The sequence below is a fragment of the Streptomyces sp. NEAU-174 genome (genome assembly GCF_052665095.1).
This window is the reverse complement of sequence record NZ_JBQTCE010000005.1, coordinates 401462-513363: the sequence shown is the minus strand read 5'-3', so window position 1 is coordinate 513363 and position 111902 is coordinate 401462. Positions and strand designations below refer to the sequence as shown.

Genomic DNA, 111902 nt, shown 5'->3' with positions numbered 1-111902 from the left:
GGTGGGGGACACGGGGCAGGTCACAACGGTCGACATCGACGCCGATGCCGTCGCCCGTGCCACGCGCTTCCTTGCCGAGACCGGCTATTCCCACGTGCGTGTCCTGACCGGTGACGCATCAGGCGGCGTTCCCGAGCACGCTCCGTACGACGCCATCGTGGTAACTATCGGGGCATGGGACATCGCCCCCGCCTGGCGCGATCAGCTGTCCGAGGGCGGCCGGCTCGTCGTCCCGCTGCGCATCCGGACCCTCACGCGCGCGTACGGCTTCGTCCGCCAGGGCGACCACCTGGTCAGCTCCAGCGCGCACGTGTGCGGCTTCGTCCCCATGCAGGGCGAGGACGCCCACGACGAGCAGCTGCTGTCCTTGGGTGATGGGGTCAGTCTTCGGTTTGACGACGGGCCCACCGTGGACCCCTCCCCGCTGGACGGCGTGCTGCGCACCGCGCGCGCTGAGACATGGACCGGGGTGACCGTCGGCCGCACCGAGAACATCGGCACGCTTCAGATGTACCTGGCGACCATGGCGCCCGGATTCTGCATCATGTCCGTCGACCCCGACTCGAACACCACCGTGGTCGAACCCAGCAACCGGGGCTTTTCCCTGGCCGCGGTCCATGGCCCGAACTTCGCCTACGTACTGGTGCGCCGGACCCCGGACGAGAAGAACGTCGAGTACGGCGTCCACGCCTTCGGCCCCGACGGCGCGTCGTTTGCCGACGAGATTGCCGACTGCATCCGCACCTGGGGCAAGGAGCACCGTGGGGGCCCCGGCCCGCGCATCGCCATCTACCCGGCCGACACCCCTGATGACCAGATTCCCGGCGATCGGGTCATCGATAAGAAGCACAGCCGGATCTCAGTCACCTGGTCGGCCGCCTAGTACACGGTGCCGGGCCAGGACGTCATGCACCAACCCATCGAGAAAGGGAGAGTGATCGCATGACCACTGCCATGGTGGTCGACAGGTCGCCCGTGCTGGCCGAGCCGCTGGTTGCGGAACTGCTCGACGACGACTTCGAGCTGGACGTGCGTGTCGTCATCGCCGAGCACGCGAGCCACAAGCTCATGTGCTCCACGAGCGACGGCTGCGGCAACACCTGCGTCAACGGCGCCAGCGCTTGCAACTCCTTCATCGAGGATCCTTCCTGACGGGCCCTCCCGCCGCCAGGGCGACAGCCAAATTCGGCTGTCGTCCTGGCGGCACCCGTATGCGCGTCCCATACGAGCAGGAGAACCTGTGGCATACCGATCACCCATCGGCTACGAGTGGCAGCACGGCGTACTGCTACGCGCGTCCACTGCTGCCGATGCAATACCCCTGCCCGACCTGGACCTGTACGGCGACGACACGGCCACACAGGGCCGGGCATGGCTGGCCACGATGTGGCGCGACCAGGTGCCCGACGCGCTAGCTGCCGCCAGCCCCATCCTGTTTCAGCAGGTCACCGCAATTCTGGACGGCAAACACGCCGACGCCCGGCGTGTACGCCGAGCCGTCCTGTCGCTGGCCTCGTACCTGTTGCGCTGGAGCCACCGGCCCACACCATTCGGCGTGTTCGCCGGGGTCGTCCCCGCACAGGTCGGCCAGGCCACGCATGTGGCGTGGAGAGACAAGCAGCGGACCGTGCTCCGCGCAGACGCCGACTGGCTCACCGACGTCATCACCCGCCTGGAACGGTCTCCCGGGCTGCTTGCCCGACTGGACGTCGTTGCCAACAACACGGGCCAACAGCGCGGGAACCGGCACGTGGTGCCCGGTCTGCCGTCCGACGCGCACGCCAAGCTCCTGGCCCCGGTCGAGCTGTCCATCCGCCGCACCCGTCCTGTGGCCGCCGCCCTCACCGCGGCCGCAACGCCCGTACCGTACGGCTCCCTGCTGCGCGGCTTAGCTGAGCTGTTCCCGGCCGCCCGCCCGGACCAGCTCTCCAACCTTCTCCACGACCTTCTGTCCAAGCACGTCCTGATCAGCAGCCTTTGGCCGCCGATGACGTGCACCGACACACTCACTCACGTGTGCGATCAACTGGAGAAAGCTGACGCCGCCAGCATCTCCGACATCGCAGACCTGGCGTCCCAGCTCGCGTCGATCCGTGACGGCGTAAACCACCCGGACACCGCCGCCCCGTGGACGCCCGGCGCCTGGTTGACGCAGAGCATGCAGCACGTGAGCGCCGCCGCCCGCGTGCCGCTGCTGGTGGACACCATCCTGGATTGCGACGTCCAGATCCCCGAGCACCTGCTGCGTGAAGCGGCCGAAGCCGCCACCGTCATGTACCGGCTGACGCCGCACCCGTACGGCTATCCGCAGTGGCAGGACTACCACCAACGGTTCCGTGCCCGATACGGGGCCGGAGCGACGGTGCCCGTCCTGGACCTGGTAGCCGACAGCGGTCTCGGACTCCCCGCCGACTACCTCGGCGCGGATCGCACCCGCGCCCCACGCCAACTGGTCGAGCGGGACGAGACCATCCTCACCCTGCTACAGCAGGCCATGTTCGACGACAGCCCCGAGATCGTCCTCACCAAAGCGACGGTCTCCGAACTCGCGGCCGGCGACACCGAACTCTTCCTCCCGGTTCCGCGGGCGGAGGTCGCGGTGGAGATCCACGCCGCATCGCTGGACGCCATCCAGCAATCCGAATACCGGTTGCTGATCACCGGGGCGCCCCGTCCGGGCAGCAGCATGCTCGGGCGCTTCGTCCATCTGCTTCCGCCCGAGGCACAGTCCGCCCTTGCGTCCAGCTACGCGACTGCCAGCCCCGGAGCAATCCCCGCGCAGCTGTCGTTCCCTCCACGCCGCCGCCGCAACGAGAACGTCACCCGCACCATGCAGCTGCTGCCGCATGTCATCCCGCTGAGTGAGCACGCTACGCCCGGTCCGGGCGTCATCCCGCTGACCGACCTGGCAGTCACCGCAGACGCCCGGCAGTTCTACCTCGTGCAGATGTCCACAGGCCGGCGCATCGAGCCCCGCGTCCCGAACGCCCTGGAAGCCTCGGTCCACACACCACCCCTCGCCCGGTTCCTGGCGGAGATCACCACCAGCCGCTGCGCCGTCTACAAGGCGTTCAACTTCGGCGCTGCGGCACGCCTGCCGTACTTGCCGCGCGTGCGGTACAAACGGACCCTCCTCACCCCCGCGCGGTGGCTGCTGGCTGCCGAAGACCTGCCCGGACGCAGTGTCCCGATGCCCGCTTGGGAGACCGCCCTGCACCGCTGGCGGGAGAAGTTCCGCGTGCCCGAGCGTGTAGCACTGGTCGAGTACGACCAGCAGCTGCCCATCGACCTGTCTCAGCGGTTGCACCGCACGGCGCTCCGGGCCCACCTGGACAGCACCCGCCGTATCGAGCTCCGCGAAACCCCCGGCCCGGAGGACCGCGCCTGGATCGGCCGCCCGCACGAACTGCTGATCCCCCTGAAGCTGACGAACACCGCGCTCCTCCTCTCCAGCCCACCCGTATTCACGGCACCGGCCGCAACCACCAGGGCTCTGATGCCGGGGCGGTCGTCGATCCTGCACGCTCGACTCCACGCACACCCACAGCGCTTCGGCGAGATCCTGACCGAACACCTGTCCGCCTTGCTCACCACGTTCACCGACCCGCCACGGTGGTGGTTCCGCCGTCACCGCGACACCACACGGCCCGACTCCGACCAGCACCTGGCGCTGTATCTGCACCTGCCGACTCCGGACGACTACGGCGCGGTCTCCGCCATCCTCCACGACTGGGCCGACGCCCTGCACGACCAGCGCCTGGCCTCACGCCTGGAACTGGCCACCTACCGCCCGCAGACCGGCCGCTACGGGCACGGCCCCGCCCTGGACGCCGCGCACCTGATGTTCGCCGCGGACTCGGCCGCCAGCGTGGCGCAGATCCGTGCCGCCGCGGATGACGCCGCCACCGGGCAGGCCCTGACCGCCGCGAGCATGTTCGGCCTGACTGTGCAGTTCATCGGCGATGCGGACCAGGCTGCCGACTGGCTGATCCGCACCCTGCCCCAGGAACACGGCCCCCTCTCCCGCGACCGAACCGCGCTGGCCCTCGCACTGGCCGATCCCGAGCACACTGCCCTCCTGGCCCTACCCGGCGGCACCGATGTCGCCGCCGCTTGGCAGAACCGCGCTGCCGCCCTGACCGCCTACCGGGAGCAATTGGCCACCCAGCGCGCCCCCGAGAGCGTGCTCCGGTCGCTACTCCACCAGCACTACATCCGGGCGCTGCCCGTCGACCCCGACCACGAACGCGTCACCGGCCGGATCGCCCGAGCCTGCGCCCTCCGACACCGGGAGCGCCAGCCATGACCCCCACAACCAGCCCGGCCCTGCTGGCAAACGCCTTCGCCCGGCACCTGGCCGTCCCTGCCCCGCCGCCCGAAGACCAGCCCTGGGCAGCGCAGACCCTGGCCGCAGGTGCCACCGGAACCGCGCTCCTCCACATCGAGCGCGCCCGCGCCGGTCACGGCAACTGGCAGCAAGCACACGCCTGGATCAAGACCGCAGTCGCCACCGACATCAGCGCCGCCGACACCAGCGGTCTGTACCTGGGGGCGCCCGCCGTAGCATTCATGCTCGACTGCGCCGTCACCCCCGACGCGCCCAGGTACCAGGACGCGCTGTCAGCCGTGGACCGGCACGTCACCGAACTCGCCCACCGGAGAGCCGACGCGGCCCAGGCTCGCATGCGCAGCGGACGGCCAACCAACTTCCACGAGTACGACATCTTCTACGGGCTGACAGGTATCGGCGCGTACCTGCTGCGCCGGTCCCCGTCTGGCTCCGCGATGACCCGCGTCCTGGCCTACCTTGTGCGACTGACCCAACCCATCCGGCATGACGACCAAGGCGTACTGCCCGGCTGGTGGGTCGGCCACCAGCCCGACCTCACCCCGTCCGCCATCCCCACCGGGCACGCCAACTTCGGTACAGCCCACGGCATCACCGGCCCACTGCTACTCCTGGCCCGCGCCCTCCGCAAAGGCGTAACCGTCGACGGTCACGAAGACGCCATCGACACCATCCTCCACTGGCTAGATGCATGGCGACAGGACGGGCCCGCCGGACCCTGGTGGCCCGAACACCTCCACCTCGGCGAACTCCGCGCTGGCCTTCCCTCCCAGAGCGGCCCGGCCCGGCCCAGCTGGTGCTACGGCACCCCCGGCATCGCCCGCGCCGGACAACTCGCCGCCCTCGCCCGCCGCGACCCGGCACGCCAGCACTTGTACGAGGACGCCATGGCCCGCTGCCTGACCAACCCCGGCCAGCTGTCCACCATCGCCGACGCGGGCCTTTGCCACGGTTGGGCGGGCATCTACCAGACCGCCTGGCGCGCGGCCCACGACGCCACCATCCCGGCCTTGCGCGCTGCTCTGCCCAGCTTGGCCGCCGCCCTGACCCGGCACGCCCACCCGGGCCCCGATCCTGGCCTCCTGCAAGGTGACGCGGGCACCGCCCTCGCCCTGACCACCGCAGCCCACGACGCTGCGCCGACCTCGGGATGGGACGCATGTCTACTGATCGACTGAACCAACCCACCCGCCTGGAAGCCACCCTGCACGCCGTGCTGGAGGTCCTGGCCGGTGCCAGCACGGACACCGCCGCTGCCCACGCCGGACTCGAACTCACCGAACTGAACGCTGCCGTCGCCGTCTACCAGCAGGCCGGGCAGCAGGCACTCGCCCAGCAGACCGGACCCCCGGAGTGGCGTCAGCTGTACGTCCAGTTCACCGACTGGGACAGGGCCGAGCAGACAGTCGCCAACCACCTCGCCCCCGTCCTGGACCTGGCCCAACAGAACAAACTGATCACGGGCTGGTGGTTCATACGGAAGCACCCATGCTGGCGGATGCGCCTGCTCCCAGCCCATGGCACACAGCTCCCCCCGACACTGACCGACACGCTGGACGAACTCACCGCTGGCGGACGGGTCCACCGCTGGTGGCCTGGCATCTACGAACCCGAAGCCGCTGCGTTCGGCGGCGACACCAGCATGACCATCGCCCACACACTGTTCCACGCCGACAGCCGCGCCATCCTCACCACAACCCATGGCGAACTGGGCCGCCGGGAGTTGTCGCTGCTGCTGTGCGCCACCCTGATGCGCGCCGCCGGACTGGAGTGGTACGAACAGGGCGACGTCTGGCACCGCGTCACCCAGGAACGTCCCCTTCCCCCGGACGTACCGGAGGCCAAAGCCCACGCCATGGCCGGGAGCCTGCGGAAACTGCTCCTCGCCGACACCAGCCCCACCGGCCCCATGCTCCAGTCGGACCGCACGCTCAAGCCCGCCGCCGACTGGGTCAGCGCTTTCCGGCACGCGGGAAGAGAGCTCGGCACAGCAGCCCGGGACGGAACCCTCGACCGCGGACTGCGCGAAGTCATCTCCTACCACGTGATCTTCCACTGGAACCGGATCGGCCTGCACGCCCACGCCCAGAGCGTCCTCGCTCACGCGGCACGTACCGCGATCCTGAACCCCATCGACTCCACGGAAAGGCCGATGCCGTGACTGCGCCACACCCGCAGGCACAGCTTTACCGGCTCGTCCGGCGGTTCCCGCTGGTCAGCCGGCCCCATCTTGTCTACCCCAGCCTCGCCGCCCGGGTCGAAGAGGTACACACCTGTGCGGAGAAGTCAGCGCAGGACGGGCTACTCCTCGACCGGATCAATCTCTCGTGCGCCACCTGGAACCTGTCTGCACTGATCGCCTCTGACTGCGGTTTGACCGACCTGGCGACAGACTTGTGCCTGCGTCAGCTCCGCCTCTTCCAGGCAGCATGGCCCGTCACCGGGGACATCGCTATCGCCTGTCTCCAGCCGATCGTCAACCTCGTACGCCTGACCGCCCGAGCGGGAGACACGCGTGCTGCCTATCAGCAGCTGATGGGCGTGCACCGCGCCGTACACGACGGCGGCACCGTGACCGTCCACGGCCATCCCATCGACTTCACAGGCTTCACTACCAGGGCAACCCTGGACCACATCCAGCCCTGGCTACACACCCTCCTGCTGGAGGACGGCACCCGGCTCCTTGCCGCCACCGGCCAATGGCCCCAAGCGGCAGAGCACGCGACCACCTACGACAAGGCCCCCGAGCGGCTGCACGACAGCAGACAAGCGCACGTCATGGCAAGCCTGCACACCGACGACCCGGACACAGCCAACTCCCTGATCGACAAGGCCACGATCACCGAACCGTGGGAGAGAGCCGTCGCACAGATCCTCCACCACTACGCTGACCACGTTGCGGGCTGCGCCACGGTAGACGGGTTCAGCGCTATGACTCGCGCCGTGCGGGACGCCTTGGAGCCGACCCCGCCGCACCTACGCATGTTCCGAGTGAGGTTGGCCCTGGCGGCGATCGAACTGGCATCGGAAGACTGCCAAGCCCAGGCACAACCCCTTCACAACGCGATCGTCTGCGACACCACGCAGGCAGGCGACGCGTACACCGCGCGCGAGATCCTGCGCCACCCCGTCCTATCGGCCAGCGGGCGATCATGCCGTGAGCTGGAAGCAATCGTCCGCGACGGCGGCCTCGGTCAGCGGGCCCTGTCGGAGTCGGTGCTGTCCTCGATGAGGCAGGCCATCAGCATAGCGGGAGCGAGCCTCGCCCACTGCCTAGCGGAGGAAAGGGCAGCGTTGCCGCATTCGAAGTGGCCAGGCATCAGATGAGGCAACGGCCCGCCGCGCCAGTCAGCTGACACGGGACTCCTCCACTGCGTGCTCCCTGGCCTTGCCACATCGTCGCCACGGCAGAGCCGTGGCCGGAGTGTATCCCCTGGGCGTGGTCCCGAGCGGAGCGAGCGATGGTGCCGCCGGCGCGGAGGCCCACGCGAAGTATGAGTGCGATCCCAGAGTGGAGAAGGGGGGCCCTGCTCGGTCGCGGGGAGGATTCGGCGGGCGTCGGAATGAGTAGGGACAGGGCGTCTCTCCTCTGTGATTGGGTTGGCCTCACTCAGGTAACAGCGCGCATCGTGGTACTGGGACGTGGCGGCGCTGTGCATTGAGCCCTTGGGGTGAGGCCGGGGAAGCGCTACGGAGTTATTAGTCGCCGAGCAGTTGCCGGATCACCTCCTCGTAGATGAGCACGGTGCGTGACAGCTCGTGTATCTGTGCATCCCTGGGGTCGTTCTCGGTCGATTTGTTCTGGAAGGTTTCGTCCATGGTCCGCAGCCGGTCGTTGAGGGTTTCCTCGGCAGGCTGAGCGCGGCTGCGGGCGGCCATGCGGGCATCACGATCAGCAAGCCATTCAGCTAGCTTGCCCTGCTGTTCCTCGCTCAGGCCATCGGGCTGGTTGTTCTCCATCTGGCTACTCCTTCGTGTCAGCCGCGTGGTCCCCTGCGGGGGCCGGCCGTTGGACCTTGATCACGTCGGCGCTGGTGCTCGTCTTCAGCTGTCTGCTGAGCACGTCGACTTGGCCCAGAACTTTCTCCGGGCGGGTGAGAACCGGTCGGCGTGAGGCCACGACGCGCTCGTTCTGCGTCGCGACGGGTATTGATTTCCTCCAGCCACTGTTGGACACGTGACCGCTGGAACAGGGCCAATGCGTGCTGGAGGTCGGTCCACTGCTGCCGAAGTTCTGCTTCCTCGGGGAGTTCACCCAAGGGGTCGTCGGTGTCGGTTTGATGCAGCATTCGGTATGTGGTCAGCGCGGCCACGAGGTCCACCCACTGCTCCTGCTGTGCCTCGCTCTCCTCGTCGGGGGGAGGGACGTGCTGTACCCATTCCTCAGGCGGTTGCTCCCCATTGAGCACCAGCCGGAGAGCGATCTCGGCGAACGATGCAGCGGCCGCAGAGACCGCTTCTCTGTCCTGAGCATCAGCGAACTCACCCTCCAGAAGCCGGTACTGGAGGTTCTCCGCAGTGCGGGAGGCGATTCGTGTGCCGCTGATGGGATCGTCGGGCCGGGCGATCGCGGAGGCCCAAGCACGTGTGCGTCGGCCGACTTCCGCGATGCGTTCCTGGAAGATCAACCAAGCGTGTGCGTCACGTGGCTCATCGGGCTGTGGGCCCAGCCCCTCGACGTCGACATCCACGGAATGCCGGGTACGCCACGCGTCGGCGAGGGCGGCGGTGCGCTCCCACAGCGTGCGAAGTTCGCTGCCGTGGGGAGGGACGGGGCCAAGGACGCGGGCCCATGCTGGCGGGGTGACGGCCAGCACTGTTCCGGTCTGCTTTAGGCGTTCGGTGAGCACAATCCGGCGCTCGACGAGATGCTTGCGCCAGGCCGCTGGGGTGTCGATGTCTCGTACGGCGGCCGAGGGCGCGAGCCAATCCGGCAGCGGTGCGGTGTTGTCCGGGACCGGGGCGGAACCGTGTGGGAGTTGGTCGCGGAGGCGTCGTTCTGCGTGTACTCGGTCGGCGATGACCTGGGCACGGCGTAGCCGTTCGCGGGCGGTGTCCTGCCGGTGGAGGTTGCCGGTCAGCTCGGCGCGGGTGACCTCGACGTGCTGTCGGGCGGTGCGGCTGGAGCCGGTTTTCGGTTCTCGTTGCCAATCCTCACGCATCCGGTCGACCGGGCGCATCGCGCGGCGGAGCCGCTGCTCGCGACGCAGGACAACGTGTTCGGCTGCCGCCAACCGCTCGGCTTCGTGTTCGCCTTCGTGTTCGGCGCGTCGCAGCCGGAGCCTGGCATCGGCGATGGCCGCGGCGAGCTGAGCGCGGGTGAGGTGGCCGTAGGAGCGGCGGGGCCAGGCCGGGTGAGGAAGGCCGTCCACGATCACGGTGCGGGGCTGTGAGGAGACGGCCGCGTCCGCACGGTGGAGCTCCTCGACCGCAGCCCGCCGGTGACGCTCCGCTTGGTCCAGCAGCCGGGCTAGCTGGTCGTTGTCCAGCTCTTTGAAAGGACGACTGTGGCCAGGAAGCGACTCCCGCTCGGCGGCTCGTTCGGCGCCCCGACGGCCGTCTTCGACGCGCGAGTCGATGCGCCAAGACAGGACGGCTGCCGGGTCCTCGGCATCGAGGAAGTCCCGTATGGCGTGGACATCGGCGAGTAGACGAGCCGCATCCCAGCCTTCGGCCTCGGCGGTGCGCAATGAGCGTTCGACAGCCGACCAGGCGTCGGCGGCGATGAACTCCTCGGCGATTGGGCCAAGGACTCGCCGGGCGAGGTTCTGTAAACGCAGGCTGACGGAGCGGGCGTGGACATCGGTGTACTCGGTGGCGAGCTGGCCGATGCTGTAGGCCCGATCCTGCTCAGCCCGGATCGTTTCATGGGCCGAGAACGCGGTCTGGTTGCGGGACACGATGGTGTCCAGCACATCGCGCATGCTCATGCCCTCGTCGGAGACCACGTGCAGACGGTTCGAACGCCGACCGCGGGTGGCCATCACGTAGGCGGCCTCGCGGCTCGTGCGTACGGTGATCAGGCCGTGGGCAGTTTCCACGGTCAGACCCTGTGCGCGGTGGGTCGTGCAGGCGTAACCGAGTTCGGCGTGGCGACGCAGGTAGCTCAGGGGAAGGACAACTCGTCCACCGTGCCCGGTGTGTCGGACCGTGGCGTTGCCGTGGGCGTCGAGCCGTTCGACCCGCCACTGATCTCCGTTCTTGACGTAGTCGCGGCCCGCCAGCACGGGAAGACGGCGCTGGTTCTTCCGGGTGACGATCAAGTCTCCGACGGCCGCGTGCAGGTCGTCGCGCAAGGCGATGGAGCGGGACAATTCCAGTCGGCCGGAGGCGAGTTGGAAGGCCTGGGCGCGGACGTTGAGCTCGCGGACGCTGTCGCTGTCGTCCGCCATCATTAAGGATGTGAGCCCGGACTCGGTGTCGGTCTGCCAGGCGCCGAACACGGAGTCCAGCATCATCTCCTGCCCGCCGCCCGTGATCCTGCCCTCGCTGAGGTACCACCTCCAGGCGTTGGCAGGGTCACCGTCGCGCAGCCTCAGGGAAGCGTCCGCTTCTCCTTCCGTGTCGAACCGGTGCAGTGTCTCCAGCTCGACGGCCCCGACGTCCTGCGCGACCAGACGGAGTGCACCGCCGGCTTCGACAGCACCCAGTTGGGAGGGATCGCCGAGCAGCCGGACGACGGCCCCAGCTGCCTCTGCCTCGGCGACGATCCGGGAAAGGTTCCTGGTTCCCGCCATGCCCGCTTCATCAACGACGATCACGTCTCCCCGGCGGAGCACGAACTCCTCCTTCACCCGCCGGCCTTCGGCAAGCCGGTCACGCTGGCCGAGCCACGCATGGAGGGTGTGGGCGGTGGTATCGAGGTCGCCCTCCATGACCTTTGCCGCCCGGCTGGAGGGGGCCAGCGGTATGAGTCGACCGCCCCCCGAGGCAACGGCGTCACGGACAAGGCGCAGCGCGGTGGTCTTTCCGGAGCCTGCCGGGCCGATACCGACGACGACGAGTTTGTCCGAGCACACGAAGGCCTGGGCGAGGCGGAGTTGGCCCGCATCCAGTGCGGGACCAGTGAAGCGTTCGGCGGCATCGGCGAAGCGGTCATATCCGAGGGGAGGGATGACCAAGCAGCGTGCGGCATTGAGGATCCGAGACTCTGCGGACAGCACCTCGCTGGAGGTGTACAGCCGGGACTCCCTGCGTCGGTAGATGCTGCTGCCATCGGCCCGTTGCAGCGGTGCGAAGGACGGGTTGAGGTCTGGTGGCGTAATGTCCACGCTGCATCGCCGGAGCACGTGTTCGGTGATCTGCTCGGCGAGACCATGTGTATCTCCCCGGCCCTTCGTGGTGCGGACGACGTAGCGCCGGGACTCCGCCATAACATGCCGCCAACCCCAGACTGCGCGCTCGCCCGACACCACCGCAAGGACGTCCTGTGCGGCCCGCTCCAGGTGCACCCCGGCGCCGGGACCCTTACCGGCGGCTGAGTCGGCGGCTCGTTGGGCTGACTCCAGCAGTCCGTTGATCCGGCCTGCTCCGAACAGCGCTATCGCCTCCGTACGCCAGGCCGCCCGGAGATCGGACAACGCGCGTGCCTGCTTCTTGTGCGGGCGGGTTCGCAGTGAGGCCTGCTGGATGAGCGCCATCCTCGCGGCGAGGTCTGGCTCCTTGCCGTACCGGCGGTGGTATTCCTGAAGGAGATGGTCCAGTTCCTTGCGGATGTCCTGAGCGCGCTTGGAGAAGGCCTCGATCAGGTCGTCGTCGAGTCCGCTGATCGCCATGACCGGCCGCTTGCCGGGGGTGACCTCGCGTTCGTCGGCCTGGACTCCGAGGCGTCGGCACAGCTCTTCGATCACGCGCTGGTTGTACAGCTCGCTGGCGGCGACTCCCATCGCGTACAGAAGCTTTCCGTCGATGCTTCTCCACCGTCCGTCGAGCCCGCGGACCTTGTTGGCGACAACGACGTGGTCGTGGAGAAGCGGGTCTCCGCGCCGGCTGTCGTAGTGGCGGTACCGGGCGGCGACGAGACCGCCAACGTCCTCCTGGGCGATTCCGTTGATGCCGGTACGCGTGGCGAGAGCGTGCTGTTCGATCCACGCGAGGGTGTCGGCGATCGCCTGCTCGTGCGCAGCTTCGACACTCTGGCTGGTCGCCTTGTCGCTCAGGGCCCAGAGCACCGAGGCGTACTTGTTGCGGAAGACCAGGTCGTACCCGGCGACCGCCTGCCGACGGGAGGCTGTGTTCGCGTTGATGTAGCGGCTGAGTTCCTCCGCGTCCTTGGGGGAGCGGCCGAAATCTTCACGGAAGGCGATGGCCCCGACCCTGCCCCGTATTCGCCTGCGATCGCCGACCGTTGCGTCGCGTCCCGCGTGTGCCGCGAACTCCTGGAGCGCGTCCTGGATCCTGGCCGCCAGGGGGCCTTCGGTCTGCTCGTAGCGGTAGTAGCGACGGCCGAGCCGTGCCGTGCGCATGGCGGCAGCGGCGGACAGCCCCTTGCCGGAGGCATCCTTGAGGATGCGGTCCGCGTCGGGGTGCAGTCCTTCCCCGTACAGTGCGCGCATTTGATCTTCCGTGACGGTACCGCTGACGCCGAGAGCGTGGATTCCCGAGCCGATCCAGATTCCTGGGGGATTCCCTTCGGCGGTGTAATAGTCGCCCAGCTCGCGCTTACCTGAACGGCGTTCATCACCGGTCGCAATCTCGCGCGTGTAGTAGAGATAGCCATCCCCGGCGGAGAGCTTGTGGATGGTCATCATGCACCCAGATTACCTTGTGACATTGTGAATGCAAGAGCTTCGACCGTGAGGAAGAGGGTTGTGGAAAGGGTGGTTGGTGAGCGAGTGGAACGAGTCGAACCAACCAGCCGGACCACAGCCTTCTTCCTCACGGTCCGCGTAGCGCACTCAGGTTTTCCCCAGGTCCGCTCTCCTGAGCGGACCTGGGGAAAACCCTGCGGTTGGGGTTATCCACAAGCAAGATCGAATCAATTTCGGATGCCTCTGAATGCCTCTGAATGTCTGCTCATCAAAAGGCGGGCAGTATCCCACTCAGAAGCGAGAATCATCGGCCACAATGGCCCGGCAGACACCGATCAGAGAGGAGAAGGCGATGGCAAAGCGACAGTCGGCTCGGGCGGTGGAAGCACGACAACGGGCCCGTGCACGGACGGCTGATCGCCGGGAGCGCGAGCAGCGATTGGAGGACCTCGCGACCGGCTGGTACGAGGCCCAAGGGGAGATCGAAGAGATCGAGTCCAGTGCCCAGGAGAAGATCGAGAAGTTCACGGCGCGAGTGCGCGCGGAAGCGGGACAGCAGGTTCTGAAACTTCGCGATCGGGCATCAGAGATCGTAGCGACGATGCTGGCGAACACGGGAGTCCGTGACGTGGCCGACCGCCTGGGCCTTCCAGAGGCGGAGGTGCGTCAGGCCAGGGCAGCCGACAAACGTCAGAGGGGGCCAGCGGTGACAGAGCCGGCGCGCCCTGAGCCGGCTGACCACGCGGTTGCGATAGCCCCCGCGCACGGGGGCACGATGCCTGAAGGATCCTCGGCGTGAACGAACAGACAGCCCCTGCTCCGCTGTTACCGAGTGCGGAGCGGGGGCCGTCGGGGGCGTTTAGTAGTTGCCGCCTGGCGTCGGCGTCACCCAGGACTGCGGGGAAAGCTGGGCTTGCTGCGGGAGGGCTGTTACCGCAGAGTGCGGGGGCGCAGGCTGAGGGCTCACGAACTGTCCGGGTGCGGGGACGGTCCCCACCCACCGTACCTTCGCCCCGGCTCTCACCTCTGTGCGCCACGGAGAGCCATCGCTGTACAGAATCCACGTGCGCGTGTTGTCCACCATGGTTCTCTCGTAGCGCGCCAGGCGGAAACCGACGGCGACGCCTTGAAGGTCGTCCACTTCAATCGGCATACCGATCCAGCCGGGGTTCAGCTCCTCGATGGGTGTTTCTGACAGGGCGTGCTGCGTCATGGGCACTCCTTCCCACAGGAGGAATTTCGACATCAACCATCAGCCGACACTACCTTGCCGGACACCAGCCTGGACGCTCTGCATCGGAGTGATCAAGCATCGCTGACCCACCAGTTTCTCGCGAGGTAGGGGTTCCCTACCCAAGAGCATTGGCTGCGGAGTGAGCCCCTCAAATGACCCCAACCAAACCTAGCTGTAGAGACTTTCCAGGCCCCCGCAAAAGGATGTGGCAATACGCTGAACCCTATTGCCGAGTACTGTTGCGCGGGCTGCCTTCGGCACAGCAGTAGGACGCCAAAGCACGAGACAACATCACGATTGGAGACCTGGATGACCAGTACCGGACAGAGCGACCGGAACAAGCTCAAGGACTATGGCCCGCAGCAGTTTCCCGACCGGCTGGGCTTCGAACTGTGGCGCTTCGAACGTGCCCTGGCCAAGGGACTCATCCCGCGCGCGGATGTCGACGGCCGGCGCTGGTCCGCTGCCATCGTCGAGGACGCCCTGGCTCGCGTCGAGGAGATTCGCAGCAGCACCGGCTCACTGCCTGACATGGGAGCGACCCGGGCCGCGGCCATCCTGGAGAAGCGGTTCACCACGACGGTCGACCCGAACGCCGAACGTGATGATCGAACTGAGCCGCTTAGGGCTGATCACATCCGTCGGCGACTTCAAGGGCAGTGCCCTCTACGATGGCGAGGCTTTGGAACGCTTCGACGACCGGGAAGCACTTGAGAAGGCGAAGCGCAACGGCCGCCTTCTCAACCGGGCAGAGGCCGTCGCACACTTGGGCATCCGACACTCGGACTTGCAGCATCTCATTACCGCCAAGTGGCTTGAGCCCGCCCTGTGGGTCCGTAGCGGCTACCAGCGCCGACGCGCCGTTCCGAGGGTCCCCCTCTTCCGCCTAGGTGACCTGGAGTTGCTCGCTGAACATCCCGCGATCGACTGGGACGACGTCCGCACCACACCCAAGGGCCGACCGTCCCCGTTGGCCAGGCTAACCGTCCACGTCGCTTGACCTCTGTTGCGCAAGTGCCAGTGTTCCGGCAGCCGCATGCTGGCGCCTCCGCTTCCTGCCGAGCCTGATCACCCGCTGAGCACAAAGGCGTTGGCTTCGCCGACACGTGCGGCACCGCCGCGCCACGTTGGTACGTGGGACACGGCGGAGAAGGACGGCACGCACCGTAGCTGTTACCGGGCCTTGTCACCCACAGACTCGCCTGCCGGTGATGGCCTGTGGACGTCCACGTTGCCCCTTAAGAGGTCAAGGGGAGCCCAGGAAGGGGCTTGCCGCAGGTACGTGTCGATCTGGCGCACCCGGCGGAGTCGTTGAGGCGCTTCACCCATAACTCCCCTCCGTACGTCGGACATGGTTGCTTCCAAGCTGGGATCACGGTGAATCCGCTGAGCCATACAGGCGGCGGCACGGTAGTCGTTGGCGGCAACCTGCATCGGCCAGGTCATGGTGAACTCGGGCGTGAGGCGAGTTATTTTCGTGTGCGAGAGCTGCTGATGGCGGTGGGCTCCCGTGCCGGGGCTCTGACTGCCCCGGCACGAGAGGAAGGGATCAGTCCTGGGCCGGGACGTAGACGACCGTAGTCTTTCCCCAACGGGTCCTGCGTCGGATGTAGAGGGCGCCGGACTCCGGGCGTCGGGACAACTCCGGGGGGCCCGATTTCGAGTTGCCGACGAGATCATCGAGTATCGAGTTGAGGGCGGCGCCGTCGATGGCGTACGCCACGGAGGAAGCCGCCGCGGGGCCTGCGTGCTGTTCGACGTGGTGGCGCACCAGCGTCAGGCGGGCCACGTCGTTGGTCGCGGTGTAGGGAAGCCACAATGTGGCGGGGGAGAGAACGGGCGCGTGCGTGAGGATCTCGCCCGGCAGGATGGCGTCCGGAGCCACATACGCAGGCTCGAACTGTCCCAACCGGGCACTGCGTTCGGGCCCGTCGTTCAGGTACTCGCGGATGATGTAGTCGCTGCTGGTGCAGGTTCCGTCGAAGTGGCCACCGTGGCGTTGCCACGCCTCGTTATTGATCCGGACGTAGAACTCGCCCTGCTCGTACGGGGCTGAGTCCTGGTGGCAGACGTCCGTGGTCTCGCGAATCCGCAATACGTCGCCAGGGGCGAAGGCAGCAGGGACAGGCGGCAGCGACCCGGGTGCGGCAGGCTTGTTCCGTTCGCGTCCGTAGGCGTGTGCCTCGGTGCCCCGCAGCATTGCCGCATTCGGCAGCAGTGCGGTTCGGTCGCCCGCCGGACGCACGGCGGGCGGCAGGGTGACGGTGCAGGTGTACGGCGGCCTCGCGTCGTACTCGAAGCTGTAGGTCGACTCGATGAACCACGGCCGATGCAAGCCCACCCCGCCAGCCGTATTGATCTCACCCTCAGCGCGGAGGAGGTAGTGCAGAGCGATCACGACGCCGTGGACGTCGCTCTCCTCGTCCGCCGGGAGGTCCATGCGAGTGGCGAGCGTGGTACCGCTCATGTCCTCGATTCGCAGGAACGTCATCGGCTTCAGCGGATGTGCGTCGTTCTCGGTGCGGTCGAAGATGACGCGATGCGCCGTCGGCCACGCGTTACGTAGCATCTCCGCTCCGTAGAACACGCACGCCTCGCCCATCTCGCGGTGGGCCTGACGCCACTCGGCCTCCCGCGCATGGAGGTACCGGCCCGCTGTGACGAACGGATCGGGGTATGCGCCGTCCACCAGGTACGGCGTCATGTCAGTCGGGTCATTGAAATTGCGCACGAAGTCTCCTCAGTCGATGGCGGAGAAGAGGGGGCTTGCCCTGCCCCCTTGGCCTGGGCGTTGCATTACGCGGCTGAACCGGCACGCTGTGCCCTGCACCCGGCCGTGGTCGTGCCACGACCGGGAGGAGGAATCAACGGGCGGGAGGTGCCCGGTGCCCTGACTGGTCGGCCCGGGCCCCGGGCGGGAGCGTGTGCTACTCGTCGTTGGGATCGCCGAGGGTGAATGCCTCGCACGCCACGGTGAACTGGCGGCTGTGGTGCGTCTTGGGCTGGCTGCACCGAGTGCAGCGCGGATTCTCGGCGGTGCCCGGCTTCGGCTCAGGGGCGAAGTCCTTACATGCCGAAACGTTGTCGGGGTCGCGGTGCTCGCGCTCCCACTGGCCGCAGTGGAGACACTCCGCCATGCGGGCGCGAGCCGGTCGGGCCGTCACGACGGTCTTGCTGGAGTCGCCGTAGGTGAAGGAGATGTTCTCCTCCTGCTTGGCTACGGCTCCGCCCTGCTGTGCGACGACGTTCAGCATCGCCCGGAGCCGTGCGCGCGACCACATCGGGCGAGGTCCGCCGGTCAGGACGGGGCCTGTCATCTCGACGGAGTAGGCGACGGCGGTGGCCTCTGCCGGATCGCTGATCGGGTGTGTGGGCGGCGCGCTGTCGGCTGCCATCAGTACCTCCTAGGCGGTGAAGGAAACGGGGCCTTGCCCTGCCCCGGAAAAGCGAGGTAAATCTATCGATTGTTGAAAGGTCAATCCCTCTGCGGCTGGAACTTCCGGCAGCGGTTGCCCCATGAGCGGTTGGGGTCGTGCTCTGATTCGTGCCACTTGCACTCTCTACAGCGCGGCCCCCACTCCTCCGGTGCGATGACAGGCTCGGCGGTGTACTCGGTTGCTGCCATCCAGGGGAAGCCGCCTGCGGCGAACCGTATGGTCTCGTCCGGCATGAGCAGGGCCCAGCCGTCCGGCCAGTCGATTGGGCCGGGGCGTGTGGCCTGTGTAACCGCCTCACGGACGGCTGCCTGCGACCATGCCTGCGGGGTGCGCCCGTGCCCGGTGACGCGGTATGCGTCGGCTGTGATGTACCGCTCTGGATCCGTGATGATGACTCCGGAGTCGAGGACCGGCGTGAACGTGATAGCCGAATGCCGCCTCGACGCACGGTAGATGATCGTTCCGTCGGCCGTGATGGCTGCTTGGCTGGACAGCCAGAATCTGAGCGATCCGCCGACGAAGCTGCGTACCTCGTCGCCGGTGAGGTTGGGTTTGCCGTACCCGGCGGATTCCCTTACAGGGGTGCCCTTGTCGTCCTTGTGGATAGTCTGCGTGTAGCGCGCGTGCATCCTTGCCTCACGGACGACGATGCGCTCGCGCGGCGGACCGTCGTACCACTGCGGTAGCGGCTGGACCGCCAACTCCGTGCCGGGCAGCGGACTGCCGGGCTGGATCTGTCGTGTGGCCGGCTGGTTCATGGGGCTCTCTCGAGGTGAGGGAGGGGTTCGCATTCAAGCCCCTCGTTAGATGGGTAAAACTATCGCTTAATGGGTGTTCCGGGCCTCTGTCTGTATAGGTAAATCTATCGATTGGGAGCCGGCTGGTCAACCAGGATGTCGGGTTTTGTCCTGTGTGGATTCGCGTTGGGACGGCGGCTGTGCCAGGGCCCGGGGTGCGGTTCCGTACCCCGCGACGGGGCTGTGGTCGGGTGGCGGGCTGAGCTTGGTGCGGTGCGTTGCCGTGGAGATCGGCCCCCGGCCCCTCCCGGCGAAGAGAGATTTTGGGGGGCCGCCGGACGGAGTGCAGGGGAGGACGGTCGGTTTTTTCTCCGTGACGAAGGAGCGGAGAAAAAGTGGCCGGCCGACCTTGCGCGCAGTCCGCCGCGGTCTCCCACAATCGACAGCCGGGAGGGACACCACCCGTACCCGGCCACGCGCACCAACCACCCACTTGCTCCATCCGGTCACGTCATTGGCGCTTGCTCAAGATGGCCGCCCTCAATCCGGCTGGGGCGTACCTGCTGGATGGATCGCCCCCATCCTCCGCGTGATGTCGATCGGCCTCATCCGGCTCATCTTGGCTGCGATACTGACTCTATGGCCGGAGTACCGAAGCTGATGACAGAGCAGGAGACACGTGCTCTCGTCAAGGCCGCGCTTGCGGACCCCAATGTCGACCTTGCGGTCCCTCTCGGGGTGTCGCTCGCGTTCCGCGAGGGCTTACGCACCACGGTGCTTGCCACGCTGACCCGTGGCGACTGCCACCCGGCTGTAGGCGACGTGCCGGGAACCCTGACCTACGGCGACGGCGACCAGGTCCGCGTCGCTACTCTCTCCCCGGAGTCTGAACTCATCCTGTCCGCCTACCTGGAACGGTGAACCATCCGTGGCGCGGGCGCCGCGGGCCCTCCCCGGGGTGAAACACCGAGCCCCGGATTCCGGTCATCCCGGCGGTGAGAGGAGCCGGTCGATGTCGGCCTTCTTGTAGTAGTCGGTGCCGCCGACAGTGATGTACTTCTGCGGTGCGTTCTTCCGGTTGAGCAGGGTCCTGACCCGCTCGCGCCGCTGCTCGGCCGTCCCGGTGTGGCCGGCCTGCGCGAGGAGCCTGGCGATGGCGCTGCGGGGGATGAGCTGGTGTTCGTCCATCACCTGCTCAGCCGCCTGAGTGAGGTACGTGCGTGCCACGCCGACGGCGACTCCCAGCTGAGCGGCGAGCGTCTCCGTCGTGAGGTCTTCCTGCCCGGCTAGTGCCGCCTCCAGGTGTTCGACGACTTCCGGGACACGTCCCTCCTCGCGGCGTGCTGCATACCCGGGACGCTCCGTGTCGTACCAGTGAAACCACTCGGCTACGGCAGCTGCGTCACGCTTGCGTCCGACGGCTCGGGGGAACGGCTTGACAGGGTGGTCCTCGTACGACTTCGCTAGATTGCTGATCGCCCCGGGCGTCACGCCTCGACGCCGAGCGATGTCGGCCCACCCCCACAGCTCGCCGGGGGCGTGACTCAACCGCTGAGGCTCATCAGGCAGGCGCGGACCAGCCCGCAGATCGGTCGTGCCTTCCTTGGGCTCGAACAGCCTCTTCCGGACCAGGGACGCGGCGGCTTCCCGCTCGATGAGCTGGGTGTTGCGCTCGCCCGTGCGAGTCTGGGACGGGTCAAGCGGCTCTTCGTCCAGCCAGTTCCGGACGGTCTTCTCCACGACTCCCGCCAACTCCCGCAACTGCCTGCGCGTGATCCAGGCGTCGCTCAGTGCGGCGAGCCGCTGCTCGAACTGCTCTCTCGTCGTGGTCATTGTGCTCATCCTGTCGCATCGCGGGCCGTATAATGGCGGGCGCCCCTGCTGAGAGGGACCGAGGTCTTTTCCTGGTAGGTGGTGGAGAAAAAGGGGTCGGCGGTTTGCCCAAGCCAGCACACTCCGGTGGGGCTGGTACGAACCGCGGTTCGTACCGCCGACCCCATCTTTCATTCGCGCGGTCGCTGTTCGTCGCGCGTACTTCGTCGCTCCCGTAACGAACAGCCTCCGTCTGGGGTCAGGCGGCGATCTTGCGCAGGTAGGCGTCGGCCACCTCGTTGCCCAGGTGGTCTCGCATAGCCTCACCACGGGTGTACCGCGTGATCCGTCCAAGAGTCCGGGCCTGCGCGACAACATCGGCCATCGTGAGGTCGGCCTTGAAAGAGTGCCCGATCCTGGCCTCCAGCGCGGCGTACTCGTCGGCCATCCGAGGGCGCAGTCGTGCCGCGCACACCAGATCTTCCTCACTGGCCAGTACGCAGAAACTACAGCTCAGGCGGCGCATGCCCGCGTCGTAGACTGGGCTGTACGGCAGTCCGGAGTCGGCTATCTGCTGCCAGACCTGCTCGTCGGACCACGAGTGGATCGGTAGCCAGGTGAAGACCGACCGCCCGCGGGTCGTCAACGCGGTGTCCTGTGTGAGCGGGAGCTTCTTGGCTCTCTTGGACGACTCGGCAGCACGGATCCCGAGGCAGTCCAGAACGATTCCTCGCCTCCAAGACAGCGCATACAGCGCGTCCCAACTGCGGATGAGCTGACGGGCCAGCTCTCGCTTGTGATACGCCGTGCAATACCGAACATCTGCACTGGGCCACATCTGGCGTTCGGCCACCTGGTCCAGCAGATCGCCTTTCTCGTTCCGGCTGCGCACCTCGAAGTCCAGCCCGTAGTGCAGGGCATGCAGTTCGGCGAGTTGCCGCGTGCCACTCCACTCCACGCGGCCTAAGTCGCAATGGAGCGCCACGATGCGGTCCAGTACCCCGGCCTCGGCGGCGAGCCCGGCCACATACGAGATCATCGCCTGGCTGTCCTTGCCTCCGCTGGTGTTCAGCAGGATGGCGTCGGCGTTGCGGACGAGGTCCATCGGCACATCAGCTGTCATAGCGGGCTCCTCGGCGAAGAGCGCCATCTGCGTGGTGGCCGTCATCGATGGGCCCGCATCCTGGTCTGCCGTACCACCGTGCTGCTGGATGAAACGGCCGGGCGCAGAACGCCGATGCCGACGGCGAGGGCCTCGATATCGGAGTCCTCGCACATCGTCGGCGCGTGCTCCGGGCGTCGCCGAGCCCTGGTCAGAGCCAGTCCGCAGGTGATGGCGATCGCTTGTGCCGCCCTGCGGCCGAAGCTGGTGGGGCGGGACGGTCTGTTCCCCGCTTGACGGGTCACGGGTGGCGCGTACATGTCCATCGGTCCTCCTGTACGTCAGTGGAGTGGTGGAGCCCTGGCGCGCGGCTTGCCCTGCCGCGCGCCAGGGTGGTTCCAGGAAGAAACTGGTCACTCTTCGCCGGTGCCGTTGATGAAGCGCGAGTGCCCCTCGTTGACAAGCTCCTGGCTGCCCAGGTCGAGCCGCTCCGCACACAGCAGGAGGTCGGCAAGAAGCCGGGAGAGCACTTCGTATGCCGAGTCCTCGCTCGCGTCGGTGAGAGCCGCGACGCTCGGCTCGAAGCGCTCGAAGCCACCGCGCAGCTCCCAGGTCCGCCCGAACAGCTCTGTGTGGCCGAGCTTCCAGTGCTCGCCGAAGTGGAGGATGTCCCCGAACAGCTCAGCGATGACCTGCCCGGCGATGTACTCGTCGGCGTCGGGGCCGATCAGCTGGGCCCCCGGCACCTCGCGCGTACGTTCGCCGTACCAGCGGGCGGCGATGAGGCCTCGGACGGCCGGGTCCTGCTCTCCGGTGGCGAGGAACTCTTCCAGGTAACGCTCCACAACGGCGCCAGCCTGATTGGCTCGCTCCTTGGCCTGCTTCGTGGTGTCCATGCAGATGTCCTTTCGGTGATGGAGAGCCCGGTGCGCGGCTTGCCCTGCTGCGCGCCGGGAGTCTTCGTTGGTGGGGACGGGGTCCGTCAGAAGCGGCAGCCGTCGTCCTTTTGACTAGAGCGCTGTGAGGACGCATCCCACGCGAAGCAGTCCGGCAATGCCCTGCATGGAGGTGATGACGTCGTCGGCGGTCCGGTCGAACTCGTCCTCGTACTCGCCGAGCGGGCAGCTCAGATAGTTCTCCAGCACTTGCTGAGTGCTTTCGAGGAGCGTCGAACCGGAGTGGCCGTTGAGGGCATCAGGGGTTCCGTGGACGACGACGTTCAGCGCCTCCTCTATGTGACAGGCGCGCTGCTGCGGAGGAAGAGCCGTATTCGCGCTTCGCTTCCTCGGGTCGTGCTCGCACGCCCAGCTCCGCCATCCGTATGTCTGGAGGTGTGCGGCTGCTGCTTCGATCACCAGAGCGACGGTGTCGACCTCGTACTGCTCGTGCCACCACACCCGGAAATCGTTCGGATGCTGCTCCACGATGCCGTCATGCTCCGCACGCTGTGCACGGACGCGGAGCGCTCCGGTACCGGTGGAGTGCAGCGCTATGAACGTCACCGTCTCCCGCTCGGGACCGTAGTGGATGGTGTCACCCGGGTGGACTGTCCGGCCGGAGGGGGCGTGTGTGAGCCAGAGGCCTGTTCGACGTTCCTGGAATTCGCGTGGTGTGGGGTAGATCCTGCTGGTGGGGCTTGTTGCCATGACGGCTGGCTCCTGGAGGGGTTGGTGTTGGGTGTCGGTTGTGGGTGGGGATGCTGACCCCCGAGGCTTCTCCCGACAAGATATATATTACTAGATTGAGCGTTCATTCGTGCGTGATCCGCACCGTTGGCGGACGGTTATCCGACTGTGGCTGAAGGGAGGTAAGGGGGATGAGTTTGATCGGAGTCGTAGGCCGTAGTGGTATGCAGCGTGCGCCCATGGCTCGGGCAAAGGCCTCAAGCCTCCGCTGGATGTCGTACCAGACGTCGGACGGGATCCATCCCTATTCCTCGTTGAGTGTCTCGATCTCGGACAGGGCCCCCTGTGCACCGGAGCCGGTGCCGAGGGTCGCCACCGTGCTGGGCGTGAGCAGCTCAGCCAACTGGTCAGCAACCCTGTTCAGCGGGATCGCGACATCGAAGGCGATGGGATCGGTTTTGGCTATGTTTTGTGCCTGGGGTTGAGGTTCTTCAGCGGGCCCCGGGGTGGGTGGGAATTCCCGTCCCTCCTGCCCCGGGGCTGGCCTGGACTGGGGCCGTTCAGCTATCCGGCCCGGTTGAGCAGGTTAGCGATGAACTCGGCGGTCATCGTGGAGTCGGCGGCGCAGTTGATCGGCGCACCGTCACCGGCGATGTAGAGCGGATCCCCGATGGGATTGCCGGACTCGCCATGCAGAAACACGGTCCATCCGGTGTGGTCGGCCGCAGCGTGATCGATGGAACAGTTGCGGTCGGCCACCGACAGATGCGGGCGGTCGCGCACCGTTGGCGCGGGGGTGGCGGAGTCCAACGGAACCGCGTAGCTCATGCCCACCCAGTCGGTGTGCACCGTGATGCCGCGCTGAGTGAGCGCCGCGAGCAGAACCGCGCCGGCGGTGGGCATCGGGGCACCAGCCGTGGGCAGAGGATCGGTGACCCACTCGGCGATGGCTGTAACGCACTCGTCGAGATGACCAGCCTGATACGTCGTTAACGTCCTCTCGACGCCCGTGCCGTCACCGGCAACCACGTGCCAGCGGTCGCCCTGGACGGGCGGCCGGGTGATGGTGAGATCGTCGTCGGCGTCGTTGTAGAGATAGAGCACCATGTAGGGCTCCGCCAGCATGTGCGGGAAGCGCGCGGCGCTCTGGTCCCAGCCGATGATCAACCATGACCTCCCTGCGTCCTCGTCGTCGTGAGCGGTGATCCCCCACTCAGTCAGCGCCTGCACCGCCTTCTGCCTTGCGGTCTCCCATGGCGCCCAGGGCCAAAGGCCGCCGATCCGGTACCGACCATCGGGCTGGGGCCTGATGATCTCGCTTCTCTCGTCGTCCCGGGTGAAGACGAGGTTAGAGCCCTCCCACGCAGCGGTGAGGTCGCATCCTGCGTCGCACGTCATCAGGTCGTGAACGATCCGCTCGGCGATGTCACGGGTGACGCTGATCGGGTCGTACGGGCCCCAGCTGTCAGGTACCGGGATCGCGGCATAGGGGCCGTGGGCACTGCCCTCCACCGTGAATAGCTCTTCGGTGATGGCCATGGTCACCTTTCCAAGTGTCGAGATGTATCGGTGTGTGGCCCGGGCGGCAGGGCGGGGATCCCTGTCCCGCCGCCCGGGTGGGTGCTGCTGGTAGGTGGCGATCAGGGCGCGCACCCTCTCCAGGCCGAAGCATCGGGCTGCGGTGGTGGTTCCTGTCGCGGACGCCACGCCGTACCGTTCGCCGCGGCTGCTGCTGGGGGCCGCTCGCAGGCGCCATGTTGCGGGAGCCGACGCGAACGAGGTGAGGTCAGTTCGCGAAGTACTCGTTCGGGAAGGGCAGCCAGCCCGCGCGAATCCATCCGGCGACGGTGCGCATGAAGCTGATGACGTCCTCGGCGGTGCGGCTGGACTTGTCCTCGTATTCCTCAAGCTGGCACTGGAGATAGTCCTCCATGACGCGTGCGGTGCCATCGATGAGTGCCATTCCGGAGTGATCCCACCTGTCCCACATCTCGATGGAGCCGCCGTGGACGACGATGCTCAGGGCCTCGTCCATGTGGCAGGAACGCTGCTCGCGGGGAAGCGTGCTTTCCTTCTGCTGCTGCGCGCTGTTCCAGCCGTACCGGTAGGCGGTGCAGCGCCATCCGTAGGTCTCAAGGTGGTTCGCTGCTGCTTCGATCACTAGGGCGATGGTGCCGGTGTCGTAGGGCTCGTGCCAAGCGGTCCGCAGCACGTCGCTCGGGGCAAGTTCCACGATGCCGCGTTCTGGGTGCTGGGTATGGACGTAAACGTTGCCGGTCTCAGTGACCTCGAACTTGATGAATGTCAGCTTCTGCATGCGCGGACCGTGGATGGTGTCGCCGGGGCGGACTTCCTGGCCTGAGTGGCGATGCGTAAGCCAAAGGCCAGTCCGGCGTTCCTGGAACTCGCGTGGGGTGGGGTAGGCCCCACTGGTGGGGTTCGCGGTCATGATGACTAGCTCCTGGAAGGGTTGGCGTTGAGTGTCGGTTGTGGGTGGGGATGCTGACCCCGGAGACTTCTCCCGACAAGATATATATTACTAGCTTGACCGTTCATGGTGAATGGTCCACACCGCTCGCGGGCAGCCATTCGGATGCGTCTGAAGGAAGGTGCGGCTGGTGCACGGCTGCTCGGCGCGCTCGGGGGCTGATGATCCCCTCGACCGGACCGAAGGCCCAGACGGCGCGTCAGGTACCTTCACACGCCCCTGTGTCGACGGCTCGGGACTCGTCTTCCAGGTGGCGACGGTGACCGGTCACTGCATGCACGAACAGGGCTCCTGGGCTGGAAACCCAGGAGCCCTGTCGCTCCGCTGTCCGATGACGCCGGGGCGTCGGCTCAGGGCGCAGCGGCCCCGACCGGCGGGTGGTAGCCGACGAGTGAGGCGCACTCCTCGCAGTGGGGAATGTCATCGAGCGGTCGGACGCCGTGCCCCATGCGGGGCCACGGGCGAATTCCGTAATCGGCGGCGAGAGTATCCAGCAACACGGCGCAGCCGCGTAGGCGAGCTCGCCTGGTGCTGTGGTGAATCTCCGCGTGTTCGGTCAGGAAATCCAGCGTCTGGGCCGTATCAGCGAGGTGGCCCAGCAGGTATCGGGGGGTAGCGACCCGGTGGCGGGAGGGCCGCCGCATCAGCAGCTCCCACACCTGCTTATCCGCCGCACTGTCGCTGTCCTGATGGATCTCTGCGAACTCGTCCTCGTAGGCGCTCATGAACCCCCGGGGGAGCTGCACGGCGACCTCTGCCGCCGAGAACAGCGGGTCGGGGAGAGAGTCGGGCTGTGGGAATTCAGCGGCGGCCGCCAGGTCCATCCGGTAGACGGTGGTGAGTGCGTCGGACCTGTCACTGATGCGAGTGCACAGCGGTTCCCATCCCTCGCGGTTCCCGCCGTTGATACCGTCCGTCCACTCTTTGAGCTGGTAGTTCGCCCCAGGGTCGTCGATGCACCGCCGCTCACCCGCGGCTGTCCAGTAGGCACCGGGCGCGGTGACGACGCCGGGGATGTGATGGAGACGCAGTTCCAAGGCCACGGCGTCGAACGGCGCTTGGCGGTCGAAGTCCGCGAGGATGTCTCGGACGGCGGCGGCGATCCCCAGCATCGCTGCACGCGCCGCTTGAGCGCTGACGGCAGGCCCGACCCCGGCGGCGCGCTCGGTGGCCGTGAGCACCCGGTTGAAGACCTTGTTCATCACGTGGGTCTCCGGCAGCTTGTACGAAACCGACCCGGATTCGGTGGTCACTTCGCGGGGTGCCGGGCCGGTCTGGCGGTTCTGGTGCATGACGTTCTCTCCTTCGGCTGGTGTTGGTGCGCCGGTCGCGGGAGGGGATGCTGACCCCGGAGTCCAGCGACAAGATATACATTACTATACTGAGCGTTCATTCTGGGGTAATCGGCTTACTTGCTGATGTGCTTTCGCGGGTGCTAAGAGCGGCTGCCGCTACTGCGCGATGTGCTCGCGGGCGCGGGCGAGGATGCGCTGAGCCGTGCGTTCGGTCACCTCGAAGTGCTCCCGGATTTCAGCGGTTGTCACCGGTCCGCGTGCGCCCTCGGCCGCCGAGGTGAGCCACGCGCTCACCTCCGCCGGCCGTGCCGTGTCGCGCAGGGGGCTAGGCTGCCTGCTTCGGGCGCCCTTCTGCCGGTGGCGCTGATCCGGCTGGTCTCGGCGCGCCTGGAGGACCTTGCGGGGCCACCGGTAAACACGCCCGTCCATCCGGGCGCCGGTGAGGATGCCGCTGTAGCCGTACTGGGAGACGGTGTCCGGCTCCACGCCCACGATGGGGGCGGCCTCGTCGGCGTCCAGTAGGTCGTCGGGGTGTTCGCCGCCGGGGAGTGCTGGTACCGGTTTGCCTACTAGGTAGGCATCGGTCTGGGCGGCGTCGTAGATCGGGTACCGTCCGCCCTTGTTGAGCTGTTTCACCGCCCTCTCGAAAGCGGCGCGGTCACGTCGCTTCCATGTCGCTTCAGGAACGCCGCTGAGTCGGATGACGTCGGCGAGCGTGTATACGGGGCGGCCTCGGGGGATCACGGGTCTCTCCTGTTCCCTTGCTTCGGTCCTGGGCAACGGCGGGTGAACACTTCGCCGTCTGGAAGCCGTACGATATGGGCTCGACCTGGTGGGCGCTGGCCTGTCTGGTTGGTGTTGGTGGCCGGTGGAATGCTGCGCCCTCCGGGGTGTCCACCGGCCACTTCTACGTGCGCCTGGGCCCGGCCGATGATGCTGGTCCGGGCCCAGGCGGCTGGTATGCATGCCTGGCCGGGACGGAGGCTCGTCCGCGGCCTGCCAAAGGAATCGACTTCGCCCATCAGCTGTCGAGCCCGTCGGCAACCGCTACCCCGCGCCGCCACCCAGCGGCGGCTGAGAAGCGGTGAGATCCAGCTCGTACCAGCCCCCGTCGAGAGACGTCAGCTCATCGGCGCCCAAGTGCCGGTCCAGCAGGCCCTCCAGCAGCGTGCGGAGCGTGACGCGCGTGCCAGAGTGCGCCGGGTGGTCGCGGCGGGCAGCCGGGGCCGTGATCTGGCACTCCTGTCCGGCGGCGAGGCGGAAGTACAGCCTGGCGGGGTTGGTCCACAGCAGCGCGGCCCGGTCGGCGATCTGCTGGATGCACTTCCGGACGTCCTCCGACTGGCCGGGCGTGGCGGTGGCGTGTGTGGTGGGGTCCGTGCTCCTGTCGTTCATGGGGCACCTCTCGTCGGTGTTGGTTTGCCGGTTGCGGGCGGGGATGCTGACCCCGGGATCCCTATTCCGACAGGAAATACATTATCAGCGTGAAATTTCACAGTGGGTCGCCCCCCATCCTGCTTCGGTCACCGCAGTGAGACTGCCCGTGCGGGCAAGCACAGAGACGCACGACCTGGCTACACGATGCCCCGATGCTGACCAGCGGGGGACGCGCCGGGCCAGACCTCGCACGAGGGTGCGCGTTCCGTGCGTCGGCAAGGCCCAGTGCGGCGGAGTCCCCGCTGGCGTCGTGAACTACCGGCAGGGCCGCGCCCGGTGGGGGCGGGGCTACAGGACGGCTGTGACCTGGTAGCCGAGCCACTGGGCGACATTGCGCGAGACAGCGTTTCCGGCCTGCATTGTCTTGGCGGAGTCGCTGCTGCCCGTCACGATGTAGTCCTCGGGGAAGCCCTGAGCCGACATCTGCTCGCGCCATTTGATCATGCGGAAGTGGCAGTTCTGGATGTCGGCGGCGGGCACGAGCAGCCCGGCGGAGTCGCGCGTCGACATGGTGTGCAATGGGTCATCCGTGGTCTTGGGCAGGCATCCCTTGCGGTAAGGGATCACCAACCCGTGGTGGTTGCCCTTTGCATTGATGCCGGTCAGGGGACGGTCGACAGTGTCGGCGCCGCCATGATTGCGGTAGGTGATCACGAAGGGGGGTGCGGCGAGGTCCGGCCTCACGCTGGCGTGGTCGAGAGCATCGCGGGGGATGACGAGACCTTCACCGATCTTGGCGGTACGCGCCGGGAAGGGGGCCTGGTCCGGGCGGAAGTGACGGCCGTCGTGTCCCCCGTGATTGAGCGTGACCAGCCACGGATCGGACGGGAACATGTCCAGCCCCTTCTGAATCTTGGCCATCGTTCCGGGAACCAGGGGCCGCTTGCGATCGCCGATCCGAGTGCCGATATCCCGCCAGTTGATGATGGAAGAGGCCGGTCGCGTGTAGGGCTCCACCACGACGTCGTGGTCGTGGTTCGGGCACGTGTAGTCGTACTGCTGCTGATACTTACCGATCCGGGTCTCCGTGTGCCCGGACCTCCAAGTCTGCTGCGAATAGACCCTCTCGTCGCACTCCTGGCACCAGGCCAGCGGGCGGGGCGCGATGTCCGGCAGGCGGATGCCCACCTGGGTGAAGACTATGTAGAGGCGGTCCCTCCACTGAGGCGCGGCCAGGTTGTCCCGCTCATCGCCGATGTGCGCCGAACTCACACAGAGGATCTGGTAGTTGTAGCCGAGGCGAACCATCATCGCGAGCCACAGGTCGAACAAGATCCAGTCGGTTGCGAACTCCACCACGTTCTCGATCAGCACCGCCTTGTACCGGTGCACCTCGCAAGCACGGAGAACGTCATACGCCGTGGCCCGCGTCCGCTCGAACGCCGCGTCGGGAAGCGCTTCCAACTCCTCTTGCAGTCGGCGCACTTCCTCGGGAGTCAAGTTCCTCATCTGCTCCGCGCTGAGCTTGCGTTTGTTCTTGTTACGGCGTCGGCCCCCGGCGGGGGACATCTCCGTGCAGATCGGGCTCGCCCACAGCACGTCCGTTCTCGGGAGCCTGCGCATGTCGTAGTGGTCGAGATCGGCACAGACATGCTCGGCGTCAGGGTGGTTGGCTTGGTGGGTGTCGACCGCTGTCTGCCAGTGGTTCGCGGCGAGTACGAGTTTCCACCCAGCGTTCACCAAGCCCGTGGAGGCGCCGCCCGCGCCACAGAAGAGGTCACAGAAAGTGATCAAGATCCGTTCCTAGCGGTCAGGTGGTGGAGAGAGGCGCCGGGCCCGGTTGCCCTCCGGGCCCGGCGCGAGGGGGCGGGCCGTTGTTACCCGCCGTACCGCTGCATCGAGGTGAGCTCTGTCAGCAGGAGCGCGTACATCCGGCGAACGAGCTGGTCGGGAACCTCGACGGCTGTGGCGTTGGCGCCGTCCCGCTCGGCGATCGTGAGAAGCGCACCGCCAGGTTCGCTCAATTCGTACTGAATGCGGGGCAGTTGGGTCAGTTCCCTGACCAGCCAGGCCAACGAGGCTGCCGTGGGCTCCGGCTTGTGCGGGGTTGGCGCCGCCAGCGGGTGATGACCCCCATAGCGCGCTGCGGTCTCCCTGACGTAGCGGACGACATGCTCGACCATCAGGTTGATGTCCGGCCCGCCGATCGTGGCTCCAAGCCCCTGGCCGCGCGCGTCTGAGCGGTAGACGACCGCGATGCGTTCTTCGGGGCCCTCGTGCCGCACGTGCCAGCCGGTAACCTGCGCCAGGCGCGGCGGCAGCGCCTCGGGACACCCGATGAGGAGATAAGTGCCGTCGGCGAGGTAGACGCAGACCAGGTGACGGCCGCCGTCGGCAGGCACTACCCCCGCGTCGAGTCCACGCACTCGCAGGGCGTCAATCACCGCCCCGTACTGAGGCGCGATCTGCTGGGTCGAGTGCGCGTAGCCGAGAACCGCGGCGACGAGTGGCCTGGGATCGGCCGTCCACTCCAGATGTCCGCACTCGTGGGTGGCGGTCCCCAAGAACGTGCGGCGCTGCCAGAAGAGGCGGGGAGTGCCAGCACTCCGGCTGGGGCTCAGGATCAGCTGGTCGAGGGTGCTCGGCAGGATAACGACGACCTGGCGGTCCTTGGTCAAGGTGGCGTCCAGCTGTTTCGCCCTCAGGGCGTCAACCAGATGTGCCACGGAAACTGGGGAATTCATGTCCAGGCTCCTTGTTGTGGTGGAGGTCAGGGGCCTTGCCCTGGCACCTGATGAGATAGGTAAATCTATCGAACACGCGCCGTATCCGGGTCGGCGCACTTTCCGGCCTTGCCGTTCAAACCCGGGGTGTGCGGCGAATTTGCACGTGGGCTTGTGGCGCCTTCTTGCTCGGTCCTTTTATTTTCGGGCTGTGTGGTGTGCGCTATTGATTTGTCGACGCCCAAAGATTTTGTTTGGGGGTTCGACGGGGTGGGCTATTCCTTTCTTGGTTTCTGAGTCATTCCTCGACTCCCGACGACATGGGTAAATCTATCGATTTGGGGTCGGCTGGTCAACCAGGTTGTCGGGTTTTGTCCTGTGTGGATTCGTGTTGCGGACGGCGGCTGTGCCGGGGCCCGGGGTGCGGTTCCGTGCCCCGCGACGGGGCTGTGGTCGGGTGGCGGGCTGAGCTTGGTGCGGTGCGTTGCCGTGGAGATCGGCCCCCGGCCCCTCCCGGCGAAGAGAGATTTTGGGGGGCCGCCGGACGGAGTGCAGGGGAGGACGGTCGGTTTTTTCTCCGTGACGAAGGAGCGGAGAAAAAGTGGCCGGCCGACCTTGCGCGCAGTCCGCCGCGGTCTCCCACAATCGACAGCCGGGAGGGACACCACCCGTACCCGGCCACGCGCACCAACCACCCACCCGGTGTCGGAGGATCGGCAAGTGATGTCGCGCTACCAGCGGACCGCGTGGCCGCCTATCACTCCTCGTATTGGGGGCCGTCGAGAAGGCGGAGCCCTGGGAGATCGCTGAGCTTGTCCTCACCGGCCGTGGAATCGCCGTGATCATAGGCAACGTTCCAGAGCTTGATGAGCCTGGACCGCCTCAGGTCCTGGGGATGCGGAGAAAATCTGCGGACAGCCTGCGCACGAGTTCCTTGTCATCGAGTTGTCCGGGCGATGGCACGAGTGCGATTTCGATTTCGTCAACCGGCCCTGGCAGGCCGAAGCTACGCAGGAGAGTGAGCCGCGGTTCGTCAGGGTTAGGAGTGAAGAGGACTCGGGTCTCCCACGCGCAAGCTACGTATTCGGCCCTATCGCGATTGGTCTCTGCCAGCGCAAAGCCGGTCAGGAGCCAACGTGCGGTAGCTGTGCACCACTCGTGATCCCCTATTCGATAGGAATCCACGGCCTGAATGGATCCCAGCTTCGCCCAAGTTGGATAGAAGAATGTGACGAAGGTGACATCAAGTTTCTGGCCCGGTCGCCGGACCTGTGAGCCTGCGAACACGGTTCTGCCCCAACGGGTGTTGGATTCCAGCGCCAACGCGTTGGCGACCGCTCTCTTGATAGTGGCCGAGGTCGCAGGAGAGTCCAAGGCATCCTGGATCAGCTCCCTATCGGTCTCGACCGGCCGTGCGAACCGTGACACGACATCATCCAGATTCGTCAAGTGTACGAATCTATCGCCCAGCCCTTGTACGTCACTGTCCATTGGGGGCTCGTAGGAGGTGCCATCGCCGAAGTCCCTGGGGTTCGAGCTGACGAAGAACACACTCTCGTTCTCGTTGTCACGGGCGTACTCGACTGCCGAAAGCCATATGGCCGCATCCCGTGCGCCACGTTTCTCGTATCTATCTTTCCCCTTCTCGACCATCTTGCAGGGAAGAAGGCCGTTCGTCTCACGGTACGTCGCCTCCCGCAGGGCAGACTCGCTGGTGGGTATGACCTCCACGACACTGGCATAGCGCCTACGCCAGTGCTCAGCTACCCGCTTGGGATCGCACTCCCCGACCGTTCCGCCCATCGGCCACGGAGTGACGCTCTGGAGTGAGCCCATGGCCTGCTGCGCTTGCTCATAGGCCTTCCGGTACTTCACCGCGTGCTGAGCGGCCAGTTCCTCCATCACCATCCACGGAACGCCGACTCTCTGAACACCTGCCTGGCGGATGGTTCGTAGAAGGTCTGCGCTGCTGCTGTCGAGGCCGCACACTCGCAGAGTGCATGTATCCAGGATGATCACGGCCTTCCCCTCCCTTGTGCTGATGCGATCAAGGGTCTCAGGGGGAGCTCGGTGATCACACCGGAAATCGGGTGAGCAACGGTCGGTTGCGAACCCCGGAGCCATCTCCCGCACTCCCGATGCCGACTGACCGGCGCGCCCGGTACGGCGATTCCCCGGTGTCCTGCCCGGGCTCGTTGGCCGTCGTGGATATGCCGCGCCCGACCCTGCAACTGGAGCTTGTCGCCGCCGAGACGGCGGAAGGCGTCGACGGCATCGACATGCTGTCGCTGTTCTGACCAGCCGCCTGGCAGCCGCTGCTACTCGGTCTGCGCCTTACCGCCTGCCTGGCCGAGCCCAGCCAGGAGCCCGCCATGGCCGCGGATGCGATCACGAACAGCAAGGTGTAGTCGTGGAAAGTGGGGCGCGCGTCCCGCCGTTGATCGACGCGGCGGCCGGCAGCCCGTCGGACCCGAGCCAGCCGACCCCGCTGCGGCCGACCCGACGCATCGCGGCCTCGCTGGCACCGACGATCCAGACGGGTGGCTCCCCGCCTGGACGGGACGCAGGTCGGCCTGGACCGGTGGCAAGGTGGAGAACTCGCTGTCCCAGGGACACGGGATTGATCGTCTACCACGCGTCCAGGAACGCCAGCATGTCATCGAGCATCTTGCCGCGCCGGTGCCAGTCCGCGTTGCGAGCGATGTCGTACTCCTGCTTCATCCACCTCAGCCCCACAGCAACGCCAAGGCGGCCGTCGCTGAGCACGTCGAGTGTGGTCAGCAGCCGGGCCCACCGTTCGACATCTGCGGAATGACCGGCACTTTTCACCAAGATTATCTCGAATAGGGCCTGCCCGCAGTAATCGTAGCCCCGAGGTGAGCCATCCTTCGTGGACGTGGTTTGTCCCGCGGAACTCGTCGAGCGCTACGTCCTCGTCGGCTGCTGCCCCTGTGACGACGGAGGGCGGTGACCTGCGGGTGAGGGCCGCGGTCGCGATGCCGGGCGCCACCGGTCCAGATATTCCGGGGTCCAAGAGCACGTCGGATGGCCTCGTGCATGGGCTTACTCCTTCACGCATATCAGGGCGTCGAGGGTGGGCCCGCTTTTGTGCTCCACTTGGGCGCCCAGTCCCCGCAGGATGGACAGCATCCGCTGGTTTCCGGCTCCTGTCATGGCTGTGATCGCCTGGCAGCTGAGGAGGCGGGTGCGGGCGAGGTCTACCAGGTAGCTGGTGAGAGCCGTGCCCAGCCCTTGCCCCTGCCAGGAGTCCTCGACGAGGATGCCGAGCTCTCGGACTTGCGGCGTCGGCGTCCTCAACAGGTGGGTGACGGCGATGACGCGGTACGGATCATGAGGCGGGACTGTGATCAAGGTGATGCCGTTGGCCTGGTCACAGAGGTGTCCCCACTCGCGAGTCGTCACGATACGCCGAGAAGCGTGGTAACGGGCGTAGCGTGAGGTCAACGAGCATCTGGCGTGCATCTCGTTGACCCCATCAAGGTCATTGGCGAGTGCCGACCGCGTCACAGTGATCTGATTCGCGCGCGTGACAAGGCGCATTGGCGGGGAGCCGAGCAGCAATGAGGAAGCCTGTAGCTGCAACAGGGCAGACAAGGGATCTTGCGTAGCTCCCGCGCTCGACAGCCGAGGGTTGTCACTCCGACCGGCGGATTCCGGGCCAGTGCCCTTCGTCGTCATCCAGTTCTCCTCTCGCCCAGGTCTCGTTTCGCTCGGAACCCGCTCGGTCCGGAGGCGCAAGCGCACATGAAGGCGGCCCCCGGTATCGGGGCAGTTCCGGTGTTGCTCTCGTCCCGGTCCCGGATGCTCCGCGGGCCCGTTGGGAGGGGCGCGGGTGTCCGGTCAGTTCTTCACACGCCGTTCCAGGGCTCCTTGTAGTAGCCCTGGGTGAGTTCCATCGCGGCGGGTCTTGGCTCTCCGCGATGCGTAAGGCGGTGCAGATCCGCTCCGAGTGCCGTGCTGTGAGCGTCTTGTTCGGTATCGAAGGGCAAGCAGTTGGGCCACTTTGCCCGGCCCAGGAGCACGAGGCGGCGTGTGCACTGTCCTGCGGCTCAAGGCGCCTCGTCGGCCCCCCAAAGCCGCCGTAGCCAAGCTTGTTGATTTTCTGTACCGGACCGACCCGGACGAGAGGTACGCCGCCTGCTCTTGTGCCGTACTCGATGCGGAGCTCGGGTCCTCCACCGCGAATCCGTGTCGTTGCGGCCGGTCAGAACCGCGGCCGGGGTCAGGGCGCCCACCGCCGCTGGAGCAGCCTGAGTTCACCCTCTTGTGTCTTCCTCACGCTCTTGAGGCATCGAATGTGGCGAGCGGGTTCGACGTGACGGTGTCCTCCCGGTGCGGAGCGCGACACGCGTGTGTGCAACCCGCGTCTCGCCTAGCCGGCGAGTTGGTAGAGCATGTCGCTGCGGATCCAGCCGGTGGTTCCCTTAGCCAGGCCTCCTTTCGAGCGCTTGGCCAATTTGCTGTAGTACCACTGGCCCTTGCCACAGTAGATCCGCAGGCGGTCGCCGTCGTAGAGCCGCCCCTTCGCCGTGTAGTTCGTGCTCGGGCCGGTCCTGTAATTGATGCCGTTCCCGTCGGCCGTGCCGGTGAAGTCGGCCAGGTTGTACGTGCACGTAGAGGAACCAGCTGCGGACGCGGTGGGCGCCAGGGTTATCGCACCCCCAGTGAGGAGGGCGGTAGCCGCCGTCAGAGCGGCAATTCGACGCAACATGCTCATAGTCGAGGACTCCTTGTGTGACGCGAACGGTCTCCGGTGACAGAGACACCGGGTATCAACGCATGTTGATAGTAGGTTCGCCGACGACTCTCTGGTGGGGTCTCGGTCTATCAACGTGTGTTCACATTCGACGCCTCTCGTGGGTGTGGCGCGCCGTGGGCAGCTGTCATGACGGCCTTTAGCGGCGCGTGGCTGGAGTGGCGAGAGAATCGAACAAATGATTGAATTCGGGTTATGTGCCACCAGCCCCCCTCCGATCTCGCTCGCACGCAGCACGAGTGGGCTGCGACGTACCGAGAGCTGGCCGCGCAGCCTGGCCGTACAGCGCTGCGACGGCGTCTCCTGAGACTGTCGGTGGCGCTGTATTACCACTCGCACTGGGGTGCACGTGGCCGTATGCCCCTGGCGGGAGCCGACCCGGACGAGCCGATCCGTGAAGAGGCGAGTGGAACGTGATCGTCCGGGTGTTGTGCGGAGCCAGCGCAGGCCGTGTTCAGCTGTCTCCTGATTCGTTGCGTCTCTGCGCAATCCAGGACTTCCTGGACGAGCAGGTCATGAGGAACGAGGCGCTCGGAATCTAGTGCGCCTTCAGCGGAGAAGGGTCAGTCATGCTCTGGCGATTACCGGGAGCCGGATGGAAGCGGCTCGGTGGCCACAGCCCCACCTGGTCATCGACCGAAGGGCCCGGTCGGGGTTGTGTCGAGCCTGCGTGAGCGCGGCTCAACAGGCAACAGGCTTCATGATCGAGCAGCGGCGTACGCCGAGCGGCGCTGAGGAGGCCACGGCGCACCAGGACGACTGCACGATGCCAGCAATCTCAGGGCAGTGCTCCAGCCCGCTACGGACACCCATCCCGCACTGAGGTGGCGGCGGCACCAAAGGACGGGATCGGCGGGCACCAGCTGCCGGGATCTGTGGGGGGCGTGGAGAGCTCCGGACCGTCATGCGTTCCACTGCTGACTGAGCGGCGGCTGCGGTGGGACGCTGGGCGCGAGATCCTGGGAGCTCGTGGCCGCCGCCGGGTGCTTCAGTCCTCTAACATGGTGAGTGCGGCAGACGAGCCGAGTGGACGGTCGCGTCGGGAGTAACCCATCCCGCCGAGGAACGTCCGGACTCCACAGGGCAGGGTGGTGGCTAACGGCCACCCGGGGTGACCCGCGGGACAGTGCCACAGAAAACAGACCGCCGGGGATCTTGGTCCCTGGTAAGGGTGAAACGGTGGTGTAAGAGACCACCAGTGCCCAGGGTGACCTGGGCAGCTAGGTAAACCCCACCCGGAGCAAGGTCAAAAGGAAGCGCCCTGGTGCTTCTGCGCGGACGTTCGAGGGCTGCCCGCCCGAGTCCGCGGGTAGACCGCACGAGGCCGGCGGCAACGTCGGTCCCAGATGGATGGCCGTCTCCCCGGTCGCTGTGAGGCGGCCGGGTGACAGAATCCGGCGTACAGCTCGACTCGTCTGCCGCTCCTCGCGTCCCAAGCCATCATCATCAGCTCTCATACGCCGACGCTCCATCGGCCTGGAGGAGGCCGTTGGCGTGGCCAGGATGCGCCTCGGCGACTAGGCCGTTTCGTTCGGATCACGCCTTGCCGCATGCCGGGTACGTGGTATTGCAGAGATCCTGCGGTCCCAGGCCGACTGCCAGGCTAGCTAAAGTGGCCTCCATGAGCGATCATCCCGGGCCTCAGGTCATATCGCCGGTGCTCCTCGGTGTGGGGGACAGCGACTGGTTGCCTGTCACCGCTGGCGAGTCGGGAGCAGTTGTCTTTCGCAGCGCGGACGCCACCCGGTATGCCAAGTGCGTGTCCGCTGCGAATGCAGCCGACCTGAAGGCCGAGCGCGACCGGGTCGCATGGCTGACCGATCAGGGTGTGCCTGGTCCCCGAGTGCTCGACTGGCACTCCGGTGACGCCGGCGCCTGCCTGATGACCAGTGCCGTCTCCGGCATACCTGCTGATCAGGTGCCCGCTGAGGACCTGCGGGTCGCCTGGGAACCTATCGCGGATGCGGTGCGCCGACTGCACGAGGTGCCCGTGTCGCAGTGCCCATTCCGCCGGGGCCTGGACGCTATGGTCGCCGTGGCGCGCGACGTCGTGGCCCGCGACGCCGTCAACCCGGAGTTCCTCCCCGTCGAGCAGCAGCACACGCCCACTTCGGAGCTGCTGGACCGCCTCACCCGGCAGGTCCCACGGCGACGGGAGCAGGAAGTCGCCGACACGGTCGTCTGCCACGGGGATCTGTGCCTGCCCAACATCATCCTCGATCCGCAGACCCTGGACGTATCAGGCTTCATCGACCTGGGCCGCCTCGGACTGGCCGACCGCTACGCCGACTTGGCACTGCTGCTCGCCAACGCACGAGAGACATGGCCAGACGAGGAGCGGGGACGGGCCGCGGACATGGCGTTCGCCGAGAAGTACGGCATCGCCCTGGACCACGACCGCCTCCGCTTTTACCTCCATCTCGACCCGCTCACCTGGGGCTAATCGATCTCGTGGGGATCATCGGGCGGACCATAGAAAGATGCCGGCGATGTGGAGTCCGGCCAGGTAGATGGTCGCGGTCTTCTCGTAGCGGGTGGCGATGCCTCGCCATTGCTTGAGGCGGTTGATGCACCGCTCGACGGTGTTGCGCTGCTTGTAGGCCTCGCGGCCGAAGCCCGGTGGCCTGCCGCCGCGGCTTCCCCGACGCAGTCGGTGACGTTGCTGGTCCGCCGGTATGGGGATCACCGCGCGAATACCGCGCTGTCGCAGGTGGGCGCGGATCGCGCGGGAGGAGTACGCCTTATCGGCCAGGACCACGTCGGGCCTGGTGCGCTGCCGTCCATGGCGTCGGGGAACGCGCAGGCGGGCCATCACCTCCGTGAAGGCGGGCGCGTCGCCAGCCTGGCCAGCGGTAAGAACGAAGGCCAGCGGCCGGCAGCGGCCGTCGGCGGCGAGGTGGATCTTCGTGGTCAGTCCGCCGCGGGACCGGCCGATGGCATGGTCGCCCGGCTCACCGACCGGGGCCCCTTTCCCCGGGCCCCCGCCGTGTGCTGGTGGGTCCGCACGACCGTGGAGTCCACCGACACGGCCCAGTTCAGATCCTCATCGGCGTCGGCCTGTGCCATCAGTGCGGTGAACACCCGCTCCCAGGTACCGTCGACGGCCCACATCCGCAGCCGGTTGTAGACGCCCCGCCAGTTGCCGTACTTCTCCGGAAGGTGCACCCACTGCGTGCCGGTCTGGAATTTGAAGGCGATCGCGTCGATCACCTCGCGATGGTCCCTCCACCGCCCACCCCGCTTCGGCGTCCGGTCCGGGAGTAACGGTTCGATCCGCGCCCACTGCGCGTCAGTCAACGGCACACACAGACCAACGATCAGATGATCCGAACGAAACGGCCTAGGCGGGCCAGGTCCACAGTGTCCAGCCCGCCGCTGGGCGTGGGGCGATTGGCCAACCGGTTGGCCATGAGATCGCATGTGTGTGCCCTGCCTCGGGCTGGGATACGGCTACGACCCGAACATCATGGCCATGGGCTCCGACAGATGGCCGAGTTTGGCACTGAGTTTGGACGCAGCCGTTTTTGTTGCTTCGATCACTGTGTCCGACGCCTCGGGCATGATCGTGGCGGGTTTGAGCAACAGAACAGTTCCCATGATCGCTTCGCCCCATACGATGGGCGCTGCGCAGGAGTTCCACAGAGGCATGCACTCTTCGTAGCCGAGGGCGTAGCCGCGGTCGCGGACGTCTGCGAGCGACGCGAGGAGCTCGTCGTTGTCGCGGTATATGCCTGGGCCCGCCTCGGCCGGAATCGGTTCGGCCAGAACGACGTCCTGGATGGCCTCTGGCAGGTAGGCGAGGATGGTCCGGCCACTGGCTCCGGTGCGGAGGGAGCGCGTGATGGACAGAATGTCGCGGGCAGTCATTCCGAGTTCAACCAGGTCTGATTCGCCAACGGCCATGTCTATGCACTGCCGCTGGGCACCCGCGAAAGGGGCCAGCATGTACTGGAAAACGAGACCTCCGTCGGTCGCCGCGCGAAGCTCCTCCAGGATCTCGTGAGTGCTTTCGTCCTTGGATGGCGCGTGGGCGAGAGCGTGCATGCCAAGGTGCGCAGCGGTCGTACCGAGCCGGTACTTGCCATGGCCGACTCGCTCGAAAAAGGAGCTGTAGACGCCGGACTGTAATATGCGGGAAGTGGTGGAATCGTCCAGTTTGGCTGCCTTGGCTAACGCGCCCGTGCCGTGCACCTCGCCTCCAAGTGTCGTGAAGGCCTTCTGGACTCGAATAAATCGGTCGACGAGGCGCGAACCTGTCTCTGGAGTATTCGAGATTTCGTTGCCGGTCATGCTAGTCGCTACCTCCGTCGAGGCGGCCGCGCTCGCCGCCGGAGCGCGGCCTGCCAAGTCCCTTACATGGACAACCAGTTGAACGACGCCTTGCATCGCACTCTCGTTCCACCCGGAGGGTAACGTGAGGGTAACTTTATATTTCGACTACCCGGCAGTATCCAGACAGAGCTTCCCGATGTGTGTGCGAGCGGCCAGAGCTGCGTGGGCAGCTCCCGCCTCATGCAGCGGATAGACATGGCCGAGGACCGGGCGCAGCGAGTTGGCGCGTACGGCGTTGAACAGCGCCTTCATGCTGGTCGGCAGGGCGTTCCGGTCGCCGAACATTGACGGCAGCCAGAACCCGGAGACGCTGATCGACTGCTCCATCAGTACCTTGGTCGACACGTCGGTCGTCTGCCCCGAAGCGTATCCGTACACCGCCAGCCGGCCGTGAGGGGCAAGGGCGGCGGCGATTGCGTGGAAGGTCGGTCCGCCGGTCATCTCCAGCGCGACCTGGACCGGTCCGCTGGCCGCCTCCTTGATTTCCTCGGTGAGGTTTTCGCTGGTGGAGTCAAGGGTCGCGTCCGCGCCGAGGTCTTCGGCGAGTTGGCGCTTTTCCTTGGTACTTGCTAGCGCGATCACCTTCGCGCCGATGCCCTTGGCCAGCTGGACGGCTATGGAACCCACACCGCCAGCGGCGGCCGGGATCACCACTGTCTGGCCGGATTTCACGTCCGCCACGGTGTGGAGCAGGTGGTACGCCGAGTTGCCCTGGAGGCACAGCGCGACTGCCTGCTCATCGCTCACGTCGTCAGGTACTTCCCACGCGGTGCGACGGTGGACGTGGGCCTGCTCGGCATACCCGCCGCCGAGGGTGAGTCCGACGAAGCGCTTGCCTTCCGCTGTGCGACCGACCACTTCGTTGCCGGGAATGTAGGGCAGTGTCACCGGAACGAGGTAGGTGTCGTCCCGTACGTGCATGTCTGCGTAGTTCACCCCGGAACGACTTACGTGCAATAGGTGGTGGGCGCTCCGCGGTTGGAGGTCTGGGATATCGACCACCTGTAGTACCTCCGGACCGCCGAACTGATCCATCCTGATGGCGCGCACAGTTCTCCCTGCGGGTTTGGGTGCGGATATGTCTTTTTCTAGGCTATGCCATGCGGTCGGACTTCGGCGAGGTACCGACAAATACCCCCCATTTCTCATGCAGTGAGAACCTGGCCTGCATTCTCACTGCATGAGACGTATTCGCCTTCCCCCTTCTTGACTGGTGAGAAGTCAGGTGTCGTGTGCGACTGTGGGTGTTTCGTCGTTGACGAAGGGATATTTACAAGGGTAGGAATCAAGGCGCGAGGAGGGCGATCGTCCGTATCGATCGTCGCCCATGCACCGGATGCGATGCTGTCGCGCCTGGGATCCTGTGCCGGGTTGGGCAGCCAGATCTCCGGCGCGAGCGAAGTTTCGCATCGCAACTGGCAGGGGGAAGACTGCGTGTATTTAACGGGGGATGATCTAGAGACCAGGAAATAAAGAGACCGCGGGGGCGATGGTGATGACGGTGCCGGGCGGGAGCCGGCGGGAAGAACGGAGCGGTGTCATTGATGGGGCTCCGCTTGGTGCGGAGGTCCTGGATAACTCCCATAAATTCGCGGATTTTGTCGAGAATGATGAAGTCCGCCGTGACAGGAAACCAGGACAAGGCCCCGCTCGCCGCAGTGATGAGAGTAAGCGCGATGCTGCGAGCGGAGTGTGGCTCGGAGCCGAGGATGGCACCATGCTCTTTCACCCGGTTTCCATAGGTACGGGGGGGTGTCGGAGCCAGCCGACGCCAGAGGCCGACGTCTTGGAGGAGGCGGACGAGATGACACTCGACGCAGCAAGGTGGCTGATGCCTTGCTTGCCGCGTGAACTGGTCGCGGAATACCTCCAGTTGGGCCTACATCGTAACGACGGCGATGCGGCTTAGTCCGAGACCGTGTGGGCGGAGCCGTCCCTTCGGGGACGGCTCAACGCCTACGCCTTGCCGCTCTCCAGGCGTCCAAGCTGCGCGATCATCGGCAAAAGGGCTTGCCTGCTCGAAGGCAGCAATTCGTGGCACTGCCGCGCGATCTCGCGCACACCCTCATCCTGAAGTGCTTGAAGAACGTCGGCCTGCCCCAGGGCGCCGGTTACCGAAGCAACCTGCTCCTCGCTGAGCTCTGCTGCTGCCTTGAGGAGCCCAATCGTACGGGGCAGCGCATCGAGCAGCGCGGGCTGATCGGCGAGGCTGCTGAGGGTCTCACGCTGCTCAGGGGTCAGTGCGTTCACCCGCAGGGCAATATCCCGGACATCTGCATCACCCAGAACGTCGAGTGTCTGTAGTCGTCCGAGAAGCGCCTTGATCGTCTCGGGGTCGGCAGCGTCCTGCCCCACGTTCTGTAGCCGGATGTGCTGAATACCTAGACGGCGCAACTCCTTTAGGAGATCCAGCTGGGCCTGGGCGTCGTCTTCGAAGGCCACCTCGTCGTCGACGAAGTAGGAGATGCGGCGACCGGAGAACTCGGCAAATGCGGTCAGGTGACGCAAAGTCACGTTTGTCCCCGGCTTGCCGGTTCCGAGCTCCCAGAGGTACTGACCTGAGATCTGTACGCCGGTCTTCTCGGAGATCTGACGTGCAAACGCCTCCCAGCCTGGCGGCCTCCCGCCCTCGGGTGCGCGCGCTTCGCGGAGCTTGGACAGCTTCTCTGCGAGCGTACGCGGCGGTCCACTCGTGCCGTCACCGCCGGTTTCGGGCATCGTCGGCCTCTCCCCCTCTCCTTGCAGGCTTGATCATCATGCGGGGCATGGGCGAACAGTATCGCTATCCACACACGTGAATACCACTTTATGGGCAGGTTGCGTCAAGCGCTCCTGTCGCATGCTCCAGGCCTGCATATTGGCCTAGTCCACTAGTGGTGATTCCGCTGCCTGTGGACCTCTCGCGCGGTGAGAAAGTACAGCCTGGCCATGCCCTATTATCCACAGGTGTTTATTTGAATCTAGCACATATCGGACCAATGGGAACCCCTGCTATTGAGTCGTGCAGGGCTCGATCGTTGGTGCTTCGCGGGTGCGAATGTGTCGGAGATCGGATCGTCTGGTTCGCCCTGGAGGGTTGAATCTCTTCACCTGTTTATGAACGGGGGTCGACTTGCGGCGGTCGGGCGACTATGGTCAACGCTTGTCGTCAACGGGTGTTTATGGGTGGTGAGTGTGGGACCCCTGGAGTCGCCAACAGCCAGCCGAGGACCTACCCCCTCGTACGGTCCTCGACTCCCCGAGGGCGCCACCGCAGGCCCCCTGCGGTGGCGCCCCTCCACCCGTCCAGCCCACCATTCGGCCACGGCATCCAAGTGCGCCCTACGTCCGCGACATGCTTCCCGAGCTGCTCCACAGCCGACCCCAACAGGACTAGCAATAGGCCGTGGCTACCTCGCCTCGCATTCGTACGGAGAGATCCGTGGACATCGTTCGACACAGGCATACGACTCGCCTGAACGCCTCCGCACAGCTGCCGCGACGGCCTCCTCATCTGTGCTGTGACCCGCCCGGCATTTCCCCTGAAGAACGCTTCTCGATCGCCGACAACGAGAGCTTCCGTCGGTCGGCACGATGGATCCCGCCGCATGCGACGGCGCATGGTGCCACTGCTGCAACCGCCCTGATACACCGCTCCGGACTCCCGGCGGCCAACGCCAAGACACCAGTCGCGTCACCCCCGTCCTCAGCGCGAAGCGCCGGCCTCCGGTCATTTGCGCGGTGCGCACCGGGACGTTTGGGCCGTCACCGACCCCACAGCCGCGGATTGCCGAAACGCCCGGGCCTGGCTGCCGACTACCTCTCTGCTCGTGTCTCCCGCGACCCCGTCCGTACCACGAGTCGCACACAGTGAACCCAGCCCACAACTGTGTACCGATCCCCCAGGAGGCTGTCCGATGGCCACCATCCGAGCTGTGATTGCGGCTCCCGCCCACTACGTGTCGGGGGCGGCGGCCGCCGCGGTCATTGCCCCCCTGGCCGGCTCCGGCCACGCTGATGCGCTCGCACACCGAGGACGCGATGCCGTCGCAGTCACCCTCGACGCCAGCGTACGACCACCGGCCCACCACGACGTCGCGATCGACGAGGCCTACACCGCCATCATCGAACATTCCAGAGATCTGCGTCGCACCATCAAGAGGTTGCGAAGCTACGGAGTCGACGCCGTGATGGCCGGAAGCCCGTTAGGCATTGAGCTTGCCGAACGGATCGCTTGGCAACTTGGTCTCCCCGGTAGCGGGATCCCAGGGTCGACCCCGCTACGGATGGACCGAGGCGCCCAGGCAGAGGCATTGCGGCAGAAGGGAGTTGCCGCCCCCCGTACCCTGCGGACCTCCAACGTCGCCGAAGCACTTGCGTGGGCCGACTTCGATCAGACGCCTGTCTACCAACTGACCTCAGCCACGATCGACGTGCCCACGCGGCCGGTTAACTGCCGTACGAGGCAGGAGATTGCAGCCGCCTGGAACCAGGCTCAGGACACTGCCTACCGGCGTAGCGGGGACCACTCCCTTGTCCTTCGAGAGCTGGTGAGTGGGCGGCGGTACAAGGTCGACAGCCTCACATGGCTCGGACCAGAGGGCCCTCAGCACACTGTTACCGGCATCTGGGCACACACCCACACCCCCGCCGGGCTGCTCGACCGCGCTGACCTGTTGCGCAGACAAGGACTCCTGGCTCGTCGGCTCTCGGTGTATGTCGGCAGTGTTCTGGACACCCTGGGTGTGATTTCAGGGCCGATCTCATGCCGCGTGGCCTTCGAGGCAGAGCGGGGGCCGGTCTTGTTGTCCGCAGGTGTCGTTACCCACCGGTCACGTGCCGATGAGGCAGTGTGGGAGGTCACCGGTCGTGATCCCATCGACGCGGCGCTGGGCAGTGTCCAGACCGTCTTCCCACGGACCATCGGCAGCCGCGTCCACCACGTGGCCCGCATCTATCTGAAGTCTCTGCACGGTGGTGCACCCGTACCGGGGCTGCGGCAGACCCTTGCCGCGCTGCCCACAGTGGCGTGCATGGACGCCTGCCCGTCAGGAGGTAAGTCTCGTTGCCCCGGCGAAGAGGAGGCCTGCGAGATCGTCCTTACACACGAGGAGCCCGAGGCGATCGAAAGGGACTACCGCTACATCCGGGCTCTGACAGCAGATCCTGGCTGGGACAGGGCTCGTTAAATCTGTTCCTTCGCCCGCAGTCGCGGCCATACCCTTTTCAATTGATCAAGAAAGGAGTTCATACACCGTGCCACGGACCTTCAACCGACCGCACTTGGTCTGGGGATGGAGAGGCACGCTCGCCGATGATGTCCAGCGGCAGGTCGGTGCAGTGAATGCAGCCCTCGTTTCTCTGGGCGCGCAGCCTGTCGATCTCGACACTGTCCGACATCACTTCACCACCTCGGCTTCCGCTCTGTGCGCCGGGATACTTGGTCGCGCTCTGACCGACCGGGAGCAGACACGGGCGAGCGTGGCGTTCGAGACGTACCACTCCCGGCGACCGCCACCCCAGCTCATGCCCGGAGCTGAGGACCTCCTTGCAAGGCTGATCCGCAGCGGTTGCACACATTCAGTGCTGTCTCTGAGCGCCCATAACTCTCTGACCCAGCACATCGCTGAGCTGGGCATCACCCCCTCCTTCGTGCGTATCGACGGACGCACAGAGCCGTCCTCCAAGGCCAAGACCAAGGAACAGCCTCTTGCGAAGCATGTGACGATGCTCCGGCAGACCATCGGAAATCGTCCGATCGTCCTCATAGGCGACGCCGTTGATGATGTCCGGGCTGCGCTCGCCAATCAGGTTCACGCGGTGCCGTATGCCGGGGGCCTGACGCACGCCGACATCCTCCGCCGGAGCGGTATACCCGTCGCTGACACTCTTGCGGAGGCTGCGGCGATTGCGGTGGCTCACGCCCACACAGCGTAAGCTGAGTCATCTAAAGCCCTATACGCCCGGAGTAAGTCAGAGGGTAATGAGCCACGAGGCCACGAAACGCTGAACCTGTGGCGCTGTGATGTGTGTCAGCCTGGGGGGATCGGAGCCGATCGCCCCTGTCCGGTGCTCTCGGACACGACCCTAGCGATGCCCATGGGTTGTGTGCGTCCCTTTCAAGCTGCCCCTACAGGTCTGGCGGGCACGCAGGGGCCAGATAAACGGCCCGGCACTGAATTGGAATTTAGCGCTTCAGGGAGCGGTGATCCCGCTTACCTATGTGTTTTCCGTGTGACGGCTCTGATCTGCTACCTTCCCCGCGCGCGGATTTCGCGCTGGATGCGACCCGGTAACCCTGTGACAACGAATGGTGGGCCATTTACCATGCCCCGCTGATAGCCCCCGTCGGCGAGGGCGGCGCCCCTGCCGGACCGAAGGCGTATCGCGCGTATGCCGATCGGATCGCTGCGTCGACGAGGGAGAGGTGACGGGCTGGCCGTCACGGGTTTATCGGACGTCGCTCCGGAGGTCCGTCGTGGCTGTGCCTGCTGGTCAGCGGAAGGCCGAGCGCGCGCAGCCGGGCGGTGAATTCGGCTGGTCCGGTGAAGAGGTGGGCCTGCATTCCGACGGTTCGGGCGGCGTGGACGAAGGTGGGTTCGTCGTCGAAGTAGGCCAGGGCGTGGGTGGGGATGCCCATGCGCTCGGCGGCGTGGCGGTAGGCGTGCGGGGAGGGTTTGTCGATGCCGAGTTCCGCCGAGGGGAAGACGTGGTCGAAGGTGATGCCGTGGTGCTGGAGGTCGCTGCGTAGGGCGTCGGTGCAGTTGGACAGGACGCCGATCGGCAGGTGGCGGCGTATCTCGGCGAGTAGGCCGATCATCGTGGTGTCGGGTTCGCCGCGGTCGGCGCGCCAGGGGGCGAGGGCGTCGCGTACCTGGGGCCCGAAGTCTTCTGTGAGGCGGTCGGTGACGTTGTCGGCCCACTGCTGGTCGGTGAGGACGCCGACGCGGGCGAGGCGGTAGGCGGGGTGGTCGTAGGCGTAGCGGGCGATGGTGCCTTCGGGGAGGCCGGCGAGTTGTTCGCTGTGGCGGGCGCCGGTGTCGTGCCAGTGTCGGAAGAGGCCGTTCATGTCGAGCAGCAGGCCGTCGATGCGGTCCGGCATGGAGCTCCTTCGGTGTGGGCTGTGGTGTGTCAGTGCGCGGTGGTGTCGTAGACGGTGAGGTAGCGGTCGGCTGTGCGGGTCCAGCTGTAGGTGGCCTGGATGTGCTGGCGGCCGTTGATGCCGCGGCGCCTGCGCTCGGCGGTGTCCTGGATGGCGGCGGTGAGGGTGTGGGCGAGGTCGTCGGGGTCGTCGGGGGCGACGAGCCAGCCGGTGGCGTGGGGGCCGGCCGCTTTGATGGTGCGGGCGGGGCCGCCGGTGGCGGTGGCGATGGGCGGGGTGCCGCAGGCCATGGCTTCGAGGTAGACCATGCCGAAGGGCTCGCCCACGGCCGGGGCGACCATGAGGTCGGCGCAGTTGAGGCCGGTGGGCAGTTCTTCGTGGCCGCGCCAGCCGATGAAGAACACGTCGCGCTCGATGCCGAGTTCGGCCGCGAGGTCGGCGGGGTGGCCGCCTTCGTATTCGCCGGGGTAGCCGCCCCACATCAGCAGGGCGGGAGCCGGGTCGAGGCGGGCTCGGGCGGTGGCGAAGGCCCGTAGCAGCACGGGAAGGCGTTTGAAGTCCAGGAAGCGGCCTACCCACAGCAGCAGGGGGCGCAGGCGGCCCTGGTGGTCGTGGAGGCGTTGCAGGTCGGTCTGGGTGTAGCGGATGCCGCCGGGCTTCTGGCCGGGGCCCCAGCCGCGGGGGTCGGTGACGAGCCAGTGGCGCAGGTGGGCCAGGCGCTGGGCGGGACTGAGCGGCTGGGGCCGGAAGGTGTGGGTGTCGACGCCGTTGGGGATGACGGGCGGCGTATCGGTGAGGTGGAGCAGGCGGGTGGCGAGGTGCTGGTCGTGGTCGGAGACGGTGACTATCTGCCCCGCGTGCGCGGCGGCCTGTCTCAGGCGGGTGAGCCAGTAGGGCGAGTGGGTCCATTTCTGCCAGGCGGTGGCTGTGAGCAGGTTGGTGTCGGCGTCGTCGAGTTTGGCGGTCTTGGCCAGGCGCAGGGCCTCGGTGGTGCGGTGGGAGTTGTCGCTGTGCAGAAGGTAGGCCAGGTCGGCGAGTGAGGTTCCGGTGCGCCGGGCGAGGCGGATGCGCTGGTCCATGGCGTCGATGAGTTTGAGTTCGGTGCCGTGGAGGGTGGTGACCCGGGGGATACCGGGGTAGGCCGCGTGGGCGCTGGTCTGGAGGTGGCTGAGGTGGTGTAGGTGCAGCAGTCCGGCGCCGGGGCTGCGGTGGGCTCTCAGGTGCTGGGTCCAGGCGCGGGTAAGGTGCCCGGCGCTTGACGGTGGCACGGCGCTGAACAGTGGGTCGGGGCAGTGCCCGCGGTCCTCGTAGGAGGGGTGGAAGGGCACGGGGGCGCGTTGGGGGTCCTTGCCGCGGGTGAAGGCGGCCATCGCGTCGTTGTGGTCGTAGGCGTGCAGGTCGAGGCCCTGGTAGAAGGTGGGGCCATGGGACGGGTCGCCGGGGTGTCCGAGGGATCCGGCGTGCAGGCGGGTGGTGTGGCCGCGGCCGTTCAGCTCGCGCAGGAGGTAGCGGATTACCTGGGCGCTGCCGCCGCGGGGCCAGAACAGGACGGCGGTGTCCATGGTGACGGGAGGCATAGCGGTCCCCTGGAGTCGGTGAGGTGAAGGAGCGGGGGTTATGGGCGGGGGTCGATGATCAGCGGCTGGGCGCCGGAGAGTCGGCCGGGCCAGTAGCGCTCTGCGGGGTCCTCGGGGGAACGGACGGTGACGGCGAGGACCTGGGCGAGGTTGTGCCGGTCGCGCAGCGGGAGCGCTTGGCCGAGCACCACGGTGCGGGTGCCGGGATGGAGGGTGTAGGGCAGGCCAGGGTGCCCGATCTTCGCCAGATGCCGGTCGACGTCCTCCTGGGACACCGGGGGCCGGTGGGAGACGGTGCGGTGGCAGCGGTCGCGCTGGGCGGCCGGGCAGCGGTTGGCCGTCAGGCAGGTCGGGGTGTTGAAGACCTCGGCGCGGTCGCCGCGGCCGAGCACGTACGCCAGGGCGCAGCTGTTGGTCTGGAAGATGCGGTGGTCGGCGTAGCGGTCGGGGAGGTGCTGGAGCCACTCCCATGCGGGCCGGGGCCAGATGGAGTCGGCGGCCTGCGGATCCAGCTGAGGATCGGCCAGCTGAGGCCACAGGCCCGTGATCTGTTCAAGGGCGGTGGGCTTGACCTTCGTGCCCACCGCGACGGTGCACGTCGCGTACGCGGTGACCCAGTCCATGACGCGTTCGATCGCCTCTGGGGTGCTGTTCTGCGGAAGGAAGGGCCGCCAATAGTGGATCACCGGGATGTCGGCGGCGTGCACGCGGGGAAAGTTGGCCCGCAATGCGTCGTGGTCGATGCCCGCCTCGATGTCGGGGCCGAGACCGGAGTAGCTGAGATAGACCACAATCGGCAGCCCGGCCGCGCGGTTGCGGGTGATGCACGCGACGATGTCGTCCGGGATGGCGCACTTGGTGATCAGGCAGACGGGGTTGCGGACCGCGGAGGCGCCCAGGGCGTCGAGCAGCGCGGTGAGGTGGGCGCGGGTGACGGGGGTGGCCAGGGCGTCGGTGCAGGTGTAGAGGGCCACGACAAGATCGGGGTGGTAGTAGCGGTGTGTGAGGAGCTGCTGCACCGTCTCCTCGGGGGTGGCGAGCACCACAGGCTTGGCCCGTGTCTGGCCCAGGTCCTGTAGGTAGCAGTACGCGCAGCCCTTGGGGCAGCCCTGGACGGGGTTGGCCACCAGCCAGGTGTCGTGCTGGTCGATGACGGGCTCGAAGACGCGTGTGGGTGCCATGGGTTGCTCCCCTGTGTGGGCCGCTCGCCTGACGGGGCGGCCCACACAAGGCAGCGGCAGGTCAGGGCGTTGCGGAGGTGTCGGAGTCGGGGCGGTTGCTGCTGAGTTCATCCACCAGGCCCCGCAGGACGGGCCCGTACTCGGGGTGGGCGAGAGCGAAGGCCATCTGGGCGACGAGGTAGTCGGCCGGGTTGCCGGTGTCGTACCAGCGGCCGGAGATGACCTGCCCGTAGACCGCCCTGGTGGAGGCGTAGGCGTTGATGGCGTCGGTCAGGTAGACCTCGCCCACCGGCTGCTTCTTCTTCTCGGCCTCGTACCAGCGGCGGGTCTGCTCGCGCAGTTCGTCGATGATGCCGGGGGTGACGACGTAGCCGCCGATGGCCGCGTACGAGGACGGTGCATCTGCCGGTTTGGGCTTTTCGACCAGGCCGGTGATGCGCAGCAGGCCGTCATCGAGGTCCTCCTTGACGATCGGCACGCCGTAGCGCTGGGAGTCCTCGCGGTCCACGGGCATCAGGGCCAGTACCGGGCAGCCGGTCTGCTCGTAGGCGCGGATCAGCTGCTGGGCGCGGGGTACCTCGGCCACGAACACGTCGTCGGGCCACAGCACCAGTACCGGCTCGTCGCCGAATGCCCTGGCGGCGTTGAGCACGGGGGTGCCGTTGCCGTACGGGCCGTGCTGGTCGAGGTAGGTGATGTGGCCCTTGCGGGCGAGGTCGGCGACCTCCTTCACCGCGTCCGCGTACGCCGTCTTGCCGTCGGCGCGGAGCTGTGCGACCAGAGCGGAGTTGGGCCGGAAGTGGTCCTGGATGAGGGACTTGCCGCCGGAGACGACAATGGTGATGTCGGTGATGCCGGAGTCCACCAGTTCGCGCACGGTGTGCTCGATCACCGGCTTGTCGCCGACCGGGAGCATTTCCTTCGGGGTGGCCTTGGTCAGAGGCAGCAGGCGGGAGCCGAGTCCGGCGGCGGGGATCACGGCCCTGCGGATCGTCGGGGACATCAGGTCTCTCTCGGTCGAACGGCACACCGCACCGGCCGGCACGGCACACCCTGACGCTACCAACGCGCCGCATCTCACCTGGGCGATTGCCGTTTCCCCGGAATGCCGCGATGGTCACCGGCACAGGAAGGAACCGGTGTACTTCATCACCGCGAAGTACCCGTTCGCCGCAATCGCCTGGGTGACCTGGGCGCGGACCCGGTCGCGCAGTTCGCCGAAGAAGTCCTCGCTCAGGCGTTCGTCGGGCTCGGAGGAGACGCAGCAGTGGTTGTGGCCGACCTCGTAGAACAGCATGAACGGCTCGGGGTCGGTGAAGCGCAGCTGGTCCTGCCAGTCCACGGTCTGTATCTGCTCGAAGTGCTTGCCGAGCACGCCTGCGCCGTTGGCCAGCGACAGCCGCCCCTTGGGGGTTGCTTTGAACAGGTCCTCGGGCGCGTTCATCGCCTTCAGAGCGGCGAAGTGGACCTGGTACATCTCCAGCATGCTGTCGGTGCGGTCGGTGGTGAGCTGGAAGATGCCGCCGGGGCGCATCACCCGGCGGACCTCGCTGAAGCAGCGGTCCAGGTCGGGCACATAGTGGATCATGTAGTTCGCCATGACGCGGTCGAACGCGTCGTCGCCGAGCATGGACAGGTCGTCCGCGCTGGCCTCGATCCACGTGCACGCCGTGGCGGTGCCGTGGAGCCGCTGCCGGGCGGCCTCCAGCACGGCCGGGGCGATGTCCAGGCCGGTGATGGTGCCTTCGGCGAGGTGGGGCCGCAGGCCCTCCAGGACGAAGGCGTTGCCGCACCCGAGGTCGAGCAGGTCTTCGGCGCCGGTCAGGGCGAGATTGTCGATCATGTGGTCGAGCATCGACTTCGGGTTGGTGCGGAAGGCGTTGTGGACCCACTGCTTGACGTCCAGCATGCGGGTGTCGTGGAAGAACCGGTCCCGGGCGGTGGCGGCGGAGAACTCGAAATGCCGCGTGGGGATGATCTTCTGGGCCAGGGCGTCCAGCGCGGGCGTACGGAAGTCGGTGAGGTCCATCTCAGATATATCCTGTTCGTCGTGGTCGGGGAGCTCAGGTGCGGGTGGTGAGGTCGGCGGGCCATTTGGTGCCCACGTATTTGTGCGGGAGCAGGCCGGCCAGCGGCTCCAGTACGGCCCCGGTGCCGTCGTGGACGACCACGGTGAGGCCGGGAGCGTGGTCGAGGAGGAGTTCGCGGCACAGGCCGCACGGGGGGACAATGCGCGCCACGGCGGGCTCGGTGGGCTTGGGGTAGCGGACGGCGGCTATCGCCAGCAGCTCAGCACCGGTGGCGAGCCGGGCCGCTGAGAGGGCGCCGGCCTCGGCGCAGACCGAGGCCCGGCCCACCATGGCGTCCAGGTGCAGGCCGATGTGCAGGCGGCCGTCGGCGTCCAGGAGCGCGGCGGCGATCTGGTGGCGGGCCAGCACGTACCGGCTGCTGATCGCGGCGTGTGCGGCCGAGACCAGATCCCGTATGACCGGGTCGGTGCAGTCGGCGGCCGGGTCGGCCACAGTGCGGCCGGTCATCGTGCCGCCTGAGTCACGTCGCGGTGGATCTGCGAGGGCTGCGGGCCGCGCGAGCCCTGGTACTTGCCGTCATACAGCGTGATCTCGCCCTGCACGCGCCAGAAGGTCACCTGGGCCAGCCGGTCCCCGGCGTGCACCCGCACCGGCTGGACCGCGTGCATCTGGAACGTCGACTGCCCGATCGACCCGATGTCGATCAGATCCGCCGTGACGTGCAGGAACAGGCCGAGACGGGCGGCACCCGAGCGGGAGCGGATGATCGGCACGTGGTGGGCGCTGCCCAGGACCTCCAGGCTGGAGCCGAGATAGATCCGGTCCGGCTGAAGGACATACCCGTCCTCGGGGATGTCCACGGTGGTGTGCGGATTCTCTTCGCGGGTGTCGAGCACCCCGCCGGTGTAGAGGGCAAGAGTGGGCCCGAGCGTGAGGTTGTAGGAGTTCGGCTGGATATGTTCCTTGTCGAACGGCTCCAGGACCAGACGGCCCTCCTCGCGCTCACGGACGATCTCCGGTCCGGTCAGGATCACGGCAGCCTCCATATCTCTGGGGAGTGGGAGCGGATGTCAGCCGGTGGCGGCCAGCAGGCCGGCCGGGGGAACGGTGGCCTCGGAGAGACGACCAAAGCGCCCGGTGTAGGCAAGGGTGTCGCCGACGGTGGTCCAGAACGTCACCTGACCAGCGCACATCCCCCTATAGACGCGGGTGGGCTGGACCACCTTGATCTCCAGCGTCCAGCGGTGGCACGACCCAACCTGTCCCAGGTCAGCGCTGAACTGGAGGAACATCCCCAGCCGCCCCAGCGAGGACCGTCCGATCAGCGACGGCACGAACACAGTGCTGCCGATCACCTCGGCACTCGTCCCGAGATACACCCGGCCGGGCCGGAGCACGATGCCGTCCTCACCGATCACGACCTCGTCCAGCTCGTGCTCGGCGTGTGTGTCCATCACCGGGGCACGGTGGGTCTTCAGGACCGGGCCAAGGCGGTAGTTGTAGGACACCGGGTTGAGCTGGTCGGGGTCGAACGGTTCGATGGTCACCGTGCCCAGCTGCCGCTGGCGCACGATCTCAACGCCGGTCAGGATCACCGCAGCACCTCCCCGGCCAGGCGGGCCGCGTGCCCCCGCAGGTCGTCGAGGCTGCCGGTGTTGTCCACCTGCCGCCACGGCACCGCGTCAACCGGCGCCTCAGTCGGGTGGTCCTCATCGCCCGCGGACAGATCGGCCCGCTCCTGCTTGCGTAACCGCCGGACCGGGTCGGGAGCAGTGACCTCCACCAGGACGAACCCCAGCGCGGTGACCGCCTCGACGTCCGGGGCCCGCAGGTCGTCGCACACCAGCACGGCGCCGGGACGGCTCTGCTCGGCCTGCCGTACACGCTGGGCGAACGCCTCGGTCAGCGCGTGCGGGTTGATGCGCCGCAGCTGGCTGCCCAGAGCGTTCAGCAGCTGACCGTCCTGTTCGCCACCGCTCAGCAGCGGGCGCCCGGCCATCGCGTGCACGACGGCCTGGAGTTCGTAAAGCGGCGCGCCCAGCTTCAGCCGACGCACCTCCGCCCCGCCCGCCGCCAGTTCCTGCGCGAGCAGCACGGCGAACGTGCTCTTGCCGGCGCCGGGCCTGCCGTACAGCGCGACCCTGGGCATGACAGTCCTCCTTCTCAACGGCAGCGGATGCCAGGCAGAGCCGGGGAAGTTCGCGCGCACCGGCGTCTTGGCCGGCCTGCGGCGCATCCCTACGCTCGAGGCCCGTGACGACCATGGTGGCCGCCCCCACCACCCCTGGACAGGTCCTGGCTGTCCGCACTTGTCCGCAACTCGCCCAAGGCCGGATCGTGCCACCAGCCCAGGGTGTGTGCTGGTCACAGCAGCACGACCACTGTCCGCACGCGGTGCGGACAGCCGGATGGCCACAACGGTGTGGAGGCAGCGATGGCACAAGCCGATGAGGTGACCTTCGCCGAGGAACTGCGGCGGCTGCGGGGAGAACTGTCACTGCGCGAACTCGCGCGCCGGGCCGCGTGCAGCAAGAGCATCATCAGCGATCTCGAACACCAGCGTAGATCACCCACGCCTCGGGTCGCGCTCGCCCTGGACAGGGCACTCGGGGCAGACGGCACACTGGTCTCCTTAGCCGTAGTCCAACGACAGCGCTTAAGCGGGGAGATGGCCCAAGCGGCTCCGGACGGCGCCGCGGACGACCTCCTGCGGGAATGGGGCGACGTGTGGCGCAGAGACTTCCTCAAGGGCGCGGGCGCCGCCGGCGCCGCCCTGGCCACCGGCCTGGGCACAGACAACACCGCTGCGAACAGCCGTGATCTGATGGACGCCCACACCGCCCTGCGGGCGGCCCACGGCCGCCTGGACAACCTCCGCGGAGCGTCCGCCGCCTACGCCCAGGCCGTCGACCATCACCGGCAGATCCTCGCCTGGCACGCCACCGCAACCACCGCCGCCGAGCAGCAGCAGATCGCCGCCCTCGCCGCCGACACCGGCGGCTTCGTCGGCTTCCTCACCTACGACCTGGGCATGGCCGAGAACGCCGCCGCGCACTACCGCGACGCCGCCACCCACGCCCGGCAGGCAGGCGACCTCTCCTGCTGCATCAACCTCATCGGCCAGATGAGCCGCATCCTGACCGACCAGGGCCACTACCGCCGTGCGCTGACCCTCGCCGACGGCGGCCTCCGCCTCGGCGGCACCAAAGCCCACCCCGCCGTACGGTCCTGGCTACACGCCGTCCGCGCCCACCACCACGCCTGCCTCAGCGACGCCCGCAGCGCCCAGAGCGACCTCCGTGCCGCCTGGAACCTCCTTGAGCGCGCCGACGACGGCGAGAAACCCCCCTACATCGGCTACCTGGACGCCGCAGAGCTGAACAAATGGACCGGTCACGCCATGGTCCGCCTCGGCCACACCACCCCGGCCCTCCTCAGCACAGGCCAGAAAGCCCTCGACGAAGCCCGCGCCGCCTGGCCAGCCACCAGCGTCCGCGGCTCGGCGGAAGTACTGACCGCGACCGCCCGCATCTACGCCGCCCTCGGCGACCGCGACACCGCGGCCGACTTCGCCACACGCGCCGTGACCATCGCCACCCAGACCGGCTCGGCGAGGAACCTGCGCGCCGCCCTGAGCGCCGCAACCAAATGAAGGCCGACTCGATCCACGCGGCAAACAGCCCACCCTCGGCGGATATAGACGAACCTCCGTCGAACCGCTGCCGCTGCTCACACGCGACACCTCGGGCGGGTTCACCACCCGTCTGAACAACGCCGCCCCCTATACGGGCCCATGACCGCCGTCAGCTCCGCGCTGGCCCGGTTCCACCTCTGCCGATCACGTGACTTCAGGTGAGCGCCGTCACAGCAGAGCAAGCAACGGGGAGGAACAGGGACAGGCGGCGTTCCTGACCAACGAACAACGCCGCAACTACGGCACACTCTCCGTCGGTGCCGAGCGGACGTTTCCAGCATGGCCCCGGCCTGGGTGGCTTCACCCGGGCGGCCTGGAATGCTGCGGAGGCAACTGGGACCATGACAGGTCCTATGCCGACCGACCTGGAGGGGATCCGTGGGGAACGCTGTACGGCCAGAGGATCTGCGAAAGGCGATCATGGACGAACTCGTCGTTGGGTCGACGGAATCCACATTGCCCGGCAAGTGCCGCGGCCTCGGCGTACCACACCCGGAGTCGCCGGACAACACCGGTTCCCTCAGCAAGGGCAGGGTGCAAGCGTGTATGGAGCCGGTGGACGACGGTGCACTGGTCGACCTCGCGATCTACACCCTCTAAGCCTAGGAACAACTATGGATTCATCGATTATCGGGGCCCGCCTTGCATCTGCCGCGGTTGCGCCGCTGGTTAAGAAGCTATTTGTTGCTGAAAGCCCGGGGGCTGGCATCGTCGACAAGCCAGTTCGTGTATCGAGAATCATCTCCTTTAAAGGTGAGAAGAAGACTCTCAGAGAGAAGGATGTTCGAAGTATCGCAGAGGAGCTTGTTGCACGTGCTGTCAATTCGTCCGACGCCTTCGATAGACTGCCTGATTATGAACAGCATGCCACAGTCAACGCCCTCGCAAATTCATTACGGGCTCTCGGTAATCTCGACATGGACGACGTTCAGGCTGTCAACCTAGGCTATCGTGCTTTGGCTCGACGGCTCAAAAAGAATAATGAGTCGGCCACCGTCGGGCTGTCGCGGGATGCAGTGACCTTGTACGAGACGGTTCTCGATGCTGCGTGCCTGCATATTCTCCACTTCTTTACTCAACGCTCGACGTTCGTGGCCCGGACTCTTGTCGAGCAAAGTCGGCAGCTCGAAGAGCTATCTGCGAAGATAGACTCATTGATCGCTCGGACCCCTTCCCCGGAATACGCTATATTTGAACAGCGTTATGCAGATTACGTCACCGTAAGGCATGGGGAACTTACAATCTTCGGCATCAACTTGACGGATACGCCGGGGAAATGGCCACTGAGCGCCGCTTATCTGAGTTTGGAAGCCACGATCGAGTCTGCTGACGCAGCGCCTTCATTTGTTCCAGCGGAGCAGGTGTTAGCCGGACGAAAGCGAGTACTTCTGCGGGGAGTGGCTGGGTCCGGCAAAACTACACTAGTCCAGTGGCTTGCAGTATCTTCTGCGGGAAAGTCCCTAGACGATAGCTTGCTTTACCTGTACGGTTTGGTTCCGCTTATTCTCCCTATGCGGACGCTCACACGCAAAGGTATGTCACTTCCGAGACCAGAAGATTTCCTGGCCAGTGTCGGCTGTCCGATAGCTTCAGCTCAGCCCGCAGGTTGGATAGATCGCGTTTTGTTAGAGGGGCGAGGTCTGCTTCTCATCGACGGAATCGATGAAATTCCTGAGAACGAGCGAGAGGGCAGCCGTATTTGGATCAGGGATCTAATCGCTGCCTACCCCAAAAACCGGTGGTTGGTAACGTCTCGGCCATCAGCAGTACGCGATAACTGGCTTACTTCTCTGGATTTCAGTGAGTTTGAACTGGCCCCGATGAGGCGCGAGGACATCACATCGTTTATCCGGCGCTGGCACCTCGCTGCTGGTGCTGGTGAATCTTACGAACGAGCATTGCTACGCGCGATAGTAACCAAGCAGGATTTGGGTCGATTGGCAACAAATCCCTTGATGTGCGCGCTCATATGCGCCCTAAACCGAGATCGCCACGGCTACCTACCGGAAGGCCGAAAAGAACTGTACGAGGCAGCCCTATCTATGCTGCTGGCACGCCGCGACCGCGAGCGTGGCATGCACGAGCCCGGCTTGCTTCACATCGCGGGATCCCATCAAGTGCAGCTGTTGCAAAAATTAGCGTATTGGATGATTCGTAATGGCAGATCTGAAATGGATCGTGCAGATGTAATCGAATTACTCACGCGCGCGCTCCCCGCCATGCCGAATGTTGCGGACAAGGGGACTCCAGAAGAAATCTATCGACATCTGCTTGTTCGAAGTGGTCTTCTGCGGGAACCTAGCATCGGTGCCGTGGATTTCGTCCACCGAACATTTCAAGATTATCTAGGGGCTAAGGCTGCCGTCGAAGCACTTGACTTCGAACTTCTGGTAAGTCATGCACACCTCGACCAGTGGGAAGACGTGATACGCATGGCTGTGGCTCACGCGCGCCCTGATGAGCGTACCAGAATCCTCACTAATCTCCTGAGCAGAAGTGACGCGTCGCCAGATTACAGTCATCGTTTGCGCCTATTGGCCGCAGCATGTCTAGAGCACGCAACAGAGCTAGACCCGGTAGTTCGATCCGCAGTACAGCACAGTGCTGCTGACCTGATCCCACCTAGCTCATTCGAACAAGCCCATGTATTGGCCGATGCCGGTCCGGTGGTGCTGGAGTTACTATCGGAAATGCAAGGGTTGTCCGGTGACGAGGCCTACTTCACTGTAATGTGCGCCGTGCGCATCGGCACTGATGCGGCAATACCAGTGTTGGCGCAATATCGAGACCTGCCGGATAAGAGGATTCAAGAACTTCTTGTTCGGGCTTGGAACGAGTTCGATCCAAATCGTTTCGCGGACGAAATTCTCGACCATCTTGCTGATTCCGATGTCTATGTTCCAGTGCATAACACGCATGAGCTGAAAGCGCTGGAACGTCTGGGGGGCCGGTCGCATGTAAGATTGGCCGGAGTAGTTCCACTGGAGGAACTTGCTGTTTCTGGCATCGCGTCTCGGGTGACGCATATGTGGATAGCAGCGAATATCGGCCTTTCGTGCGACTGTTTGACTTCGTTTTCCAACCTGCAAGTCTTGACCATCGGGTTGATGCACTCGGAGTTGGATGTCAGCGCATTGCGCACACTGCGATCGCTTTCGACCATCAAGTACGTTGCGGGTGTCAACTTGGCAGGCGTCGATACGCTCCCAGATAATGTAAAGTTTGAAGCCCTGGAGTCGCGAGAATGATGCAAGAGTGTCCCACTCGGCGATGACGACGCGGGCACTGTGCATGGTGGCCCGGCTGACGCCAGCCTCCAGGCATAGCTTCTCTTCGACTTTCTTGCCGTCGGTGACTCGCGGTCGCCTCTCGATGGGCCGGGTTCTGGCCTCTCGCAGTGCGCTGATAGCGGCTGGGGATGCTTCGCTCGTCGCGGTTGTCCTCTCTTGCGTACGGCGAGATTGGTGGGTTGAGGAAGAGACCTCGCATCACGCTCAGACTTGACAGGGAACCGCTGCGATGGGGCTGTGGTCGGGTGGCGGGCTGAGCTTGGTGCGGTGCGTTGCCGTGGAGATCGGCCCCCGGCCCCTCCCGGCGAAGAGAGATTTTGGGGGGCCGCCGGACGGAGTGCAGGGGAGGACGGTCGGTTTTTTCTCCGTGACGAAGGAGCGGAGAAAAAGTGGCCGGCCGAGCTTGCGCGCAGTCCGCCGCGGTCTCCCACAATCGACAGCCGGGAGGGACACCACCCGCAGCATTTCACCAGAGGGTGAGAGGGAGGCCTGCATCCTCGGCGGCTTGGATGCGTTGCTCGATCAGCGTTGAGGGTTCTCCCGCTTTGAGCCCGGCACGAATCGCTTGAGCGATAGCACGTGTTCGCCCAGCAGCTCCGCGCGTGTCAGCAAGAGGGCCGTTAGGGTTACGACGTCGGAGCGACCATTCCGCGCGGTTCTCCGCAGCGGTCCCGAGCCGAAGGTGGGCCGGGTTGGTGCAGCCGTGGAAGTCGCAGGTGTGGCACACGACAGGGTCCTCGGCCGCGGTCCAGCCAGGTCGGTCGATCACTCCGTGGGCGAGCTGATAGGCGAACAGATGTGCCGGAACGGTTCCACGCCGCGACGGTCCGGGAAGACTCGCGGCACGAAAGGAACCGTGGCCAGTCGAGCTGACTGCGTTCAGCCAGGGCCAGCATAGGGCCGTCGACCTGACGTAGCGCTTGGCTTCAAACCGTGCGACAACATCCTCATCGTTTAACCAGGCGTGCCAAAGCTCCGCAGGGAGCCGAATTGCCACCGGCTTCCCGAGAAGTGACAGCTGCTCGCCACTCCCGGGTGCGCGCTGAGGCGTGATGCCCTCCAGTCGGAGTTGATAGTCTCCACCGTTCACGACGGGTCCGTTTTGGGGGACTTGAGGTCAGGCGGATATCCCTTGGCCCGCAAGAAGATGTCGAGAGCGAGTGCGACGATGTCGCCATGTGCGATGTCCGAGTCGGCGTTGTAGCGCCGGACGCGTCGTTGGAGCTGGAGTAGATCGGGGACGGCGTAGTTGAGTTGCCCACGGCTGGTATGGCGGCCGCTGATGATCTCCAAAGTGTCTGGATGGGGGGTGAACGGGTCGTCGGTCGGGTCGGATCGCGATTCGAGAGCGTCAGCCATGTCACGCAGCTGCCGGGCGTGGTGTGAGAGATCAGCCATGGGTTGCTCCGGTCGGGTCCGCTAGTCGACTAGCTAGCCGCCTAGCGGGCTATTGGAATAGTCGAGGGACGGGGGCCGCGAACGCGCCGTGCGTTCGCGGCCACCCAGGTACCGTGCGCCGTGTCAGAACCCGCGAGTGGTGAGCCACTCGTCCAGTGCGACCGAGACGATGTCTCCGACGGGCAGGTGGTCGAGTTCGTTGTCCAGCGCGAAGCGCTTGATCCGCTTCTTCAGCTTCAGCGCAGCGGGAACCGAGGAATCGAGGCTCTCGCGCGCGATGATGCGCTGGTTGAGGACGACTGCGGCCTCGGGGATGTCCGCAGGCCGACCGGAGCCTTGGGTCCACGGCGTTCCCTCGTTCGGCGCCGTCTCCGATGGCACATCCTGTTCCGGACGAGACCCCGGAACTTCGGTCTTGACCGGGAACGCAATACCGCCCGGAGCGGGAGGAACTGTCGAGCGAACCGCCACCTCGGCGGCTTGGCCTGTACCCGCAGCGGTGGCAGTGTTCTGGGACGGCTCGCTCTGCGAAACGCGCTCGGCCGACTGAGTGGGCTGAACCGCAGACGCCGCAGGCGCCGGAGCTGGGACCGCACGTTGGGCCTGCATCTGCTCCTTCATTGGTTCCTGGGCGGATTCCAGCCGCTCGGCGGGGGCAGCGACGCCCGGGCCAGCCAGCTGACTGGCGGCTGGTGCCTGCGCCGGGCTGCTCTGCACGACCTCATCGGACGGCTGGGCGGACGCCTGCGGCGCCTCGGGTACTGCCCCGCGATCTTTTGCTGACTCCTCGACGGGCGTCGCGGAAGGAGCAGGCTGAAACGTCTGTGGTTCGGTGACGGCGGGGTGGCCCTTGCTCTGAGCGCTTGCCCGTTCAGCAGCGAACTGCTCAGGGGTGAGCTCAGCAGTCGGCGGAGGGGGAGGCGACGCTGTCTTCTTGGCGGCGCCGCCGAGGACTCGACCGCTGGTCTTGGGACGGCGGGCTGGGGGCTTCATCTTCTCGGTCATACGGCGTTCAGCTCCTTCATGAGAGCGGCGTACTCGCTCAGTTCGGTCGGGATCTCGCCGAAGGCCTCCATGTAGTGCACCCAGGAGTGAATGACGGTCTCCGTGAGCGGGAATGGCTCGTCGTGGTCGGGACCAATGCCCTCACCCTTGACGGGCTCCAGCAGCTTCTCCTTCGCCGTGCGGGGAAGGCTGGTCCGGTCGTCGGCCTTGACCAAGACCACGTGGGCGGTGACGTCGCGCTCGTTGCGGGCGGCGGCGCGCTCGGCCTCGTCGAAAGTGGCCACGAGCTTGCGGCGCTCGATTTTGGTGGGGGCGAGCGGCACGATCAGCCGGTTCGCTTCGGTCACTGCCTCGTGCAAGATGCGGGCGCTGCCGCCGCCGGCATCGACCACGATTGCGCCGAACTGGGAACGCTTCTCACGGATGTATTCGGCGATGTCGTCGAACGGGAACCGCTCGACGACCAAGTTTTCCGGAATCTCGAAACCCTCGGCCTGGGCGACCTTGAACCAGTCGTATGCGGATTGGCTGATCGCGTCGGCGTCCAAGAGCAGCGTCGGCAGCCCGAGGACCACGGCGTAGTACAGGGCGATGAACCAGGCGGAAGTGGTTTTGCCGGTGCCGCCCTTGAGCATGCAGACGACGATCACAAAGGCATCCCATAGGTGGGATTTGGCCGCTGCCAGGGCCTTATGGCGGGTGTTCTCGTTCACGTGTGCTCGATCTCCTGAAACTGGTTGGTGTGTTGTCTTGCGCCGGTTGTCGACGACGTCGACACCTGAGGGGGCGGCTTCATGCGAGCGAACGGGGGTGCCCGTGCCACGCAACAGCAGCCGGGATGGCGCAAAGGCGGGTCTCTGGTCCGAGTGGTGCCGTGGGCAGCACCAGTGCGGCTTGAGACGTTCATGACCGCTTACTCACCCGGGCAGCGGGGCCATGACGGTGTTGGGGCCGCATGCGAGTGCCGACCTGGCGCAGGAGTCGGTAGACCGTGGCGATGGAGTAGCTGCACTCCTTGGCGAGATCCGGGACCGTCGCACCTGCCTCGTACTTCGCCCGCAAGGACACCGCGAGCTTCTTCCGCTTTGAGGTTGCCGATGCGGAACGCATCCGCAGCGTCTCCTGCGTGGTGCGCGGGGTGCCACCGGCCTCGATCAACAGGCGCCGGGCAGCAGGCCTCGTCCCTGCCCCCGCAGCGGCCAGCTCGGTTAGGGTCGCGCCGTGCTGCTCGTACAGCGTGCGCAGATGGGCTGCGAGACGTTGGCGGGCTGGCCCGTTCTCACGCAGCCTCCGGGTCTGCCACGACGTGCGCATTACGGTCCCGGCCTTGTGCAGGCGATTGATGACCGTGCCGTATGACAACTCGCTGTCGGCTACGAGTTCGTCCACCGTCGCCCCGGCTTCGTACCGGGCGCGTAAGGCCCTTGGAGTGATCGGCACGTCGTCCTCATGCGGCGCAGATGGTTGCGTGTTCATGCAACGGACTCCCATTCCCTGAGTGCTTCGATGTGTGCGGCGGCTAGCTCGTCGTACGAGCGCTGGTCGTAGGGGGTGATGAGGATCAATCGCCCGTCACTTGCGACCCGCCATGCCGGATCGACCTGCCCTGTCACCGGGTTGAGGACGACGCCGCCGGGCCCACGCCACTGCGTTGGAACCTCGTCGGGACGCAGAGCTGGAACCATCACCTGACGGCCCTCGTGGATCACGACCAGGGCCTTGCTGCGGTGCTCCGACAGCTGCTCCAGAGCCTCCCGATACGCCGCTCGCTCGGCAGCGTGGAGCGCCCTACGGTTCGCAGCGATGCCCGCGGTTCCGTACTGGTCGGCGATCAGATCCCAGCCATGCGCAGGTACAGCCTCCCGGTCGGTAACAGCTTCCGGATGGCTGTTACCGAAGCCCTCCAGGGCCCGTGGGGCCAGCGACCAGACTTCCCCGATGTGGTGCACCAGACCGTGGTTTGCAAGACGGTGGAGGGAGCGGTAGGCGGTGGCGCGAGAGACGGAGGAGGTGATGACGAGTTCGCTGACGGTTTGGTTAGGGCGGGAGTACAAAGCTCCGATGATCACCAGAGCGGAGCTGCCCAGACCGTGGTGGGCGAAGGCATCGTGGGCCATTAGGCGGCTGATGACCGTGGAATCGACGTCGGCCGAGGTGCCCGTCTCGGGAGTGGACCACTCCTCAAGTGCCGGGCCGGGGGGGAACTGAGTGGTCCGATGGCGAGAATATTGGGGGTGTGTGGAGACCCCAGGGCCGTTGTCGAGGTACCAGGTGGAGCCCTCCCTGCCATGGCCGACCCGCGTCCGGTGCAGCCATCCACCCGGCTTCAGAACGGACTCGTACGCGTTGCGCAACGTCTGCCGGGAGATCCCAGCTACCTCTGCCGCCTGGCGCTCACTGGCCGTGTGCAGACGGCCACCAGCGATCTCTGCGAAGTTGAGGTGCGCACGTAGCACCCGCAAGGCGGTGCGACCTCGTTCCCCACGCCACGGCGTGACCTCGATGCGGTCGCGAAGAGCCGCGAGGTCCTCGTGGGCGTGCTGGCGGGATTCAACCCGTGCCGTGTTTCTGACCGTTGCGCACGCGCTGTCCCAGACTCGCCGGACATATGCGAGGGCACGCGCCTGTCCAGAGCGCAGCGCGATGTTCTGTGCGTGCCTGCCACCCTCGTGATCAGGATGCATGAGCAGGTGCGTCAACTGGTCGACGCTGCCCCCGATGCGAGCAACGTGGCAGGCGATAGCCGCTGTGATTCGATGGCCGTGCTCGGCCAGGCCCTGCCGGTCTTCGCGCGGGACGACCTGTCCATCCCGACCGAGCTTGGTGTAACTGCCGACCGCGTAACGGCCAGTGAGGTCCCCGAGAAGGACGAGATCAGCAGCCCCACGCGGGAGATTGGCGAGTCCCAGCGGCGAAGTTTGGGTGTCTGTGACTGTCTCTGGCTGGCTGCCTGCTGGACGTGAAGCCTTCTGCGAGTAGTGCGGAGGGGGCGCGTCGTATGGCATTCTGGGGTCGTCTCGCAAAGACATGGACGCCACCTAGGCCCGCTAAAACCACGGGTGGTGCCCGGAACCGACCTCCAATCGGTGCCAGCGAAGCCTCCAGGATGGCCGTCCTGGAGGCTTTCGTATGCCTGGCTCCGAATGGAGGCAGGCGTCCCCATCGCAGCTCGACCACGGTCGATCGGAAGGCCACTGACTGCCTTAGATCGACCCGGGGCGAATCGGGGGCGAATCAGAGCGATTTCCTCTGACTGCCTCCGATCGCCTCTGCAACCCGTCCTAGCAGGTCACACACGATCCGACTCACAAAGACGCAGGTCAGACGGGTGCGTCAGATATACCCGGCGTACAGGCCGACTCGTCCGCCATTAGGGCTCTGACCAGGGAGTATGCCTTGCTCGGTGCCTTCGGTCGTACCGTTGCACTTCCCTCCTCTACCTGGGAGTTCCCGGGAGTTCCCGCGCGAGTGTGCACTCGTTGTGCACTGGGCCCGCTTGCCCGTGCCCCGTCCAGCTCGCTGGGGCTTTGGCATGCTCGGAGATCACCGCCCGCCCCGCGAGTCTCCTGCGGCTCCGGACGGCATGCGCGGTACCCGCATGTTTCGGCCACGCCGTGAGCTCCCCTGCGTATCGGCGGCCGATTTCGGCGGAGACGCTACGGAAGCGACTGCATGTTGGCGCGGCCAGGTCCCGGACGTTGGTGTCCATGGTGCGCTCGGCAAGGGCCGGGAACGTGACGATGTAGACGCGCAGGTCACGGAGTCTGCTCCCCGCACCCGCGGGGATGGTCCCGTACCCAGATGGGCGTCTGCGGACGGCCCAGCCTGCTCCCCGTAGCGCGAGATCCGCGGCACGGCAGCCGTCACGCCCCGGTCGTCAGCAAGACGGTCGCGGACGGAAAGCAGGGGCGGCCTGCTTCCGCGGCTGTCATCCGGCCGGGTTGTCCGAGGGCTGCGGCTCGCCGAGCATCTGGCAGCTGGCCGCTTCGACGAGCGCCTTGTTCGCGGTGGCGGCCTTTTCTTCCTTGATGCCGAAGTTCGTGCTCGTCAGGACGGCGACGCTGCGCCGGCCGCTCGCGTCGGTGTAGATCTCGCTGGAGTAGCCGGGCAGGCCGCCGGTGTGGCCCCAGACGGTGCCGCAGGCCGTGTCCACCTTCATCAGGCCGAGCCCGTAGCCGCCGCCTTCTTCGGGCGCGTTCACGGTGGTCCGCATCTGCTTCATCTGGGCCATTGGCAGCAGCTCGCCCGAGTTCAGCGCGGTGAGGAAGGTCTGCCAGTCCCGCGCGGTGGAGACCATGCCGCCTGCCGCCCAGGACCAGCTCGGGTCGATGGCGGAGGTGTCGATGTTGTCCCCGGAACGCTCGGGACCGGCGAACCCGACGCCTTCGGGCAGGTCTACGGTCCCGGAGAGGATGGCCCTCAGGCGCTCCGCGTCCGGCTCGTAACCGGTGACGTGCTGCTTTTCGGTGGTCTCGGCGGTGTCCCAGTCGGCGTTCGTGGCGAGGTACGAGTCCTTCATGCCGAGCGGCCCGGTGATCTTCTCCTTGATCAGCTCGGTCAGGCTGCTCCCGGTCGCCTTCTCGAGAAGCAGCCCGAGCGCTTCGTAATTGGCGTTGCTGTAGGAGTACTTCTCGCCGGGCTTGGCCGGCGGGTCCTGCCCGGGCGTGATGGCGAGCAGCTCCTGCGGCGTCCAGGTGCGCTTCTCCTGGCCGGTGAGTGAGGGCAGGAACTCCGGGGTCAGCAGGAAGTCGCCGAGTCCGCTGGTGTGGTTGAGCAGCATCCGGACGGTGATGTCCTCGCCGCTCTCGACCAGGCCGGGCAGCCACTTCTCCACCGTGTCGTCGAGGCTGATCTTGTTCTCGGCGACCTGTTGCAGGACGAGGGTCGCGGTGACCGTCTTGGTGTTGGAGCCGACCCGGAACCGGTCGTCGGCGGCAAGATGGTGGTCGTCCTCCGTCCAGGCGGCCTGCTTCGCGATCTCGACGGGCGCTCCGTCGCCGGAGTCGACCCGGACGATGACGCCGAGGGAGCCGGTGTCGGCCGCCTGCTGCGCGAGGCGGGCCAGCGGCGCGTCGGCCGCCGGGCTCGCCACGCTCTGCTCGGCCGCCGGCCCGGCCCCGTCCGAGCAGCTCACGAGCGCCGCGCCCATGCAGGTCGCCAACGCCGTGATCAGCGCTCCACGGCGGATCCGGTGACGGCGGGACAGGGTGTGTGCGGACATGGCAGGTTCCCTTCGGCGCATGACAGTTGCTGTGTGCGTCGAGGGGCCGGGCACTCACCTGATGAGCGGCCGTTCGGCGGGTCCCGCGCACAACGACCATTCAGTCAGCGGCGCGCCCCCGGTACATCGCTCGATGGTGGGCTTCCCACCGGCGCGGGGTCACTCCAAGGAGTGACCCCGTCGGGTACGGCGCCCCGCGGGCCCGGGTGATCAGGACAGAGTGTTCCTGGCCAGCACCGCCGCCTGCGCCCTGCTCTGGCAGCCGGTCTTCGTGAGCACACGGCTGACGTGCGTCTTGACCGTGTGCAGGCTGACGACGAGCCGGTCGGCGATCTCGGCGTTGCTCAGCCCGTCCCGGATCAGACGCAGCACGTCGACCTCCCGCTCGGTGAGGCCCCTCAGCCGGGCCAGGTCCTGGTCGCTGGGCCGTCGCCGGCCGCTGAGATGGCCCTCGATGATCCGCTGGGTCACCGCGGGGCTCAGCGCGCTGTGCCCGGCCGCCGCGGCACGGACGGCCCCGGTCAGCTCCTCGTAGGAGCTGTTCTTCAGCAGGAAGCCGGAGGCGCCGGCCGCCAGCGCGTCGTCGACGTACTCGTCCAGGTCGAACGTCGTCAGCATGAGCACCCGGCTGCGCCCCGGCCCGAGCAGTCCCTGGCGGCCCAGCTCGGCCAGGGCCCACAGGCCGTTGCGGCGCGGCATGCGAATGTCCATCAGCAGCACGTCCGGCCGCAGCCGCGCGCACGCCTCGACGGCTTCCTCACCGTCGTCCGCGGTGCCTGCCACGGTGATGTCCGTCTGGCTGTCCAGGATCGCGCTCAGTCCGGCGCGGATGATCGGCTCGTCGTCCACGACGAGCACGCTGATCTGCTCAGACACCGGCAGGCTCCCACGGCATCGTGGCCACGACGCGGAAGCCGCCGTCCTCGGTCGGGCCCGCGATGAGTTCGCCGTCCAGCGCACCCACCCGTTCCTCCATGCTGACCAGGCCGAGCCCGACCCCCGCGCCGGCCGTGCCGTGGCGGGTGGCGCGACTGTTCACGACCTCGCACCGCAACTTTCCCGCAGCGTCGTCGACACTCACCCGGACCAGCGCCCCGGGCGCGTGTCGGCGCGCGTTGACCAGTGCTTCCTGCACGACGCGGTACGCCGCCAGCTGCACCGGTCCCGGCACGGATTCCAGCGCGCCGGCCGTCGTCAGCTCCACCGTCCCTCCCGCGGCACGGTGACTGTCCAGCAGCGCGTCCAGCTCGCCGAGGTCCGGCACGGGCTGGAGCGGGGCCGCGTCCGCGGGGTCGCGCAGCATCCGCAGTAGGTCGCGCAGTTCGCCGCTGCTCTGCCGGCCCGCCGCCGCCAGCCCGTCCACCTGCGTGCGGGCCCAGTCGGGCAGTTCGCCGCCGCGGGCCCGCAGGGTCTCCGCGTGCACGACGAGCAGGGTCAGCGAGTGCGCGACCACGTCGTGCATCTCACCGGCGATCCGTGTCCGCTCGCGTTGCGTGGCCTGCGCCGCCTCCAGGGCCTGCGCCCGGCGCGCGTCGGCCGCCCGCCGCTCGGCCGCGGCCAGTAGTTCCTGCCGGGTCCGCGCGGCGAACCCCATCGCCCACGCCAGCGGCATCGGGGCCAGCGCGGCGAGGACGTCCAGACCGCCCCGGAAGTCACCGGAGTCGGTCGTCATCCGGTTCAGCCAGAGACCGGCCGCGCTCAGCACGGTGACGCCGAGGAGCGCCGACACGGTCCGCCTCCAGCTCGCGCAGTGACTGCCCATGGCGTAGAGCAGCACCGCCAGCGGCAGGAAGACCAGCGGCGACAGCTTGGCCCCCGCGCCCGCGCTCCCCACCAGCGCCACCAGCAGGGTCCCGAAACCCACGACGAAGGCGGTGGCCGGCAGTCGCCGCCGCAGGAGCAGGATCACCACGCCCACCGCCTCGTACACCGTGAGCGACGCCCAGGCCGGTCCGGAGGTGTCCACGTACGGCTGCGACAGCAGCGGCGGCAGAAGCGTCAGCACGACCAACCCGGCGTCGGCTCCCCACCCGGGCCACCTGCCGTCCATCACTCTCATCCCTCCGACACTAGGACCTCGCACGCCGGCCTTCGTCACTCCAAAGAGCCACTCACGCTCCAGCGCGGAGCCACCGGTCCTCCGTGTCACCGGCGCAGGCTGTGTGGCGTGGCTGAGGGTTCGGCTGGTGCCGGTCGGCGATCACGCCCCTCTTGGGGCGAGAGGGCGGACCGGCGAAAGCGCGGACAGCTCCCTGCCGTGATCGCTTCTGCGACTCGACCAGCCTCACGAGGTACCGGAGATGAGCGCCCGTCGGGCAGCGGTCAGCAAATCGACGACCTCGCCGGCGGCCGTCCGGACGGCCTCCTCGTCCACGGGGGCGGACGGTTCGACTGCTGCCGCGACGGTACGTCCGAGCAGGTCCGCGCGATGCTCCGCGGACGTGGCCTCACTTTCGGGGTCTAGGATCCGCGGATTCGTCAGCAACGGCGGACCTTCGGCCTGTTGTGTTGCCGACGTGTGCAGGGTGGCGGCGCGGGTCTGTCGATTGCCGCCGACCTGCGCCGCATCGCCGGCCAGATCACCGCCCTCACCGAACTCCCGGCCGCCGCCCGCGGCTGCGTCAGCCAGCTCGACGCGGCCCGCGCCCAGGACGATCCCGCCGCCCTCGTCCGCCCCCTGAACGCCACTCGCCCCTACCTGACACACCTCCACCCCGACCTCGCCGCCCGACTCGACGCCCTCACCGACACCACCTCCGCCGCCTCCGACTGAGTTGGTTTCTGTGGAATCAGCGCTGTCAAGTGAGATGCCGCTAGCGGCAGGCCATCGCGGCACTGGGTCGACCGTCGCCAGCGGCGGGGTGCCGGGCCGCCGTGGCGGCCAAGGCCGTCCGGCACCGCCGCCGCGTGCCTTCAGCTCCGCGCCGTCCGTGGCCTGGCGGATCTCACGGCCGGAGCACATCACCAGCGAGAATCCACCGAGCACGATCAAGGCGATGCAGGCGACGCCTTCGACAGACCCGCCAGCAGCGAGCGGCGAGCGGAGTCGACGTGTTCCTCAGCCTTTCGTGCCAGGGTCCGTACGTCGCCATCGCGCAAAAGGGCTGCCAGTTCCCGATGTTCGTCGACGACCCGGGCACGGTAATGGTCATAGCCGGACTCGACCCGGCGCAGCTGGAACAGATGGATCTGAGATCGGATGGCGTGCCACGCCGCAGTGAGGCGCCCGTTGCGGGCGGCGGCATAGATCTGGTCGTGAAACGCGATGTCCAATGCCACCAGACGACGGCTGTCGGCGGTGGCACGGCATTCGGTGTCCATCGCGTCGACGAGGCGGTCGAGCTCGGCGAAGTCGGCGGTGCCCGCCGACCGCCGCGCGGTCGTCGCGGCGAGGCGGTCGAGCGCGGCGCGCAGGGCGTAGACCTCCTCGACGTCCTCAGTTCGCACCTCGATGACGGTGGTCGCCCGGTGCCAGCCTGTGCGGATGAGGCCTTCGTGTTCCAGCTCGGCGAGGCCCTGACGGACCGAGCCGCGGCTGATGTCGAGGTGCGTTGCGAGTTCAACCTCCCGCAGCGGCGCTCCAGGCGGGAAATGGCCGGCGAGGATCGCCTCGCGGACCAGGTCGGCTGCCTCGTCGGCGAGCCCTCGGCGGGCGGCTTTCGGCAGAGCGGCTTTCGGCAGAGCGGGCACCATGTTCAGATGTTGACATCTGAGCACCGATCGGGCAAGTCACTAGCTCGCGCAATGTCTAATGTTGACATCTGGACATCCTCCGATGAAGGTGGACAGGGTTGCTCGCCCATCCCCTCGCGAGAGGAGGGACGCCCATGTCGTCCCGTCCCGCTGCGCACCTGGCCATCCCGGTCGACGACCTTGGCGCCGCCCGCACCTTCTACGGAGGCGTCCTGAACCTGCCGGAAGGACGGTCCACCGACCACTGGGTCGACTGGGACCTGCACGGCCACCAGCTGGTGACCCACCTCGTTCCCACCGCACCTGCACCGGCCGGCGTCAGCGCGGTGGAACAGCACACCGTGCCCATCCCGCACTTCGGCCTGCTGCTGACCGAGGAGCGCTTCCACACCACCGCCGACCGGCTACGGACAGCCGGTGTGCACTTCGACATCGAGCCACACTGCCGATTCCCCGGCCAACCAGCGGAGCAATGGACCATGTTCTTCCGCGACCCCGCCGGCAATGCTCTGGAGTTCAAAGCATTCCGCGACGAGTCGATGGTGTTCGCGCGATGAGGGGCGTCCTGGTGACCGGCGCCTCCCGGGGCATCGGCCGAGCCATCGCAATGGCGTTCGCCGCAGGCGGGGACCGAGTAGCGGTGCAGTACGCCAGCCGACGTACAGACGCCGAGGAAACGCTGCGGCAGCTGCCCGGCACTGGGCACACGCTGATCGAAGGCGATCTCGGCGATCCTGATGCCGGCGAACGGATCGTGGCGGAGGCCGTGACGGCGCTCGGCAGCATCGACGTCCTGGTCAACAACGCCGCCGTGGCACCGGCGGCCGGCACACACCACCCGGTCGCCGATGTCCCACTGCACACCTGGCAGCAGATCTGGCGGCGCATGCTGGACGTCAACGTGCTGGGCACGGCCGATGTGACCTGGGCGGTGGCCCGACACCTCATCGACCGCGGTACCGGCGGGAGCATCGTGAACGTCGGATCACGCGGCGCGTTCCGCGGCGAACCCGACTTTCCCGCCTATGGAGCGAGCAAGGCCGCGCTGCACGCCTTCGGGCAGTCGATGGCTGTCGCGCTGGCGCCACACGGCATCGCCGTCACGTCGGTGGCCCCGGGATTCGTCGCCACCGAACGCCAGTCCGCCAAACTCACCGGCCCCGACGGGGATCTGGTCCGTAGCCAGAGCCCGTTCGGCCGGGTCGGCACCCCCGAGGAAATTGCCGCCACCGTGTGCTTCCTCGCGTCGCCGGCCGCGGCCTGGACGTCCGGCACCATCGTCGACCTCAACGGCGCCTCGTACCTACGCACCTGAAAGGTCACCCGCATGCCTCCGATTGCCCTGGCTATCCGTCATCTCGGCTTCGAGGACCTCGGGCTGCTCTATCCGTTGCTGCGCGACCGGGGCTACGACGTGCGCTATCTCGACGTGGCCGCCGAAGGCGGCAACGTGCCTTCGACCGCTTCTGGCGCGCCGCCGACGCCTACCATGACGGCACCGGACTGGGGCTGCCCATAGTCCAGCAGCTCACCCGCGCCGGCGGCGGCGACGTCACCCTGGACGCCGCACCCGGCGGCGGCCTGGACGCCATCGTCCGCCTCAAACCCGCGGACACCCGCCGCCCACCATCCGCCCGACGCCCACGTGCCACCGCCCGCGCCCGGCGCGATGGGTTCTCCGGCGCCTTCTCGGTGGGGTAGAGGCGTACTCGGCGTGCGTCGTGTTCGTCCACGTCTCGCCGTACCCAACCTTTCTTCTCCAGTCCGCTCACCGGCCGCTCGACGGGGCCATCGCGGACCGGGCCCGCTTCGTGTACCTGGACGGCCTGGCGCTCGGGCCGGTCGTCGAGCGGGTCGGCCAGGGCGGCTGACCGACCTGGGTCGCATTGCCCCCGGCGCCGGTCGACCCGGACCTGCCGAGCGCGGGCATCCGCATCGGCCAGGAGGGGCGCCGTGCCGGTGGCCTCGGGCCTGGGGTCCGTCCTGGTCGCGCGGTTTCCTACACTCACGGGATGGACAACAACACGTGCACCCACTGCGGCACCGTCGGCCTGGCGGAAGGTTTCATCGAGGACGCCGGTGAGCACTCGCGCGGGTACGCGCGTTGGATCGAAGGCGCGATGGAGCGGGGATTTTTCGGGGGTGCCAAGCGGACGGGCCGGCCCCGACGGCAGATAGTGGCGTTCCGCTGCCCCAAGTGCGGGCACCTCGAACTGTTCGCCGCCGACGAGGTGTAGCCCTCCCCTGGTGAGGGGGACCGGGCGCACCCTCACCAGCGGCGGGGCCGGGACATTTGCGCTGGAGTCAACTCCAGCTTTTAGCGTGGGGGTATGGCTGACTCCTCCGGGCCGGACCGGATCGGCATCCGCGCTGTGTCGGAGCTGACCGGGCTGAGCATCGACACATTGCGCTGGTACGAACGCGAAGGTCTGCTGCCCCTGGTCGAACGAGGCCCTGGCGGACGGCGCCGCTACTCGCCCGCCGCGATCCGGTTCATCCGCCTGGTGCAGGCGCTGCGCCGTACCGGCATGTCGGTGGACGACGTGCGGGCCTTCGTGCGGATGGGCTCCGGCCTGGAGTGGCACGACAGGCGTACGGCGCTCCTGGAGCAGCGCGCCGCGGCCATCGAGGAGCAGATCGGTCAGTTGCGTCAGGACCTGGCGGTGGTGCGGGAGAAGATCGCGCACCACCGCGATCTGAAACGGCGTGGTCTGGACTGCGAGGACGAGATCGGCACGACGCGAACGGCGCGAGCAACGCGAGCGACGAGAGACGGGAATGAGCATGCGTAAGGTCAGTGGATGGGCGGCTCATGCACCCGGCGCGGCCGTGACCCCGTGGGACTTCGAGCGCCGGGAGCCCCGGGACAAGGACATCGCGGTGCGGGTCCGCTACTGCGGTGTGTGCGCCAGCGACCTGTCCGCGATCCGCCACGGCGACCCGGCCGCCTTCCCGCTCGTTGCCGGTCACGAGATCGTCGGGGAGGTCAGCGCGGTCGGCGACGCGGTTTCGCGGTTCTCGGTCGGCGACCAGGTCGCGGTGGGCAACATCGTCGACTCGTGCCGCACCTGCCCCGCCTGCCGCGCCGGCCGGGAGAACTGGTGCCACGAGGGAGTCACGCTCACCTACGGCGGCACCGACCGCGTCGACGGCTCCCGCACCCAAGGCGGATACTCCACCGAGTACGTCGTTGACGAGCACTTCGCCTACCCGCTGCCGAGCGGGCTGGATCCGGCGGGAGTGGCCCCGCTGATGTGCGCGGGTGTCACCACCTACGTACCGTTGCGCCGCTGGGGCACCGGCCCCGGCCGGACGGTCGGCATCGTCGGCATGGGTGGCCTGGGCCATATCGCTCTCCAGCTCGCCCATGCCATGGGCGCCGAGGTCGTGCAGTTCACCACCTCCCCCGACAAGGCCACCGAAGCACGCCGACTGGGCGCCGACGACGTGGTCCTCTCCCAGGACGAGCAGCAGATGGCCGCGCAGACGGGGCGCTTCGACCTGATCCTCGACACCGTCGGAGCGCCGCACGCGCTGGAGCCCTACCTGAGCGCCCTGGCCATCGATGGAACCCTGTGCCTGGTCGGCATCCCGGCGCAGGAACTGCGGCTCAACGCGCTCAGCCTGATCGTCGGCGCGAAGAACCTGGCCGGCGCGGGCAGCGGTGGAACCGGCGAAACCCAGGAGATGCTCGACTTCTGCGGCGAACACGGCATCACCGCCGAGACCGAGATCGTGCCCGCGCACGACGTCAACACCAGCCTCGACCGGCTGGCCCGCAACGACGTGCGCTACCGCTTCGTCCTCGACCTGGCCGGCTGAACCGCCGGTTCAGTTGTGCCCTCACCTCTGAGCGCTACGGGATCAGGTCAGACCTCTGTCGCCTTGACGAAGTCCACGAATGACGACCAGGCGCCCGGCCGGAGGGCCAGGAAGCCGAAGTCTCTGTGTTTGGAGTCTCGGACCAGCACCACGTCGGAGTCGTTGTCAGCCACCTCGACGCACGTGTCTGACTTTGTGTAGGAACTGGTTCGCCATTCCGGCTTCGTTGTCATGGTCGTCGTCTTCTCCTAGTCGATGGGCATCCGGTCGTAATGCTGAATCGCGGTGAGGATCAAGTCCCGGACGGTTGTCCCGTAGACCGCTGACTGTCTCAAGAGGGCGAATGCCTTCGCGTACAGCTCGATCTCTCGGGGTTGGGAGACAGAGAACTCCGCTGAGTAGGTCTCGACCAGAACGAGCTTCTCATCGAACATTGAGAAAGAGTTGCCGGGCCATATGGAGGCGGGTGCGGACCTCGGGACGATGCCCAGGCTGAGGCGGGGGAGCCTCATGACGGCCAAGAGGCGATCGAGCTGTCCCTTCATCACCTCGGGGCCACCGAAGTTGGTGTACAGGGCCTGCTCGCCGAGCAGCACATTGAAGATGCGGTCGCCCTGGTACAGATACTGCTGACGTTCAAGCCGCTTGGCTGTGGCGGCTTCCGCGTCGTCGGGGATCTCGTAGTAGCTGACCACCTGCTTGAAGATCTCCGACGCGTACTCCGCTGTCTGAAGCGTCCCCCACACGACCGTGGGGTGCCATATACGGAAGACCCTGGTCTTGGCGTAGACCTGAAGCCCCTGCTTCTGCCGCTTCTCCGCGCCGGTTTGAAGTACTCGACGCCACTCGAGCCATAGCTCGTCGACATGGCGGACGGTCGCGATGAGATCGCCAAGGTGGTCGCGTTGGCCCGTCGTCTCGCACCACACGCGGATGTCTTCCTCGGTGGGGCGCTGCTTGCCGTTCTCGATGCGGGAGACCTTCGACTCCTGCCAAGCGGTGGCACGCGCAAATGCCCGGCCGCTTGCGAATCCAGCATCCTTGCGGAAACCGCGCAGCCGGGCACCCAGCGCTTGCAGTGCCTCTTCTACTTGTTTGCTCACGTGTGGTTCAGGGCTTGTACTCGCAGTGTGGGGTGGCGACCTTCCAGAGGTGATCGCGCAGTCGGACGCACTCCGCCACGGTGTCATGGTCGTCTATGAGCTCAGAGCCTAGTACACGGCCCTCGGAGTCGAAGTGGCCGACAGCGAGAAGCCGATCGTCGTACAGCCACCAGTCTCTCCCCTTCACGGGGAAGGAGATGCCCACAGGCAACTGGTGCCGAGGCAGCCAGCGGATATCCTCACCGGCCTCGATGTTGAGGCGGGTCAACGAGTGCTCCCAGCCCACATATTGAGAGTGGGGCTCACTGACGACGCGGACCCGTCGGACGGTCTTCCCCTCACCCGTCACGCGCTTCATGAGGGTCACCCAGGGGGTGAGCCATGCGTAGTCATCCGGCTCGCCCCTTTGCCATCGGGCGTAGGGCGTGTCCTCGATGGGGGATCCGTAGTCGTCCCTCAGCTCCAGGTGAAAAGCGTCGCGTTCAAAGCTGTCGAACAGCTTGTCACGCTGGGCCGGGGTGATCAGATCCACTCTCTTCCTCCAGCAGGGCCGTGATCGAGGACTTGGGAACCTCGATGCATGTCTCATAGTCGGGCATGCGCATCTGGCTCAGGGCTTCAGGATCGTGCATTTCGGGGCCTCGCAGGATGCATGTGCCCTGTTCGGTGAGGAGCATGATCGGGGCGCTGAAGCTCTTGATCTCGCCGGTCGCGTGTCCGTCCTTCGTCAAGTGCTCGAACAACTCGGGTGGTACCTCGATGACCGTCTGTCCTTCCGGTACATCGAGGCGCATGAGCAAGTCGTTGGCGTACACCTTCCAGCCTTGGATGACGTAGCTGTCCTGGTCGCTGGCGTACAGGGTGGGGCTGTCGCCGGGGGTGGAGTTCTTGCCGAGGAACCGTAACCTCATCGCCGCTCTCCCGTCCGCTGCCTTGCGCAGATTTGCGCGACATGACGATGGTCATGTGCCCGTTAGGCTCGGTCAATCCTCATGCTGCAAACTCACGCAATCTTCTTGGGGCCTGGCCTTGCCCCGCTCTACGTTCGTCTTCAGGCGAGGCCCTGAAGAGTGACGAGGAGTCACACATGGAGATCCCCCGGGTGAAGCGAGTGGCGTCTGGCGGTGCGCAGGACGGGCGCCCAGGCATGGTTCGGTTCCCGGAGAGAGCAGCCCGCTTCCCGCAGCGCGACACGCTGATAGACCTGGTGGAGCCTCGTGTGCATCGCATCAGGGCTGAAGCGGAGCCGAGCACGTTCGGTGCTGTCCGCCGGGACATCTCCCACCAGATGCAGCTATGGGGATTGGCGCCGATGGCTTATGGCGTGTGCCTCGTGGTCACAGAGCTGCTGTCCAACGTGCACAGGCACGCTGGTGGTGGGGAGAGTGATCTCCTGCTACGCCACTCTCGCGGTGAACTGTGGGTCATGGTCGGCGACCGGTCACACGAGCTTCCAGCGATCGAGAACCTTGATGTCACGAAGACCTCAGGTCGCGGCTTGATGGTCGTCGATGAGTACGCGGATCAATGGGTGGCGGTACCGACCTCGGTCGGCAAAGTCGTTATCTGTAGGTTCACAATTCAGGAAAATCGTTGAGAAGAGACAAGAAGGAGGCATGATGAGTGCAACCAAGACCCCGCCGCCGAGTATCGCGGGTATGTCGATCGACGTTTTGTCCGGCATCGTGACGGCAGTCCAGAGCGACCCGGCGAGTCTCGCGGTCGGCATCCGGCAGCGAGTCGAGCAGACCCGGCAGGGCACCCACGTTCAGATGATGGGCGGCTGGACGGAAAACGACGCGTAGATACCCGCCTAGATACCCCAGTCCGACTGACGCCATGAGTGTGCCCGGAACTACTACCTCGGTTCCGGGCGCACGTGCACCAGGAAGGAATGACTGTGCACTTTCTCAACCTGGGACATCTCTGCGAAACAGTGGCCCGGCTCGCTCATGCACAAACCGGGCAGTACCCCAAGAGTGTCCCCGGCCTCGGCTCTGCCTATCGCCGGGCTATTTCGGGACTCAGGCCCTTACACGCCGAGGAGGAGGGGATCTCCCTCTCCTACGAGGACAGCCCGTGGGCAAGGCACTGTGGAGCAGAGGGGATCTTCGAGCATATCTTCGCTCCTGCGTCTCGCAGTGACGATGCCACGCGCGAACACTGGGACGCGATGGTTCGCCAAGCCGTCCTGCACATCCATGAACTCAGTCCGGACCTGGGGAGGATGATTGACCTGCTTGTTACGGATGTGGTGATCGTGAATTCGCGTTCTGACGGTGGCGGGAGCACCAATACGGTGCCGGGGCTGGTTGTCATGAGCCCCGGCGAATGGGACGTTCCTGAATACGCCGAATGCCTCGTGCACGAAGGGCTGCATACGGGCCTCTTCATGCTGGACATGGTCTACGGCATGTTCACTCTGCCGCCGGCCGAGCTGGAAAGGGACCAGTACCGGGCACTGTCCGCCGTAAAGATCGGGCGGAAGCGTCCCCTGCACGCCGCATTCCATGCGGCCGCGGTTGCGGTCCCGCTCATGTACATGCAGCATCTCCGGGGAGTCGACACCCTGGTCACGAAATACACGGCCTCCCTTCGGGATGCGTGTGAGGACATAAACGACTGCGCGAGTGCTTTACGCCCTATGGCCAGCTGCTGCTTGACGAGATGAGCGCATGGGCTGGAGGTGAGCCGCTCGACTTCGAGCATGTCACCCGAAGCATCTCCAGCCCTGAGTACGCAGGGTACGGGCCAGTCGTCGCCTGACGCGTGCTACTCGAACTGGATACCCGCCTCTCGTGCCAGGCTCAGGGCCAATTCCAGCGCCCCTGGGCCTGACACGGTGGCGCCCTTGAGGCTCGCTGCTCCACCAACGTCGATGAGTGTGCAGTTCTTGAACCGTACGGAACCGAGCTGGCAGTTCGCCCACTGAGTTCCGGTCAAGTCGCAATTCTCGAATAGCACGTTGTGCAACTGGGATGACTGAAAGTCTGCTCCGTGCAGTCGGCAATCAGAGAAGGCGACGCTGTAGAGCTTGGTATGCCGGTACATCGCGGGTGTGCTGATGCACCCCTCAAATCGCACATCGCGGAAGGTGCCGTGACTCCATGATGAGCCTGTCAGGCGGCTCCCGCCAACTGTGCAGCGGATCAGGGATACGTCGTGAGCGGATACTTGTGCGAAGTCGCAGGTGCTGAACGTGCAGTCGGAAAATTGACTCCGGCGTAGTCTCGTACCGGTGAAGCGCACGTTCTCGTAGGTGCAGCCCTCGGCCTCGGCTGCTTCTACTTCAAGGCCGATGAAGTGAGTGCGGTCAAACTTGATTCCCTTGGTGATCGCATCGTCGTCGAGGTCATCAGCCGGCGTTTCAGCGGGTCGCAAGGTTGGTGAGATCTTGGGAGCCGTGGGGTGCTTGATGCGGGTGACGCTGCGGCCTCGTTGCGTGACCTGAGCCATGCGTATTCGGTCCATTCGCCGGATAATGTGGAACGCTGAGGCTCAGTCTAAAGGGAATGGCTCGCTGGCGATGGAGAGTCGCACGCTTCGAATGAGTGCGATCATCCGTTTGAAACCCCGTCTTCAGCCTGCCGCTGAACTGACCATCAACAGATACGAAAACTCGCGTTTCATGCCATGCGCATGACCGCGCCCCCCCCGCGTCCTTCCGCGCAGCCCGCGGCCCCCCACCGGGTCCCCCGGTGGGGGTGGAGCTGGTCCGGCCCATGACGCTGATGCGTGGCGTGAGGTGTTTCACGGAGGGGCGTGAGGTGTCGGGGGCTGGGTAAGCGCGCCGCGATCATCGCTTGAGATGCCGAGGTAATCGGTACACATAGGGCGAAAAGCATTGCTGGAAAGGAGGCGACATGTCGTCGAAGCGACGTCGTAAGAAGAAGGCCCGTCGTAAGAACGGGGCCAATCACGGTAGCCGTCCCCAGTCCTGAGCTGGGGCTTCTGCCGAGTGACGGTGACGGGCTCCCCGAGCGCGTGGCGCGCCGCCGCGCCCGGGCGCGGGGAGTCCCGGCGGCGGGCCTTTCCCCTCCTTGCCCCTTCCCGTTACCAGGGGCTCCGCCCCTGGACCCCGGGGTCCGCTGGGGCGAGATCCGTCGCGGATACCGCCTAAGCGGATCGGTGGAAGTCGGCCGCGGTTCGGGTGCGCCCCGAAGGGGCGCGGGGCTGTGTCGATGTGCGGCTCCGCCGCGTGGGCGCGACCGGCCACGACGAAGCCGCGGATGAACGACCGCACCTCGCGGCACTTCCCGTGGAGCGCTTAGGGGTGGTGGCCTTCGCAGAGGGCCGTCTGGACAGCCGCCTTCATGTCGGCGTCCTGGGCCTCCGTGCCGCCCGGGTTGAGGTTCACCATGACGGTCGCCTGCCTGCCGTCGGTCGTGGCGCCGCCCACCGTTCCGTATCCGAGGATGTCGCCGCCGTGGCCCCAGTAGAGGTCGCCGCAGGGCAGCGGTCTGCTCTCCAGGCCGAGGCCGTACGCCCGGCCGTCGGGGTTGCCGGTCGGGCGGGTCGTCATCATCTGCCGCAACTGCGCCGGGCGCAGCAGCCTGCCGCGTACGAGGGCGTCCAGGAAGCGGTTGAGGTCGGTGCCGCTGGAGATCATGCTTCCGGCCGCGCCCGCGACCGAGGGGTTGACCGCGGTGATATCCATGAGCGGCGCGTTCTCGCCCGGCCGGGCGTAGCCGCGCGGATGCGGGCCGGGGATCGTCGGGGCGTCGCCCGGTACGTACGTCTCGTGCAGGCCGAGCGGCGCGATGACGCGTCGGCGGATCTCCTCGCCGTAGGTGTGGCCGGTGACCCTTTCGATGAGCAGACCGGCCAGCAGGTAGTTGGTGCTGGAGTAGCGCCAGCCGGTGCCGGGCTCGAAGGTCGGGGGGTGGGCGAGCGCGATGTTCACGAGGTCGCGGGTGTCGTGGTGGGCGAGGGGGTCCTCGAGGACGTCCTGCGGGGTGAGGTGGGCGAGGTAGTCGGGGACGCCGCTGGTGTGCTGGAGCAGCTGACGGACGGTGATGATCCGCCCGTCGTTCCCGTGTCCGCGGATGACGCCGGGCAGATAGCGCTCCACCGGCGCGTCGAGGGCGACGCGATGCTCTCCGACCAGCTGGAGCACGACCGTCGCCACGAATGGCTTGGTCATGCTGCCGATCCGGAACCTGCTGTCGCGGCGCATCGGGGCGTGGCTCTTCACGTTCGCGACGCCGCTGGTCAGGACCGCCCTGCCGCGCCGGTTCCGCGTTTCCACAAGTGCTCCGGGCACGCCGTCGGCCGTGGTCAGCCGGTGCAGGATTGCGCGCAGGCCAGGTGGGTGTTCCGCCGAGGTGTTCATCCGCGGCGCGTCGTCACCCCTCGGTGCCGCCGCCGCTGCACCCGCCACCGCCGCCAGTGTGAGTCCGCCGGTCAGCACCCGCCTGCGCTTGACCACGTTCATGTGATCCCCCTCGAAGCCTCATCGCGACCGAATGGTCACGTTAGAGACCGGCCGGGCCCGGCATCGATCCGGCCAGCCACCCCCATCGCCCTGGGGACAACCCCACTACGGCCGGTAGAGGGCGCGGGCGCGGGCCGGGTCGGCGGGGCCGTCCTGGCCGAGGTGGAAGAAGTGGTTCACCTGCCATGCCTGGGTGCCGCGGGCCTGCCGGTTGGTCGTGGTCACCCATGGCGGGTAGACCCGGAACCCCCGCTTCCCGCCCTTGCCGTCACGGGAGACGATGCCGCGCTCGCACAGCACCGCGCACGGGAACACGAACTGGCCGAAGCCGTGGTCGTCCCGGCTGCTGATGACGAAGAGGTCCACCCCGTCGTCGGCGTCGAAGGGGCGGATCGGCCCGTTCTCGGACCGCTGCCACACGGTGACGAACTGCCCCACCTTCGTCGGGGTGGTTTTGGCCACGCGGAACCGGACCGAACGGTCGTCGAGCGTGAATCCGCACGCCGCGTATTCGGCGCTCTCCGGTTCCGGCACCGGCGGCGAGCAGGTGAAACCGCTCGGGTCGTATACCAGTTCCTTCGCCGCCAGCAGGTCGCCCGCCAGCAGGTCGCCATGGAGCCCCGCCCATGGTTGAAGCCCCGCCCGTGGCTGGAGCCCCGCCCGTGGCTCATTTGTCACCATGCGGTCATTCTGTCATCAGAGCAGTTCGAGCAGGGCGTCGGTGAATTCCTCCGTGGTGGCCGTACCGCCCAGGTCTGGGGTGCGGACGGGCGTCTTCGCCAGGACGGTCGCCATGGCGTCGGTCACGCGGGTGGCCGCCTCGGGGTGGCCGAGGTGGTCGAGCATCATCGCGGCGGACCAGATCGCGCCGAGCGGATTGGCGATCCCGCGTCCGGCGATGTCGGGCGCGGAGCCGTGGACGGGCTCGAACATGGAGGGGAAGTCGCGCTCGGGGTTGAGGTTGGCCGCGGGGGCGATGCCGATGCTGCCCGCGACCGCGGCGGCGAGGTCGCTGAGGATGTCGCCGAAGAGGTTGGAGGCCACGACGACGTCGAAGCGCCCCGGGTCGAGGACGAACTTGGCGGCGAGGGCGTCGATGTGCTCCTGGTCCCAGGCCACCTCCGGGTGCGCGGTGGCGCGTTCGGCCACCAGCTCGTCCCAGAAGGGCATGGTGTGGATGATGCCGTTGGACTTGGTGGCCGAGGTGAGCCGGCCGCCGCGCCGCTCGGCGAGGGAGAAGGCGTAGTCCAGGACGCGGGTGACGCCCTTGCGGGTGAACACCGCCTCCTGGACGGCCATTTCCTCCGGGAGCCCCCGCCCGAGGCGGCCGCCGATCTCGCCGTACTCGCCCTCGACGTTCTCCCGGACGACGACGAGGTCGACATCGCCGGGGCCCGCGTCGCGCAGCGGGCTGGGCACGCCCTCGAAGACGCGGATGGGGCGCAGATTGACGTACTGCTGGAAGCCCCGGCGGATGGGGATCAGCAGCCCCCACAGCGAGACATGGTCCGGGACGCCGGGGTAGCCGACCGCGCCGAGCAGGATCGCGTCATGGCCGCGCAACTGGTCAAGACCGTCGTCGGGCATCATCGCGCCGAGGTCGGCATAGCGCTCGCAGGACCAGTCGTACGTCTCGTACGTGAAGCCGAGGCCGTGCCGGGCGGCGACGGTGTCCAGGACGCGGCGGGCGGCCGGGATGACCTCGTTGCCGATGCCGTCGCCGGGGATCAGGGCGATGCGGTGGGTGGTGGTCGTGCGGCGGTTCGTCATGGAGGGGATTGCAGCAGGGGAGCGACTTCCGCGTCCAAGACGCAGATCGCATGGGTCTTATAGGCCCGCCCTATGAGGTTCCCGCCCTAGGCTCCCGCCCTATGAGGTTCCCGCCCTATGAGGTTCCATGAGATTCCACGGCGGCGCCGACGAACGCCTCCGCCGCCGGTGTCAGCGGCGCCCGCCGGCTGACCAGGGCGATATGCAGACTGGTGCTCGGCTCCAGGTCCAGGACCAGGGCCCCCGCCCGCTCCGCGAGTCCGCGCCAGGCGTCGGCCACCACCGCCAGGCCCACGCCCCGCAGCACCAGCGGCAGGATCGACACCCGGTGCTCGGTCTCGACCACGACGGTCAGCGCCACGCCCTCGGCCACCAGATCGTCGACGTAACGCCGCATCCCCGTCCCCTTCTGGCCCACGATCAGCCGGTGACCGGACAGCTGCTCATGGCGCACCGGCACCCCGGGGCGGAACGGCCCGTCCGGGGGTGTCAGCAGCACGAAGCGCTGCTCGGACAGCGGATAGGTGCGCACATCGCCCTGCGGTACGGGGTCGGGGGAGGCCAGCAGCCCCAGCTCGCACACCCCGGTGCGCACCATCTCCGTCACATCGCGCGGGGTGAACGCGGCCTGGACCCGTACGGACACCGCGGGGTGGGCCCGGGCGAAGCGGTCGATCAGCCCCGTCAGCGGCTCGACGGCCTGGGAGGGCGGGGCCGCGATGTCCACCCGGCCGCCGCGCAGCCCGTGCACCGATTCCACACTGGCCCGCGCGAGCTGGAGACTGCGCACCGCGTCCCGCGCCGGTCCGATCAGGGCCGTGCCCGCGTCGGTGAGGACCGCCCGGCGGCCGATGCGGTGGAAGAGGGCACTGCCCAGGTCGCGCTCCAGGGCGCGGATGGCCTGGGAGAGGGACGGCTGGGACAGATACAGCGCGGAGGCGGCCCGGTTGAACCCGCCGTGGTCCACCACGGCCAGGAAGTACTCCAGCTGCCGCACATCCACCGCGCCGCCTCCCCGCGCCTCGCCACTCCCGCCACTCCCGCCACCCCCGGCGCGCCCTCGGCACCTGTCGGCGCTCGCACACGTCCATAGGTGTTGCTTATAAGGATTGTCGTCAACGGGTCTTGGACGCGCACCGCGGGTGGCTGCTGGGATCGAGGCATGAGCGATCAGCCGCTGGGCGACTTCGACCGCCGCACCGTCCATGTCGAGGGTGTGGGAATCAACGTACGCACTGCCGGGGACGGGCCGCCGGTCCTCCTCCTGCACGGCTATCCGCAGACCCATATGATCTGGCACCACATCGCCCCCGCGCTCGCCGCCACCCACCGCGTGGTCCTGGCCGATCTGCGCGGCTACGGCGACAGCGACAAGCCCGTGTCCGACGCCGAGCACACCCCGTACTCCAAGCGGGCCATGGCGCGCGACCAGCTGCTGGTGATGCGGGAGCTGGGCTTCGACCGGTTCGCGGTGGTCGGCCACGACCGGGGCGGCCGGGTCGCCCACCGGCTGGCCCTCGACCATCCGCGCGCGGTCGCCGCGCTCGCGGTCCTGGACATCGTGCCCACGCGGTACGTCTTCCAGCACGCCGACAAGGACTTCGGCCTCGGCTACTTCCACTGGTTCTTCCTGGCGGCGGACCACGGCATCCCGGAGCACCTCATCGGCCAGGACCCCGCGTTCTGGATCCGCACCCGGATGGGGGCGCGGCACCGGGGCGGAACCCCGTTCGACGAGGCGGCCCAGGCCGAGTACATCCGCTGCTTCTCGGATCCCGCGGCCATCCACGCCAGCTGCGAGGACTACCGCGCCGCCGCCTCCATCGACCTGGTCCACGACGACGCGGACGCCGCCGCGGGCCGCCGGGTCACCGCGCCGCTGCTGGCCCTGTGGGGTGAGCACGGTTTCGTCGGCCGCCACTACGACGTACCGGAGGTCTGGCGCGGTTACGCCGACGATGTGCGCGGGCAGGCCCTGCCGTGCGACCACTACCTTCCCGAGGAGGCGCCGGAGGAGACGCTGCGCCGGCTGCGGGCGTTCCTCACGGACCCGGGGAGTGTCTGATCGGGGCCAGGGGAGTACCCGATCGGGGGGTCAGGGAAGTGCCCGATCGGGGTCACGGCGCCGCCTGGAGGTTCTGCTCCGGTGCGGCCGTCTCCTCGGCCGGGTCGGCGGCCCCGCGCGTCTCCCGCGCCAGTGCCACCGTGGCCACGGTGAGCGCACTCATCAGGGCGATGAAGACGACGACGCCCGTGACGCTGTGGTCGAACCAGAGCAGCAGCGCGGACGCGAGCATGGGCGCGAGGCCGCCGGTGAGCACGGTCCCGATGTTGTTGGCGATGCCGACCGCGCTGAACCGGACCGTGGTGTCGAAGAGTTCGGCGAAGAACGCGGGCTGGGAGCCGAGGACGGCGGACTGACCGATGCCCAGGGTGAGGAAGAGCGCGAGCCAGATGGCCCAGGTGTGTCCGCCGTCGATCACCGTGAAGAACGGCCATGCGGCGGCCAGCAGCACCAGGGCCCCGCCGATCGAGACCGGGCGCCGCCCGACGCGGTCGGAGAGCGCGCCGAAGGCCGGCACCGTCACCAGCTTCACGGCCGCGACCAGCGAGATGCCGCTGAGGAGCGCGGCGGTCGGCAGCCCGCGGTCCTCGGCGTAGGTGACCGAGAAGGTGCCGAAGACGTAGTAGCCCGCGTTCTCGGCGGCGCCCGCGCCGATCACGATCAGCATCTCCTTGGGGTAGCGGCGCCAGGCGGCGACGCAGCGGCTCTCGGCGATCCGCTGCCGCAGCGGGCGGCCGGATGCGGCGGAGGGGCCGGACTTCGCGGCGCTCTGGCCCGCCTGCTGGGCGTCCTGCCGCACCTGCTGGAACTCGGCGGTCTCCGGCAGCGAGCGGCGCACCCAGAGGCCGAAGAAGGTCAGGCCCGCGCTGAGCAGGAAGGGGATCCGCCAGCCCCAGGCGAGGAAGGCGTCCTCGGACAGCAGCCCGGTGGTGAGCGCGAAGGCGCCGGTGGACAGGAGGGTGCCGGTGCCGGTGCCGATCGCGGGCAGTGAGGTGAGCAGTCCGCGCCACTTGGGCGGCGCGTTCTCGAAGAGGATGATCAGCGCTCCGGTCTTCTCGCCGCCCGCGGCGAAGCCCTGGACGAAGCGCAGCAGTGTCAGCAGCACCGGCGCGGCGACGCCGATCTGCGCGTGGGTCGGCAGCAGGCCGATGGCCGTGGTGGCGAGCCCCATCATCAGCAGGGTGGCCACCAGCACGCCCTTACGGCCCTGGGTGTCGCCCCGCTCCCCGAAGTAGGCGCCGCCCAGGGGCCGGGCGAGGAAGCCGATGGCGAAGGTGCCGTAGGCGAGGACCGTGCCGACCAGCGGATCGCTGTCCGGGAAGTAGATCTTGTTGAAGACGAGGGCGGCCGCGGTTCCGTAGAGGGCGAAGTCGTACCACTCCACCGTGGTGCCGAAGACGGCGGCGAGGGCGACCTTGGGCTGGAAGACCGGCCTTCTGGTGGCGGAACTGCCGGTGTGCGTCATTGGGGGACTCCCTTGTCACCGTGGATCGAGTACCACTGTGTGGTTCGCTTGTGCCGCTTGGTGGTTCGGTGATGTTATGGAGGCACACACCCCGTGGCAAGGGGTCACACCCCGATTCGCGCTGGAGGTCCTCCGTTGAGCACGCCCGCCCCCGCCGCCCCGCCACCCCTGCTCGACGGCATCCGGGTCCTGGATCTGACCAATGTCCTCGCCGGGCCCTTCGCCGGATATCAGCTGGCTCTCCACGGCGCCGACGTCCTCAAGGTCGAGATGCCGGGGGCCGGGGACCTGGCCCGCCAGTTGGGCGCCGACCGGCAGCTGAGCGAGGATCTGCTGGGTGCGTCGTTCCTGGCCCAGAACGCCGGGAAGCGTTCGCTGACCCTGAACCTCAAGGAGGACGAGGGGCGCGCGGCCCTGCTGCGCGCGGTGCGGGAGTCCGACGTCCTCCTCGAGAACTTCCGCCCCGGGGTGATGGACCGGCTGGGCGTCGGCCGCGAGGTCCTCATGCGGGAGAACCCGCGGCTGATCTACTGCGCCGTCTCCGGCTTCGGCCAGACCGGACCGCTGCGCGCCCGGCCCGCCTACGACCAGATCGTGCAGGGCCTCTCCGGGATGATGAGTGTGACCGGCACCCCCGAGGTCAGCCCGCTGCGCGCCGGTTTCCCGGTGGCCGACACCCTGGGCGGCATGGCCGCCGCCTTCGCCGTGGCGGCGGCCCTGGTGCGCCGGGAGCGCACCGGAGGCGGCGCGTATCTGGACGTCTCGATGCTGGAGGCCGCGCTCACCGCCATGGGCTGGGTGACCTCCAACTACCTGATCACCGGCCGCCCGCCGCGGCCCATGGGCAATGAGAACTTCACGGCCGCGCCGTCGGGGACGTTCCGCACGGCGGACGGATACCTCAACATCGCGGCCAACCGTCAGCGGCAGTTCGCCACCCTGTGCCGGCTCATCGGCCGTGCGGAACTGCTGGACGACGAGCGGTTCACGCATCCCGCGGACCGCAAGGCCCACCGCGAGGAGCTGCGCGCCGAGATCGAGAAGGGGCTCGCCGAGCGGTCCGCGGAGGAGTGGGAGGAGATTCTCGCCGACGCCGGGGTACCGGCGGCGCGGGTGCTGTCCGTGCCCGACGCGCTGGGGCTGGAGCAGCTCGCGGAGCGGGATTTCGTCCGCGCGCTGCCCTTCCCGGACGGGCGGACGCGCGAACTGCGCGTCCTGGGCAGCCCGTTCCGGGTCGACGGCGCACCGGCGGCCGCCACCGCCCCGCCACCGCTGCTGGGCCAGCACACCGACCAGGTCCTGGCCGAACTCGGCTACACCCCGAAGGAGATCGACGCGATGAGGGAACGTGGTGCGATATGACCCGCCCGTCCGGAGAGCTGGAGCCAGAGGCCACGACGGTGCCACAGGACATCACCGACTGGTGGGCCACCGGCGTCAGCCGCATCCGGCCGGGCGAGATCCTGCTGCGCGGCTATCCGGTCGAGCAGCTGATCGGCCAGGTGTCCTTCGCCGAGACCGTCTGGCTGCTGCTGCGCGGTGAACTGCCCACCCGGGCCCAGGGCCGGTTGCTGGAGGCAGCGCTCGTCGCCGCCGTCGACCACGGGCCCCAGGCCCCGTCGATCGCCGCCGCCCGGATGGCGGCCACCTGCGGAGTGGGGCTGAACAACGCGGTGGCCACCGGGGTGAACCTCCTGGGGGACGTCCACGGCGGGGCCGGTCAGCAGTGCATGGGGGTCCTGGCCGAGCTGGAGGAGGCCGTGGCCGAGGGGGCGGACCTCGACGACGCCGCGAAGAACCTGGTGGCGGAGTACCGCGCCACGGGCTCCCACGTGCCCGGATTCGGCCACCGCTTCCATCCGTACGACCCGCGCCGCACCCCGCTGCTCGACCTGGTGGGCATGGCGGTGGCGGGTGGCGAGGCGCCGGGCTGGGCGCTGCGCGCCGGGACGGCCCTGGAGCGGGCGCTGGCGGAGGGCCGCAGCCGTCCCGTGCCGATGAACATCGACGGTGCCACCGCCATCGTCTACAGCGAACTCGGCTTTCCGCCCGAGCTCGGACGCGGGCTGTTCGTGCTCTCCCGCAGCGTGGGCATCCTCTCCCACGCCTGGGAGGAGAAGTCCGGTGGAGCCAGGATCAAGGGCCCGCTGCCCCGGCGGCTGCTGCCCTCCTACGAGGGCCCGGCGCCCCGGGACCTCAACCGGCCGGAGAGCGGTGGGAACGACGTCGGGAGCTCCGGGAGCTCCGGGAGCTCCGGAAGTGCCGGGAGCTCCGGAAGTGCCGGGAGCGCCGGGAGCGCCGGGAGCGCCGGGAGCGCCGGGAGCGCCGGGAGCGCCGGGAGCGCCGGGAGCGCCGGGAGCGCCGGGAGCGCCTGAACGTCAGCCGTTCCCGCCGAGGAACCGCAGCTCCGACAGCCGCTTCGCGGCCTCGGCCAGCGCCGGGCGGAACGACTCCACGCGCTCCTCGGTGAAGCGGCTGGTGGGCCCGCCGAGCCCCACCGCGGCGACGACCTGCCCGGTCGCGTCGGTGACCGGGGCGGCCACGGCGGACACCCCGTCCTCGCGCTCACCGTGGCTGACCGCCCAGCCCCGCTCCGCGGCGAGGCGCGCCCGTGTCGCCAGGACAGAGGCGAAGTCGGGGCCGCGCCCGGCCGCCGCGGCCACCCGGCTCAGCGTCCGGGACGAGCTGCCGATGAGCAGGACGTGCCCGGAGGCACCGGCCCACAGAGGCATCTCCTCGCCGATGCGCACCACATGGCGCAGCTGCTGGGTGCCCTCGTGCTGGGCCACGCACACCCTGGAGCCGCCCTGGCGGATGTAGATCCGGGAGGATTCGCCACCCGACCGGACCGAGAGGACACGCAGACACTCCACCGCCTCCGGGGGCAGCCGCCAGGCGTCCTGGGCGAGCGCCGCCCAGCGCAGCAGACCCGCGCCGGGGGTGAGCCGGCCGTCCCCCCGGCTCCACAGCAGCCCGCGCTGTTCGAGGGTGGCCACCAGCCGCACCACGGTGGACTTGGCCAGCCCGGTGGCGTCGGTCAACTCCCGTACGCTGCGGGAGCGGTGGGTCTCGTCGAACAGGGCGAGCAGATCCAGTGCGCGCAGGACGCTCCGTACGCCCTCGCCGCCCTCTCCGGCCGCCGTCCCCATCGCCGTCCTCCTCGCCGCACACCGCATAAGCCACCTATCGGTGCGACGGTACCACCAGGCGGTCCAGGGGAGCGGGAGTCGGCTACGCCGGAATGACCGTGACCAGGTCGGCGGGCATCCGGCCCCGGAGATCGTTCCACTCGCCCGCGCTGATATGGCGTTGCAGGGCCTCCAGGACGGTGTGGACCAGCTGTTGGGTGTCGCCCTGGATCGCGTACGGGAAGTCGTGCCGGATCCGCTGGAAGAACTCCTCGCTGTGCATCTTCACGGGCGTCTCGGCCGGCCTCCACCCCTCGTAGTAGATGCCGCGCACCAGCATCGGGAGCTGTGCGCCGAACTGGACGGCCTCGTCCACCGTCAGCCGGTCCCGCAGCTGGTGCAGCACCGCGCGCAGGGCGGCGTAGGACTGTTTACGGCGCTCCTTGGGCCAGCCGTACGCGTCCTCGATCTCCTTGAGGAGCCGGTTGGTCTTGTCGACGGTCGTGTCGAACGCGGGAAAGCCTGTCGCAACCATCGTGCTCGTCCTTTCGGTGCCCGCGGCGGCCGCCCGGTGACGCGGGGGGCCGCCGCGAGGGGTGGGAGGGACTCAGAAGCCTCCCGGCTGTTGCGGCTGTTGTTGTTTCTGCTGCTGCTGCTGTTGTTGCTGGGACTCCTGCTGCTGTCGGCTCTCGCCCTGGATGCTCTCGGTGATCTCTATGTGGCGGGGCTTGGCGGTCTCCGCCTTGGGCACGGTGATCGTGAGGATGCCCTCGGACATGGCCGCCTTGACGCCCTCGGTGTTCACCTCGCTCGGGAGCAGCAGCCGGTACTCGAAACGACCGGTGCGGCGCCCGCCGCGGCGCAGGACGCCCTTGCGCTCCCGTTCCTTGATCTCTCCGGTGACGGTCAGCTCCTGGCCGTTGACCTCGATGTCGATCTCCTGGCGCCGCACGCCGGGGAGTTCGAGTTCGACGTGGTACGCCTCGTCCCCTTCGATCACGTCGGCGGCGGGTGACCACGTCGCGAGTCCGGGCACCGCGGCCCCGCCGACCGTGGATTCGAGCAGACCGCCCATCTGACTGAGCAGGTCGTCGAACTCCGCCAGCGGATTGCGCGCCCAGACCCGGGGGCGGTCTATCGCGCTTTGGCGCTGCGGTTGGTGTCGTCGTGCGGGTGTGCTCATCGTCGTTCACCTCCGGTCGTATGGAGTGGATGTGGATGGGGAGCGGATGGGGGTCGGATCGGCGCTCGGGCGGGTGAGGTCGGCGGCGGTGTGGCCGAGGTGGTCATGGACGTGGTGGACGGCCAGCGGTGCGGCAGATGGTTACGGGCCGCGAACTCGCGCAGCCGCCGGGTGTCGGGCGAGTAGCGCGAGCCGACGTGCACCCTCAGCACCCGCTCGTCCGGGGTGCCGTGGTGCTCGGTGATCGCGATGGTGCCGCTGAGGACGACGAGGAAGTCCGTGCCCCGGTCGCCCTCGCGGATGACCGCCTCACCGGCCGCCACGGACCGGCGGGTGCCGTGCCCGGAGAGGAACGCGATCTGCTGGCCCGTCAGCCGCGGAAACGCGCCGTACAGATCCGGGGTCTCGTCCGGTGCCGCTCCCTCCGGTGCGGTGTCCGGGGAACGGTCCTCGCCCGACATCAGGCCATGGCCTCGTGGGCGTAGCACCACCGCCAGGTCTCGCCCGGTTCCATGGGCTCGACGATGGGGTGTTCCTCGGCGTACGCGTGGGCCCGGGCGTGCTTGAGCGGCGAGGAGTCGCAGCACCCCACGTGCCCGCAGGTCAGGCAGAGCCGCAGATGGACCCAGGGGGACCCCAGGCGCAGGCACTCCTCGCACCCCTCGGGGCTGCGCGGGGTGACCTGGCGCACCATCGACAGATGCGGATCGGGCTCGATGGCCATGGCGTTCACCCTTTCTCGTTTCCAGGATGAGCAGGGACGGGACGGCCCGCACCTCGAACCGCGCGGCGGTCCGGGAGGTGCGGCCGATGGCGGGGCGGGACGGTCCGGTGCGGCATCGCGCTCACGCGGCCTTCCCGAGTCCGGCGATTTCGGTGTGCCCGAACCGCATCGCAGTGGTCTGGGCGTTGTGGAGGGCTTCCCTCGACTTCTGGGTGAGACGGTTCATGTCCATGACGGTTGATCACTCCTCGCGCCGCTGCGGCGCAGTGCGGCTTCGAGCCGGTCGATGCGGTCGAGCAGGTCGAGCACCAGGCCGATGGAGGCGTAGTTCAGGCAGAGCCCGGTGTGCAGCCGCTCGATGCGGCCCAGCACGGCCGGGGCGTCGGGGGCGAACACCAGCCGCCCCGCGTGGTCACGCTCGGCGTCGATCAGGCCGAGGGCGACGAAGCGCCGGATCAGGTCGGGGTGGAGCCCGGTGCGGCCGGCCACGGTCTCCAGGGACAGCCTGCGGGCGGGCACCAGGTCGTAGTGGACGGACGTCACGGGCGGGTGGCGGGTGGCCGTGACGGTCCCGGGTACGTGCGTGTTCATCGCTCCCTCCGGGGGTCGAAGGAGGAGGTGCGGCCCAGTTCCTCGAACAGCTCCCGCTCCCGGGCGCCGGGATGGGGCGGCACCATGATGCGGATCTCGGCGTACAGATCGCCGTCGGGGCCGCGGGGGTTGGGCATGCCCTCGCCGCGCAGCCGCAGCTTGCGGCCGCTGGAGGAGCCGGGCGGGACGGTCACCTTGGCGGTGCCGCCGGGCGTGGACACGGGGACGGTCGCACCCAGCGCGGCCTCCCACGGGGACACCGGGAGGTCGACGTGGATGTTCCGGCCGTCCAGCCGGAACCGCGGATGGGGCTGGATCCGCACTCGTAGGTACAGATCCCCGGCCGGTGCGTCACCGGTGCCCCGGCCGCCCTGCCCGGCCAGCCGGATACGCTGCCCGTCCACGACGCCGGGCGGGACGTTCACCTCGAAGCCGCGCTGCCCCACCGGACCGGCCAGGGTGACGGTGCGGCGCCCGCCGCGGTAGGCGTCCTCGACGGTGAGCGGCAGCTCGGCCTCCTGGTCGGCCCCGGGGATGGTGACGCGGCCCGCGCCGCCCGGCCCAACGCCGCCGCCGCCGAAGAACGCGCCGAACAGGTCCTCGAAGTCCACCCCGCCGCCCCCGGCATCCTCGCCGAAGCCACGGACGAACCGGACCCGGTCCCCCTCCCCGGCCGTCGTCCAGCCGCGGAAGCCACCGCCACCGCCACCGCCACCGGCGCCGACCCGCTCCTCCCAGTCCTCGGGGATCTTGCGGAAGTCCTCACCGAACCGGTCATAGCGGGCCCGGGTCCTGGGGTCGGAGAGCACGCTGTAGGCGTCGTTGAGCTCCTTGAACCGCTCCTCGGCCTGGGGGTCCTTGTTCACATCCGGGTGATGGCGGCGGGCCCGGGTACGGAACGCCTGCTGGATCTCATCCTGGCTCGCACCCCGGGACACCCCCAGCACCTCGTAGTAGTCCCGCGCCATGACCGGCTCACTCCCGCTTCGCCACAGCCACAGCCACCGGGCGGAGCTGGCGGCCGGGCGCCCCGTAGCCGGGGCGCAGCACCTGCACCACGGTCCCCGGTTCCGCCTCGGCGTCCTCGACCACGCCGACCACCTCATGCCGGGCCGGATCGAACGGCACCCCCGTCTCCGCCTCCCGCTCGTAGCCAAGCCGGGCCAGGCTGTCCACGGCCTGGTCGCGGATAGCCCTGACACCCTCCACGATCGAACCGGGGTCGGCCTCGGCGTGGGAGAGGGCCAGTTCGAGGTTGTCGACCACAGGCAGCAGGGCCACCGCCGTACGGGCCCGCTCCGCCGCCCGCTCCCGCTCCAGCTCCCTGGCATGACGCTTGCGCAGATTCTCCAGATCGGCCAGGGCCCGCCGCCAGCGGTCCTCGAGCTCGGCCAGCGCGGCGGCCTGCTCAGCGGCCCGCTCGTCGGCTTCGCCGATGGCGGGGCCGCCGGCCGCGTCCGGGCCGGGCCCCTCCCCACCCGCCCCGCGCGCCTCCGCGACGCCCGGGGCAGGCAGACCCTGCTCCTCCTCCGGCTCCGGCTCCGTCATGGCACCCTCCGGCACCGGGTCCGGCTGCTGCGGTTGAGTGGACATGGCGGCCTCTCAATGAGCCATCGTGGGATCTGCCTTCGTCGGGATCTGCCTTGTCGGATCGGCCTTTCGGTTCAGCCCTTGTCGAACTCGGCGTCGATCACGTCCTCATCGCCTCCGCCGCCCCCGGCCCCGGTGTCCTGGGCGCCGCCCGCCCCGGCCCCACCGGCCGCGCCGCCCGGGCCCGCGCCCGCAGCGGCCGTCTCATGCGCGGCCAGCCCCGCGTAGACCTGCTGGAGCTCGGAGGTCAACGGCCTGGCCCGGTCCGTCCCGGCCTCGTTCTTGACCGCCTGACGGGCGTCGTGCACCAGCATCTCGGCACGCGATCTCTCATGCGAGGGCACCACGTCGCCCAGCTCAGCGAGGCGCTTCTCCACCTGGTAAGCGGCGGCGTCCAGTTCGTTGCGCGCGTCCACCGCCTCGCGCAGCGCCTGGTCCTCGCCCCGGTTGCGCTCGGCCTCCTGGACCATCCGCTCCACCTCGCCGCGTTCGAGGTTCCCGGTCTCGCTGATCTGGACCGACTGCTCCTTACCGGTGTCCTTGTCCCGGGCGGTGACGTTGAGGATGCCGTTGGCGTCGATATCGAAAGTCACCTCCACCTGCGGCTCACCACGCGGCGCCGGACGGATACCAGTCAGCTGGAAACGCCCGAGCACCCGGTTGTCCGCGGCCCGCTCACGCTCACCCTGGAGAATCACAATGTCCACCGCCTGCTGGTTGTCATCGGCCGTGGAGAACGTCTCGGTGCGGCGCACCGGGATGGTGGTGTTCCGCTCGATGATCTTCGTCATCACACCGCCACGCGTCTCCACACCCAGCGACAACGGAGTCACATCGAGCAGCAGGACGTCCTTGACCTCACCCTTGAGCACCCCGGCCTGAATCGCCGCCCCCAGCGCCACCACCTCATCGGGGTTGACGCTCATATTGGGCTCCTTGCCGCCGGTCATCCGACGCACCAGACCCTGCACAGCAGGCATCCGGGTCGAACCGCCGACCAGGATCACCTCATCGATATCACTCTCCCCGACCTTGGCATCGGCCATGGCCTGCCGCACCGGCCCCAGACACCGCTCCACCAGATCACCAGTCATCTGCTCAAACGTCGAACGCATCACCGTCTCGGTCAGATGCTTCGGACCAGAGGCATCCGCGGTGATGAACGGCAGACTGACCTGGGTCTGGGCCACCGAACTCAACTCCGTCTTGGCCTTCTCCGCAGCCTCGAAAAGCCGCTGCAACGCCTGCGGATCCCGGCGCAGATCCATGCCGTTCTCCCGCTGGAACCCATCAGCGAGATGGTCCACCAGCCGCCGGTCGAAGTCGTCCCCGCCCAGATGACTATCCCCCGCGGTCGAGCGGACCTCCACCACCCCGTCCCCCACATCCAGGATCGACACATCGAAGGTGCCGCCGCCGAGGTCGAAGACCAGGACCGTCTCATGCCCCCTCTTGTCCAGCCCGTAGGCGAGAGCGGCCGCGGTCGGCTCATTGATGATCCGCAGCACGCTCAGACCCGCGATCTCACCCGCGTCCTTGGTGGCACTGCGCTGGGCATCGTTGAAATACGCGGGCACCGTGATGACCGCCTCCGTCACCCGCTCACCCAGCTGCTTCCCGGCATCATCAGCCAGCTTGCGCAGCACCTGCGCGCTGATCTCCTCCGGCGAATACAGCCTCTCACCCACCCTGAACCGGGCCAGACCCCCCTCATCCGGGACCACGTCATAGGCAACCGCCCTGGCCTCGGCCGAGACCTCGTCATAGTGACGGCCGATGAACCGCTTGGCCGAATAGATCGTGCCCTTCGGATTGAGGATCGCCTGGCGCCGGGCCAACTGCCCCACCAGCCGCTCACCAGTACCGGTGAACGCCACCACCGACGGCGTGGTGCGGCTTCCCTCGGAATTCGGAACAACCGAGGACTCACCGCCCTCCCACGCCGCGATCACCGAATTGGTCGTACCCAGGTCGATACCGACTGCCTTGGCCATGGCAACTCCTTCCGAGGGCGGCCACGAGCCACCTGCACTGCCCAGTCGGCCGCGGAAGCGGTTCGGTGGACGGAGCCTCTCCTTCAAGGGTGACAAATCGGACAGGAAACGGCCTCTGTGCGCCCGGGGTCGAATATCGGTGGCCGGAATGCGCCCATGGGATGGGGCCGGTCCCCTCAGCTGGTGGAGCCCGCGGAGTCCGTGGAGACGTCCTGCTCGACCCAGATCGTCTTGCCGTCCGTGCTCTGCCGGGTGCCCCAGCGCGTCGCCATCTGGGCCACCAGCATCAGGCCCCGGCCGCCCTCGTCGAAGACCCGGGCCCGCCGCATATGGGGTGCCGTGCTGCTGGCGTCGGAGACCTCGCAGATGAGGTCGCGGTCGCGGTCGCGGATCAGGCGCAGCCGGATGGGCGGGCGGCCGTAGCGGATCGCGTTGGTGACCAGTTCGCTGACGATCAGCTCGGTGGTGAAGACGGTCTCCTCAAGACCCCAGTCGATCAGTTGCTCGGTGGTGCTCCGGCGTGCCTCGGCGACGGCGGGCGCGTCCGCCGGGACGTCCCAGGTGGCGACCCGGTCGGAGTGGAGCGCCCGGGTGCGGGCGAGGAGCAGGGCGATGTCGTCGTCCGTGTGGGCCGGGGGCAGGGCCCGCAGGACGTCGTCGCAGAGCGCGTCCAGGGAGGGGGCGGGACGGCTCAGGATGTCGCGCAGCGTCTCGAGCCCGTCGCCGTTCTCGCGGTCGCGGCCGTTGACCAGACCGTTGGTGTAGAGGGCGAGCAGACTGCCCTCGGGCAGCTCCGTCTCCATGATCTCGAAGGGCAGTTCACCGAGGCCCAGGGGCGGGCCGATGGGCGGGCCGAGCACATCGGCGGTGCCCTCCGGGCTGATCACCAGCGGCGCGGGATGGCCCGCCGCGGCGATGGAGCAGCGGCGCGAGACCGGGTCGTAGACCACGTACAGACACGTGGCGCTGAAGGACCAGAAGCGCTCGGTCTTCTCGTCCGAGTACAGCCGGGTGACCATGTCGTCGAGGTGGGTCAGCAGCTCCCCGGGCGGCAGATCGATATCGGCCAGGGTGCGTACGGCGGTGCGCAGCCGCCCCATGGTGGCGGCCGCCTGGATGCCGCGCCCCACGACATCCCCGACCACCACGGCGGCGCGGGCGCCGGACAGCTGGATCGCGTCGAACCAGTCGCCGCCCACCCCGGCCCAGGCGCCCGAGGGCAGATAGCGCGAGGCGATCTCCAGCGCGGTCAGCTCGGGCAGCCGCTGCGGCAGCAGGCTGCGCTGGAGGGTCTCGGCCGTTCTGCGTTCGCGCAGATAGCGGCGGGTGTTGTCCACACAGACGGCCGCCCGGGCGGTGAGCTCCTCGGCCAGCAGCGTGTCGTCGTCGGTGAAGGGCGCCGGGGTGCGGTGGCGGGCGAAGAGGGCCGTGCCGAGGGTGACCCCGCGGGCGCGCATCGGCGTCACGATCACCGAGTGCACTCCGTGCGCGCGGATACGGGCGGCCCGGCCGGGGTCCTTGGTCTCCCAGCTCGCCAGCAGGGACGGCGTCACCTGGTGCCGTGCGGCCCGGCCCTTGAGCAGGCACGCCGCAGTGGGGGAGTGCTCGGGATGGGTGGCCAGGTCCCCGACGTCGGCCAGCGCCTCGGGGGCGCCGTCCAGGACTGACCGATGGGCTGCGCGCCGCAGGGTGACGGGCTCGCGCAGCGGCCCCTCCGGGGGCTCGTCGCCCTCGTGGAGGAAGGTGAGCAGATCGACGCTGGCGAAGTCGGCGAGCCGGGGAACCGCCACCGCGGCCAGCTCCTGGGCGATCCGGTCCAGGTCCAGATGGCTGCCCAGCCGTGCCCCCGCCTCGTTGAGCAGCTGGAGCCGCTGCCGGGCCTCCTGCTCGGCGGTGGTGTCGCGGGCCGCGAAGCACACACCGCGCAGCCCGCCGGTGGGGTTGGCCAGCGGGGCCAGCGAGACCGACCAGGCGTGCTCATGGCGTTCGCCGGGCCCCCGCAGATGGGTCTCCAGCTCCAGCCGTTCGCCGCTCTCCAGCACCTGCCGCATGGCCCGCTCGACCCGGTCGCTCTCCCCGTGGCCGACCAGCTCGGTCAGCCGTAGCCCGCGCATCTGCTCCTCGGTACGGGCGGTGGCGGCCTGCATATCGGCGTTCGCCCGGGCCAGCCGCAGCTCGGTGTCGAAGAGCGCCAGGACGCAGGGGCACTGGGCGAAGGCGTGGTCCGCGGGGGTGATCGGCTCTCGTGGTTCCCGGGGCGCGGCGGAGACCAGGAGCCAGCCCGCGGGGCCGTCGTCGTCGCGCGGGCCGCGGTGGGCCAGCAGTTCGACCTCCAGCGCATGGCCGTCCCGGTGGCACAGCGCGATCCGGCCGCTCCACCGGGGCCCATGGGCCAGGCACGGGCCGGCGGTCGCGTCGGTGCCGTCCCCGGCGGCTGTCTCGGTGCCGTCCCTGGCGGTCGGCTCGCCGCCGCTGCTCCCGGCGGTCGGCTCGGCGCGCAGCTCGGCCGCCGGCCGCCCCACGACCTCCTCGGCGCGGTAGCCCAGCAGCCGCCGCGCGCCCTCGCTCCACCCGGTCAGCACGCCGTGGTCGTCGACCGTGGCCGTGGCCAGGCCGGGGGCGCCGGGCGGCGGGTCCGGCCGGGCGCGGGGGGCGGCGGGGTCGGGAGGCGTCGTCATCGGAATCAGTCGTCATCGGAATCATCGGACATCGGATCGACGGCTCATGGACCGGGCGGATGCCACTCGATCATCAAAATCGTGGCGTCGTCGCTGAGTTCGCTGTGCCGGTGGTCGAGGATCGCGTGGATGAGCAGGCGCAGCACCTCGGGGGCGTTCTGCCCGGCGGCCGTCGAGCGGATGATGTGGTCGGCGAAGCGCTCCAGGCCGAACTGCTCGCCTCCCTCGTCGCGCGACTCCACGACCCCGTCGGTGTAGAGCAGCACACGGTCACCGGGCTCCAGCGTCGTCTCGTGGATCTGGCGGGGCGCGTCCGACAGCCGCGCGGGCAGCCCCAGCGGCGGTTCGGCGGGCCGCTCCAGCTCCTTGTCCAGCAGCCGCTGGCGGCGGATGACCAGCGGTGTGGGATGGCCGCAGTTGGACCAGCGCAGCGTCCCGCTGGGCATGTGCAGCTGGAGGAAGACGCCCGTGCAGAACTGGTCCGGAAGCCATTTGGCCAGCGCCTCGTCCACGGTGGTGACGAGCGCCGCCAGATCGGCGCCGGTGCGCCGGGCGTTGCGGCTGCCCGCCATCGCCACGGAGGTGGTCAGCCCGGACGCCAGGTCGTGGCCCATCGCGTCGAGGATCGTGGCGTGCAGGACGTCCTCGGTGAACGAGTGGTCGAAGGCGTCGCCGCCCAGCTCGTACGCGGGCTCCACGACGGCCGTCGAGACCACCTGGCCGGTGCCGATGGAGCGGGGCGGGAGGAAGGCCCGCAGCATCTCCGCGGGCAGCTGCATGGACCGGGTGCGGGTGCGCTGCGCGAAGGTGTCGATATAGGTCCGCTTGGCCGTGATGACCATGGCGAGGAGCGAGGCCAGCGTCCGGCAGCGCCAGAGCCTGAGCCCGTCCAGGGAGGCCATCCGCAGTTGCAGGACCCCCAGCCGCTCCGCGCCGTTCAGCAGCGGCAGCCATACGGTGAGCCCGCCCGCACCGTCCTCCTCGATCCGCACCGAATCGGTGCGGTAGGCGAATCCGGCCAGGGAGTGGTCGAGCTCCAGGCGCGGCTCGCCCTCCTCGAGCGGCATCAGCAGCCGCTGCCGGAGGTCGATCAGGAAGACGACCGCGCGGCCCATGTTCATGGCCTCGGTGTAGTGGTCCAGGGCCACCGGGAGCTCCGCCGGTGATGCCTCCTGGGTGGCCCTGAGCAGCTCCTCCAGCAACTGCTCAGCGGTCTCGGCCGAGGTCGACACGTTCGCGTCCACCATGCGCTCAACCTTACGGCGGCGGGCCCGGCGACGCCCGGGGGTCACGGGGGTCACGCGGGATCACGGGGGCGTGGGCACCGGCTCCCGGGGGACGGCGGCGGGCCCGCGCGGGGGCTCGCCGGGGGCGAGGGCCTCTCGTGCGGTGGCTTGGCGTACGACGGTCTTCGGCAGGGTCAGGGCGGCCTCGCGTAGGGCGGTCTCCGGTACGGCTAGGGCGCCATCGCGTACGGCGGTCTCCGGTACGACCACGACGCCATCGCGTATGGCGGTCTCTGGTAGGGCCAGGGCTGCATCGCTTACGGCGGACTCCCGTACGACCACGGTGGCATCGCGCACCCCCGCCCCCACTCCCACTCCCGCCCCTGACCGCGGAGCCCGGGAGAGCAGGACCACCCCGCGGGCGGCCGCCGCCGCGCCCACGGCGGCCAGGGCCCAGCCGCCCGGGCCGCCCCGGAACCGCTCGTCCAACAGGACGATCCCGATGGCGGCCGCCGCCACCGGGTTGGCCAGGGTCAGGGTGGCCAGGGGCGCGCCGAGGCCGCTGCCGTAGGCGCTCTGGGACAGCAGCAGACCGCTCACCGCGAAGGCCGCGACCAGCAGGGCCACGACCACGGTCCGCCAGGACACCAGGGCCGCCCCGGGGGCGCGGGAGTCGGCGAGTGCGACCGTGAGGGTCTGGGTGAGTGCCGAGGCGACACCGGAGGCGACCCCGGACGCGGTGGCGAACCGCAGCCCACGGCCCGGTGTGCCGCGCCCCCCGCGCCCCGGCCGGACGCACAGCCCGATGAACGCCAGCACGACGGCCGCGAGCCCGACCGCCTCCGGCAGGCTCAGCGTCTCGCGCGGGGTCTCCCCGGCGGTGACCGGCAGCAGGGCGCCGAGGCCGAGCAGGGCGAGGACCACGCCCCGCCACTCGTCCCGGACCACCCGCCGCCCCGCGAGCCGCGCGCCCAGCGGGACGGCCGCCACCAGGGTCAGCGCGCCGAGCGGCTGGACCAGGGTGAGCGGTCCGTACCGCAGCGCGGCCACATGCAGCAGGGCACCGGTGGAGTTGAGGCCGACCGCTCCCCACCAGGCGCCGCGCAGCAGCAGCCGCGGCATGCGGTCCGGCCGGCCGCCCGCGGCCAGCCGTTCCTGGGCCACGGCCGCGGTCGCGTAGGCGACGGCCGAGGCGAGCGCGAGCGCTACGGCTATGACGGTCGGGTTCATCGTGAACCCTGCCTTCCTCTGGGCACTGTCTGTCTGCCACCGGTGGCGCCATCGGCACACAGACGTATCGATACGAGAGTGTACCGGTGCAGGGCCGTATCGGTACAAGGGCGTATCGGTACGCGGATGTGTCGGTACACTGCGTGGTCGGGGAGGGGAGCCGGAGTCCGGTGGACCGAGGAGGAGGACCCGATGGCGACGCAGAGCCCGGAGACGGACGCGCCGCAGCGCCGTTCCAAGATCACCCCCGAGCGGGAGCAGGAGTTCTATCAGGCGGTCCTCGATCTGCTCCAGGAGGGCGGCTACGAGGCCCTCACCATCGAGGCGGTCGCCGCCCGCACCCGTGCCAGCCGCTCCACGCTCTACCGGCAGTGGTGCACCAAGCCCCAGCTCGTCGTCGCCGCGCTGCGCTCGTGCAAGCGCCCCTTCGCGCTGGAGGGCATCGACACCGGTTCCCTCGCGGGCGATTTGCGCGCCGTCGCGGAGGCCGTGGGCGAGGCGGGGGAGGTGTGCGGCGGTGACACCGCGCTGGTGTACGCCCTCGGGCACGCCGCGCTCCAGAACCCCGACCTGCTCCAGGCGCTGCGCGCCGCGCTGATCGAGCACGAGGTGAAGACGATCCAGGCGATGGTCCGCCGGGGCGTGGAGCGCGGCGAGGTGGCTGCGGACAACCCCGCCGTCGAGTTCGTCCCCACGCAGCTGATCGGCGCGATGCGGGTGCGCCATCTGCTAGAGGGCCGGGTCGCCGACCGCGCGTACCTGACACGCTTCCTGGAGGCGTCGATCTTCCCCGCGCTCGGGCTGACGCCTTAGCCGGCGCCCGGCGGCCCGTCCCGCCTGCGGCGGGCTGTTCCCCTCCCCGCCCCTCCCCACAACTGGGGCTCCGCCCCGGCCCCCACCGGGGCTCCGCCCCGGCCCCCACCGGGGCTTCGCCCCGGGCCCTGCTGGGGTTTCGCCTCGGACCCCGCCGGGGCTCCGCCTCGGCTCCTGCTGGGGTGTCGTCCCGGACCCTGCTGGGGTCCTGTCCCGGATCCCGTCAGGGCTCTGCCCCAGGCCCCGCCGGGGTTTCGCCCCCAGACCCCGAAACCCGGGGCTCCGCCCCACGCCGGGGGTCCAGGGGCGGAGCCCCTGGTAGCGGGAAGGGGCGGGGAGGGGAAAGAACCACCCGGCACCCCTTAGCGCTGCCGCGCCGCCGTCAGATGATGGGCGGGCGGCCCAGTTTGGTCATGTGCCACACCGTGCGCCAGCGCATCGGGCGGCGGCGGCCGCAGCTGGTGCGGAGGCCCTCCAGGAAGCCGCCCGCCCAGGCCCGCAGGCCGGGCAGGGAGCGGGTGCGGGCGAGGGTGAGCAGGGTCCAGGTGGCCAGGTAGAGCGGCACCAGCGGTAGCGGGAGGTGGCGGCGGGCCAGCCAGACGCGGTTGCGGGCGGTCATCCGGTGGTAGACGGCGTGCCGGGCGGGGGAGGTCCGGGGGTGCTGGAGCAGCAGTTCGGGGGCGTAGACGACCTTCCATCGCGCGTCGAGGGCCCGCCAGGCGAGGTCGGTCTCCTCATGGGTGAAGAAGAACTCGTCCGGCCAGCCGCCGATCTGCTCCAGCATCGCCATCGACAGACCGTGGGCGCCGCCGAGGAAGGTGGTCACCTCACCGCCGCGCATCGGGTCGGACGCGCGCAGCCGGGGCACATGGCGGCGCTGGGTCTCGCCCGTCTCGTCGGCGATGCGGAAGCTCACGATGCCCAGGCGCGGGTCGTCGGCGTACAGATCGCGCAGCCGGCGGAAGACGTCGGCGTCCACCAGCAGCCCGTCGTCGTCGAGGTCGACCACCACGTCCACGTCGCCGAACTCGCGCAGCCGCCGCCAGGCGACGTTACGGCCGCCCGAGACCCCCAGGTTCTCCGCCAGCTCGACCGTGGTCACCTCGGCGGGGAACTCCGGGAACTCCGGGAGCGGGGAGCCGTTGCCGACGACCACGACGCGGGCCGGGGGCACGTCCTGCTTCGCGACCGACTCCAGCAGGGCGGCCACCTCTCTGGGCCGGTTGCCCATGGTCAGGATGGCGATACCCAGGCGTGGTTCGGGGGCGGCGGGCACGGTGGGACTCCAGAGTTCGGTTGCGATGCCCGCGATCGTAACCGTTCACTAAGAAAGACACTTCCGTATGGCTGATGTTCATCAAGGGTCGAGCAATGAGTCAGTTTCAATGAGTCAGGCTCAAAGAGTCAGTCTCAAAGACTGGGCAAAACAATCAGCCGTCGAGTGCGGCGAGCGCCTTCTTCGCCGCGCTGATGGCGCCCTTACGGATCTCATCGGAGCCGGCCGCCTTGTGGCTCTCGAAGTCGCCGCCGTTGTAGGTCACGATGACCGTGGCGTTGTCCTGGTGGACCGTCACCACGGCCTCGCGTATGCCCTGGTCGTCGTCCTCGGTGGTCTTCTCGGTCACCGAGGCGTTGTCGCCGAGGCCGGGCACCGCGCTGCCGCCCTCGCTCTTCTGCTTCCCCGCGACGCTCTTGACGTCGTAGGCGATGTCCAGCCAGCGGTAGTCGAAGTCGTCCAGCGCGTGCCAGGAGCAGCCCGTACGGCGGTTGAGGTCGCTGGACTTCAGCTCGTTCCCGGCCGTTTTGGCGCCCGGCACCAGGTCCTTGATCATCGACTCAGGGAGGACCGTACACGCCTCCTCGGGCGGCTTGGCGTAGCGCGGTGCGGCGGCGCCGGTGGCCGGGGCCGAGGTCTGCGGGGAGGGTCCCGCCGGGGTGGCGCTCGCGTCCGAGTCGTCCGACGTCGTCATGGCCACCCCCGCGGCGGCGATGACGGCGACGGGCAGCAGACGGGCGACCAAGGTGAGCGGCAGAGAACGCACGGCGGTCTCTCTTCGTTCGGATGCCGGTGTGGGGCGGTGGTGCGGCGGTGGTGCGGCGGTGGTGGGGCAGTGTGCGGCGGTGGTGGGTCGGTGTGGGGCAGTGGTGGGGCAGTGGTGAAGATGTGGCGCGGTGGGAAACGACCTTGCCATATCGAGCGGCCCTCGAACAGTCCGGGGGGTGGCGTGGGGGGCGTCCGGGAACCGCTGTGCCGATGGGGTGAATTGCCCGCATCTCCACATTATCTCCACAATTGGAGGGTTATCTACGACGGGTGACGTTCCCTCATCCGTCAGCCGCGGCCGATGTACGGCATCGCCGTCGCCATGACCGTCGCGAACTGCACATTCGCCTCCAGGGGCAGCGACGCCATATGCCGCACCGTCCGTGCCACGTCCGCCACGTCCATCACGGGCTCGGCCACCACCTCCCCGCTCGCCTGCGGCACCCCGGCGGACATCCGCTCGGTCATCTCGGTCGCCGCGTTGCCGATGTCGATCTGCCCGCAGGCGATGCCGTACCGGCGCCCGTCCAGCGAGAGCGACTTGGTGAGCCCCGTGATGGCGTGCTTGGTGGCCGTGTACGCCACGCTGTCCGGCCTGGGCACATGCGCCGAGAGCGAGCCGTTGTTGATGATCCGGCCGCCCCGGGGGTCCTGGTCCCGCATCAGCCGGAAGGCCGCCTGCGCGCACAGGAACGCCCCCGTGAGGTTGGTGTCCACGACCGACCGCCAGTCCTCGTAGGCCAGATCCTCCAGCGGCACGCCGCGCGGGCCGAAGCTGCCCGCGTTGTTGAACAGCAGATCCAGCCGCCCGAACCGCTCCCGCACCGCCGCGAAGAGCGCGTCCACCCGCTCCGGGTCGGCCACGTCCGTCGGCACCACCGGGGCCGGCGGGCCGCCACCGGCCAGCCGCGCCGTCTCGGCCAGGGCTTCCTCGCGGCGCCCCGCCAGCACCACCGACCAGCCCGCCTCGAGGAGTTCGAGCGCCACGGCCCGGCCGACCCCGGAGCCCGCGCCCGTCACCACCGCCACTTTCGACACCACCGACACACGACCGTCGCTCATGGCGCCGCAGCGTACGCCACGTCAGTTCGCCGCGCAGGAGGGCCGATTCGCGGTAAAGGTCCCTTCCGGCAACGGACCTCACCGAGCGGTCATATCAATGTCGTGTGCACGCAAACGCCCGGCCGTCCTCCGACACTCCAATTCCTCTGACGCCACGAGCCAGGGGAGAGCACATGGCACACGACTCGCACCAGCGCGCCATACGAGCCGCGGCCGCAACGTTGGGACGCCGCCGCTTCCTCACCGTGACGGGGGCCGCCGCCGCGCTCGCCTTCACCACCAACCTGCCCAGCGCCCACGCCGCGCAGGTGTCGCCGCACGCGCTCGCCGACAACCCGTTCACGCTCGGCGTGGCCTCCGGCGACCCGCTGCCCGACGCCGTCGTGCTGTGGACCAGGCTGGCGCCCCGCCCCTACGAGCCGGGCAACGGGCTGCCCGAACAGGGCACCGTCAAGGTCGAGTGGGAGATCGCCCGCGACGAGAAGTTCGGCCGCGTCGCCCGCCGGGGCACCGTCACCGCGCACGCCGAGTTCAACTACACGGTGCACGTGGACGCCAAGGGGCTCGAGCCGGGCCGCGTCTACTGGTACCGCTTCAAGGCCGGGAACTGGACCAGCCCGGTGGGCCGCACCCGCACCACCCCCGCCCTGGGCGCCAAGGTCCAGGAGGTCCGCTTCGGCCTGGTGTCCTGCCAGGCGTACCACGACGGCTACTTCACCGCCTACCGCCACCTGGCGCAGGAGGACCTGGACGCCGTCTTCCACGTCGGCGACTACCAGTACGAGTACGCGGTCAACGCCGCGGGCGGCGCCCGCAACTACACCGACCGCACCCTCCCCGCGGTGTTCAACAAGGAGACCATGACGCTCGGGGACTACCGGCTGCGCTACGCGCTCTACAAGTCCGACGAGGACCTCCAGGCCGCCCACGCCGCCTTCCCCTGGTACGTCACCTGGGACGACCACGAGACCGAGAACAACTACGCGGGCGACATCGACGAGAACGGCGGCCCGTCGGACGAGTTCCTGATCCGCCGGGCGGCCGCCTACCGGGCGTACTGGGAGAACATGCCGCTGCGGATGCCGCAGCAGCCGAGCGGCGCCGACATGCAGCTCTACCGCCGCTTCCACTACGGCAAGCTGGCCCAGTTCGACATCCTCGACACCCGCCAGTACCGCTCCAACCAGGCGTACGGCGACGGCTGGCAGTACCCGGGCCCGGAGTCCGAGGACCCCTCGCGCACCCTCACCGGCACCACCCAGGAGCGCTGGCTGCTCGACGGCTTCCAGCGCTCCACCGCCACCTGGAACGTGCTGCCGCAGCAGGTCACCTTCTCCCAGCGGAAGAACACCACGGCCGCGCGCTCCAAGCTCTCCATGGACTCCTGGGACGGCTACCCCGCCTCCCGGGAGCGGATCCTGGCCGGTGTCGAGAAGGCGGGCCTGGACAACTTCGTCGTCCTGACCGGCGATGTCCATGTGCACTACGCCTTCGACATCAAGAAGGACTTCGACGACCCGGGCTCCCGGACCCTGGGCGTGGAGTTCGTCGGCACCTCCGTCAGCAGCGGCAAGGACGGCGCCGACAAGCCCGACAACTGGGCCACCTACATGGCCGCGAACCCGCATATGAAGTTCTACAACGGCCGGCGTGGCTATGTGACGGTCTCGCTGGACGAGGAGCGGGCACGGGCCGACTACAAGACGGTCTCCGCGGTCACGACCCAGGGCGCGCCGCTCACCACGGCGGCGTCGTTCGTCAGCGAGGCCGGGAACCCCGGCCTGAAGCAGGTCTGACGGGCGGGCGGGTCCGGCGCGCACCCCATGCGCCGGGCCCGCCCCGCTCACGCCTCGTCACCGGCCCGCCCCGCTCACGCCTCGTCCGTTGCCTATCCCTCTCCCTCTCCCGGATACCGCACCCCCAGCCGCTCCCGCGCCGCGTCCAGCGTCCGCATCACCGCCAGCGTGCCGTCCAGCGGCACCAGCGGGGACTCCGTCTCGCCCGCGCGCAGCGCGCGCATCACCTCCGCCGCCTCCCGCTGGTAGGAGCGCAGCCCGTCCGCCGCCGTGATCTCCTCCGGATCGCGGCCGGGCCGGTGCAGTACGAACCGCTCGGGGTGGAAGAAGCCGCGCGGGAACTCGATCCGCCCCGCCGTGCCCGTCACCGCCGCCGTCATCGGCGTATCGGCGGTGATCGAGCAGGACAGCAGCGCCACCGCCCCGCTGTCCCAGCCCAGCGCCAGGCCCGTGTTCACATCCACGCCCTCGGGGGAGAGCTGCCCCACCGCCCGTACCTCGTCCGGCTCGCCGAGCAGCAGCTGGGCGAAGGAGACCGGATAGACGCCGAGGTCCAGCAGGGCGCCGCCGCCCAGCGCCGGATCGCGCAGCCGGTGGTCCTCGGGAAACGGGCCGGGCAGCCCGAAGTCCGCGTGGACCGCCCGGACCTCGCCGATCGCGCCGTCGTGGATCAGCACGGTCATCCGGCGAACGACCGGATCGCAGTACGTCCACATCGCCTCCATCAGGAAGCGGCCCCGGGCCCGGGCGAGGTCCACCAGCTCCTCGGCCTCGCGGACATTGAGCGTGAACGGCTTCTCGCACAGCACCGCACGCCCCGCCTCCAGACACAGCCCGGCCGCCGCCCGATGGGCCGAGTGCGGAGTGGCGACATAGATCACATCGATGTCGTCATCGGCGGCCAGCTCCTCCCAGCCGCCGTAGGCGCGGGGTATCCCGAACCGCTCCGCGAACCGCTTCGCCGACTCCGGCCGGCGCGAGCCGACCGCCATGACCTGCGCGTCCTCCATCTCCAGCAGATCCGTGACGAACGAGGCGGCGATCCCACCGGTCGCCAGAATCCCCCACCGCACGGTGCCCGACCCGCTCGTCCCGGCCATCCCGACCCCGTTCTCCCCTGTCCCCAGAGGTTCGAGTCCATTCGAATCGCTGAGAACATAGAAACGTATCAACGACTCATGGAAGGTACGCATGCAGCAGCCCGGCCAACCGGCCGCCGCTCCCACCCGGGCCGACCTGCCCGGAACCCCGTCCCCCGAAGCCTCCCTCACCTCCGCTGCCGCCTCTCCCGGGCTCACCGCGCGGCGCCGTACGAGCCTCCTCGTCACCTTCGTCCTCGGCGGGCTCACCGCTCTCCCCGCCCTCTCGATGGACATGTACCTCCCGGCCCTGCCGGAGGTCACCGACGCGCTCCACAGCTCCGCCGCCACCGCCCAGCTCACCCTCACCGCCTGCCTGATGGGCATGGCGCTCGGCCAGCTCGTCGTCGGCCCGATGAGCGACAAGTGGGGCCGCCGCCGTCCCCTCCTCATCGGCATGGTGATCTACGTCATCGCCACCGCCATCTGCGCCTTCGCGCCCACCGCCGGGCTGCTCATCGGCTTCCGACTGCTCCAGGGGCTCGCCGGGTCGGCCGGGATCGTGATCGCCCGTGCCGTCGTCCGCGACCTGTACGACGGCGTCGCGATGGCCCGCTTCTTCTCCACCCTCATGCTGATCTCCGGCGTCGCGCCCATCGCCGCGCCCGTCATCGGCGGGCAGATCCTGCGCTTCACCGACTGGCGCGGCGTCTTCGTCGTCCTCACCGTGATCGGCGCCCTGCTCACCCTCGTCGTCTGGCGCTTCCTGGGCGAGACCCTGCCCGCTGAGCGCCGCCAGGACGGCGGGCTCGGCCAGACGCTCCGTACGATGCGCGGGCTGCTCGCCGACCGCGTCTTCGCCGGCTACATGCTCGCGGGCAGCTTCGCCTTCGCCGCCCTCTTCGCCTATGTCTCCGGTTCGTCCTTCGTCGTCCAGGAGATCTACGGCGCCTCGCCGCAGACCTTCAGCCTCCTCTTCGGGCTCAACTCGATCGGCCTCATCGGCATGGGCCAGATCAACGGCCGGGTGCTCGTCGGCCGGGTCAACATGGACAAGGTGCTGGCCGTGGCGCTGACGCTGATCGCCCTCGCGGCGACCGCGCTGCTGGCCCTCTCCGCCGGGGTCTTCGGCGAGGCCGGTCTGGAGCCGGTCGCGGCCTGCCTGTTCGTGCTGATGTCGTCGATGGGTCTGGCCATGCCCAACACCAACGCCTCGGCGCTGATGCGCACCCCGCACGCCGCCGGTTCCGCCTCCGCGCTGCTGGGCACCTCCACCTTCCTGCTGGGCGCGGTCGCCTCCCCGCTGGTGGGGATCGCGGGCGAGACCACGGCGGTGCCGATGGCCGTCGTCCAGCTGGTCTGCGCGCTCGCGGCCATGGCCTGTTTCATGGGACTCTGCCGTCCGTGGCAGCGACGTACGAAGCACAGCGTGACCGTGGTCTGACCCGGCTGCTGGAGACCGTCAGGGCGCTTCCCGAGGGGGAGCGCCCTTGGTGTTCCGGGGTGGCGCTGGCCGCCGGGACCGGCTCCGGCCCGCTGGCCGAGGAGTGCTTCGGCTGGGCGGTGCGTTACGCGGCGTACGACGAGAGGGCCGACCGGGGCGTGGAGCTGCCGCGCGAGCGGTGGGTGCCGGTGCGCCGCGACACCGTATTCGACCTCGCCTCGCTCACCAAGCTGTGCACCACGATCGTGGCGCTGCGGGCCGTCGAGCGCGGGCTGATCGCGCTGGACGGGCGGGTCGCCGCGTACGCCCCGGAGTGCACGGCCGCCGCCGCGCACGACATCACGGTGCGGCAGCTGCTCACCCACACCTCCGGGCTGATCCCCGAACTGCCGCTGTACGAGGAGGACGGGCGGGAGCGGGCGCTGGCCCGGCTCGCGGCCGAGCCGCCGGCCACCCCGCCCGGCACCGCCCGCCGCTACTCGGACCTCAACTTCCTGCTGCTCCAGCGCGTGGTGGAGCGTTCGGCGGGGCAGCCGCTCGACCGGCTCGTCCAGGAGACTGTCACCGGCCCGCTGGGCATGGCCGACACCCGCTTCAACCCGCCCGCCTCCTGGCTGCCCCGGATCGCTGCCACCGAGGACCAGCGGCGGCCCTGGGGCAAGCTGGACCGGGGGATGCTGCGGGGCGTGGTGCACGACGAGAACGCCTGGGCGCTGGGCGGGGTCGCGGGACACGCCGGGCTCTTCTCGACCGCCGGGGACCTGGCCGTGCTGTGCCGGGCGCTGCTGGCCGGTGGCGGGCCCGTGCTGTCGGCGGAGTCCACCGAGCTGATGCTGACCGCGCCGGGGCTGGGCTTCGAGGTCGACCAGCCGTGGTTCATGGGGGAGTTGGCGGGGCGGGGCGCGGCGGGGCACACCGGGTTCACCGGGACCAGCCTGGTGGTGGACCGGGCCCGTGGCGCCTATCTGGTGCTGCTCGCCACGACCGTGCATCCGCGCCGCCGCCCCGGTGACAGCGCGCCCCGCGCGGCGGCGGCCACGGCGCTGGTCCGCGCCCTCGACTGATGTGCCCTCACCAGCGGGCGGTGTCCGGACAGTTGGCCTGATCCGTGCGCTTGGTTAGCCTGTGCAACTGCCGTGTACCCCCGGACGGCCGCGCTGCTCCACCGCCATGAGGAAGACCGCTGTGACGAACCTCCAGGACCCGCAGGACCCGCAGGACTCTCCGGCCCCTCTGGCCCCTCAGGACCCACCGGGCGCGGAGGACGCGCCCGGCGACCCGGACCCGGCGGCCGCGCCCCCCGGCTGCCCCGCGCACGCCGACCCCTCCTACACCGGCCCCGCCCACGCCGACCCCTCCTACGCCGGCCCCGCGCTGCTGTACGGGGAGCGATACCTGCGGAATCCCGCCGAGAGCTACGAGCGGATGCGGCGCGACCACGGGCAGGTGGCCCCGGTCCTGCTGGAGTCCGACGTCCCCGCCTGGCTCGTCCTCGGCTATCGCGAGATACGCCAGGTCGTCACCGACGTCCAGACCTACGGCCGCGACTCGCGGCGCTGGAACCGCTGGGACGAGGTGCCGTCCGACTGGCCCCTCATGCCCTGGGTGGCCCACAGCCCCATGATCCACTTCACCGAGGGGGACGAGCACCGGCGGCGCTCGGCGGCCGTCAGCGACGCCCTCGCCTCCGTCGACCCCTTCGAACTGCGCCGGCACTGCGAGCGCTTCGCCGACTCGCTGATCGACAAGTTCGTCGGCAGCGGCAAGGCGGACCTGGTCTTCGACTACGTCTACTCGGTGCCCGCCCTCGCCATGGGCCAGATGTTCGGCCTGCCCGAGGACCAGCTGGAGTACATGGCGGAGGCGGTGACCGTCTCCCTGCTCTCCAACGACGAGGCCATGGCGGCCCAGCAGCGGGCCGCCGAGGTGGTGCAGCGGCTGGTGGCGGCCAAGCGCGAGGAGCCGGGCCCGGACGTCACCTCCCGGTTCATCCAGAACTCCCCGGACCTCACCGACGAGCAACTCGTCGGGGACCTGATGGTGATGATCGCCGCGGGCATGCCCGCCACGTCCTACTGGATCGGCAACACCGTCCGGCTGATGCTCACCGACGACCGGTTCACCATGACCCTCGCGGGCAACCGCCGCAGCATCGGCGAGGCCATGAACGAGGTGCTGTGGGCGGACTCCCCGCTCCAGAACGTCATCGGCCGCTTCGCCACCCGGGACACCACGCTCGGCGGCCAGCGCATCCGCGCCGGCGACCTCCTCGTCCTCGGCCTCGCCGCCGCCAACGCGGACCCGCTGCTGTGGCCCGACGCGGGGGCGGGGTACGCCGGGAACAACGCGTATGTGTCCTTCACCGGCGGCGACTACGGATGTCCGGCGGGCGCGCCGGACCTGGGCAAGATCATCTCGGAGACGGCGATCGAGGTGCTGCTGGACCGGGTGCCGGACCTGGAGCTGGCGGTCGAGCCCGATGAGCTCCAGTGGATGGACTCCCTCTGGTACCGCTGCCTGGTCTCCCTCCCGGTCACCTTCACCCCGGCCCCGGCCCCGGCCCCGGCCGCGGGTTAGGGGGCGCCCGACGGCCGGTGACGCCTGCGGCGGGCTGTTCCCCTACCCGCCCCTTCCCGAAGCATCGATCTCCGACTCCGCCGCGTGGTGGGACCCCGTCCCAGACCCTGGGCCCCTGGCGGCGGGGCGGGGAGGGGAAGCCCCTCCGCACCGGCTGCGGGGCCGGGTGGTGTTCGGCGGGGTGTGGCGCTTGCGGCGGGCTGAGCTTCGATAGACGGCTCCGCCGCGTCCCAGACCCCGGGGTCCAGGGGCGGAGCCCCTGGTAACGGGAAGGGGCGGGGAGGGGAAAGATCCGCCCGGACACCCCGTAGGAGCGTGCCCCGAAGGGGCGCGGGGCTGTGTCGATGTGCGGCTCCGCCGCGTGGGCGCGACCAGCCATGATGGCGCCGCGGACGATCGACGGCACGGCAGGGTTCCGGCGGAGCGTCTAGCGGGGTGGCGCCTCCTCGGGCGGCCAGACGTCGCCCCAGGCGACATCGCGGGCGGCCCGGTACAGCGGCCCCTGACGCTTGGTCACCGTGGTGCGCCCCAGGCCCTCCTCGGGTGCGCACAGGTCCAGCAGCACCTGGCCCTTGCGGATCTGCGGGCGGCGCACCACCCGCGCCCCGGCGGGCGTCGCGTCGAACCGTACGGCCGCGACATAGCTGAACTTCTCGTCCTCGTACGGCAGCGAACCGCCCTTGACCCGCCGGTGGAGGGAGGAGCGGCGGACCCGGGTGGCGAAGTGGCACCAGTCGGCGCCGGGTTCGATCGGGCAGGACGCGCCGTGCGGGCAGGGGGCGACGATCCGCAGCCCGGCCGCCAGCAGCCGGTCCCGGGCCTCGCGGATCCGCAGATAGCCCTCCGGGGTGCCCGGTTCGATCAGCACCACGGCCTG

107 protein-coding genes, 1 other RNA gene and 2 pseudogenes (2 of these 110 running past the window's edge) are annotated in these 111902 nt (G+C 68.3%); 39 read left to right on the top strand and 71 right to left on the bottom strand.

The features are described 5' to 3' along the window. The 6 genes from fxlM to ACT2CW_RS17945 all read left to right on the top strand — a co-directional run. On the top strand, positions 1-883 hold the 3' portion of the coding sequence (fxlM, locus tag ACT2CW_RS17970; protein WP_445517297.1) for a methyltransferase, FxLD system. It extends 332 nt beyond the left edge of the window; 883 of the gene's 1215 nt are visible here — the last part of the coding sequence; the start codon falls outside the window, past its left edge; the stop codon is at positions 881-883. A gap of 59 nt (positions 884-942) precedes the next feature. Continuing rightward, positions 943-1152 (top strand): FxLD family lanthipeptide, encoded by a 210-nt coding sequence (locus ACT2CW_RS17965; protein WP_445517296.1) that lies wholly within the window; start codon positions 943-945, stop codon positions 1150-1152. 88 nt (positions 1153-1240) lie between these two features. Further along, positions 1241-4306 carry a lantibiotic dehydratase gene (locus ACT2CW_RS17960; RefSeq protein WP_445517295.1) on the top strand — a complete coding sequence of 1022 codons (3066 nt, stop codon included), beginning with the start codon at positions 1241-1243 and terminating at the stop codon, positions 4304-4306. Further along, the gene (locus ACT2CW_RS17955) at positions 4303-5526 is read left to right on the top strand and encodes a lanthionine synthetase C family protein (RefSeq protein ID WP_445517294.1); all 1224 of its coding nucleotides are present in this window, start codon (positions 4303-4305) and stop codon (positions 5524-5526) included. Before ACT2CW_RS17960 ends, ACT2CW_RS17955 begins: the two co-directional genes overlap by 4 nt. After that, positions 5508-6509, top strand: a complete 1002-nt coding sequence (locus ACT2CW_RS17950; protein WP_445517293.1) for a thiopeptide-type bacteriocin biosynthesis protein — start codon at positions 5508-5510, stop codon at positions 6507-6509. The genes ACT2CW_RS17955 and ACT2CW_RS17950 overlap by 19 nt, the downstream gene beginning before the upstream one ends. Continuing rightward, positions 6506-7675 carry a hypothetical protein gene (locus ACT2CW_RS17945; RefSeq protein WP_445517292.1) on the top strand — a complete coding sequence of 390 codons (1170 nt, stop codon included), beginning with the start codon at positions 6506-6508 and terminating at the stop codon, positions 7673-7675. Before ACT2CW_RS17950 ends, ACT2CW_RS17945 begins: the two co-directional genes overlap by 4 nt. A 372-nt stretch (positions 7676-8047) precedes the next feature. Here the strand turns inward: ACT2CW_RS17945 and ACT2CW_RS17940 are convergent, their stop codons facing one another. Together ACT2CW_RS17940 and mobF are read right to left on the bottom strand one after the other, a co-directional pair. After that, a complete protein-coding gene (locus tag ACT2CW_RS17940) occupies positions 8048-8308 on the bottom strand; it encodes a hypothetical protein (protein WP_445517291.1) in 261 nt (86 codons plus the stop codon). Positions 8309-8325: 17 nt separating this feature from the next. After that, positions 8326-13098, bottom strand: a complete 4773-nt coding sequence (mobF, locus tag ACT2CW_RS17935) for a MobF family relaxase (RefSeq protein WP_445517290.1) — start codon at positions 13096-13098, stop codon at positions 8326-8328. 316 nt (positions 13099-13414) lie between these two features. On the opposite strand from mobF, the gene ACT2CW_RS17930 reads away from it, so the two are divergent. Beyond that, complete coding sequence (locus tag ACT2CW_RS17930; protein WP_445517289.1) at positions 13415-13897, top strand: hypothetical protein; 483 nt, start codon at positions 13415-13417, stop codon at positions 13895-13897. 60 nt (positions 13898-13957) lie between these two features. Here the strand turns inward: ACT2CW_RS17930 and ACT2CW_RS17925 are convergent, their stop codons facing one another. After that, entirely contained in the window at positions 13958-14311 is a 354-nt protein-coding gene (locus ACT2CW_RS17925) for a hypothetical protein (protein WP_445517288.1), read from the bottom strand. 330 nt (positions 14312-14641) lie between these two features. On the opposite strand from ACT2CW_RS17925, the gene ACT2CW_RS17920 reads away from it, so the two are divergent. After that, on the top strand, positions 14642-15046 hold the full coding sequence (locus tag ACT2CW_RS17920) for a hypothetical protein (RefSeq protein WP_445517287.1): 405 nt from the start codon (positions 14642-14644) through the stop codon (positions 15044-15046). Between the two features lie 835 nt (positions 15047-15881). Here the strand turns inward: ACT2CW_RS17920 and ACT2CW_RS17915 are convergent. The 3 genes from ACT2CW_RS17915 to ACT2CW_RS17905 form a co-directional block, all read right to left on the bottom strand. Continuing rightward, positions 15882-17063 carry a hypothetical protein gene (locus ACT2CW_RS17915; protein WP_445517286.1) on the bottom strand — a complete coding sequence of 394 codons (1182 nt, stop codon included), beginning with the start codon at positions 17061-17063 and terminating at the stop codon, positions 15882-15884. A 196-nt stretch (positions 17064-17259) separates the two neighbouring features. Beyond that, positions 17260-17727: a hypothetical protein gene (locus ACT2CW_RS17910; protein ID WP_445517285.1), complete on the bottom strand. Its 468-nt coding sequence runs from the start codon at positions 17725-17727 to the stop codon at positions 17260-17262. Between the two features lie 80 nt (positions 17728-17807). After that, entirely contained in the window at positions 17808-18527 is a 720-nt protein-coding gene (locus tag ACT2CW_RS17905; RefSeq protein ID WP_445517284.1) for a hypothetical protein, read from the bottom strand. 618 nt (positions 18528-19145) lie between these two features. On the opposite strand from ACT2CW_RS17905, the gene ACT2CW_RS17900 reads away from it, so the two are divergent. Beyond that, on the top strand, positions 19146-19427 hold the full coding sequence (locus ACT2CW_RS17900; RefSeq protein ID WP_445517283.1) for a hypothetical protein: 282 nt from the start codon (positions 19146-19148) through the stop codon (positions 19425-19427). A gap of 63 nt (positions 19428-19490) precedes the next feature. Here the strand turns inward: ACT2CW_RS17900 and ACT2CW_RS17895 are convergent, their stop codons facing one another. From ACT2CW_RS17895 to ACT2CW_RS17835, 13 genes are all read right to left on the bottom strand, one after another. After that, entirely contained in the window at positions 19491-20339 is an 849-nt protein-coding gene (locus ACT2CW_RS17895) for a hypothetical protein (protein WP_445517282.1), read from the bottom strand. 238 nt (positions 20340-20577) lie between these two features. Further along, entirely contained in the window at positions 20578-21486 is a 909-nt protein-coding gene (locus ACT2CW_RS17890) for a phosphoadenosine phosphosulfate reductase domain-containing protein (RefSeq protein ID WP_445517281.1), read from the bottom strand. Continuing rightward, the gene (locus tag ACT2CW_RS17885; protein WP_445517280.1) at positions 21483-21746 is read right to left on the bottom strand and encodes a hypothetical protein; all 264 of its coding nucleotides are present in this window, start codon (positions 21744-21746) and stop codon (positions 21483-21485) included. Before ACT2CW_RS17885 ends, ACT2CW_RS17890 begins: the two co-directional genes overlap by 4 nt. 87 nt (positions 21747-21833) lie before the next feature. Beyond that, a complete protein-coding gene (locus tag ACT2CW_RS17880) occupies positions 21834-22316 on the bottom strand; it encodes a hypothetical protein (RefSeq protein ID WP_445517279.1) in 483 nt (160 codons plus the stop codon). Between the two features lie 114 nt (positions 22317-22430). Then, positions 22431-23066 (bottom strand): DUF6197 family protein, encoded by a 636-nt coding sequence (locus tag ACT2CW_RS17875; RefSeq protein WP_445517278.1) that lies wholly within the window; start codon positions 23064-23066, stop codon positions 22431-22433. A gap of 543 nt (positions 23067-23609) precedes the next feature. Next, the gene (locus ACT2CW_RS17870) at positions 23610-24590 is read right to left on the bottom strand and encodes a hypothetical protein (protein WP_445517277.1); all 981 of its coding nucleotides are present in this window, start codon (positions 24588-24590) and stop codon (positions 23610-23612) included. 241 nt (positions 24591-24831) lie between these two features. After that, positions 24832-25494, bottom strand: a complete 663-nt coding sequence (locus ACT2CW_RS17865; RefSeq protein WP_445517276.1) for a DUF6197 family protein — start codon at positions 25492-25494, stop codon at positions 24832-24834. A gap of 389 nt (positions 25495-25883) precedes the next feature. After that, complete coding sequence (locus ACT2CW_RS17860; protein WP_445517275.1) at positions 25884-26825, bottom strand: hypothetical protein; 942 nt, start codon at positions 26823-26825, stop codon at positions 25884-25886. Positions 26826-26984: 159 nt separating this feature from the next. Continuing rightward, on the bottom strand, positions 26985-27464 hold the full coding sequence (locus ACT2CW_RS17855) for a hypothetical protein (RefSeq protein ID WP_445517274.1): 480 nt from the start codon (positions 27462-27464) through the stop codon (positions 26985-26987). 411 nt (positions 27465-27875) lie between these two features. Next, positions 27876-28223, bottom strand: coding sequence for a hypothetical protein (locus ACT2CW_RS17850; protein WP_445517273.1), 348 nt, complete (start codon positions 28221-28223; stop codon positions 27876-27878). Positions 28224-28553: 330 nt separating this feature from the next. Beyond that, entirely contained in the window at positions 28554-29999 is a 1446-nt protein-coding gene (locus ACT2CW_RS17845) for a DNA cytosine methyltransferase (RefSeq protein ID WP_445517272.1), read from the bottom strand. Between the two features lie 83 nt (positions 30000-30082). Further along, a complete protein-coding gene (locus ACT2CW_RS17840) occupies positions 30083-30949 on the bottom strand; it encodes a hypothetical protein (RefSeq protein WP_445517271.1) in 867 nt (288 codons plus the stop codon). Between the two features lie 861 nt (positions 30950-31810). Further along, positions 31811-32947, bottom strand: a complete 1137-nt coding sequence (locus ACT2CW_RS17835) for a PIN domain-containing protein (RefSeq protein ID WP_445517270.1) — start codon at positions 32945-32947, stop codon at positions 31811-31813. 119 nt (positions 32948-33066) lie between these two features. Here ACT2CW_RS17835 and ACT2CW_RS17830 point away from each other — a divergent pair, with 119 nt between their 5' ends. Then, positions 33067-33225, top strand: coding sequence for a hypothetical protein (locus ACT2CW_RS17830; protein WP_445517269.1), 159 nt, complete (start codon positions 33067-33069; stop codon positions 33223-33225). Positions 33226-33556: 331 nt separating this feature from the next. Here ACT2CW_RS17830 and ACT2CW_RS17825 read toward each other — a convergent pair whose 3' ends face one another. From ACT2CW_RS17825 to ACT2CW_RS17815, 3 genes are all read right to left on the bottom strand, one after another. Continuing rightward, positions 33557-33757: a hypothetical protein gene (locus ACT2CW_RS17825; RefSeq protein WP_445517268.1), complete on the bottom strand. Its 201-nt coding sequence runs from the start codon at positions 33755-33757 to the stop codon at positions 33557-33559. 234 nt (positions 33758-33991) lie between these two features. Further along, a complete protein-coding gene (locus ACT2CW_RS17820) occupies positions 33992-34351 on the bottom strand; it encodes a GNAT family N-acetyltransferase (RefSeq protein WP_445517267.1) in 360 nt (119 codons plus the stop codon). A gap of 970 nt (positions 34352-35321) precedes the next feature. Then, positions 35322-35666 (bottom strand): SH3 domain-containing protein, encoded by a 345-nt coding sequence (locus tag ACT2CW_RS17815; protein ID WP_445517266.1) that lies wholly within the window; start codon positions 35664-35666, stop codon positions 35322-35324. A gap of 1057 nt (positions 35667-36723) precedes the next feature. Between ACT2CW_RS17815 and rnpB the strand changes: the two genes are divergently transcribed. Continuing rightward, positions 36724-37123: RNase P RNA component class A (gene rnpB / locus ACT2CW_RS17810), an RNA gene on the top strand. A gap of 203 nt (positions 37124-37326) precedes the next feature. Further along, positions 37327-38148: an APH(3'') family aminoglycoside O-phosphotransferase gene (locus ACT2CW_RS17805; RefSeq protein WP_445517265.1), complete on the top strand. Its 822-nt coding sequence runs from the start codon at positions 37327-37329 to the stop codon at positions 38146-38148. A gap of 15 nt (positions 38149-38163) precedes the next feature. Here the strand turns inward: ACT2CW_RS17805 and ACT2CW_RS17800 are convergent. From ACT2CW_RS17800 to ACT2CW_RS17785, 4 genes are all read right to left on the bottom strand, one after another. Continuing rightward, positions 38164-39026, bottom strand: a protein-coding gene (locus ACT2CW_RS17800; RefSeq protein WP_445517382.1) for an IS5 family transposase whose coding sequence is annotated in 2 segments (ribosomal slippage) — positions 38164-38678 and positions 38678-39026 — 864 coding nt in all. Because the reading frame shifts where the segments join, the coding sequence is not laid out codon by codon here. Positions 39027-39155: 129 nt separating this feature from the next. Next, positions 39156-39995: an IclR family transcriptional regulator domain-containing protein gene (locus ACT2CW_RS17795; protein WP_445517264.1), complete on the bottom strand. Its 840-nt coding sequence runs from the start codon at positions 39993-39995 to the stop codon at positions 39156-39158. A 147-nt stretch (positions 39996-40142) separates the two neighbouring features. Next, positions 40143-40973, bottom strand: a complete 831-nt coding sequence (locus ACT2CW_RS17790) for a quinone oxidoreductase family protein (RefSeq protein WP_445517263.1) — start codon at positions 40971-40973, stop codon at positions 40143-40145. 1020 nt (positions 40974-41993) lie between these two features. Continuing rightward, a complete protein-coding gene (locus ACT2CW_RS17785; RefSeq protein WP_445517262.1) occupies positions 41994-42755 on the bottom strand; it encodes a hypothetical protein in 762 nt (253 codons plus the stop codon). 1178 nt (positions 42756-43933) lie between these two features. Here ACT2CW_RS17785 and ACT2CW_RS17780 point away from each other — a divergent pair. Further along, complete coding sequence (locus tag ACT2CW_RS17780; RefSeq protein ID WP_445517261.1) at positions 43934-45205, top strand: hypothetical protein; 1272 nt, start codon at positions 43934-43936, stop codon at positions 45203-45205. A 67-nt stretch (positions 45206-45272) separates the two neighbouring features. Continuing rightward, positions 45273-45953 (top strand): HAD family hydrolase, encoded by a 681-nt coding sequence (locus tag ACT2CW_RS17775; RefSeq protein WP_445517260.1) that lies wholly within the window; start codon positions 45273-45275, stop codon positions 45951-45953. Between the two features lie 505 nt (positions 45954-46458). Here the strand turns inward: ACT2CW_RS17775 and ACT2CW_RS17770 are convergent. The 9 genes from ACT2CW_RS17770 to ACT2CW_RS17730 all read right to left on the bottom strand — a co-directional run bounded on the left by ACT2CW_RS17770 (position 46459) and on the right by ACT2CW_RS17730 (position 54055). Further along, positions 46459-47118 carry an HAD family hydrolase gene (locus ACT2CW_RS17770; protein ID WP_445517259.1) on the bottom strand — a complete coding sequence of 220 codons (660 nt, stop codon included), beginning with the start codon at positions 47116-47118 and terminating at the stop codon, positions 46459-46461. A 29-nt stretch (positions 47119-47147) separates the two neighbouring features. Then, positions 47148-48695, bottom strand: a complete 1548-nt coding sequence (locus ACT2CW_RS17765) for a glycosyltransferase family 4 protein (RefSeq protein WP_445517258.1) — start codon at positions 48693-48695, stop codon at positions 47148-47150. 38 nt (positions 48696-48733) lie between these two features. Then, a complete protein-coding gene (locus tag ACT2CW_RS17760) occupies positions 48734-49876 on the bottom strand; it encodes a hypothetical protein (RefSeq protein ID WP_445517257.1) in 1143 nt (380 codons plus the stop codon). 61 nt (positions 49877-49937) lie between these two features. After that, positions 49938-50879, bottom strand: coding sequence for a UTP--glucose-1-phosphate uridylyltransferase (locus ACT2CW_RS17755; protein WP_445517256.1), 942 nt, complete (start codon positions 50877-50879; stop codon positions 49938-49940). Positions 50880-50993: 114 nt separating this feature from the next. Then, positions 50994-51905 (bottom strand): class I SAM-dependent methyltransferase, encoded by a 912-nt coding sequence (locus ACT2CW_RS17750; RefSeq protein WP_445517255.1) that lies wholly within the window; start codon positions 51903-51905, stop codon positions 50994-50996. 34 nt (positions 51906-51939) lie between these two features. Further along, complete coding sequence (locus tag ACT2CW_RS17745) at positions 51940-52413, bottom strand: cytidine deaminase (protein WP_445517254.1); 474 nt, start codon at positions 52411-52413, stop codon at positions 51940-51942. Continuing rightward, positions 52410-52940, bottom strand: coding sequence for a dCTP deaminase (locus tag ACT2CW_RS17740; RefSeq protein WP_445517253.1), 531 nt, complete (start codon positions 52938-52940; stop codon positions 52410-52412). The genes ACT2CW_RS17745 and ACT2CW_RS17740 overlap by 4 nt, the downstream gene beginning before the upstream one ends. Before the next feature lie 36 nt (positions 52941-52976). Then, positions 52977-53501 (bottom strand): dCTP deaminase, encoded by a 525-nt coding sequence (locus tag ACT2CW_RS17735; protein WP_445517252.1) that lies wholly within the window; start codon positions 53499-53501, stop codon positions 52977-52979. Next, positions 53498-54055: a hypothetical protein gene (locus ACT2CW_RS17730; protein WP_445517251.1), complete on the bottom strand. Its 558-nt coding sequence runs from the start codon at positions 54053-54055 to the stop codon at positions 53498-53500. Before ACT2CW_RS17730 ends, ACT2CW_RS17735 begins: the two co-directional genes overlap by 4 nt. A gap of 285 nt (positions 54056-54340) precedes the next feature. On the opposite strand from ACT2CW_RS17730, the gene ACT2CW_RS17725 reads away from it, so the two are divergent. The 3 genes from ACT2CW_RS17725 to ACT2CW_RS17715 all read left to right on the top strand — a co-directional run bounded on the left by ACT2CW_RS17725 (position 54341) and on the right by ACT2CW_RS17715 (position 58848). After that, a complete protein-coding gene (locus ACT2CW_RS17725) occupies positions 54341-55558 on the top strand; it encodes a helix-turn-helix domain-containing protein (RefSeq protein ID WP_445517250.1) in 1218 nt (405 codons plus the stop codon). A 420-nt stretch (positions 55559-55978) separates the two neighbouring features. Beyond that, positions 55979-56200, top strand: coding sequence for a hypothetical protein (locus ACT2CW_RS17720; protein WP_445517249.1), 222 nt, complete (start codon positions 55979-55981; stop codon positions 56198-56200). A gap of 14 nt (positions 56201-56214) precedes the next feature. Continuing rightward, the gene (locus ACT2CW_RS17715) at positions 56215-58848 is read left to right on the top strand and encodes an NACHT domain-containing protein (protein ID WP_445517248.1); all 2634 of its coding nucleotides are present in this window, start codon (positions 56215-56217) and stop codon (positions 58846-58848) included. 1128 nt (positions 58849-59976) lie between these two features. Here the strand turns inward: ACT2CW_RS17715 and ACT2CW_RS17710 are convergent. The 5 genes from ACT2CW_RS17710 to ACT2CW_RS17690 all read right to left on the bottom strand — a co-directional run bounded on the left by ACT2CW_RS17710 (position 59977) and on the right by ACT2CW_RS17690 (position 63992). Then, a complete protein-coding gene (locus ACT2CW_RS17710; RefSeq protein ID WP_445517247.1) occupies positions 59977-60288 on the bottom strand; it encodes a hypothetical protein in 312 nt (103 codons plus the stop codon). Between the two features lie 123 nt (positions 60289-60411). After that, a complete protein-coding gene (locus tag ACT2CW_RS17705) occupies positions 60412-61293 on the bottom strand; it encodes a hypothetical protein (RefSeq protein WP_445517246.1) in 882 nt (293 codons plus the stop codon). Beyond that, positions 61290-62006 (bottom strand): ParA family protein, encoded by a 717-nt coding sequence (locus tag ACT2CW_RS17700; RefSeq protein WP_445517245.1) that lies wholly within the window; start codon positions 62004-62006, stop codon positions 61290-61292. Before ACT2CW_RS17700 ends, ACT2CW_RS17705 begins: the two co-directional genes overlap by 4 nt. Before the next feature lie 190 nt (positions 62007-62196). Next, positions 62197-62769, bottom strand: a complete 573-nt coding sequence (locus ACT2CW_RS17695) for a helix-turn-helix domain-containing protein (RefSeq protein WP_445517244.1) — start codon at positions 62767-62769, stop codon at positions 62197-62199. Further along, complete coding sequence (locus ACT2CW_RS17690) at positions 62766-63992, bottom strand: hypothetical protein (RefSeq protein WP_445517243.1); 1227 nt, start codon at positions 63990-63992, stop codon at positions 62766-62768. Before ACT2CW_RS17690 ends, ACT2CW_RS17695 begins: the two co-directional genes overlap by 4 nt. Between ACT2CW_RS17690 and ACT2CW_RS17685 the strand changes: the two genes are divergently transcribed. Further along, entirely contained in the window at positions 63972-64256 is a 285-nt protein-coding gene (locus ACT2CW_RS17685) for a hypothetical protein (RefSeq protein ID WP_445517242.1), read from the top strand. The genes ACT2CW_RS17690 and ACT2CW_RS17685 overlap by 21 nt on opposite strands. Before the next feature lie 965 nt (positions 64257-65221). Here ACT2CW_RS17685 and ACT2CW_RS17680 read toward each other — a convergent pair. The 3 genes from ACT2CW_RS17680 to ACT2CW_RS17670 form a co-directional block, all read right to left on the bottom strand. Continuing rightward, the gene (locus tag ACT2CW_RS17680) at positions 65222-66514 is read right to left on the bottom strand and encodes a serine hydrolase domain-containing protein (protein WP_445517241.1); all 1293 of its coding nucleotides are present in this window, start codon (positions 66512-66514) and stop codon (positions 65222-65224) included. Positions 66515-66724: 210 nt separating this feature from the next. After that, positions 66725-67396, bottom strand: a complete 672-nt coding sequence (locus ACT2CW_RS17675; protein WP_445517381.1) for a response regulator — start codon at positions 67394-67396, stop codon at positions 66725-66727. Continuing rightward, on the bottom strand, positions 67383-68564 hold the full coding sequence (locus tag ACT2CW_RS17670) for a sensor histidine kinase (protein WP_445517380.1): 1182 nt from the start codon (positions 68562-68564) through the stop codon (positions 67383-67385). The genes ACT2CW_RS17675 and ACT2CW_RS17670 overlap by 14 nt, the downstream gene beginning before the upstream one ends. Before the next feature lie 498 nt (positions 68565-69062). Between ACT2CW_RS17670 and ACT2CW_RS17665 the strand changes: the two are divergent. After that, positions 69063-69287: pseudogene (locus tag ACT2CW_RS17665) on the top strand (type III effector protein); the annotation flags it as partial. A gap of 215 nt (positions 69288-69502) precedes the next feature. On the opposite strand, the gene ACT2CW_RS17660 reads toward ACT2CW_RS17665, so the two are convergent. After that, a complete protein-coding gene (locus ACT2CW_RS17660; protein WP_445517240.1) occupies positions 69503-70207 on the bottom strand; it encodes a GntR family transcriptional regulator in 705 nt (234 codons plus the stop codon). A gap of 134 nt (positions 70208-70341) precedes the next feature. On the opposite strand from ACT2CW_RS17660, the gene ACT2CW_RS17655 reads away from it, so the two are divergent. The 8 genes from ACT2CW_RS17655 to ACT2CW_RS17620 all read left to right on the top strand — a co-directional run bounded on the left by ACT2CW_RS17655 (position 70342) and on the right by ACT2CW_RS17620 (position 74029). Continuing rightward, positions 70342-70764: a VOC family protein gene (locus tag ACT2CW_RS17655; protein WP_182470628.1), complete on the top strand. Its 423-nt coding sequence runs from the start codon at positions 70342-70344 to the stop codon at positions 70762-70764. Further along, entirely contained in the window at positions 70761-71522 is a 762-nt protein-coding gene (locus ACT2CW_RS17650; protein ID WP_164433880.1) for an SDR family NAD(P)-dependent oxidoreductase, read from the top strand. The genes ACT2CW_RS17655 and ACT2CW_RS17650 overlap by 4 nt, the downstream gene beginning before the upstream one ends. Positions 71523-71534: 12 nt before the next feature. Further along, on the top strand, positions 71535-71726 hold the full coding sequence (locus ACT2CW_RS17645; RefSeq protein WP_445517385.1) for a hypothetical protein: 192 nt from the start codon (positions 71535-71537) through the stop codon (positions 71724-71726). Then, positions 71711-71908, top strand: coding sequence for a hypothetical protein (locus tag ACT2CW_RS17640; protein WP_445517379.1), 198 nt, complete (start codon positions 71711-71713; stop codon positions 71906-71908). The genes ACT2CW_RS17645 and ACT2CW_RS17640 overlap by 16 nt, the downstream gene beginning before the upstream one ends. A gap of 20 nt (positions 71909-71928) precedes the next feature. After that, complete coding sequence (locus ACT2CW_RS17635; protein ID WP_445517239.1) at positions 71929-72078, top strand: hypothetical protein; 150 nt, start codon at positions 71929-71931, stop codon at positions 72076-72078. Between the two features lie 141 nt (positions 72079-72219). Further along, positions 72220-72444, top strand: coding sequence for a hypothetical protein (locus tag ACT2CW_RS17630; RefSeq protein ID WP_037946845.1), 225 nt, complete (start codon positions 72220-72222; stop codon positions 72442-72444). Between the two features lie 93 nt (positions 72445-72537). Then, a complete protein-coding gene (locus ACT2CW_RS17625; protein ID WP_445517238.1) occupies positions 72538-72999 on the top strand; it encodes a MerR family transcriptional regulator in 462 nt (153 codons plus the stop codon). After that, positions 72992-74029 (top strand): NAD(P)-dependent alcohol dehydrogenase, encoded by a 1038-nt coding sequence (locus ACT2CW_RS17620; protein WP_445517237.1) that lies wholly within the window; start codon positions 72992-72994, stop codon positions 74027-74029. The genes ACT2CW_RS17625 and ACT2CW_RS17620 overlap by 8 nt, the downstream gene beginning before the upstream one ends. Before the next feature lie 47 nt (positions 74030-74076). On the opposite strand, the gene ACT2CW_RS17615 is transcribed toward ACT2CW_RS17620, so the two are convergent. From ACT2CW_RS17615 to ACT2CW_RS17600, 4 genes are read right to left on the bottom strand one after another with little or no spacing between them, the layout of a single operon-like run. Beyond that, on the bottom strand, positions 74077-74262 hold the full coding sequence (locus ACT2CW_RS17615; RefSeq protein WP_445517236.1) for a DUF397 domain-containing protein: 186 nt from the start codon (positions 74260-74262) through the stop codon (positions 74077-74079). 15 nt (positions 74263-74277) lie between these two features. Further along, on the bottom strand, positions 74278-75132 hold the full coding sequence (locus ACT2CW_RS17610) for a helix-turn-helix domain-containing protein (protein WP_445517235.1): 855 nt from the start codon (positions 75130-75132) through the stop codon (positions 74278-74280). A gap of 7 nt (positions 75133-75139) precedes the next feature. After that, positions 75140-75664, bottom strand: a complete 525-nt coding sequence (locus ACT2CW_RS17605) for a DUF6879 family protein (RefSeq protein WP_445517234.1) — start codon at positions 75662-75664, stop codon at positions 75140-75142. Continuing rightward, positions 75636-76043 (bottom strand): hypothetical protein, encoded by a 408-nt coding sequence (locus ACT2CW_RS17600; RefSeq protein ID WP_445517233.1) that lies wholly within the window; start codon positions 76041-76043, stop codon positions 75636-75638. Before ACT2CW_RS17600 ends, ACT2CW_RS17605 begins: the two co-directional genes overlap by 29 nt. A 176-nt stretch (positions 76044-76219) precedes the next feature. On the opposite strand from ACT2CW_RS17600, the gene ACT2CW_RS17595 reads away from it, so the two are divergent. The 3 genes from ACT2CW_RS17595 to ACT2CW_RS17585 all read left to right on the top strand — a co-directional run bounded on the left by ACT2CW_RS17595 (position 76220) and on the right by ACT2CW_RS17585 (position 77803). Further along, positions 76220-76729 (top strand): ATP-binding protein, encoded by a 510-nt coding sequence (locus tag ACT2CW_RS17595; RefSeq protein ID WP_445517232.1) that lies wholly within the window; start codon positions 76220-76222, stop codon positions 76727-76729. A 61-nt stretch (positions 76730-76790) separates the two neighbouring features. Continuing rightward, on the top strand, positions 76791-76937 hold the full coding sequence (locus ACT2CW_RS17590) for a hypothetical protein (protein WP_445517231.1): 147 nt from the start codon (positions 76791-76793) through the stop codon (positions 76935-76937). Positions 76938-77032: 95 nt separating this feature from the next. After that, entirely contained in the window at positions 77033-77803 is a 771-nt protein-coding gene (locus ACT2CW_RS17585; RefSeq protein WP_445517230.1) for an aKG-HExxH-type peptide beta-hydroxylase, read from the top strand. A gap of 101 nt (positions 77804-77904) precedes the next feature. Here ACT2CW_RS17585 and ACT2CW_RS17580 read toward each other — a convergent pair whose 3' ends face one another. Then, on the bottom strand, positions 77905-78588 hold the full coding sequence (locus ACT2CW_RS17580) for a pentapeptide repeat-containing protein (protein WP_445517229.1): 684 nt from the start codon (positions 78586-78588) through the stop codon (positions 77905-77907). A 407-nt stretch (positions 78589-78995) separates the two neighbouring features. Here ACT2CW_RS17580 and ACT2CW_RS17575 point away from each other — a divergent pair, with 407 nt between their 5' ends. After that, positions 78996-79073 carry a 50S ribosomal protein bL37 gene (locus tag ACT2CW_RS17575; protein WP_370443954.1) on the top strand — a complete coding sequence of 26 codons (78 nt, stop codon included), beginning with the start codon at positions 78996-78998 and terminating at the stop codon, positions 79071-79073. A gap of 326 nt (positions 79074-79399) precedes the next feature. On the opposite strand, the gene ACT2CW_RS17570 is transcribed toward ACT2CW_RS17575, so the two are convergent. The 4 genes from ACT2CW_RS17570 to ACT2CW_RS17555 all read right to left on the bottom strand — a co-directional run bounded on the left by ACT2CW_RS17570 (position 79400) and on the right by ACT2CW_RS17555 (position 83339). Beyond that, positions 79400-80566 carry a serine hydrolase domain-containing protein gene (locus ACT2CW_RS17570; RefSeq protein ID WP_445517228.1) on the bottom strand — a complete coding sequence of 389 codons (1167 nt, stop codon included), beginning with the start codon at positions 80564-80566 and terminating at the stop codon, positions 79400-79402. A gap of 105 nt (positions 80567-80671) precedes the next feature. Further along, on the bottom strand, positions 80672-81247 hold the full coding sequence (locus ACT2CW_RS17565) for a MepB family protein (RefSeq protein ID WP_445517227.1): 576 nt from the start codon (positions 81245-81247) through the stop codon (positions 80672-80674). 15 nt (positions 81248-81262) lie between these two features. Continuing rightward, positions 81263-82336, bottom strand: coding sequence for a tartrate dehydrogenase (locus ACT2CW_RS17560; protein ID WP_445517226.1), 1074 nt, complete (start codon positions 82334-82336; stop codon positions 81263-81265). Positions 82337-82451: 115 nt separating this feature from the next. Then, a complete protein-coding gene (locus ACT2CW_RS17555) occupies positions 82452-83339 on the bottom strand; it encodes a LysR family transcriptional regulator (RefSeq protein WP_445517225.1) in 888 nt (295 codons plus the stop codon). 159 nt (positions 83340-83498) lie between these two features. Here ACT2CW_RS17555 and ACT2CW_RS17550 point away from each other — a divergent pair, with 159 nt between their 5' ends. Beyond that, a complete protein-coding gene (locus tag ACT2CW_RS17550) occupies positions 83499-84401 on the top strand; it encodes an alpha/beta fold hydrolase (RefSeq protein ID WP_445517224.1) in 903 nt (300 codons plus the stop codon). A gap of 52 nt (positions 84402-84453) precedes the next feature. On the opposite strand, the gene ACT2CW_RS17545 is transcribed toward ACT2CW_RS17550, so the two are convergent. Continuing rightward, a complete protein-coding gene (locus tag ACT2CW_RS17545; RefSeq protein WP_445517223.1) occupies positions 84454-85866 on the bottom strand; it encodes an MFS transporter in 1413 nt (470 codons plus the stop codon). Positions 85867-86001: 135 nt separating this feature from the next. Here ACT2CW_RS17545 and ACT2CW_RS17540 point away from each other — a divergent pair, with 135 nt between their 5' ends. After that, positions 86002-87228: a CaiB/BaiF CoA transferase family protein gene (locus ACT2CW_RS17540; protein ID WP_445517222.1), complete on the top strand. Its 1227-nt coding sequence runs from the start codon at positions 86002-86004 to the stop codon at positions 87226-87228. Beyond that, entirely contained in the window at positions 87225-88241 is a 1017-nt protein-coding gene (locus tag ACT2CW_RS17535; RefSeq protein ID WP_445517221.1) for a citryl-CoA lyase, read from the top strand. Before ACT2CW_RS17540 ends, ACT2CW_RS17535 begins: the two co-directional genes overlap by 4 nt. Before the next feature lie 3 nt (positions 88242-88244). Here ACT2CW_RS17535 and ACT2CW_RS17530 read toward each other — a convergent pair whose 3' ends face one another. From ACT2CW_RS17530 to ACT2CW_RS17475, 12 genes and pseudogenes are all read right to left on the bottom strand, one after another. Next, positions 88245-89015, bottom strand: a complete 771-nt coding sequence (locus ACT2CW_RS17530; RefSeq protein WP_445517220.1) for an IclR family transcriptional regulator — start codon at positions 89013-89015, stop codon at positions 88245-88247. A gap of 82 nt (positions 89016-89097) precedes the next feature. Continuing rightward, complete coding sequence (locus ACT2CW_RS17525) at positions 89098-89529, bottom strand: DUF2267 domain-containing protein (protein ID WP_164433903.1); 432 nt, start codon at positions 89527-89529, stop codon at positions 89098-89100. 72 nt (positions 89530-89601) lie between these two features. After that, complete coding sequence (locus ACT2CW_RS17520; protein WP_445517219.1) at positions 89602-90177, bottom strand: Hsp20/alpha crystallin family protein; 576 nt, start codon at positions 90175-90177, stop codon at positions 89602-89604. Positions 90178-90299: 122 nt separating this feature from the next. Continuing rightward, positions 90300-90638, bottom strand: a pseudogene (locus ACT2CW_RS17515) (cyclic nucleotide-binding domain-containing protein); the annotation flags it as partial. Continuing rightward, positions 90638-90901, bottom strand: coding sequence for a UBP-type zinc finger domain-containing protein (locus ACT2CW_RS17510; protein WP_164433908.1), 264 nt, complete (start codon positions 90899-90901; stop codon positions 90638-90640). The pseudogene ACT2CW_RS17515 and the gene ACT2CW_RS17510, both read right to left, overlap by 1 nt. A 222-nt stretch (positions 90902-91123) precedes the next feature. After that, a complete protein-coding gene (locus ACT2CW_RS17505) occupies positions 91124-91492 on the bottom strand; it encodes a chaperone modulator CbpM (RefSeq protein ID WP_445517218.1) in 369 nt (122 codons plus the stop codon). Beyond that, positions 91489-92460 carry a DnaJ C-terminal domain-containing protein gene (locus ACT2CW_RS17500; protein ID WP_445517217.1) on the bottom strand — a complete coding sequence of 324 codons (972 nt, stop codon included), beginning with the start codon at positions 92458-92460 and terminating at the stop codon, positions 91489-91491. Before ACT2CW_RS17500 ends, ACT2CW_RS17505 begins: the two co-directional genes overlap by 4 nt. A 7-nt stretch (positions 92461-92467) precedes the next feature. Continuing rightward, on the bottom strand, positions 92468-93085 hold the full coding sequence (locus ACT2CW_RS17495; protein WP_445517216.1) for a nucleotide exchange factor GrpE: 618 nt from the start codon (positions 93083-93085) through the stop codon (positions 92468-92470). Positions 93086-93156: 71 nt separating this feature from the next. Continuing rightward, positions 93157-95076 carry a molecular chaperone DnaK gene (gene dnaK, locus ACT2CW_RS17490; protein WP_445517215.1) on the bottom strand — a complete coding sequence of 640 codons (1920 nt, stop codon included), beginning with the start codon at positions 95074-95076 and terminating at the stop codon, positions 93157-93159. A 176-nt stretch (positions 95077-95252) separates the two neighbouring features. Next, on the bottom strand, positions 95253-97754 hold the full coding sequence (locus tag ACT2CW_RS17485; protein ID WP_445517214.1) for a SpoIIE family protein phosphatase: 2502 nt from the start codon (positions 97752-97754) through the stop codon (positions 95253-95255). Positions 97755-97798: 44 nt separating this feature from the next. Next, the gene (locus ACT2CW_RS17480; protein ID WP_445517213.1) at positions 97799-99001 is read right to left on the bottom strand and encodes a PP2C family protein-serine/threonine phosphatase; all 1203 of its coding nucleotides are present in this window, start codon (positions 98999-99001) and stop codon (positions 97799-97801) included. 60 nt (positions 99002-99061) lie between these two features. Further along, positions 99062-100210 carry a DMT family transporter gene (locus tag ACT2CW_RS17475; RefSeq protein WP_445517212.1) on the bottom strand — a complete coding sequence of 383 codons (1149 nt, stop codon included), beginning with the start codon at positions 100208-100210 and terminating at the stop codon, positions 99062-99064. Between the two features lie 192 nt (positions 100211-100402). Here ACT2CW_RS17475 and ACT2CW_RS17470 point away from each other — a divergent pair, with 192 nt between their 5' ends. Beyond that, complete coding sequence (locus ACT2CW_RS17470; RefSeq protein WP_432049150.1) at positions 100403-101023, top strand: TetR/AcrR family transcriptional regulator; 621 nt, start codon at positions 100403-100405, stop codon at positions 101021-101023. Between the two features lie 382 nt (positions 101024-101405). On the opposite strand, the gene ACT2CW_RS17465 is transcribed toward ACT2CW_RS17470, so the two are convergent. From ACT2CW_RS17465 to ACT2CW_RS17455, 3 genes are all read right to left on the bottom strand, one after another. Further along, positions 101406-102254 carry a glycosyltransferase family 2 protein gene (locus ACT2CW_RS17465; RefSeq protein ID WP_445517378.1) on the bottom strand — a complete coding sequence of 283 codons (849 nt, stop codon included), beginning with the start codon at positions 102252-102254 and terminating at the stop codon, positions 101406-101408. Between the two features lie 199 nt (positions 102255-102453). Next, complete coding sequence (locus ACT2CW_RS17460) at positions 102454-103065, bottom strand: hypothetical protein (protein ID WP_445517211.1); 612 nt, start codon at positions 103063-103065, stop codon at positions 102454-102456. Positions 103066-103355: 290 nt separating this feature from the next. Next, entirely contained in the window at positions 103356-104129 is a 774-nt protein-coding gene (locus tag ACT2CW_RS17455; RefSeq protein WP_198281734.1) for an SDR family oxidoreductase, read from the bottom strand. A 173-nt stretch (positions 104130-104302) separates the two neighbouring features. Between ACT2CW_RS17455 and ACT2CW_RS17450 the strand changes: the two genes are divergently transcribed. Then, positions 104303-105925 (top strand): alkaline phosphatase D family protein, encoded by a 1623-nt coding sequence (locus ACT2CW_RS17450; RefSeq protein ID WP_445517210.1) that lies wholly within the window; start codon positions 104303-104305, stop codon positions 105923-105925. Between the two features lie 92 nt (positions 105926-106017). Here the strand turns inward: ACT2CW_RS17450 and ACT2CW_RS17445 are convergent, their stop codons facing one another. After that, positions 106018-107025, bottom strand: a complete 1008-nt coding sequence (locus tag ACT2CW_RS17445; RefSeq protein ID WP_445517209.1) for a Gfo/Idh/MocA family protein — start codon at positions 107023-107025, stop codon at positions 106018-106020. Between the two features lie 91 nt (positions 107026-107116). Here ACT2CW_RS17445 and ACT2CW_RS17440 point away from each other — a divergent pair, with 91 nt between their 5' ends. The 3 genes from ACT2CW_RS17440 to ACT2CW_RS17430 all read left to right on the top strand — a co-directional run bounded on the left by ACT2CW_RS17440 (position 107117) and on the right by ACT2CW_RS17430 (position 111025). Continuing rightward, complete coding sequence (locus ACT2CW_RS17440; RefSeq protein ID WP_445517208.1) at positions 107117-108448, top strand: multidrug effflux MFS transporter; 1332 nt, start codon at positions 107117-107119, stop codon at positions 108446-108448. Between the two features lie 8 nt (positions 108449-108456). Beyond that, complete coding sequence (locus ACT2CW_RS17435) at positions 108457-109512, top strand: serine hydrolase domain-containing protein (protein ID WP_445517377.1); 1056 nt, start codon at positions 108457-108459, stop codon at positions 109510-109512. A gap of 121 nt (positions 109513-109633) precedes the next feature. After that, complete coding sequence (locus ACT2CW_RS17430; RefSeq protein WP_445517207.1) at positions 109634-111025, top strand: cytochrome P450; 1392 nt, start codon at positions 109634-109636, stop codon at positions 111023-111025. A gap of 427 nt (positions 111026-111452) precedes the next feature. Here the strand turns inward: ACT2CW_RS17430 and ACT2CW_RS17425 are convergent, their stop codons facing one another. After that, a protein-coding gene (locus ACT2CW_RS17425; protein WP_445517206.1) for a small ribosomal subunit Rsm22 family protein crosses the window boundary here: on the bottom strand, positions 111453-111902 show its final stretch. It continues 567 nt past the right edge of the window; only the last 450 of its 1017 coding nucleotides appear in the window; its start codon lies off the right edge, out of view; it ends in the stop codon at positions 111453-111455.

Excerpts from the sequence above, each read along its gene's own strand:
- ACT2CW_RS17535 (WP_445517221.1), top strand. The coding sequence starts at position 87,225 with ATGACCCGCCCGTCCGGAGAGCTGGAGCCAGAGGCCACGACGGTGCCA.
- ACT2CW_RS17950 (WP_445517293.1), top strand. The coding sequence starts at position 5,508 with ATGTCTACTGATCGACTGAACCAACCCACCCGCCTGGAAGCCACCCTG.
- ACT2CW_RS17575 (WP_370443954.1), top strand. The coding sequence starts at position 78,996 with ATGTCGTCGAAGCGACGTCGTAAGAAGAAGGCCCGTCGTAAGAACGGG.
- ACT2CW_RS17680 (WP_445517241.1), bottom strand. The coding sequence starts at position 66,514 with ATGTCCGCACACACCCTGTCCCGCCGTCACCGGATCCGCCGTGGAGCG.
- ACT2CW_RS17795 (WP_445517264.1), bottom strand. The coding sequence starts at position 39,995 with ATGACCGGCAACGAAATCTCGAATACTCCAGAGACAGGTTCGCGCCTC.
- ACT2CW_RS17780 (WP_445517261.1), top strand. The coding sequence starts at position 43,934 with ATGGCCACCATCCGAGCTGTGATTGCGGCTCCCGCCCACTACGTGTCG.
- ACT2CW_RS17500 (WP_445517217.1), bottom strand. The coding sequence starts at position 92,460 with ATGGCGCGGGACTACTACGAGGTGCTGGGGGTGTCCCGGGGTGCGAGC.
- ACT2CW_RS17955 (WP_445517294.1), top strand. The coding sequence starts at position 4,303 with ATGACCCCCACAACCAGCCCGGCCCTGCTGGCAAACGCCTTCGCCCGG.
- ACT2CW_RS17940 (WP_445517291.1), bottom strand. The coding sequence starts at position 8,308 with ATGGAGAACAACCAGCCCGATGGCCTGAGCGAGGAACAGCAGGGCAAG.
- ACT2CW_RS17655 (WP_182470628.1), top strand. The coding sequence starts at position 70,342 with ATGTCGTCCCGTCCCGCTGCGCACCTGGCCATCCCGGTCGACGACCTT.
- ACT2CW_RS17560 (WP_445517226.1), bottom strand. The coding sequence starts at position 82,336 with ATGACGAACCGCCGCACGACCACCACCCACCGCATCGCCCTGATCCCC.
- ACT2CW_RS17765 (WP_445517258.1), bottom strand. The coding sequence starts at position 48,695 with ATGCCTCCCGTCACCATGGACACCGCCGTCCTGTTCTGGCCCCGCGGC.
- ACT2CW_RS17520 (WP_445517219.1), bottom strand. The coding sequence starts at position 90,177 with ATGAGCACACCCGCACGACGACACCAACCGCAGCGCCAAAGCGCGATA.
- ACT2CW_RS17600 (WP_445517233.1), bottom strand. The coding sequence starts at position 76,043 with ATGAGGTTACGGTTCCTCGGCAAGAACTCCACCCCCGGCGACAGCCCC.
- ACT2CW_RS17755 (WP_445517256.1), bottom strand. The coding sequence starts at position 50,879 with ATGTCCCCGACGATCCGCAGGGCCGTGATCCCCGCCGCCGGACTCGGC.
- ACT2CW_RS17530 (WP_445517220.1), bottom strand. The coding sequence starts at position 89,015 with ATGGGGACGGCGGCCGGAGAGGGCGGCGAGGGCGTACGGAGCGTCCTG.
- ACT2CW_RS17475 (WP_445517212.1), bottom strand. The coding sequence starts at position 100,210 with ATGAACCCGACCGTCATAGCCGTAGCGCTCGCGCTCGCCTCGGCCGTC.
- ACT2CW_RS17890 (WP_445517281.1), bottom strand. The coding sequence starts at position 21,486 with ATGACGGCCACCACGCAGATGGCGCTCTTCGCCGAGGAGCCCGCTATG.
- ACT2CW_RS17580 (WP_445517229.1), bottom strand. The coding sequence starts at position 78,588 with ATGGCTCAGGTCACGCAACGAGGCCGCAGCGTCACCCGCATCAAGCAC.
- ACT2CW_RS17840 (WP_445517271.1), bottom strand. The coding sequence starts at position 30,949 with ATGAATTCCCCAGTTTCCGTGGCACATCTGGTTGACGCCCTGAGGGCG.
- ACT2CW_RS17590 (WP_445517231.1), top strand. The coding sequence starts at position 76,791 with ATGTCGATCGACGTTTTGTCCGGCATCGTGACGGCAGTCCAGAGCGAC.
- ACT2CW_RS17745 (WP_445517254.1), bottom strand. The coding sequence starts at position 52,413 with ATGACCGGCCGCACTGTGGCCGACCCGGCCGCCGACTGCACCGACCCG.
- ACT2CW_RS17850 (WP_445517273.1), bottom strand. The coding sequence starts at position 28,223 with ATGAACGACAGGAGCACGGACCCCACCACACACGCCACCGCCACGCCC.
- ACT2CW_RS17470 (WP_432049150.1), top strand. The coding sequence starts at position 100,403 with ATGGCGACGCAGAGCCCGGAGACGGACGCGCCGCAGCGCCGTTCCAAG.
- ACT2CW_RS17965 (WP_445517296.1), top strand. The coding sequence starts at position 943 with ATGACCACTGCCATGGTGGTCGACAGGTCGCCCGTGCTGGCCGAGCCG.
- ACT2CW_RS17440 (WP_445517208.1), top strand. The coding sequence starts at position 107,117 with ATGCAGCAGCCCGGCCAACCGGCCGCCGCTCCCACCCGGGCCGACCTG.
- ACT2CW_RS17480 (WP_445517213.1), bottom strand. The coding sequence starts at position 99,001 with ATGGTGGACGCGAACGTGTCGACCTCGGCCGAGACCGCTGAGCAGTTG.
- ACT2CW_RS17895 (WP_445517282.1), bottom strand. The coding sequence starts at position 20,339 with ATGACCACGACGAGAGAGCAGTTCGAGCAGCGGCTCGCCGCACTGAGC.
- ACT2CW_RS17595 (WP_445517232.1), top strand. The coding sequence starts at position 76,220 with ATGGAGATCCCCCGGGTGAAGCGAGTGGCGTCTGGCGGTGCGCAGGAC.
- ACT2CW_RS17785 (WP_445517262.1), bottom strand. The coding sequence starts at position 42,755 with ATGCCCGAAACCGGCGGTGACGGCACGAGTGGACCGCCGCGTACGCTC.
- ACT2CW_RS17730 (WP_445517251.1), bottom strand. The coding sequence starts at position 54,055 with ATGCCCAGGGTCGCGCTGTACGGCAGGCCCGGCGCCGGCAAGAGCACG.
- ACT2CW_RS17445 (WP_445517209.1), bottom strand. The coding sequence starts at position 107,025 with ATGGCCGGGACGAGCGGGTCGGGCACCGTGCGGTGGGGGATTCTGGCG.
- ACT2CW_RS17725 (WP_445517250.1), top strand. The coding sequence starts at position 54,341 with ATGGCACAAGCCGATGAGGTGACCTTCGCCGAGGAACTGCGGCGGCTG.
- ACT2CW_RS17770 (WP_445517259.1), bottom strand. The coding sequence starts at position 47,118 with ATGCCGGACCGCATCGACGGCCTGCTGCTCGACATGAACGGCCTCTTC.
- ACT2CW_RS17625 (WP_445517238.1), top strand. The coding sequence starts at position 72,538 with ATGGCTGACTCCTCCGGGCCGGACCGGATCGGCATCCGCGCTGTGTCG.
- ACT2CW_RS17630 (WP_037946845.1), top strand. The coding sequence starts at position 72,220 with ATGGACAACAACACGTGCACCCACTGCGGCACCGTCGGCCTGGCGGAA.
- ACT2CW_RS17465 (WP_445517378.1), bottom strand. The coding sequence starts at position 102,254 with ATGGGCAACCGGCCCAGAGAGGTGGCCGCCCTGCTGGAGTCGGTCGCG.
- ACT2CW_RS17670 (WP_445517380.1), bottom strand. The coding sequence starts at position 68,564 with ATGGACGGCAGGTGGCCCGGGTGGGGAGCCGACGCCGGGTTGGTCGTG.
- ACT2CW_RS17615 (WP_445517236.1), bottom strand. The coding sequence starts at position 74,262 with ATGACAACGAAGCCGGAATGGCGAACCAGTTCCTACACAAAGTCAGAC.
- ACT2CW_RS17865 (WP_445517276.1), bottom strand. The coding sequence starts at position 25,494 with ATGACCGCGAACCCCACCAGTGGGGCCTACCCCACCCCACGCGAGTTC.
- ACT2CW_RS17705 (WP_445517246.1), bottom strand. The coding sequence starts at position 61,293 with ATGACCGAGAAGATGAAGCCCCCAGCCCGCCGTCCCAAGACCAGCGGT.
- ACT2CW_RS17620 (WP_445517237.1), top strand. The coding sequence starts at position 72,992 with ATGCGTAAGGTCAGTGGATGGGCGGCTCATGCACCCGGCGCGGCCGTG.
- mobF (WP_445517290.1), bottom strand. The coding sequence starts at position 13,098 with ATGATGACCATCCACAAGCTCTCCGCCGGGGATGGCTATCTCTACTAC.
- ACT2CW_RS17880 (WP_445517279.1), bottom strand. The coding sequence starts at position 22,316 with ATGGACACCACGAAGCAGGCCAAGGAGCGAGCCAATCAGGCTGGCGCC.
- ACT2CW_RS17495 (WP_445517216.1), bottom strand. The coding sequence starts at position 93,085 with ATGTCCACTCAACCGCAGCAGCCGGACCCGGTGCCGGAGGGTGCCATG.
- ACT2CW_RS17685 (WP_445517242.1), top strand. The coding sequence starts at position 63,972 with ATGCATGAGCAGGTGCGTCAACTGGTCGACGCTGCCCCCGATGCGAGC.
- ACT2CW_RS17815 (WP_445517266.1), bottom strand. The coding sequence starts at position 35,666 with ATGAGCATGTTGCGTCGAATTGCCGCTCTGACGGCGGCTACCGCCCTC.
- ACT2CW_RS17900 (WP_445517283.1), top strand. The coding sequence starts at position 19,146 with ATGGCCGGAGTACCGAAGCTGATGACAGAGCAGGAGACACGTGCTCTC.
- ACT2CW_RS17645 (WP_445517385.1), top strand. The coding sequence starts at position 71,535 with ATGCCTCCGATTGCCCTGGCTATCCGTCATCTCGGCTTCGAGGACCTC.
- ACT2CW_RS17545 (WP_445517223.1), bottom strand. The coding sequence starts at position 85,866 with ATGACGCACACCGGCAGTTCCGCCACCAGAAGGCCGGTCTTCCAGCCC.
- ACT2CW_RS17485 (WP_445517214.1), bottom strand. The coding sequence starts at position 97,754 with ATGACGACGCCTCCCGACCCCGCCGCCCCCCGCGCCCGGCCGGACCCG.
- ACT2CW_RS17925 (WP_445517288.1), bottom strand. The coding sequence starts at position 14,311 with ATGACGCAGCACGCCCTGTCAGAAACACCCATCGAGGAGCTGAACCCC.
- ACT2CW_RS17505 (WP_445517218.1), bottom strand. The coding sequence starts at position 91,492 with ATGAACACGCACGTACCCGGGACCGTCACGGCCACCCGCCACCCGCCC.
- ACT2CW_RS17660 (WP_445517240.1), bottom strand. The coding sequence starts at position 70,207 with ATGGTGCCCGCTCTGCCGAAAGCCGCTCTGCCGAAAGCCGCCCGCCGA.
- ACT2CW_RS17450 (WP_445517210.1), top strand. The coding sequence starts at position 104,303 with ATGGCACACGACTCGCACCAGCGCGCCATACGAGCCGCGGCCGCAACG.
- ACT2CW_RS17830 (WP_445517269.1), top strand. The coding sequence starts at position 33,067 with ATGCCGACTGACCGGCGCGCCCGGTACGGCGATTCCCCGGTGTCCTGC.
- ACT2CW_RS17905 (WP_445517284.1), bottom strand. The coding sequence starts at position 18,527 with ATGAACCAGCCGGCCACACGACAGATCCAGCCCGGCAGTCCGCTGCCC.
- ACT2CW_RS17930 (WP_445517289.1), top strand. The coding sequence starts at position 13,415 with ATGGCCCGGCAGACACCGATCAGAGAGGAGAAGGCGATGGCAAAGCGA.
- ACT2CW_RS17455 (WP_198281734.1), bottom strand. The coding sequence starts at position 104,129 with ATGAGCGACGGTCGTGTGTCGGTGGTGTCGAAAGTGGCGGTGGTGACG.
- ACT2CW_RS17710 (WP_445517247.1), bottom strand. The coding sequence starts at position 60,288 with ATGGCTGATCTCTCACACCACGCCCGGCAGCTGCGTGACATGGCTGAC.
- ACT2CW_RS17650 (WP_164433880.1), top strand. The coding sequence starts at position 70,761 with ATGAGGGGCGTCCTGGTGACCGGCGCCTCCCGGGGCATCGGCCGAGCC.
- ACT2CW_RS17875 (WP_445517278.1), bottom strand. The coding sequence starts at position 23,066 with ATGGCAACAAGCCCCACCAGCAGGATCTACCCCACACCACGCGAATTC.
- ACT2CW_RS17885 (WP_445517280.1), bottom strand. The coding sequence starts at position 21,746 with ATGGACATGTACGCGCCACCCGTGACCCGTCAAGCGGGGAACAGACCG.
- dnaK (WP_445517215.1), bottom strand. The coding sequence starts at position 95,076 with ATGGCCAAGGCAGTCGGTATCGACCTGGGTACGACCAATTCGGTGATC.
- ACT2CW_RS17525 (WP_164433903.1), bottom strand. The coding sequence starts at position 89,529 with ATGGTTGCGACAGGCTTTCCCGCGTTCGACACGACCGTCGACAAGACC.
- ACT2CW_RS17695 (WP_445517244.1), bottom strand. The coding sequence starts at position 62,769 with ATGAACACGCAACCATCTGCGCCGCATGAGGACGACGTGCCGATCACT.
- ACT2CW_RS17750 (WP_445517255.1), bottom strand. The coding sequence starts at position 51,905 with ATGGACCTCACCGACTTCCGTACGCCCGCGCTGGACGCCCTGGCCCAG.
- ACT2CW_RS17550 (WP_445517224.1), top strand. The coding sequence starts at position 83,499 with ATGAGCGATCAGCCGCTGGGCGACTTCGACCGCCGCACCGTCCATGTC.
- ACT2CW_RS17805 (WP_445517265.1), top strand. The coding sequence starts at position 37,327 with ATGAGCGATCATCCCGGGCCTCAGGTCATATCGCCGGTGCTCCTCGGT.
- ACT2CW_RS17860 (WP_445517275.1), bottom strand. The coding sequence starts at position 26,825 with ATGCACCAGAACCGCCAGACCGGCCCGGCACCCCGCGAAGTGACCACC.
- ACT2CW_RS17760 (WP_445517257.1), bottom strand. The coding sequence starts at position 49,876 with ATGGCACCCACACGCGTCTTCGAGCCCGTCATCGACCAGCACGACACC.
- ACT2CW_RS17910 (WP_445517285.1), bottom strand. The coding sequence starts at position 17,727 with ATGGCAGCCGACAGCGCGCCGCCCACACACCCGATCAGCGATCCGGCA.
- ACT2CW_RS17565 (WP_445517227.1), bottom strand. The coding sequence starts at position 81,247 with ATGGTGACAAATGAGCCACGGGCGGGGCTCCAGCCACGGGCGGGGCTT.
- ACT2CW_RS17570 (WP_445517228.1), bottom strand. The coding sequence starts at position 80,566 with ATGAACGTGGTCAAGCGCAGGCGGGTGCTGACCGGCGGACTCACACTG.
- ACT2CW_RS17510 (WP_164433908.1), bottom strand. The coding sequence starts at position 90,901 with ATGGCCATCGAGCCCGATCCGCATCTGTCGATGGTGCGCCAGGTCACC.
- ACT2CW_RS17715 (WP_445517248.1), top strand. The coding sequence starts at position 56,215 with ATGGATTCATCGATTATCGGGGCCCGCCTTGCATCTGCCGCGGTTGCG.
- ACT2CW_RS17920 (WP_445517287.1), top strand. The coding sequence starts at position 14,642 with ATGACCAGTACCGGACAGAGCGACCGGAACAAGCTCAAGGACTATGGC.